The following is a 96064-nucleotide window of genomic DNA, read 5'->3' as shown; positions in this document are numbered from 1 at the left end:
AGTGGGGATCACCATCGCCGCGCGGCAAGCCGCTTCGGGCTACGCCCTACGCGTCTTGCCGCGGTGAAAGACTTACACCACTTGCTGGGACATCAACTCTCCGCACGCGAGCCCAACGCGATATCGGGCGTAGGCGGTGGCCGTGTCTCGGCGCCAGCGCAGCCCCACAAGCCGATCAGTGCCAGCGCACCGCATGCTTTCGTGATCGCGTCCATGGCATACCTCCATGAGCAGGCAAACCAGTGTCTTGGTACTTTTGATTACATGTGCCCGGCGCAAGTTCCGCAGCAACGGAGCAGCGCCCGCTATCCGGCTTTGAACAACTGCTGCGCATCCCGGTAGCTGAAATCCCCCGCCAGAGCATCAAAACTGCCGGATCGCAGCAGCTCCTGCGCCGCCTGACGCAGGGTTCCAAGGGCCAGCGTGGCAAAGCGCGTGGCGGTGCTCACGCGCGCCACACCAATTTGACGCAGACCGGCCAGGTCCATGCCTCCAGCGCCGGCCATGACATTCACAGGTATCCCCGCCTCCCGCACGAAAGTCGCGATCGTGGCCTTTTCGCTCAGGCCTATGGGGTAGAGGCAATCGGCACCTGCCGCACGGTAGGCCGCGGCACGCGCCAGGGCATCGGCCAGCGGAGCCGACGGGGAATCCACGGGATGCATCCAGTTGTCGATACGGGCGTTGATGACCAGTGCAATGCCCGCCTGCTCTGCGGCTTGCCGTGCGGCATGGATGCGCTCGGCGCTCTCCTGTACGCCGCGCTGCGGCCCGTGGCCAGTCATGCCGTCTTCCAGGTTCACACCCACCGCCCCGGTGGCGATCAGCGCGCGAACGGCTTGCGCGACCTGCTCTGGCCCCGTGCCGTAGCCGCTTTCAAAATCCACCGTCACCGGCAGCGCAACCGTGTGCGTGATGCGGCGCACTACGGACAGCACCTCCTGCAGCGGCACCTGCTCACCGTCCTGGTAGCCAAGCGCCCACGCCACGCCGCCACTGGTGGTGGCAATCGCACCAAAGCCGCCATCGGCAAACAGCGCTGCGCTGCCGGCGTCCCAGGCGTTGGGGAGCAGCAACACATCGTCCGCGTGGTGCAGACGACGCAGGGTTTGCGCATGCTTGATCTGAACGGCTTGGTCCATTGAGAGGGCTCCGAAGGGGTGATTGGCGTGCATCGTAGGCCGGACCAATGGCCCGCGCCAGCGCAATGGCACTCGGCTTGTTTTACGAGCCTTCCACCCGGATATGTCCCTACATGAGCTTGCAGCTCAACAGCACGCACAGCGCTATGCCCAGCGCCAGCAGCCCTTGGCCCAGGCGCTGCTGGTCGTCCAGCAAATAACTGCTGCACAGGCGCACGGGCGATGCCAGGTAGAGCCACGCCAGGCGAAATGTCGTGGCAATGGCTTCGACCAGCACGGCTGCGCGCAGCACGAAGCCCGCTCGCGGCCAGCTCAACGCCAGAGGCAGACCGATCAGCAACGGGATGGACGTGAACTTGGCGAGCTCCACCCAGGGCAGGTCGAGCGACTCATCGAGCATGCGCGGCACCATCCAGAGCATGCCGGTGAATGAGGCGAGCAAAAAACCGTTGATGCCATGCGCATTGGCGCTGCCAATGGCGTCACGCCAGGATGCCGGCAGGGCAGCGGCCAGCCATCAGCCGACAAGCGCCAGCAAAGGCATCTGCATCAGCATCTGGCGCGCCATGCTCGCCTCCAGCAAGGCCCGGGCAGGCGGCAGCGCAAGCGCCAGCCACAGCAATGCCGCCAGCCAGGTCTTGCCGCATGCACTGCCCTTCACTGCACCACCCTTTGCAACACATAGTCCTGCGCCTGCTGCATCGCCTCCCAGTCCAGCACTGCCACCACCCGCCCTTCAGGGTTGACGACGGAGATGGCCGCGTTGTGGACGTAGCCTCCCAGTGCATCGGGTACGGCTTTGACGCCAAAGGTGGCGAGCAGCTGCGGCAAATCGGCCGCCTGCGCCGGGCGCGCCGCAATCCAGCCCTTGCCGCGATCGCCCGAACGGCGCTGGTAAGCGGCAAGTTGAGCCGGGTCGTCGTACGCCGGATCAAAGCTAATGCTCACCAGCTGCACCTGGCCTGTGGCGATCTGCGGTGCCAATCGTTGCTGCAGCTGGGCGAATATATTGAAATATCAGTTGCATGTTTGTCCTTTTGCCATTTAGCGCCAAGGGGCTGTCCAGCCGCCGCCCAGCGCCTGCACCAGCGCGACGAAAGCCTGCTGGCGCTGCAATTGCAATTGCATGAGCGAGCGGCGCGCCGAGAGCGTTGCGGCCTGCGCGGTGACGACGCTGGTGTAGATGGAAAGGCCCGCCTGGTAGCTGTTGAGCGTGCGCTGTTCGGCACCGGCAGCGGCTTCGGCGGCGGCCTGCTGGTGCTCGATCTGGCGCGTCAGCGCGGCGAGCGCGGTCAGTTGGTCTTCCACCTGCCCCATCGCGGCGAGCGCGGTTTGCCGGTAGCTGGCACTGGCAGCCTGCTGCTGGGCGATGGCTTGGCGGATGGCGGCGTCACGCGCGCCCGCATCCAGCACCGTCTGCGCGATGGCCGCGCCCAGCGACCAGGTGAGCGTGGGCACCGAGAGCCAATCGGTTACGCCAGCCGCTGCACCGCCCACGCCCGCGCTCAGGTTGATGCTGGGAAACCACGCGGCGCGCGCGGCGCCGATACGGGCGTTGGCGGCGGCCACGCTGCGCTCGCTGGAGGCGACATCGGGGCGGCGCAGCAGCAGCTCGGACGGCAGGAGCACGGGCAGCGATGGCACGACGGCGCGCCAGGGCGCGCTCGCCAGCGCGAACTGCGTCGGAGCCTGGCCCACGAGCAGCGCCAGCGCGTGCTCGGCGTTGGCGCGGCTGCGGGCCAGGCTCTCACGCGTGGCGCGGGCGCTCTCCAGCGTGGTTTGCGCTTGCAGCAGGTCGGTGCGCGGCGCGATACCGCTTTCGTAGCGGTGGCCGGTGATGCTGAGCGCCTGGGCATAGCCGGTGATGATTTCATCCATCAGTCGCAGCTCGGCATCGAGTTCGCGCACCTGGAAGTAAGCCTGCGCCAGGCTGGCCTGCGCGACCAGGCGGGCACCGGCCAGGTCGGCCTCGCTCGCCTGCAGGCTGGCCTCTTGAGCGTTCACGCTGGCGGCCAGGCGCCCCCACAGGTCGGGCGCCCAACTGGCGGCAAGGCCCAGCGTGGCGCTGCCACGCGCCGGGCTGCCGCTGCGCTGCTCGCCCGCTTGCAGGCCCAGCGTGGGCAGGCGCTGGGCCTGGCTTTGCTCCAGCAGCGCCTGCGCCTGCGCGACGTTGGCCGCCGCCATCGCGATGGCAGGGTTGCGGGCCTGAAGCTGCGCCATCAGCACGTTCAGCACGGCATCATCAAAGAGTTGCCACCACGAGCCGTCTTGCCACTGCGGATGATCGGCGGTGCTGACCCAGCCCTCTGGCGCAGCGCTCTTCCACTGCGCGGGCCAGACGGGTGGAGCGCCGGGCGCAGTAGGGCCGACGCTGGAGCAGGCACCCAGCACCAGAATCGAAAAAATCAAGCAAAATATGCCTCCAGCCCTTGTATGGCAAGCGCGAGCAGCTATCAAATCAATGGATTTCATGTTCCCTCCAGGGCGGGCTGCGGGGCCTGCGTGGCGGTGTCGGAGGTGGCTGTGGGGCGGCGGCGCAGCTTGTCCAGCAGCACATAGACGGCGGGCGTGGTTAGCAGCGTGAGAAGCTGGCTCGCAATCAGCCCGCCGACGATGGTCACGCCCAGCGGCTGACGCAACTCGGCACCCTCGCCAAAGCCGATGGCCAGCGGCAGCGCACCCAGGCCGGCGGCCAGCGTCGTCATTATGATGGGGCGAAAGCGCAGCAGGCAGGCTTCGCGCACGGCTTGCACGGCGGCAAGGCCACGCCTGCGCTCGGCGTCGAGCGCAAAGTCGATGATCAGGATGGCGTTCTTCTTGACGATACCGATCAGGAGGAAGACGCCGATCAGCGCCATCAGCGAGAACTCCATCTTCAGCAGCATCAGCGCCAGCACCGCGCCAAACCCGGCGCTGGGCAGCGTGGTGAGCACGGTGACGGGGTGGATCAGGCTCTCGTAGAGCATGCCCAGCACGAGGTAGATCACGACGATGGCGGCCACGATGAGCAGGCCCTGCTGGCCCTGGGTTTTCTGCGCTTCGGCCGCCGCGCCCGAGAACTGGCCGCGCACCTTGTTGGGCATCTTGATGGCGTCGACCGCATCCAGCACGGCCTGGCGGCCCTGCTCCAGCGAAGTGCCATCGGCCAGGTTGAACGACAGCGTGCTGGAGAGCTCGCCGCCGTCGTGCCAGACGCTGGCGGGCACGGCGCGTTCTGAAAAATGCGCGAATTCGGCCAGCGGCACCATGGTGCGCGCGGCCGTGGAGATCGCTGCGCCGGTGGAGCTGGCGCGCTGCGCCGGGTTGGCTGCGCTGGCGGGCGCCGCACCCGCCGTGGCCGCCACCATCACGTCGCGCAGCACCACGGGCGACGTGGCGTAGCGTGGCGCCCATTCCATCACCACGGTGTACTGGTTCAGGTCGCTGTACATCGTGGCCACCTGGCGCTGGCCGAAGGCGTTGTACAGCGCCGCGTTCACCGCCGAGGGCGTCACGCCCAGGCGCGCCGCCTTGTCGCGGTCCGCCTCGATGAAGGTCTCCACGCCGTTGGCGCTTTCATCGTCATCCACGTCGGTCAGACGCGCATCGCGCTTGAGCTGGGCCGAGAGCGCCATGGTCCACTGCTTGAGGTCGGCCGCGTTGTCCGCCTTGAGCGTGTACTGGTAGGTAGCGTTGCTGCTTCTGCCGCCCGCGCGCAGCTCCTGCATGGGGTTGAGGAACACGCTCAAGCCGGTGATGGCGGCCAGCTGCGGGCGCAGGCGGTTGATGACGGCGCGCGTCTTCTCGCCCTGGGGCCGCTGAGCCGCGGGCTTGAGCGCGCCAAACAGAAAGCCCCCGCCGGAGCGCCCACCACCGGCAAACGCCACCACCGTGCCCACTGAAGGATCGGCGCCAATGATGTCGGCCGCTTGTTGCAGCTTGTCGCCAAAGGCGCTGGTGGAAATGCTCTGGTCGGCGCGCAGCCCGGCAAAGAACTGGCCGTTGTCCTGATCCGGGAAATAGCCCTTGTCGATGTGCGCCGCAAGGTAGCCGGTCAGCGCCACCACCACCGCCAGCACCAGCATCACCAGCCAGGGAAAGGCCAGCGTCCAATCGAGCGCCGCTCCATAGCCGCGCATCACAGCGCGCTGCACGCGGTTGGCCCCGGCCCCCAGGCGCGTGCGCAGCCAGCCCGCAGCGCTTTGGCGCGGTGCCTCATGCGCCTTGGTCGGCCCCAGCAACAGCGCGCACAGCATGGGCGTGGTGGTGAGCGAAATCACCAGCGAAATCATCACCGCCACCGACAGCGTGACCGCAAATTCGCGAAACAGCAGCCCCGGGTGTCCGCCCATGAACAGCAGCGGAATGAACACCGCTACCAGCGAGACGCTCATGGTGAGTACCGTGAAGCCCACCTCGCGCGCGCCGTCCAGCGCCGCGCGGGTGCGTGCCACGCCCGCCTCCAGGTGGCGCGTGATGTTCTCGATCACGACGATGGCATCGTCGACGACGAAGCCCGTGGCCACGGTGAGCGCCATCAGCGTGAGGTTGTTGAGCGAATAACCCAACGCCGCCATCGCCGCAAAGGTGCCCAGCAGCGAGACGCCAGTGGCCACCGCCGGAATCAGCGCCGCGCGCAGATTGCGCAGAAACAGCCCCACCACCAGTACCACGAGCAGCACCGCCACGGCCAGCGTGATTTCCACCTCGTGCACCGAGCCGCGCACCGAGCCGGTGCGATCAATCGCCACCGTGAGATCCACATCCTGCGGCAGTTGCGCGCGCAACTGCGGCAGCAGCGCATCGATCGCATCGGCGGTGGCGATCAGGTTGGCGTCGGGCTGCTGGGTGATGTTGACAACGATGGCCGGCTGGCCGTTGAACGAGCCGCGCGTGCGCGTGTCCTGCACGCTGTCGAGCACCTGCGCCACCTGCGACAGGCGCACCTCGGCACCCGCGCGCATGGCAACGATGAGGCCGCGATAGTCCGCCGCGTGCAGGCCAGGCGCGGGCGTGAGCACCTGCAGGGCGCGGCCGTTCTCGGCCGAGCCGATGTCCACCGTGCCCTTGGGCCGGTTGGCGTTGCTGGCTTGCAGCGCGGCGCGCACGTCGTCGCTGCTGATACCGAGCTCATGCAGCGCAAACGGGTTGAGCTCCACCCGCACCGCCGGCTGCGAGCCTCCGCCCAGCGTCACATCGCCCACGCCCGGCACCTGCAAGAGGCGCTGGCTGACGATGTTGTTCACCGCATCGAAAATTTGCCCCGGCGTGCGCGTTTTCGACGTCAGCGCCAGGATCATGAAGGGCTGCGCTGCCGGGTTGGCCTTGCGGTAGGTCGGATTGGTGCGCAGGCTCGCGGGCAGATCGATGCGCGCGGCGTTGATCGCAGCCTGCACGTCGCGCGCGGCGCTGTCGATGTTGCGGCCCAGATCAAATTGCAGCACCACGCGGCTCGACCCAGTGCTGGAGCTGCTGGTCATCTCGTTGACGCCCGCGATGGTGCCAAGCTGGCGCTCCAGCGGCGTGGCGACGGTGCGCGCCATGTCGGCGGGGCTGGCGCCGGGCATGTTGGCGGAAACGAAGATCACCGGGAAATCAACCGCCGGCAGTCGCGCGACGGGCAGCGTGAGAAAGGCGGCGATGCCCGCCAGCGCCAGGCCGATTGTGAGCAGGATGGTGGCGATGGGACGGCGAATGAAGGGGCGCGAGAGGTTCATCGTTCACCCCTCCCGGTATTTGCCCCCTCCCCCTTTGGGGGAGGGGTGGGGTGGGGGCCAGCGGCAATGAATATTTCAAAATCATTAGTTTTGCCAGCGCCGTCAGCCGGGTCTCGCCCCGGCGGGCGAGGCACTTTTCTTTGCTTCGCCAAAGAAAAGTACCCAAAAGAAATGCGACCCCACGCCTGCGACCCCTGCGCTTCGCTACGGGGCAAACCTGCACCGTCTCGCTTGCACGGTGCGCCGCACAACTCACTTCGCGCTGGCGCGCTGCGCTCGGACAAACGCGGCGAGTCAGTCAACAAGGCATGCGCGCTCCGACGCGCATGCTCACCGCGCAAGCAAGCCGACGCAGGCGCAGCCGAGGGGATGGGGGAGTGGCCATGCACGAGCCCTGATCTTCTGCAAAGCGCGAACTGGTATCCGTCCCCGCATCCGTACCCGTATCCAAGCCCCTCTGGCCGTGCCGAGGCGCGCAGCAGCCGGGGTGAGCGGATGCGCCGCAGGACGCATCCGCCTCGTGATCTGACTTGCCGCGTTTGTCCGAACGCAGCGCTGCAAGCGCGAAGTGAGTTACGCGGCACACCCCGGCTGCGAGCACCGCAGGTTGCCCCGGAGCGAAGCGTAGGGGACACGGACAACGGGGTCGCCTTTTCTTTGCTTACTTTCTTTTGGCGAAGCAAAAGAAAGTGAGTGCGCTGCCGGGCGCATGTCCCGGCCGACGGCGTCAGCAAAACAAACGGCCTTGAAATATTCATCGCTGCTGGCCCCCACCCCCGCCCTCCCCCAAAGGGGGAGGGAGTGAATCGGGAGCATCGCCCGGAGGAAGAGTGAGCAAATCCTCACTCGTCCGGCCCCAGCCCAGTCGCTCCCCCAGCCGATCAAACCAGACATAAATCACCGGCGTCGTGAACAACGTCAACAACTGCGACAGCACCAGCCCGCCAAAGATCGAAATCCCCAGCGGCCTGCGCAGTTCCGCCCCATCCCCCCAGCTCAGCATCAAGGGCACGGCCGCCGCCAGCGCTGCCAGCGTCGTCATCAGGATCGGCCGAAAGCGCAGCAGCGCCGCCTGGTGGATCGCCTCGACCGCGCTCTTGCCCTCGTGGCGCTCGGCTTCGATCGCGAAGTCAATCATCATGATCGCGTTCTTCTTGACGATGCCGATGAGCAGCACCAGGCCGATGATGCTCACCACGTCCAGCGCGTGGCCGGTCAACTCCAGCGCCAGCAGCGCGCCCACGCCCGCCGACGGTAGCGTCGAGAGGATGGTGAGCGGGTGCACATAGCTCTCGTACAGCACGCCAAGCACGATGTAGACGCAGACGACGGCCGCCAGGATCAGCCAGAGCTGGTTGGAGAGCGACTTCTGGTACGCCCCGGCGGCGCCCGTCATGCGCAGCGTCAGGCTCGCGGGCAGGCCTGCAGATTGCGCCGCCGCATCCACCGCCTGCACCGCCGCGCCCAGGCTCACGCCGGGGGCGGTGTCAAAGCCCACGGTGGCGGCCGGGTACTGGCCCACGCGCTGCACGGTCTGCGCGGCGGGCTCCTCGACGACGTCGGCAAACGAGGACAGCGGCGTGGTGCCGCCGCCGCTGGTCTTGACAGGCAGATCGCGCAGCGCTTGCAGGCTGGCGGCGTCCGCCTGGGCCGCTTCCAGAATCACGCGGTACTGATTGGTCTCGCTGAAGATGGTCGAGACGATGCGCTGGCCGAAGGCGTTGTAGAGCGTGTTGTCCAGCGTGCTGGTGGCCACGCCCAGGCGCGCGGCGGTGTCGCGATCGACACGCACCATCGCCGAGGGCGCGGTCTTGCCCGCGTCGGTCGTCGCGTGGCGCACCTCGGGCAGCGCGGTGATGATGCCGACGAGTTTTTGCGCCCACTCGTTCACCAGCCTGGTATCGACGCCTTCCAGGTCGAAGCGGTATTGCGTCGCGCCGGTATCCGAATCGATCGTCAAGTCCTGCGTCGGTTGCAGGTAGAGCTGCGCGCCCGCCACCTGCCCGGCCACCTGATCGCGCAGGCGCCGCATGATGGTGTCCTCGGAATCACCGAAGAGCGTGTGGGGCCTGAGGTTGATCACCAACCGTCCGGACGAAAGCGCCGCGTTGTTGCTCGCGTCCACGCCGACGACCGAGCTGAGCGAGGCAACCGCCGGGTCTGCCAGCACCAAGCGCGCGACTTCGCCCTGCAGCAGCGACATGCGGGCGAACGAGACGTCGCTGGCCGCCTCGACCCGGCCCTGCAACTGGCCGGTGCTCTGCGTGGGAAAGAGATCCTTGGGGATGAAGACGTAGAGCAGCGCCGTCACCGCAAAGGTGGCCAGCGCCAGCCACAGGGTGAAGGTCTGGTGGCGCAACACCCATGTGAGGCCCGTGTCGTACCAGCGGATCATCGCGTCGATGCCGCCTTGCAGCCGCCGGGCCAGCCAGCCCTGAGCTTCATCGAGCGGGCGCAGCACACGCGCGGCCATCATCGGCACCAGCGTGAGCGAGACCAGCGCGGAAAACAGGATGGTGATCGCCAGCGTGACGGCGAACTCGCGAAACAGCCGCCCGATCACCTCCTGCATGAACAAGAGCGGAATCAGCACCGCGATCAGCGAGACGGTGAGCGAGATGATGGTGAAGCCGATCTCGCCCGCGCCGTCGAATGCGGCTTTCAGCGGCGGCTTGCCCATCTCGCGATGCCGTGAAATATTCTCGATCATCACGATGGCGTCGTCGACCACGAAACCGGTGGCAATCGTCAACGCCATCAGCGAGAGGTTGTTGAGCGAGTAGCCGAGCAGGTACATCGCCCCCACCGTGCCCATCAGCGAGATCGGCACCGCGATGCTGGCGATCAAGGTGGCGCGCAGGCTGTGCAGGAAGGCGAAGATCACCAGCACCACCATCACCACGGCCAGGATCAACTCCATCTCCACATGCTCGACCGACGAGCGGATGCCCAGCGTGCGGTCACTGAGCACCGCCAGGTGCACGCTCTGCGGCAAGCCCTGCTCCAAGAGCGGCAACTGGCGCTTGATCGCGTCCACGGTGGCAATCACGTTGGCGCCGGGCTGGCGCTGCACGTTGACGATGATGGCGGGGGTCAGCGGGGTGGCTGCATCGGCCAGGGGGAGCGACGAGTCGCCGTGGCCCTCACCCCTGCCCTCTCCCAGAGGGAGAGGGAGTGAACCGGGCACGCTTGATCGCCCTCGCCCCTCTGGGGAGAGGGAGGGGTGAGGGGCTTGCACGCCACTGGCGCCCTTGATCCCCGTCCACGCCCCCAGCTTGTCGTTCTCCGAGCCATCGACCACCTGCGCCACGTCCTTGAGCCGCACCGGCTGGCCGTTCACGTAGGCGACGATCAGCTCGCGGTACTCCTGCGCGGACAGGAGCTGGTCATTGGCGTTGATGCTGTACTGGCGCTTGGGCCCGTCGAACGTGCCCTTGGCCCCGCTCACGTTGCCCGCGCTGATCGCACTGCTGATCGCATCCAGCCCCAGGCCCATCGCGGCCAGCGCCTGCACGTTGCCCTGCACGCGCACGGCCGGGCGCTGCCCGCCCGCGAGCGTGACCAGCCCCACGCCGTTGATCTGGCTGATCTTGAGCGCCAGACGCGTGTTCACCAGGTTCTGCACGTCGGTCAGCGGCAGGCTGGTGCTGGTGACGGCCAGTTGCAGGATGGGCGCGTCGGCGGGGTTGACCTTGGCGTAGATCGGCGGTGCGGGCATATCGGCGGGCAGCAGCGAGCCGGCCGCGTTCATCGCCGCCTGCACCTGCTGCTCGGCCGCGTCCATCGCCAGATTCAGGTCGAATTGCAGCGTGATCATCGACACGCCCGCGCTGCTGGTGCTGCCCATGCGCGTGAGGCCGGGCATCTGGCCGAACTGGCGCTCCAGCGGCGCGGTCACGGTGCGGCTCATCACGTCGGGGCTGGCACCGGGGTAGAGCGTCTGCACCTGGATGGTCGGGTAATCCACCTGCGGCAGCGCCGCCAGGGGCAAAAAGCGCAGGCCCACCAGGCCCGCGAGCACGATGGCCAGCATGAACAGCGCGGTGGCCACCGGGCGCTGGATGAAGAGGCGCGAGACGTTCATGCGCTTGCCTCTTTGGTGTTCCTCCCTCCCCCTTTGGGGGAGGGCCGGGGTGGGGGCCGGTGTGCACATGCACGGCACCCGCCCCTCTCCCCCACCCTCTCCCCAAAGGGGCGAGGGAGTTCAAACCCGCAACTCATTGACCAGCCCCCTGCTGCCCGCGCCGCTGCGCAAAGAACGCGCGCCGCTCCTCGGGCGTCATCTTCTGCACCTTCTCGCGAAGTTCGGGCGGCAGGCGGCTCAAATCGGGTACTTTGTTTTCAGGAGCTGCTTGCGCTTGCCCCACTTGCGCTGGAGGCACTTTTGTCTCATCACTCAGGCGCACCTTGCCGCCGTCCTTCACGCGGTCACCGCCTTCGGTCACCACGCGCTCGCCCGCCTTCAGGCCCTGGGCGATCAGCACCTGCTCGGTGTTCGCCAGCCCGCGCGTCACGGTGCGCGTGTGCGCCACGTCCTGCGCGTCGATCACGTAAACGTAATCACCCTGCGGGCCGGTGCGTACCGCCGTTACCGGCACCAACACGCCCGCATCCTGCCCCAGCGTCAGGCGCGCATTGACGAACTGCCCGGGAAACAGCAGCCCATCGGCATTGGCAAAACGTGCCTTGGCACGCACCGTGCCGGTGGCCACGTTGATCTGGTTGTCCAGCGTGAGGAATTGCCCAAGCGCGATCTGCTGCGTGCGAGCGCGATCGAGCGCCGCCACCGGCAACTTGCCCGCCTTGTGCGCTGCCTGCACCGCGGCCACGCGCTCTTGCGGCACGGAAAACAGCACATCGATCGGCGCCACCTGCGTGATGGTGGCAATGCCGCCCGCGCTGCCACTGGTCACCAGATTGCCCGGATCGACCGCGCGCAGGCCGATGCGCCCGCTGATCGGCGCGCGCAGCGTCGCAAAGCCGACATTCAGTTCGGCCGAGCGCACGCTGGCACTGTCGGCCTGCACCGCACCCTCCAGTTGCTTGACCAGCGCTGACTGCGTGTCCACGTCCTGGCGCGCGATCGAATCCTGGGCAAGCAGCGTCTGGTAACGCGAGAGCGTGAGCCGCGCGGCCACGAGCTGCGCCTCGTCGCGCGCCTTCTGCCCGCGTGCCTGGTCCAGAGCTTGCTGGTAGGGCCGCACGTCAATGCGCGCCAGCACCTCACCCTTTTTCACCATCTGCCCTTCGTTGAACAGCACCTCAGTGAGCACGCCCGAGACCTGCGGCACCAGCGTGGCGGTGAGTGGCGGCGTGACGGTGCCCAGCGCATCGACCACCACTGGCAGCGCGCCCTGCAGCGCCAGCGCCGAACCCACCGTGGTGCTGGCGCCACCGCCAAACCCGCCGCGTCCCGGCCCGAAGCCGCCGCCGCCTGCCGCCGGCGCCTTGCCGCGCTGCGCCAGCCACCACGCACCACCCGCCAGCAAGGCAATGACGAGCAGCGTGAGCACAATGGAAAGCCCCTTGCGGTGGGGCCGTGGTACGGGGGCGAGTGTGGAGGTTGGGGCGTGCCCGGTCTGCGCGGGTGATTCGGCGAGGTCTGCCATGGTGATGTGATTGGGTGTTTGCCGAGCATCCTAGCCAGCTCAGGCAAGCCGGCGGTATGCAGCCTTTGAAGAAATGTAAAGCGTGCCGGACCACGGCCCTTTTGCCCTAACCGCCGCTTCACGCCATACTGCGGCCGCTTTTCCGCAGGAAACCATGCCCCCCGCCCTTCGCCTGCTCATCAGCGCCGCCATCGCCTACGCCACCTGGTGGCTGATCGTGATCGCGCAGGCTTTTTTTCCGATCTTCAAAAGCGTCTTCATCGAGGAGGCGATCGCCTGGGCCCTGGCGCTGGGCCTGGGCGCGGCGTTCTGGATCGTCTCCAACCCCGACGCCGGATTTGACCTCAAGGCCATCATCGGCACCACGCTCAAGAGCGGGTTGATCTGTTTTCTGCTGGGCTTCTTCGGCCCGATGATCCTCGCCCCCGACGCCAACCAGGGGCCGATGATCGGGTTCTTCACCGGGCCGGTCGGGCTGGTGCTCGGGGGGGCTGTACGCCTTCATCCGCGCGCTCTTGCGCCGCCCGGCCGCACCAGAAGAATCATGATCCTGCGCGCCCTGCGAGCCGACATCACCACCCTGGCGGTGGACGCCATCGTCAACGCTGCCAACCCCACGCTGCTGGGTGGTGGCGGCGTCGATGGCGCCATCCACCGCGCGGCGGGCCCGGGGCTGCTGGCCGAGTGCAGACGGTTGGGCGGCTGCGAAACCGGGCAGGCCAAGGTGACGGGCGGCTACCTTTTGCCTGCCAGACACGTGATTCACACCGTGGGGCCGATCTGGCACGGCGGCGGCGCACATGAGGCCGAGCTGCTGGCGAGCTGCTACCGCGCGTCGCTGACCATCGCCGAAGATCGCGGGTTGGCGCGCATCGCCTTTCCCGCCATCAGTACCGGCGTGTACGGCTACCCCAAACGCGAAGCAGCCGAAATCGCCGTGCGCAGCGTGCGTGCGCACCATCCGGGAACGCTGTCCGAGGTGCTGTTTTGCTGTTTCAACGCACACGATCTGGCGCTGTACGAGGCACTGCTGGCGGGCCGATCTCAGGCTTGAAACCCGTGCGGGTTTTGACGCCGCGATAGGATGAACGGCAGTTGAACCCTGCAATAAAAGGAACACCCTCATGAGCGACGACGCACTCTCCCTCGGCACGATCACGAAACACGGCGACGGCCATCAAGGGCGCCTCACGCGTACCTTCGAGCACCCCCCAGCCAAGGTCTGGCAGATGCTGACCGAATCGCCCCTGATGGCGCAGTGGCTCAGCGTCGGCACGATAGAGCAGCGCCCGGATGGCAAGGTGCGCATCGACTTCGTTGACAGCGGCATCGTGATCGACAGCCAGGTCACCGCGTTCGACGCGGGCAAACTGCTGGAATATTCATGGAGCAGCGGCAGCGAACCCCAGCGCCCGCTGCGCTGGGAACTGAGCCCCACGGCGAGCGGCACGCAGCTCGTGTTGACCGTGGGTGTGCCCGCAGGCGAGGACGCGGCCAAGGCCTGCGCCGGCTTTGAAGGGCACCTGGAGATGCTCGCCGCCGCGCTCGAGGGCGTGCCGATCAAGTTCCCGTTCGAGACCTACATGAAGGCGCGCGCCGGTTACAAGGCCATGCTGGGCGGTTGAACCGGCTTGCTGCAGCCCGCGCGGCTGACGCGCACAATCGAAGCCGACACGAGGCACGCACATGAAACGCCGAGAAGATTTGCCCGACTGGATGTGGTCCGACGCGCTGGCAGCGCTGGACCGGGCAGAGCGCCTGCACCGCCAGATGTTCCAGCCCCGGCACGCCAGTACCTGGGAGCCGCCGGTGGACATGCTGGAGACGGTGCACGAGGTGCTGATCTACGTCGCGCTGCCGGGGGTGGAGGCGCACGATGTGAAGGCGGTCATCGTTGACGCAGCACTCGTCGTCTCCGGTCGGCGCACGCTGCCGTCCGCACTGCGCACGGCCACCATTCACCGGCTGGAGCTGCCTCAGGGTCGGTTTGAGCGCCATATTCCGCTGCCGCCCGGCCGCTACGGCGCGGTGGACGTGCGCAATGAACAAGGGTGCCTGGTGATCTGCCTGCACAAGACGCCATGAGCGATAACCCGCACACCGAGGCGCGCGAAGCCACCAGCGCTGCGCCCCTGCCTGCCCCTGCTTCTGACACATCCGCCACCCCCGCCGTCGAGCTGCCCGAGGATGCGCTGCTGATCGTCGCCATGCCCGATACGGTGCTGTTTCCGGGCACGGTGTTTCCCATCCTCGTCGGGCGCGCGTCGTCGGTGGCGGCGGCCGAGCAGGCGCTGCGCGCCGAACGTCCGATCGGCATCCTGATGCAAAAGGACACCGAGAACCAGGAGCCCAGGGCCGCAGACCTCTACACCACCGGCACCATCGCCAACATCCTGCGCTACGTCACCTTGCCCGAAGGCGGCCACCATGTGGTGGTGCAGGGGGTGCAGCGCTTCAGAGTCAAGGAATTCCTCAGCGAGCAGCCGGTACTGACAGTGAGCGCGGAGCGTATCGACGAACCCGGGGCGCAAGGCACCGAAATCGAAGCCCGCGTGCTGCACCTGCGCCAGCAGGCGCTGGAGGCACTGCAACTGCTGCCCAACGTGCCGCCGCCGCTGGTGGCCGCCGTGCAGAACACCGCAGGCGCCGGGGCACTGGCCGATCTGGTGGCTGCCTACATGGACCTGGAGCGCGCCGACCGGCAGAGCCTGCTGGAGACAGTGGACATCGCCGAGCGCATCGACAAGGTCTCCGCCCTGCTGGCCAAGCGCATCGAGGTGATGCGTCTGTCGCAGGAAATCGGCCAACGCACCAAGGCCACCTTCGACGAGCGTCAGAAGGAAGCCATCCTGCGCGAGCAAATGGCAGCGATCAAGAAAGAGCTGGGTGAGACCGAGGACGACGGCAAATCGCAGGAAGTCGCCGAGCTCACCAAGGCGATCGACGCGGCCAGGCTGCCGCCCGAGGCCGACGAGATCGCGCGCAAGGAGTTGCGCCGCTACCAGCGCATGCCCACCGAGGCCACCGAGGCCGGCATGGTGCGCACCTACCTCGATTGGCTGGTCGCCCTGCCCTGGGCCGAGCCCGAAGCACGCGCCATCGACATCGCGGCAGCACGCCAGGTGCTCGACCAAGACCACTACGGCCTGACCAAGATCAAGCAGCGCATCGTCGAATTCCTCGCGGTGCGCAAGCTCGCGCCGCACGGCAAGGCGCCGATTCTGTGCTTCGTCGGCCCGCCGGGCGTGGGCAAGACATCGCTGGGCCAATCGATCGCGCGCGCGATGGGCCGGCCCTTCGCCCACGTGAGTCTGGGCGGCGTGCACGACGAGGCCGAAATCCGCGGCCACCGGCGCACCTACATCGGCGCCATGCCGGGCAACATCATCCAGGCGATCCGCAAGGCCAAGGCACGCGACTGCGTGATGATGCTCGACGAGATCGACAAGATGGGCAGCGGCATCCAGGGCGATCCATCGGCGGCGATGCTTGAAGTGCTCGACCCGGAGCAAAACGCCGGCTTTCGCGACAACTATCTCGGTGTGCCGTTCGACCTTTCACGCATCGTTTTCATCACCACCGCGAACCAGCTCGACACCATCCCGGGGCCCTTGCGCGATCGCATGGAAATCATCCAGCTGGTCAGCTATACCGAGAACGAAAAATTCGAGATTGCGCGTCGCTACCTGGTGCGCCGTCAACTCGAAGCCAACGGCGTGGGCGCCGAGCAGGCCTCGATAGACGACGAGGCGCTGCGCCACATCATCCGCGACTACACGCGCGAGGCCGGTGTGCGCAACCTGGCGCGCGAAATCGGCCGCGTGCTGCGCCACGTCGCGGTGCAAATCGCCGAGGGCAAGACCGAGCAGCGCGCGGTCACGGCGGCCGATCTGGCAGATATCCTCGGGCCGCTGCGCTTTGAAAACGACGTCGCGATGCGTACCAGCACGCCCGGCGTCGCGACCGGCCTGGCCTGGACGCCAGTGGGCGGCGACATCCTGTTCATCGAGGCCACGAGCTACCCCGGCAAGGGCGCGCTGATCCTGACCGGGCAACTGGGCGACGTGATGCGCGAGAGCGTACAGGCGGCGCTCTCCATCGTCAAGCACCGCGCGGGGGAACTCGGCATAGAGGAAAAGCGCTTCACCGAACTCGATATCCACGTGCACGTGCCTGCCGGGGCAACCCCCAAGGACGGCCCGAGCGCGGGCGTGGCGATGTTCACCGCGCTGGTCTCGCTGCTCACCAATCGCACGGTGCGCAGCGACACCGCGATGACCGGCGAAATCAGCCTGCGCGGCCTGGTGCTGCCGGTGGGCGGCATCAAGGAAAAAATCATCGCTGCTGCCGCCGCCGGCATCACCCGCGTGATGCTGCCCGCGAGGAACCGGCGCGACTATGACGACATCCCGCAGGAAGTGCGCGACAAGCTTGAATTCGTCTGGCTGGAGCGTGTGGATCAGGCGATCGCAGCGGCGCTGGAGCCAGCTGCATCCGTCAGCGCGCCCGCACCCGATTGACCAGCCAGATCCCCGGCAGGATCAGGAGCAGCCCCACCAGGTGATAGACGTGGATGGGCTCGCCCAGCACCAGCCAGGCCAGCACCGCCGCATAGGGCGGGCCCAGATACAGCGTCACGCCCACGCGGGCGGCGCCGAGCTCGCGCAGCATGAAGGTGTAGCCCAGGTAGGCGGCAAAACCGGGCAGCGCCGCTGCAGCCAGCGCCAGGCCCACGCCCTGCACGGAAAACGTGGGTAGCGGGCCGGTGGCAGCCTCCCAGGCGGCAAACGGCAGGATCGCCAGCACGCCAAAGACGCTGATCACGCCCAGGCGCGCGGGGTTGGACAGCGGGGTGCTCCAGCGCTTGAGCAGGATGGTGAAAAAGGTCCACGACAGCGTCGCCGCCAGCACCCAGCCGTCGCCCGCCACCCATTGCACCTGCGTGAGCAGCGCCCACTGGCCCCTGATGACGACATGCACCACCCCGGCCAGCGAGAGCAGCACGCCCAGCGCCTGCAGGCGGTTGAACGGCTCCTTGAGCCACAGGTGCGAGACCAGCACGATCATCACCGGCGAGAGCGCGTAGATCAGCGCCAGATTGGTCGCGCTGGTGCTCTGGCCGGCGATATAGACCCAGCTGCCGCAGATCCACATGCCCAGCACGCCCAGCACCAGCATGTGGCGCCAGTCGGCCAGGATGGCGCGAAAGTGCGCGCGTATTTCACGCCAGGCCAGCAGACAGAAGGCGCTGCCGGCAAAAGTCCAACGCAACCCCGCCAGGGTATTGGGCGCAATGACCCCCGGGGCACTGCGGGCAATGAGGTAGTTGGTCGCCCAGAAGACCGGCACGATGGCAATCAGCGCCAACGCCAGGCGTGCACGGGTGGAAGAAAACATTCAAGTAAAAACCAGTGTTTGCGCTTGTGCAGCAAGCGCCAACAGCTATCAATAGTCGTAAATCAGAGTGATGGCGACCACGGCATTAAACCACCGCAGCAACGGCTTCAGGCGCTGCGCGGGATGATGCAAAGCCACCACCGGCGTGCAGACCAACGCGGCATGCGGGCGCACGCATCCCAAGGGCGGCACAATGCATGGCATGACCACGACCAAGCGCGCCACCATCGTCGATTCCCGTCGCATCGGCCAGATGCCGCCCGCCCACGAGGGCGCGTTCGAAGCGCCCACCGGCGTCCTCAAGGACTTGCGTGGACGCCCGCTGCGTGACTTGCGCATCAGCGTCACGGATCGCTGCAATTTCCGCTGCACCTACTGCATGCCCAAGGAAATCTTCGGCAAGGATTACAACTTTCTGCCGCATGGCAGCCTGCTGTCGTTCGAGGAAATCACGCGCCTGTCGGGCCTGTTCCTTGCTCATGGCGTGCACAAGCTGCGCCTGACCGGCGGCGAGCCACTGCTGCGCAAGGGCATCGACAAACTGATTGCCATGCTGACCGAGCTGCGCACCACCGAAGGCCAGCCGCCCGAGGTGACGCTGACGACCAACGGCTCGGTGCTGGCACGCAAGGCCAAGGCACTCAAGGCCGCCGGTCTGGCGCGCGTGACGGTCAGCCTGGACAGCATGGACGATGCCGTCTTTCGAGCGATGAACGACGTGGATTTCCCGGTGGTCGATGTGCTGGCCGCCATAGATGCCGCACGCGACGCGGGGTTTGAGCGCGTGAAAGTCAACATGGTGGTCAAGCGCGGCGTGAACGATCAGGAGATCGTGCCGATGGCGCGCCACTTTCGCGGCAGCGGCATCACGCTGCGATTCATCGAATTCATGGATGTGGGCTCCACCAACCATTGGCGCATGCAGGAGGTGGTGCCCTCCAAAGAGGTGCTGGCGCGCATCCAGGCGGAATTTCCGCTGGTGCCACTGGAGGCCACCGTGCCCGGCGAAACGGCCGAGCGCTGGGGCTACGCGGGTGCCAATGGCGAGTTTGACCCGCAGCTGGGCGAAGTCGGCTTCATCAGCAGCGTGACCAAGGCCTTCTGCGGCAGTTGCAACCGCATCCGCCTCTCCACCGAAGGCCAGCTCTTCACCTGCCTGTTTTCCACCAGCGGCTGGGATCTGCGTGGTCTGATGCGTGGCGGCGCGACGGACGAGCAGCTGTCGCAAGCCATTGCCGATATCTGGCATGGCAGGAACGATCGCTATTCCGAGCTGCGCGCCAGCCTGCCGAAGAAGGACGATGCGCCCGAGGGCGGCAAGCGCATCGAGATGAGCTACATCGGCGGCTGAAACCATGACCACCCCGCAGGAGATCACCGGCCTGGTGCTTGCGGGCGGGCGCGGCACGCGCATGGAGGGCGCCGACAAAGGGTTGCAGCCTTGGCGTGGTCAAGCTTTGGCGTTGCATGCGCTGGCTCGCCTGCGCCCGCAAGTGGGCCGCGTCGCCATCAACGCCAACCGCAACCTGCCCGCCTACGCGGCTTGGGGTGTGCCGATCTGGAGCGATGCCGATGCCGATTACGCCGGTCCACTGGCCGGCATGCTCGCAGGCCTCACGCACTGCGAAACCGCATGGCTGCTGACCGTGCCTTGCGATGCCCCGTTTTTCCCCGCCGATCTGGCAGCGCGCCTGGCCGAAGCGGCAACGCAGGCGCGCGCATCCATCGCCTTTGCCCGCGCTCCCGACGAAACCGGCACATTGCGCCCGCAGCCGGTGTTCTGCCTGCTGCACCAAAGCACGGCACCCAGCCTGCGCGACTACCTGCAAGGCGGCGGACGCAAGATCCGCCCCTGGGCCGAGCAGCAAGGCTGCGCCACGGCCCGCTTTGATCGCGCGGGCGACGATCCACAGGCCTTTGCCAACATCAACACGCTGCAGGAGCTGCAGACGTTGCAGGCCGCCACGCCATGAGCCGCATCGCCGAAATCGCCGCCCGGATTCCCGGCTATGCGCCGCAGGATCTGCCGGTGGACGCGGTCAACGCCTTTCTGCAGCAGCTCATCATCCCCGTGGGCCAGGCACAAGCGCTGCCCTTGCTCGACGCCCATGGCCGCGTGCTGGCCGAGGATGTGGTTTCGCCCATCGACGTGCCCGGGCACGACAACGCCGCGATGGACGGCTATGCGTTCGCGGGCGATCAGCTGCACGCCCGCCAGAGCCTGCAGCTGCAGCCCCTGCCAGGCAGCGCGCTGGCGGGTCAGCCCTGGCAGGGCCGCGTGCAAGCGGGCCAGTGCGTGAAGATCATGACCGGCGCCGTCATGCCCACGGGTACGGATACCGTGGTGCCGCGCGAACTGGTGCGGGCCGGCGATGGCGGCAGCATTGCCATCGCCGCCGATGCACTGCGCCCCGGCGCCAATCGCCGCCTGCATGGCGAAGACATTGCGCGCGGCAGCGTCGCCCTTGAAAAAGGAGAACTGCTTACGCCCGCAGCCATTGGCCTGCTGGCCAGTTTGGGGCTTGAGCAAGCGCCAGTCTTGCGACCGCTGCGCGTGGCGCTGCTCTCCACCGGCAGCGAGATCCTGCGCCCCGGCGAAGCGCCGCGTGAAGGCGCCATCCACGACAGCAACCGCTACACGCTGCACGGCCTGCTCACGCGCATGGGCGTGCAGGTGCTGGACCTGGGCTGCGTGCCGGACGATCCGGCGCTGCTGCGCGCCGCCTTCCTGCGCGGCGCCCGCGAAGCGGATGCCGTCATCACCAGCGGCGGCGCCGGCATGGGCGACGCCGACCACACGCGCACCCTGCTGCAGGAGCTGGGCGAGATGGTGTTCTGGCAGATCGCCATGCGCCCCGGCAGGCCCATGGCGGTCGGTGTTTTTCATTCGAAATTTCATGAAAAAATGGCTGTTGACGCCTACCCATCAAGCGCAGGAAGCTATCATCAAGATAGCATTTTTTTCGCCTTGCCTGGCAACCCGGTGGCGGCCATGGTGGCTTTCATCGCCTTCGTGCGCCCTGCTCTGCGCCAGATGATGGGCTGCAGACACAGCGCAGCGCCCCTGCTGCGCGCCTGCGCCACCGAGCCGCTGCGCAAGATGCCCGGGCGCACCGAATACCAGCGCGGCATCGTGAGCGAAAGCACCGACGGCGTGCTGCAGGTGCGCAGCACCGGGCCGCAAGGCGCCGGAGTGCTCAGTTCCATGGTGCGTGCCAATGGTCTGATCGTGCTGGAGCACGCGCGCGGCACCGTGCAGCCCGGCGAGATGGTGAACGTGATGATGTTTGACGGTGCGTTCTGACATGCCCTACAGCGCCACCCACCTCGAAACGCCTCCCGCACGCGAAGCCTTGGACCATTCCCGGGGGCCTGTGCTGCTGGAATTCGGCACGCCCTGGTGCGGCCACTGCGCCCGCGCGCAGCCGCTGCTCGAAGCCGCATTGGCGGCGCACCCGGGCGTGTTGCACCTCAACGTCGAAGACGGCCCCGGCCGGCGGCTGGGGCGCAGCTTTGGCGTCAAGCTCTGGCCGACGCTGGTCTTTTTGCGGGACGGCGCGGAAGTCGCCCGGCTGGTGCGCCCGCATGACCGTGCGGCCATCGAAGAGGCGCTGGCGCAGATGGACGCTCAGTCATCATCTTCCGCCGGCAGCCCCGGAAACAACACATCCGTATAGCCCAGCAGCCTGAGATCGCGCATGCGCATGGGGTAGAGCATGCCGATCAGGTGATCGCACTCATGCTGCACCACGCGGGCGTGAAAGCCCTCGACCTCGCGCGCGATCGAGTCACCATACGGATCAAAGCCGCTGTAGCGAATGCGCTGATAGCGCGGCACCCTGCCGCGCAGGCCGGGTACCGAAAGGCAGCCCTCCCAGTCCTCCTCGATCGCATCAGTCAGTGGCGTGATCACCGGGTTCAGCAGCACGGTGTGTGGCACCAGCGGGCGGTCCGGATAGCGCGGGTTGCGCTCGTTGCTGCCAAACACCACGACCTGCAGACCGACGCCGATCTGCGGCGCGGCCAAGCCTGCGCCATTGGCGGCACGCATGGTGTCTATCAAATCGTAGACCAGGCCGTGCAAGGTCTCGGTATCGAACTCCGCCACCGGCTCGGCCTGGCGCAGGAGCCGCGGATCGCCCATTTTCAGGATGCTGTGTATGGTCATGGTGCCTGCCAGCATAACGGGCGGCACAATACCCGGCGTGTCCGATCTGCCTCCGTTGCCGCCACCGCCACCCACCCTCGTGCGCTGGCTGCTGTTTGCCTTTGCAGTCCTGAGTCTGGCCACCGGCATCGTCGGCATCTTCGTACCCGGTCTGCCGACCACCGTCTTCATCCTCATGGCGGCCTGGGCGGCCGCGCGCTCGTCACCGCGCCTGCACGCCTGGCTGTGGCGCCACCGATTGTTTGGCCCGATGCTGCAGAACTGGGCCGCCGGCGGCTTCGTGAGCCGCAAGGCCAAATGGAGCGCGACCCTGGTGATGGGCATCTCCATGCTGTTTCTGGCACTCGTTCAGGTACCCGCCTGGGCGCGCCTGGCGGCCTATGCCAGCATGGTCTGCGTACTGACCTGGCTGTGGCTGCGACCCGAGCCGCCCGGTTGAAATTTCACCAGTTGCACAGGGTATCGGTGGTTTTTGCCGTTAGAATCGCGGGCTTGTTCCTCGATAGCTCAGTCGGTAGAGCGACGGACTGTTAATCCGCAGGTCCCTGGTTCGAGCCCAGGTCGAGGAGCCACCCAGCTGCTGGTGCGCTTCAACCGTCCCGGCCACCTATTTTTCCTCGATAGCTCAGTCGGTAGAGCGACGGACTGTTAATCCGCAGGTCCCTGGTTCGAGCCCAGGTCGAGGAGCCACTCCCCACCCCCTGCTCATGCCCACGCGGGCATCCGGCGCAATGGCGTGCGTGCCGGATACCGGCATTTACAATGCCCGGTTACATGCAGCGCCCGTGCGCCGCTCTGATCTGCGAGACCCCATGACCAACGAAGAAATCCTGAGCACCTACGGCCCGCGCGAGTCCATGGAATACGACGTGGTGATCGTCGGCGCCGGCCCGGGCGGCCTGGCCACCGCCATCCGCCTCAAGCAACAGGCGCTGGCCCACGACAAGGAAGTTTCCGTCGTCGTGCTGGAAAAAGGCTCGGAGCCCGGTGCGCACATTCTCTCGGGCGCCATCGTCGATCCGCGCGCACTCACGGAACTCATGCCCGACTGGAAGGCCAAGGGCGCGCCGCTGCGCCAACCGGTAACCGACGACGGTTACGTCTTCCTCGGCGCAGAAGGCGGATCCTTTCGCATTCCCAATCTCTTCCTGCCACCGTTTGCCAACAACCATGGCAACTACATCGTGAGCCTGGGCGAGGTCACCAAATGGCTCGCCGAGCAGGCCGAGGCGCTGGGCGTGGAGATTTTCCCCGGCTTTGCCGCCGCCGAAGTGCTCTATGACGACAAAGGCGCGGTCAAGGGCGTGGCAACCGGCAACATGGGCGTGGGCAAGGACGGCACGCCCACGGACAATTTCCAGCTCGGCATGGAGTTGCTGGGCAAATACACCGTCTTCGCCGAAGGTGCGCGCGGCCATCTGGGCAAGCAGGTGATCGCCCGCTACAAGCTCGACGAAGGGCGCGACCCGCAGTCCTGGGGACTGGGCGTGAAGGAACTCTGGGAGATCGACCCGGCGCGCCACCAGCCCGGCCTGGTCATCCACACCGCCGGCTGGCCCATGGACAACAGTACCTACGGCGGCGGCTTCATCTACCACCTGGATGGCAATCGCGTGGCATTGGGTTTCGTCACCGGCCTGGGTTACACCAACCCCTATCTGAGCCCATTCGAGGAATTCCAGCGCTGGAAGACCCATCCCAACGTCCGCTGGTACCTGGAGAACGCCAAGGGTGAAGTGAGCGGCAAGCGCCTGTCCTACGGCGCCCGCGCCATCAACGCCAGCGGCATCAATTCGCTGCCCAAGGTGGTCTTCCCCGGCGGCGCGCTGATCGGCTGCGATGCGGGCTTCCTGAACGTCAGCCGCATCAAGGGCAGCCACTCGGCGATCAAGACCGGCATGCTGGCAGCGGATGCCGCCTACGAGGCCATCATGGCGGGTCGCCAGCACGACGAGCTTGCCGCCTATCCGCTGGCGTTCGAGAACAGCTGGCTCTACGGCGAACTGCAGAAAGACCGCAACTTCAAGAACTGGTTCAAGTGGGGCCTGAGCGTGGGCACGGTGATGAACGGTTTCGAGCAGTTCGTGCTGCGTGGCCACATGCCCTGGACGCTGCACCGCGACAAACCGGATTACGCCTACCTGAAGCCGGCCAGCGAATGCCAGCCCATCGACTATCCCAAGCCCGATGGCAAGCTGACCTTCGACCGGCTCTCCAGCGTGTTCATCAGCAACACCAACCACGAAGAAAACCAGCCGGCGCACCTCACGCTCAAGGACGCCACCGTGCCGGTAGCCATCAACCTGGCCAAGTTCGCCGGGCCGGAAGCACGCTACTGCCCGGCCGGCGTCTACGAGTTCGTCGATGATGGTGCTGGCGGCGAGCGCCTGCAGATCAATGCGCAGAACTGCGTGCACTGCAAGACCTGCGACATCAAGGACCCGACCCAGAACATCGTCTGGGTCACACCAGAAGGCGGCGGCGGACCGAATTATTCCGCTATGTAAAAGCGAGCATAAATCGTCTAGGGGTATTCCCTTGAACGCCCCATTCAGGGGCGTTTTTTTTGCCTTGCTGCCGTAAACTCGCGCCCACGGCGCCAGCGTAAAACCACTGCGGCGCTGCCCAACTCAGCTCTCATATTCCTGTTAGGAGATACCCATGAAGAAACTGCCCTGGATGACCCTGGGTGCATTGACGCTCGCGTTTGCCGCCATCGCGCCGGCCAGCGCCCAGACGAAATCCGTTGCCGTCACCGCCATCGTCGAACACCCCGCACTCGATGCCGTGCGAGACGGCGCCAAGGACGCGCTGAAGGCCGCCGGCTTCGAGGAGGGCAAAAACCTGAAGTGGGAATACCAGAGCGCCCAGGGCAATACCGGCACGGCAGCGCAGATTGCCCGCAAGTTCATTGGTGACAATCCGGACGTCATCATCGCCATCGCTACACCCTCCGCGCAGGCCGTGGTCGCCGCCACCAAGACGGTGCCGGTGGTGTTCTCCGCCGTGACCGACCCGGTTGCCGCCAAGCTGGTGCCCAGCTGGGAGCCCTCGCACACCAACGTGACGGGCGTCTCTGACCTGCTGGCGATGGATAAGCAGATGGAACTCGTCAAGAAGATCGTTCCCAACGTCAAGCGGTTGGGCATCGTCTACAACCCGGGCGAGGCCAACTCGGTCGTGGTCGTCAAGGAGCTCAAGGAGCTGCTGCCCAAGATGGGCATCACGCTGGTCGAGGCTTCTGCCCCGCGCTCGGTCGACGTCAGCAGCGCCGGCCGCAGCCTGGTGGGCAAGGTGGACGCGATCTACAACAGCACCGATAACAACGTGGTGTCGGCCTACGAATCGCTGGTCAAGGTGGCGCAGGAAGCCAAGATTCCGCTGATCGCCGCCGATTCGGACAGCGTCAAGCGCGGCGCGATCGCCTCGCTCGGCGTGAATTACCGCGATCTGGGCGAGCAGACTGGCCGCATGGTGGCGCGCATCCTCAAAGGTGAGAAGCCCGGCGACATCAAGCCTGAAATCAGCACCAAGCTGGAGCTGTTCGTGAACCCCGGCGCTGCTGAAAAGCAAGGCGTAAAGCTTTCCGAAGACTTCGTCAAGTCGGCCACCACCGTCGTGAAGTGACACTGGCCACCAGCCTCTGAGTCCACTCCCCAACCCGGCAGAAACCGTGCAATCCATGGTTTCTGCCTTTTTCGTATGTGAGCCAAACCATGTCTCTGTTTTCGTTTCTGGGGGCAGTCGAGATCGGATTGATCTTCGCGCTCGTCGCACTCGGCGTCTACATTTCCTTTCGTCTGCTGCGCTTCCCCGACCTGACGGTCGACGGCAGCTTTCCGCTCGGCGGCGCGGTCTGCGCCGTCATGATCCACAACGGCTTCAACCCCTACATTGCCACCGTCGCAGCCACCCTGGCCGGTGCCTGCGCGGGCTACATCACCGGCTGGCTCAACGTGCGCCTGAAGATCATGGATCTGCTGGCCAGCATCCTGATGATGATTGCGCTGTTCTCGATCAACCTGCGTGTCATGGGCGGCCCCAACGTGCCCATCATCAATGACCCGACGATGTTCACGCTGCTGCAGCCCAATGGACTGGAAGATTACTGGGCACGCCCAATGATCCTGCTGGCTCTCATCGTCATCGCCAAAATCATCATTGACTGGTTCTTTTCCACCGAACGCGGCCTGTCGATTCGCGCGACCGGCTCCAATACCCGCATGGCACGTGCGCAAGGCATCAACACCGGCGCCATGGTGCTGCTGGGCATGGCGGTTTCCAACGCGCTGGTCGGCCTGGCGGGTGCATTGTTTGCGCAAACCCAGGGCGGCGCCGATATTTCCATGGGAATAGGCACCATCGTCATCGGTCTGGCAGCCGTCATCGTGGGCGAGGCCATCTTGCCGTCGCGCCGACTGGTCTACGCCACGCTTGCCGCCATTCTGGGCGCGATCGTCTATCGTTTTTTCATCGCCATCGCGCTCAACAGCGATTTCATCGGCCTGAAGGCGCAAGACCTGAATCTGGTCACCGCCGTGCTGGTGACGCTGGCACTGGTGGTGCCCAACCTCAAGCGCATGCTCAAGCACAAGCGCCTGCCCGACGCCCCCAAGAGCATGTAAGCGCCAGGAGACCACCATGCTCAACGCACAAGACCTTCACATTACCTTCAACGCCGGCACGCCGATCGAAACCAAGGCGCTGCGCGGCATGACGCTGGAAATACCGACGGGCCAGTTTGTCACCGTCATCGGCTCCAACGGCGCCGGCAAATCCACCTTCCTCAACGCCATTTCAGGCGGCCTGGGGGTGGATACCGGCAAAATTTTCATCGATGGACTGGATGTGACCGACGAGCCGGTGTGGAACCGCGCACAACTCGTGTCACGGGTCTTCCAGGACCCGATGGCCGGCACCTGCGAGGACCTCACCATCGAGGAAAACATGGCACTGGCCCAGCAGCGCGGCACGCGCCGCGGTCTGCGTGGTGCCGTGAAAAGCTCCGAGCGGGACATGTTCCGCGAGAAGCTCTCCACGCTGGGGCTTGGGCTGGAGAACCGCCTGACGGACCGCATCGGCCTGCTCTCTGGCGGCCAGCGCCAGGCGGTGAGTCTGTTGATGGCTTCGCTGCAGCCCTCGCGCATCCTGCTGCTTGATGAGCACACCGCAGCGCTTGATCCGCGCACCGCGGATTTCGTGCTCAAGCTCACCCAGCGCATCGTGGCAGAAGGCAAGCTCACCACCATGATGGTCACGCACTCCATGCGCCAGGCGCTGGACGTGGGCGAACGCACGGTGATGCTGCACCAGGGTCAGGTGGTGCTCGATGTTTCGGGCGAAGAGCGCGCGCGCCTGGACGTGCCTGACCTGCTCAAGATGTTTGCCAAGGTGCGCGGCGAGGAGCTCGCCGACGACGCGCTGCTGCTGGGCTGACCCTTAGGAGCCTGTCGGACTTTCGGCGTCGAAAGCGAAAATTGGTCCCAGCGAGGCCAGTTTTTGCCGGATTTGCAGCCCAATAGTGGTTCTATTGGGCAAAAAGACGGTGAAAAATGGACCGCTGCAGCCGATTTGCAGCCGACGCTTCCAAAGTCCGACAGGCTCCTAGCCTACTCCGGCTGCGGCGCGATGCGCGTCGCACCGGAGAAGCGGCGACCGAGAAACACCATCAGCACCACTGCCAAGGCAAACGCCAGCGACAGTGCATCGATATGCTCGCCCAGCAGCGGCACGGCGAAGAGCATCGCAAAAAAGGGCTGCAGCAGCAGCACCTGGCTGACCCTGAGCGTGCCACCCCATTCCAGGCCGCGATACCAGGCGAAAAAGCCCGACCACATCGACACCGTGCCAATGTAGATCAGGCCCGCCCAGCTGGGCCAGCGCACCTTGGCCAGCGTGGCCGCATCGGGCCAGAGCCACAGCATCAACGGCAGCGACACCGGCAGCGCCAATGCGCACATCCAGCAGATTACGCGCTCGGCCCCCAGCTCCAGCGTCACCTGCGCGCCGTAGACATAGCCAAAGGCCGACGCCAGCACCGCCACGACCAGCAGCACATCGGCCCAGGCAAAACCAAAGCCCCCTGCCCCATCGGCGCGGATCAGCGAAAACACGATCACCAGGGCCGCACCCAGCACCGCACAGACCCAGAAGCCCATGCGCTCACGCTCGTGCAGGATCAGCACCGCGAAGACCGCCGTCGCCAGCGGAATCACGGCCACGATCACCGCCGCATGCACCGCCGTCACGCTGCGCAGCGCTATCGCCGCCAATAGCGGCCAGAGCAGCACATTGCCCAGCACCGCCAGCAGCAGCGGCCGCCACAGATGCCGCGCGGGCCAGGACGAGCGGGTAAACAGCAGAAAAAGAACCGAGAGCACGCCCGCGATCGCCGCTCTGCCTGCCGTGGCAAACCAGGGCGAGAGCTGCGGGTCGGCATCGGTGCCGGTGGCCAGGCGCGTCGCCGGCACCGTCACTGAAAACAGCAGCATGCCCAGCACGCCGAGCCAGAAACCCAGGCGCTGGCGCCGCTCAAAAGAACCCATGAAACCCTTCCATCAAAGGACAGGCCCGGAGATCCGCACCATTGGCCCACGACGGCACATGGTCTCTGACAGCCCGGCGAACCGGAGCAAGAGAAACCGGCTTCGCGTCAACGGTTGAGTGCTGCACGCACGTCTTGCGGTATTTCAACCGCCTTGTGCGACTCCAGATCCGTAAAGACCAGTACCTGGCGGGCGCCCACGCGCAACTCACCCTTGCAGCTCGCTTCTATCGCCAGCGTGAGAGAGCGAGTGCCTACCTTGTCGGGCCAGAGCGCGAAATTCACGTCCTCGCCCATGCGGCTGATGGCGCGAAAATCGCACTCCAGCCGCACTGTTGGCGTACCCACGCGGCGCTTTCCGATGAATTCGGCGTAGTCTATGCCCAGGCCATGGGTGAACCAGTCTTCCAGCAGGTGGTTGAACAGCACCAGGTACTGCGGGAAGAACACGATGCCGGCTGGATCGCAGTGCGAGAAGCGGATCGGATAGACCCGCTCGTACCGCCCCGGCTGCGCCACCTCGGGCATGGCGATCAGAACGCCGCGATGCCGGTGATCGCCCGACCCAGGATCAGCGCATGGATGTCGTGCGTTCCCTCGTAGGTGTTGACCACCTCCAGGTTTACCAGGTGGCGCGCCACGCCGAACTCGTCACTGATGCCGTTGCCGCCCATCATGTCGCGCGCCAGGCGGGCAATATCGAGCGCCTTGCCGCAGCTGTTGCGCTTGACGATGGAGGTCAGCTCGACGGCGGGGTTGCCCGCGTCTTTCATGTGACCCAGGCGCAGGCAGCCCTGCAGGCCCAGCGTGATTTCGGTCAGCATGTCGGCCAGCTTCTTCTGGATGAGCTGGTTGGCGGCCAGCGGCTTGCCAAACTGCTTGCGGTCGATGACGTACTGGCGCGCGCGGGCGTAGCAGTCCTCGGCCGCGCCCAGGGCGCCCCAGGCGATGCCAAAGCGTGCGCTGTTCAGGCAGGTGAACGGGCCCTTCAAGCCGCGCACTTCGGGGAAGGCGTTCTCTTCGGGGCAGAACACCTCGTCCATCACGACTTCGCCGGTGATGGATGCGCGCAGACCGACCTTGCCGTGGATGGCCGGGGCGGTGAGGCCCTTCCAGCCTTTTTCAAGCACAAAACCGCGGATCGCACCCTCGTCGTCCTTGGCCCAGACCACGAACACATCGGCGATCGGGCTGTTGCTGATCCACATCTTGCTGCCCGAGAGTGAATAGCCGCCCGCCACCTTCTTGGCGCGAGTGATCATGCTGCCAGGGTCGGAGCCGTGGTTGGGCTCGGTCAGGCCAAAGCAGCCGATCCACTCGCCGCTGGCCAGCTTGGGCAGGTATTTCTGCTTGGTGGCTTCGTTGCCAAAGGCGTTGATCGGCACCATCACAAGGGACGATTGCACGCTCATCATGGAGCGGTAGCCCGAATCCACGCGCTCGACCTCGCGCGCGATCAGGCCGTAGCTGACGTAGTTCAGGCCCGCCCCGCCGTATTGCTCGGGAATGGTCGGGCCAAGCAGGCCGAGCTCGCCCATCTCGCGGAAGATGGATGGATCGGTCTGCTCATTGCGAAAGGCGTCCTGCACGCGCGGCAGCAGCTTGTCCTGGCAGTAGGCATGCGCGGCATCCTGCACGGCACGCTCATCTTCCGAGAGCTGCTCGCGCAGGGCGAACGGGTCTTCCCAGCTGAAAGGGGTCTTGGTTTTGGACATGAAAGGCTCCGGTTTCAGGATGTTTGAGAATCAATCGGGGAGGACGGCCGTGACTTCGATCTCGACCTTGGCACGCTCTTCCATCAGCGCCGCGACCTGCACGCAGGTCATGGCCGGGAAGTTCTTGCCCATGACCTCGCGGTACGCACCGCCCAGTTCCTTCAGGCGGGCGTTGTATTCCACGCGGTCGATCACATACCAGGTCATGCGCACCATGTGTTCAGGGCCCGCACCGGCCTCCTTGAGCACCGCGGCGATGTTGGCCAGCGCCTGATGCACCTGGGCGATGAAGTCGTCGCTCTCGAACTGTTGCTGGGCGTTCCAGCCGATCTGGCCGCCGACGAAGATCTGCGTGCCGCGTGCTGCCACACCGTTGGCATAGCCCTTGGCAGGCGCCCAGCCCGCAGGTTGAATGTTCTGGTGGATCATGGGGTTTGCCTCAGTTTGTAGCGCTGCACCTTGCCCGTCTCGGTTCGGGGCAGCTGGGTGATGAATTCGATTTCGCGCGGGTATTTGTAGGGCGCGATGCTGTTCTTGACATAGTCCTGCAGCGTCTTGACCAGAGCCGCATCGCCCTGGTAGCCCGGCTTGAGCACGATGAAGGCCTTGATGATCATGCCGCGCGCCTCGTCGGGCTTGCCGACGACACCGCATTCGGCCACCGCCGGGTGCGTAAGCAGGCAACCCTCGACCTCCGGACCACCGACGTTGTAGCCGGCGGTGACGATCATGTCGTCGTTGCGCGCCTGGTAGAAGAAATAGCCGTCCTCGTCCTGCATGAACGAATCGCCCGGGTGGTTCCAGCCCTTGGTGACGTACTTGGTCTGGCGCTCGTCCTGCATGTAGCGGCAGCCGGTCGGGCCGATCATCGCCAGGCGCCCGACGGTGCCACGCGGCACTTCGTTGTCGTCATCGTCCACCACCTTGGCGATGTAGCCGGGCACGACCTTGCCGATGGCACCGGGGCGCACGTCGGCGCCGGCCGAGGAGATGTAGATGTGAAACACCTCGGTGCCACCAATGCCGTCCAGCATCTCGATGCCGGTGGCCTGCTTCCAGAGTTGGCGCGTGGCGTCCGGCAGCGCCTCGCCGGCGCTGACGCTGATGCGCAGGCTGGGCACGCCGATCGACTGCATGAACGGTGCCATCTGGCGGTAGAAGGTGGGTGCGGTGTAGCAAATCGAGACCCCATGCTGACGCATCTCGCGCACCATGGTCTCGGGGCTGTAGCGGCCGTCGGGGTAGTAGATGGAGGCACCGGCCCACATCGGAAACACCAGCAAGCCGCCCAGACCGAAGGTGAACGCCAGCGGCGGCGAACCGGTCACCACGTCGTCGGCCGTGGCCTTGAGCACATGGCGTGGCCAGGCATTGCAGGCCGCCAGAATTTCACGGTGCGTGGTCACGCAGGCCTTGGGCACACCGGTGGTGCCACTGGTGAAAGCCAGCAGCGCAGGGTCATCCGCGGCCGTCGCGCAGCCTGCATAGTCCGCGGACTGCTTGGCCGAGCGTGCTTCCAGGCCATCGGCGCGGGCCGCATCACCAAATACCAACATCGGCAAATCGCCTGACTGGACCTGCGCCACCCGCTCCATTTCCTGCAGCAAATGCGCCTCGCACAAGGCCAGCGAGGGCAGCGCCTTGTCCGCCACCTGGTCCAGCTCCTTGGCACGCAGCAAGGGCATCGTGGCCACGGCGATCAGGCCGGCCTTGACCACCGCCAGCCAGGCCAGTGCCATCTCGATCGAGTTGCCACCGCGCAGCAGCACGCGGTTGCCGGGCACGAGCTTGCACTCGCCCAGCAGCACGCCGCAGATGCGGTTGACTTCGGCTTCGGCCTGCGCGTAGCTCAGCGTTTGGCTGGGTGAACGCAAAAACGGCTTGTCGCCCCGGCCGTTGGCCAGCGCCTGGGCAAACAGCGCGGACACCACGTTCGCCTGGTCCGGGATCTGCTGCTCAGGCAGGTCGTAACGAAACTCGGGCCACTGCGCCTTGGGCGGCAGACGGTCGCGCACGAAGGAATCTGTGTGAGCGGATGCAACAGTCACTTTCTCATCTCCTGCAGGGCGGCCTTGCCAATGATGAGCTGCTGCACCTCGGTCGCACCTTCGTAGATGCGCAGCGAACGGATATCCCGGTAGAGCGATTCCACCTTGCTGCCGACCATCACGCCCAAACCGCCATGCATCTGCAGCGCCATGTCGATCACGCGCTGGGCGTTTTCGGTGGCGGTCATCTTGGCCATGGCCGCGGCCACGCTGCGTTCGCGCTGGTCGCCCTGTTGGGTATCGCGCATCCAGGCGGCGCGGTAGGTCAGCAAGGCCCCGGCGTCGATCAGCGCCGCCATCTCGCCCAGCTTGGCCTGCGTCAGCTGAAAATCGGCCAGCGTCTGACCGAACATCTTGCGCTTCTTCGCATGATCGATCGCCTCGGCCAGCGCACGCCGCGCAAAGCCCAGCGCGGCCGCGGCCACGCTGGCGCGGAAGATGTCGAGCGTCTGCATGGCGATCTTGAAGCCGGCATTGAGCTCGCCCAACATCTGCTCTGCGCTCACGCGGCAGCGCGTGAACGTGAGTGTGGCCAGCGGATGCGGCGCCATCACCGGGATGTGCGCGCTATCGTCCAGGCCCTCGCTGCCGCGATCGACGACAAAGGCGCTGATGCCGCGGCTGCCGCCATCGGGATCGGTCTTGGCAAAGACGCAGTAAAAGTCGGCGATACCGCCATTGCTGATCCAGGTTTTCTGGCCATCCAGAAAATAATAATCCTCTTTTTGACCTGCAACGCAATCCGGACGGGCGCCAGTAGCTCTCAATTTCATTGCAGCGACGTCGGAGCCTGCCTCGGGTTCGGACAGCGCAAACGCGGCGATCTTGCGGCCGGCAGCCACCTCGGGCAGATAGGCGCGGCGCGTGGCCTCGCTGCCGCCGAGCGAAATGGCGCCGCTGCCCAAGCCCTGCATGGCAAAGGCAAAGTCCGCCAGCGGCGAATAGAACGCCAGCGTCTCGCGCAGCATCACCAATGCGCGCGAATCGAGCTCGGGCAATGCACCGCCGAATTCACCCGGCACGCAGTAGCCCAGCCAGCCGCCCTGCCCTAAGCGCTTGACCCAATCGCGGCAAGCCGCGCGGTCATCGGTTTCATCGACACGCTGGGCGTTGGTCCAGTCGGGCAGCTCGGCAGCAATGCGCCGGTGCGCCTCGTCGAAGAACGGCAGCGCCAGGTGCGACGCGGAGGGGCGCAGGTGCGTGGCCTGCAAGATGCCGGCACTCATCAGTCACCTCCAAACACAGGCTTTTGCTTGGCCACGAAGGCCTCGTAGGCGCGGCGAAAATCCTGCGTCTGCATGCAGATGGCCTGCGCCTGCGCCTCGGCCTCGATCGCCTGGTCTATGGTCATGGCCCATTCCTGATTCAGCATGTTCTTGGTCATCGCATGGCCGAACATCGGGCCTGCGGCCAGCTGGCGCGCCATGGCTTGCGCCTTGGCCAGCAACTCGCCGCTCTCATGCAAGGCATTGAAGAAGCCCCAGGCCAGGCCCTCGTGCCCGCTCATCGCGCGACCGGTGAACAGCAGCTCGCTCGCCCTGCCCTGGCCGATCACGCGCGGCAGCAGCGCGCAGGCACCCATGTCGGCGCCTGCCAGGCCTACGCGGGTGAACAGGAACGCCGTCTTGGTCAGCTCGCTGCCGTAGCGCAGGTCACAGGCCAAAGCCATCATGGCACCGGCACCGGCGCAAACGCCATCAATGGCGCCGATGATGGGCTGCGGGCAGTGGCGCATGGCCTTGACCAGATCGCCGGTCATGCGGGTGAACTCCAGCAGCTCGGGCATGGTCATCCTGGTGAGCGGCCCGATGATGTCGTGCACATCGCCGCCGGAACAGAAATTGCCGCCCTCGCCGGTCACCACCACCACCTTGACGTCGGTGGCGTAGCGCAGACCATTGAACAGATCGCGCAGCTCACCGTAGCTGTCGAACGTCAGCGGATTCTTGCGATCCGGCCGGTTGAGCATGACGGTGGCCACCCCATCGTCACCGCACTCCCACGCGAAATGCTGCGCCTGATAGCTGAAGCGCGCGCCAAATTGGGGGCGCATCGGGTTGTTGGACGAGATGTAGTGTTTCATGTGGTCTCCAGTTCCAGATAGTGGCGTTTGACCTTGCCCAGCAGCTGGTGCAAGGTGCGAATTTCTTCAGGTGCGAGGCCGCCCAGCGCGGCTACCACCCACTCTTCATGCGCCTGCGCCATGGCGTGAAACTCCTGGCGCCCCTTGGCGGTGAGCTGCACGCGAAAGGCGCGGCGGTCATCCTCGTCGGTCACGCGCTCGACCAATCCTTCTTTCTCCAGCTGGTCGGTCACGCCCGTCACGTTGCCGCCGGTGACCATCATGCGCCTGGACAGCTCGCTCATGCGCAGCCCCTCGGGCTTGCGCTCCAGCTGCGCCATCAGGTCAAAGCGCGGCAAGGTGGTCTCGAACTGCTCGCGCAGGTGCGATCGCAGGTCGCGCTCGATCAGCTGGGTGCAGGTCAGCATGCGCAGCCACAGCCGCAATTCTTCCGGGTGACCCGCGTGGGCGCGGGCTTCCATGTCTACAGGCGCCATCTCACATCACCTCTCCGCCACTGACGGAAATATCCTGGCCGGTCACCGCAGCGGCGCTGCCTTCGCACAACCACAGCACGGCGCTGGCGACTTCCTCGGGCTGCACCAGGCGTTTTTGCGGGTTGCCCGCGGCCAACTGCGCGCGAGCCTCAGCTTCGCTGCGTCCGGTCTTGGCGACGATATTGGCAATGCTGTCTTTGAGCAAGTCGGTCTCGGTGTAGCCGGGGCAGACCGCGTTGACCGTGATGCCCTTGGTGGCCAGCTCCAGCGCAAGGGCGCGCGTGAGGCCCAGCACCCCATGCTTGGCCGCGCAGTAGGCGCTGACATAGGCATAGCCGCGCTGCGCTGCGGTGCTGGCGACGTTGATGATGCGCCCCCAGCCAGCGCGCAGCATGCCCGGCAGCGCGGCCTGGGTGCAGACCATGGTGCCGGTCAGGTTCACGGCCAGCATCTGGTGCCAGAGCGCCATGTCCATCTTGGCAAACGGCAAGCTTTCGGCCTGGCCGGCGTTGTTGACCAGCGTGTCGATGGCACCAAAGCGCTCGACCGCCTGGGCAAACGCGGCGCCGACGGCCGCCGGATCGGCCACATCGGCCGACACCGCCTGCAGTCGCGCGGCCACCTCGGCATTGCCGGCCAAGGCAATCAGACGCTCCTCAGCCACCGTGCTGCGCCCCAGCATGGTCACGCGCGCGCCACGGGCGAGCAGCGCCTGCGTCACGGCCAGACCAATGCCGCGAGCACCGCCCGTCACCAGGCAGTGGCGCTCATTCCAGGCAGGTGCAACGGCGTTCATGCCGCTCACGCCGGGACGTGGATGGCAGCAGCCGCGATCTGCGCCGCGACCTGCGCCTTCTCGCGCTCGAACAGTGCCTCCATCTGGCGCTTGCCCTGGTAGTACTGCTTGGGCCAGACGATGGGCGTATAGCCAATCTTGGCGGCCTCGGTCAGCGTCCAGTTCGGGTTGGCCAGGTGCGGACGGGCCACGGCGCAGAGATCGGCGCGGCCGGCGGCGATGATGCTGTTGACGTGGTCGGCCTCGGTAATGGCGCCCACGGCGATGGTGGCGATGCCCGCCTCCTGACGCACGCGATCGGCGAACGGGGTTTGCCACATGCGGCCGTAGACCGGCTTTTCCTCTTTGCTGACCTGGCCAGCCGAGCAGTCGATCATGTCGGCGCCTGCGGCCTTGAAGGCCTTGGCGATTTCCACCGCGTCCGCCGGCGTGATGCCACCCTCGACCCAGTCGGTGGCCGAGATGCGCACCGACATCGGCTTGTCCGCCGGCCAGACGGCGCGCATCGCCTTGAAGACTTCCAGCGGATAGCGCAGGCGGTTTTCCAGACTGCCGCCGTACTCGTCCTTGCGGTGGTTCGTCAGTGGCGAGATGAATTCCGAGAGCAGATAACCGTGGGCGCAGTGCAGCTCTATCCAGTCGACGCCAATATCGATGCAGTCCTTCGTCGCCTCCACAAAGCGCTGCTTGAGGTGCTCCAGCTCGCTCTTGCTGGCCTCCTTGGACACCTGACTGACGCCTGCAAGGTATTGCTGCTCGGAGGCACCAATGATGGGCCAGTTGCCCGACTCCAGTGGCAGGTCCGTGCCATCCCAGGCCAGGCGGGTCGAAGCCTTGGCGCCCGCATGGCCGAGTTGCATTGCGAACTTGGCGTCGCTGTGGGTGTGAATCCAGTCGGCGATACGCTTCCATCCCGCCTTCTGCTCCGCGTTGTAGATGCCGGGGCAGCCGGGGGTGATGCGGCCCTCGGGCGTGATGCAGGTCATCTCGGCAAATACCATGCCGGCGCCGCCCATGGCGCGCGCACCCAGGTGCACCAGGTGGTAGTCATCCGGCAGGCCGTCAACGCAGGAATACTGCGCCATCGGCGAGACGACGACGCGGTTCTTCAGCGTCAAGCCGCGCACGGTGTAGGGCGTGAACATCGGCGGCGGCGGCGTTTGATCGTCGGCCACCGTCAAGCCATCACGGCGTGCCAGCCAGCGCTCGTAGCCCTCCAGCCAGGCCTTGTCGCGCAGCCGCAGGTTCTCGTGGCTGATACGCTGGCTGCGCGTGAGCATGGAGTACATGAATTGCGGCGGCTCCAGCTGGTCGCAGTAGCGCTCGCCGCACACTTCAAACCATTCCATCGCGTTCCAGGCAGCGTTTTGCAGGCGCAGCGCTTCAATACTGCGGTCGGCCTGGTACTGGGTCAGCACGTTTTCAATCTGATCGGCGCCGTCGCCCAGCTCGATGAACTTGCGCGTCAGGTCGATCGCGTCCTCCAGCGCCAGCTTGGTGCCCGAGCCGATCGCAAAGTGCGCCGTGTGCACCGCGTCACCCAGCAGCACCACGTGCGCGCCATTCTTGTTCTTGAACCACCAGTGGTCGCACTTGACGCGAGTGAAGTTGATCCAGGCCGAGCCGCGCAAGTGGCGCGCGTTGCTCAGCAATTTTTCGCCCTTGAGGTTGTCGGCAAACAGCTTTTCGCAGAAGGCGATGGATTCATCCGGCCCGGCATTGTCCAGACCGTGGGCCTTCCACACATGCTCGGGACACTCAACGATGAAGGTCGACGTTTCCTCGTCGAACTTGTAGATATGCGCCTGGAACCAGCCGTGCTCGGTCTTCTGGAAATCGAAGGTGAAGGCGTCGTACTGGCGCTTGGTACCCAGCCAGATGAAGCGGTTGGGGCGCACCGCCAGCTCAGGCTTGAAGGTATCGGCATGCAGCGTGCGGATCTTGGAATTGATGCCGTCGCTGGCAATGATCAGGTCGGCATCCGGGAAGTCCAGATCGGAGTCGACCTCGGTCTCGAACACGAGCTTCACGCCCAGCTCTTCGCAACGCGCCTGCAGGATATTGAGCAGCATCTTGCGCCCGATGCCGACAAAACCGTGGCCGCCCGAGCGGATGACCTCGCCCTTGAACAACAGCTCGATGTCGTCCCAGTGGTTGAAGGCCTGCTGAATGGTGTCAGCGGTCGGCTTGTCCCATTGGCGCATGTTGTCCATCGTGGCGTCGGAGAACACCACGCCCCAGCCAAAGGTGTCATAGGGCTTGTTGCGCTCGACGACGGTGATGTCGTGCGAGGGGTTGCGCTGCTTCATCAAAAGCGCGAAATACAGGCCGCCGGGGCCGCCGCCGATACAGACAATCTTCATGGTTGAACCTCTGGTGTGCTGTGGCTGGAAGATGGACGTAATTTATTTGTGAATAGTTTAAATGTCAAGTAATTTTGCAAAATAAATCGCGGCGCTGCTCCGGATCACACCACGATCAGGCAGCCCCCTCAATGGCGCACCAGCCTGTGCCTGCCCAACCTCACTGCCGCTGGTACCACAGGCACCCATCGTCTTCCAGCGTCGCACGCACTTCGCCCCGACCGACCAGGTAATTGAGATCCGCCAGCGCCTCGCCCGTGGCCAGGCCCAGCAGCACCTGATCGGCGGTGATGGGCCGCGCGAACAGCGCACCGAACACGTCCACCGCCCGCCGCGGCTCGGCAAGCGCCTGGCGCAGACGGTCGAGCGTGTCATGGTGGCTGCGCCTGAGTTGCTCCAGCCGCGCATGCAGCCCGCGAAATGGCTGGTTGTGCGCTGGCAGCACCAGCACATCGTCGGGCACCTCGCGCTGCAACTTGTCCAGCGACGCCAGCCAGCCGCTCAGCGGATCGGCGTCGGGCTCGGTCGGAAACACCGAAACGTTCGATGAAATTCCCGGCAGTACCTGGTCACCCGAGATCAAAAGCCGGCGCTCGGGGCAATACAGGCAGGCGTGCTCGGGCGAATGCCCGTTGCCCATGACCACGCGCCATGCGTCCTGGCCGATGGTGATGGTTTCACCATCGTGCAGGCGCCGGTAGCTGTCGGGCAGCGTATGGATCATCTTGCCGAAGCCGCCAAAGCGCGTGCGGTAGGTCTCCAGCGCCTCCTCGCTCCAGCCGGCGCGGCGGTAGAAGCTCAGTGCGTCATCGGGCGCCTCACGCCCGGTGTCGGAGATGAGCGCACGGCAGCTCAGGTATTCCAGGCGGCTGATCCACATGCGACAGCCAAATTTGCGCGTGATCCAGCCCGCCATGCCGATATGGTCCGGGTGCATGTGGGTGATGAAAACGCGCGTGATGCGGCCCGCCAGCGGGCCGGCAAACAGTTCCTGCCATGCGGTTGCCGTGACGGCCCCGCCGATGCCGGTATCGACCAATGCCCAGCCCTCACCCGCATCGTCCTTGTCGCGCAGTGCCCAGAGGTTGATGTGGTTGAGCGCAAACGGCAGGCGCATGCGTATCCACCACAGGCCAGGGGCGACCTCCTTGGCTTGGCCGGCCTCGGGCGCAGGATCGCAGGGATAGGCCAGGCCATGGCCTTCAAGGGGCGTGCCGTCCGCTGTCTTGGAATCCGCCGCCATGCGCGGCACGCAGCGGATAGAATCCGCGCCTGTCAGGAGAGAGCGCCGCAGCCAGCATGGCCAGGCGCCGCCGAAGGCGCGAGGCTCAATGCCCAAACGCTCAGGCAAAAGGACTGGCAAGTGCTCCGCTCGTCGGGGCGCATCCCTGCTGGAGAGAGGGGCGCGCGGTGATCCACCGCCCGCCTCCACCGAAGGAGCAAGCGCGGCCCACCCCGCGTGAATCTCTCAGGTAAAGCGGACAGCCGGGCATGCCCACGCCCCGTGGCGTGGCCTGCCTTGCCATCGAATTTCCATCGAGGAGTCCGCGCTTGTCCGATACCGCCCTGCTCAATACACCGCTTGCCCACCTGCACCAGGAGCTGGGCGCGCGCATGGTGCCCTTCGCCGGTTATTCCATGCCGGTCCAATATCCCACCGGCCTGATGGCCGAGCACCTGCACGTGCGCGAGCACGCCGGGCTGTTCGACGTCTCGCACATGGGCCAGCTCAGGGTCAAGGGGCCGGATGCGGCCGCCGCGCTGGAAAGCCTGATGCCAGTGGACGTCGCGGGCCTGGCCGTGGGCAAGCAGCGCTACGGCCTGCTGCTGAACGACGCGGGCGGCATCATCGACGACCTGATGTTCTTCCGCGAGGCCGAAGACGTCTTCTTTCTCATCGTCAACGGCGCCTGCAAGGTGGGCGACATCGCCCACATGCGCGAAAAGATCGGCGCGCGCTGCACCATCGAAACCCTGCCCGATCACGGCCTGCTGGCGCTGCAAGGCCCGCGGGCTGCCAGCGCGCTGGCACGCCTGGTGCCCGCCGTGCAGCCACTGGTGTTCATGAACGGCATCCACGCCGATTGGCAGGGCACGCCGCTCTTCATCACGCGCAGCGGCTACACCGGTGAGGACGGTTTTGAAATCTCGCTGCCCGGCGACCAGGCCCAGGCCTTGGCGCGAGCGCTGCTGGCGCAGCCCGAAGTCAAGCCCATAGGCCTGGGCGCGCGCAACTCGCTGCGCCTGGAAGCCGGCCTGTGCCTGTACGGCAACGACATCGACACCGCCACCACGCCGCCCGAGGCCGGACTGAACTGGGCCATCCAGAAGGTGCGCCGCAGCGGCGGCGAGCGCGCCGGGGGTTTTCCCGGCGCGGAAAAAATCCTCGCGCAGATCGTCGACCCATCGACACTCACCCGCAAGCGCGTGGGCCTCGTCGCGCTCGAGCGCGTGCCGGTGCGCGATCACGTCGAATTGCACGACGAGAGCGGCCAGAAGGTCGGCGTCGTCACCAGCGGACTGCTGGCGCCCAGCGTGGACAAACCGATCGCGCTCGGCTATCTGCCGCCGCAGCTGGCCGCCGTCGGCACGCGCGTGAACGCCCTGGTGCGCGGCAAAAACGTGCCGATGGAAGTCGCAGCCACGCCCTTCCTGCCGCCGCGCTACCACCGCGGCTAGCCTCACAATCCCCGCTTCCCAACCTGACACACGGAGACCCCGCACATGACGATTCGCTTTTCCAAAGACCACGAGTGGGTCGACGCTTCCAACGCCGCCGCCGCCACAGTCGGCATCACCACGCATGCGCAGGACGCACTCGGCGACGTGGTGTTCGTCGATCTGCCCGAAGTGGGCAAGACCTATGCCGCGGGCGACGTGGCCGGTGTCGTCGAATCGGTCAAGGCCGCGTCCGACATCTACATGCCTGTTGCGGGCGAAGTGGTGGAAGTCAACGAGCAGCTGCGCGCCGACCCCTCGCTCGCCAACACCGACCCGATGGGCGCGGGCTGGTTCTTCAAGCTCAAGCTCGCCAACGCCGGTCAAGCCGACGCGCTGATGGACGAAGCCGCTTACAACGATTTCACCAAGGCGTGAGTAGAGGTTGAGCGTTGAGCGTTGAGCGTTGAGCGTGTGGAGAATCCAGACGCTTGCGGAAGTTCACGCTGAACGCTCAACGCCAAACGCTGAACCTGTTCCTCAACGCTGAACTTTGAGCTATCAAAGAGAGAGTAACCAGCGCTTGATGGGCGCCAGTTGCAAGCATATTTAACCAAGATCCCTCCCATGTCCGCCCTGCCCCTGTCCGCGCTGGAAAATGCCAGCGAGTTCCACGCCCGCCACATCGGCATCACCGCCACCGACGAGGCGCACATGCTGAGCGTCATCGGCGTGGCTTCGCGCCAGGCACTGGTGGCGTCCATCGTGCCGCAGTCGATTGCCCGAGCCAGCACGATGCAATTGCCACCCGCCTGCACCGAGGCGCAGGCGCTGGCCGAGCTCAAAACCATCGCCGGCAAGAACCGGGTGATGAAGAGTTTCATCGGTCAGGGCTACCACGGCACGCACACGCCGGGCGTGATCCTGCGCAACGTGCTGGAGAACCCCGCCTGGTACACCGCCTACACGCCCTACCAGGCCGAGATCAGCCAGGGCCGGATGGAGGCGCTGGTCAACTTCCAGACCATGGTGATGGATCTCACCGGCATGGACATCGCCAACGCCTCGATGCTGGACGAAGCCACCGCCGCCGCCGAGGCCATGACCCTGGCCAAGCGCTCCGTCAGAGCCAAGGGCAACACCATCGTGGTGTTTGGCGACGCGCACCCGCAAACCATCGAGGTGGTGCAGACACGCGCCGCGCCGCTGGGCCTGGTGGTGAAACTAGCCAACTCGGCCGCCGACTGGGACGCCGCGATTGCCCAGGACGACTACTTTGCCGCGCTGATCCAGTACCCCGCAAGCAGCGGCTGGGTGATGGACTGGAGCGGGGAAATCGCAAAAATCCACGCCAAGGGCGCGGCGGCGATCATGGCGGCCGACCTGCTGGCGCTGACGCTGCTCAAGAGCCCCGGCGAGATGGGCGCGGACATCGTCATCGGCACCACCCAGCGCTTTGGCATGCCCATGGGCGCGGGCGGCCCGCACGCGGGTTACATGGCGTGCAAGGACGCCTTCAAGCGCAGCCTGCCCGGGCGCCTGGTGGGCGTGAGCGTCGACGTGCACGGCGCCCCCGCCTACCGCCTGGCGCTGCAGACGCGCGAGCAGCACATCCGCCGCGAAAAAGCCACCAGCAACATCTGCACCGCGCAGGTGCTGCCGGCGGTCATCGCCAGCATGTACGCGGTCTATCACGGCCCCGAGGGCCTCAAGCGCATCGCCCAGCGCACGGCGCGTCTGGCAGCCATCCTGAAGGCCGGCCTGACGCAATTGGGCTTTACCCACGGCCACCACGACAGCGCCTTCGACACCCTCAGCCTGAAGACCGGTGACGCTACCGATGCGATAGCTGCCCGCGCCGTGCAGATGGGCGCCAACCTGCGAAAAGCCTGGGATTCCTATCTCTGCATCTCGCTTGACGAGACCAGCACCCGCGCCGACGTGGAGCTGCTGTGGCGCATCTTCGCGGGCGCGGGCAAGCAGCTGCCCGACTTTGCCGCGCTGGAACGCAGCGCCCCCGACCTGATCCCCGCCGAGCTGCGCCGCACCAGCGCCTATCTCACGCACCCGGTGTTCAACACCCACCACAACGAGACGGCGATGCTGCGCTACATCCGCAAGCTCTCGGACAAGGATCTGGCGCTGGACCGCAGCATGATCCCGCTGGGCTCTTGCACGATGAAGCTCAACGCCACCAGCGAGATGATCCCCATCACCTGGCCCGAGTTTGCCAACGTGCATCCGTTCGCACCCGCCGACCAGCTCGCCGGTTACGCCGAACTCGACCACTTGCTGCGCGACTGGCTGTGCCAGGCCACCGGCTACGCGGGCGTGAGCCTGCAACCGAACGCGGGTTCGCAAGGCGAATACGCGGGCCTGCTGGCGATCAAGGCCTGGCACGAGGCGCAGGGCCACGCGCACCGCACCGTCTGCCTGATCCCGAGCAGTGCCCACGGCACCAACCCGGCCAGTGCACAGATGGCCGGCATGCAAGTCGTGGTGACCAAGTGCGACGAGAACGGCAACGTCGACATGCAGGATTTGCAGGCGCAATGCGAAAAGCACAGTGCCAACCTCTCCTGCGTGATGATCACCTACCCCAGCACGCACGGCGTGTTTGAGACCCAGGTGAAAGAGCTGTGCCAGATCGTGCACAGCCATGGCGGGCGCGTGTACGTCGACGGCGCCAACATGAACGCGCTGGTCGGCGTGGCCGCGCCGGGCGAGTTCGGCGGCGACGTCAGCCACCTGAATTTGCACAAGACCTTCTGCATCCCGCACGGCGGCGGCGGCCCGGGCGTCGGCCCGGTGTGCGTGGTGGAGGACCTCGTGCCCTTCCTGCCCGGCCACGCCACCGCACAGGCCAGCGGCTCCCTGCCCCCTCTCCCTCTGGGAGAGGGCCGGGGTGAGGACCCGCGCGTCGGCGCGGTTTCGGCGGCCCCCTTGGGCAACGCCGCCGTGCTGCCCATCAGCTGGATGTACATCCGCATGATGGGCGCCGACGGCCTCACGGCCGCCACCGAGGCGGCCATCCTCAGCGCCAACTACATCAGCGTGCGCCTGGCCGAGCACTACCCCACGCTCTACGCCAGCGCCAACGGCCACGTGGCGCACGAGTGCATCCTCGATCTGCGCCAGCTCAAGGACACCAGCGACGTGATGGCCGAGGACGTCGCCAAACGCCTGATCGACTACGGCTTTCACGCGCCCACGCTGTCCTTCCCGGTCGCCAACACGCTGATGGTCGAGCCCACGGAAAGCGAAGACCTGGCCGAGCTCGACCGCTTCATAGCCGCGATGATCGCCATCCGCGAAGAGATCCGCCAGATTGAAAACGGCACCTGGCCGCAAGACGACAATCCCTTGAAAAACGCGCCGCACACCGCAGAAAGCCTGCTGGCCGCTGAATGGAAGCACTCCTACCCGCGCGAAGTGGCGGCTTTCCCCATCGCCAGCCTGCGCCAGACCAAGTACTGGGCGCCTGTGGGCCGCGTGGACAATGTTTACGGCGACCGCAATTTGTTTTGTTCCTGCGTGCCCATCGAAGACCTGGCGTAAGGTTTTTGCATATCGAGGAATCCGGATGGCCAGCGAAAGCCTGAAACCTGAAAAGCTGGCCGTCCTCATCGACGCCGACAACACGACGGCTGCCTGCGCGCAAGACTTGCTGGAGGAAATCGCCAAATACGGCATCGCCAGCGTCAAGCGCATCTATGGCGACTGGAGCAGTCCGCTGCTCAGCGGCTGGCGCAGCATTTTGCTCAAGCACGCACTGGTGCCGATCCAGCAGTTCGCCTACACCAAGGGCAAGGACGCCACCGACATGGGGCTGATCATCGACGCGATGGATTTGCTCTACAGCGGCCACTTCGACGGTTTTTGCCTGGTTTCCAGCGACAGCGACTTCACGCCTCTGGCCTCACGCATCCGGGCCTCGGGTCGAGTGGTTTACGGATTCGGCCGAACCAAGACGCCGGAAGCCTTCCGGCAAGCCTGCGACCGGTTCTTCTATATTGAAAACCTCGGTGAAGCGGGAAAAAACAAAAATGAAACCGGGGCCGCATCGACCGCGGCCCCGGTCGATCCGCCCGACGCCGCCAAGTCCGCAGCCAAGCCGCGGCAAATGGACACCGCCATCAAGAGCCTGCTGAACAAGTCGATCAAGGACGCGACCGACGAAACCACCGGCTGGGCCTTCGTCGGCAAGATCGGCAACATCATCAGCGAAACGCGGCCGGACTTCGACTCGCGCAGCTACGGCTACGCCAAACTCTCCGGCATGCTGCGCGAGCTGCGAGGCCTGCAATTCCGCACTGACGAAGCCAACCGCATGTATTGCCGAAAAATCCCTTTTGGCGATCTCGTCAAGTTGCTTGACGAGGCTTGCAACAAATTCAAAAGCGCCAAGGGTTGGGCGAGTCTTGACGCGGTTGGCAAGTACGTGAAGCCGCGCTGGAACTGGCAGGAGTACGGGTTTGAAAGTTTCCCCGAGCTGCTGGGCAAGGTGGATCACGTCGAGATCACCACCGACGGCATGCGCATGCAGACGCCCGCGGCGTCATAGCGAGCGCTTGCGGGTTCCATTCGCCCAGGCGGCTGCTGCAAGCCCCTATCATTTCGGTTCCTGCACCTCCATGCGCGATCTGCAGCGCTGGTTTCACCCTCTTTTTTCAGACACTCCCCATGCGCCCTGCTCCCATCCTGTTCGCCACGCTGCTGGCGCTTGCCGCCACCGCTGTGCAGGCCACGCCGGTCACCACCGACAGCGGCCTGATCTATGAAGCCATCACCGAAGGCCAGGGCGACGCGCCCAAGGCCAGCGACATCGTCAAGGTGCACTACAAGGGCATGTTCGCCGATGGCAAGGTCTTTGACAGCTCCTACCAGCGCGGCGAGCCCACCGAGTTCCCGCTGGGCCGCGTCATCCCCTGCTGGACCGAGGGGCTACAGAAAATGAAGGTGGGCGGCAAGGCCAAGCTCATTTGTCCGCCGCAGATCGCCTACGGCTCGCGTGGCGCGGGCGGCGTGATCCCGCCCAATGCCACGCTGACCTTTGAAGTGGAATTGCTGGCCGTCAAGCACTGACGCCCGCGCCGCAGCCGACCGACAGCCATGAACCTCCCTGATCTGTCATTCCTGGGCCAGAACGGAACACCCCAGGCACCCGATGCGGCCCGGCCCGGACAGGTGACCGTGGAGCGCCGCAGCGCCGACCGCTTCGAAGGGCCGATCAGCGAGGTGATAGAGCAGCTTCAGACGGCGCAGCGCGAGCTGCAGGTCCAGAACAAGGAGCTGCTCTACAGCCAGCAGGTGGCGGAAAGCGCGTCCGAGCGCTTCGAGGCGCTGTTTGCCAGCGTGCCGCTGGCGCTCATGGTGCTGGACGAGCATGACATGGTGGTGCAGGCGAATGCGATGGCGCATCGCTCGTTTCAGCCGACCGAGGCCGATCGGCCACTGACCTCGCTCATGCCCTTTGTCAGCGACACCGATGCCGACCGGGTCCACCGCGCCTTTGCCATCGCCCGCGTTCAGGGACGCAGCGACAGCTCCGAGGTGGTGTTTCGCATCGGGCGCGAGCGCCAGATCACGGGCGATCTGCACATTGCCTATGCCGAGATTCCGCTGGCCCAAGGCGAACCGCTGCGCCAGTTTCTGTGCGCCGTGATTGACCAGGGCCCGCTGCTGGCCGAGCGCAAGACGCTGCAGCAGCGCAACGAGCAGCTGCACGCCAGCGAGGAGCGGCTGGAGGCGGTGATCAACTCCGCGCTCGACGCCATCATCTGCATCGACGAGCACCAGCGCATCACCGTCTTCAACCCGACCGCCGCCGCGCTTTTCCAGTGCCCGACGCGCGACGCGCTGGGCAGTCCGCTGGCGCGCTTCTTCCCCGAACTGGACCGCGCGCCGGCCTACGCCCAGCTCACCACGCAGGCGGCCCTGGGCGAGGTGCAGGCGCGCACCGCCGCCGGCCAGCCGCTGGCGGTGGAAGTGAACATGGCGTTCGAGCACCACGAGGGGCGTGTGACCACCACCGTCTTCGCACGCGATCTGACCGCGCACAAGCGCGCCGAGGCGCGGCGCAGCGAACTGGAAGGGCAGCTGCGCGAATCCCAGAAGATGCAGGCCGTGGGCACCATGGCGGGCGGCATCGCGCATGATTTCAACAACATCCTGCATGCCATTCTAGGCAACGTCGAACTGGCCAAGGCCGATGCCGAGGCCCCCGCCGCCGATGCGCGCGTGCTGGAGAGCCTGCACGAGATCGAAAAAGCCGCACGCCGTGCGCGCGATCTGGTGCGCCAGATTCTTGCCTTCAGCCGCAATGAAGCACCCGAGCGGCGCGCCGTGCAGCTGCCCGAGCTGATGCACGAGACCGAACGCCTGCTGCATGTCACCTTGCCGCCCGGCGTCACGCTGCTGGTGGAAGCGCCGGAGCGCCTGCCGGCCATCCTGGCCGATGCTACGCAGGTGGAACAGGCGCTGCTCAACCTCTGCACCAACGCCGTCCAGGCTCTGGGCACCCAGGCCGGGCAAGTGCGCATGCGCGCTCGGCGCGTGCAACCGCAGCAACGCCTGGCAGAGCGCCTGACTCTCACGCCCGGCCTCTACGTAGCGCTGGACGTGATCGATGACGGGCCGGGCATGGACGCCGCCACGCGCGCGCGCATCTTCGAGCCGTTTTACACCACCAAGCCCGTCGGCCAGGGCACCGGGCTGGGTCTGCCGGTGGTGCATGGCGTGATGCGCACGCATGGCGGCGCGGTCGATGTGCAGAGTGCACCCGGGCAGGGAAGTTGCTTTACGCTGTATTTCCCTGCGGTGGAGCAGGAAGTTCAACGTCAGGCCGACACCCGCCAGCAAGCCTTGCCCGGCATGCCTGCAGCGCAGGCCCCCGCCACACCCGCACGCAAGCGCCATGTGATGTATGTCGACGATGACCAGGCACTGGTGTTTCTGGTGCAGCGGCTGCTGGCACGCCGCGGCTACGAGGTCAGCGGCTTCACCGATCCGCAGGCGGCCACGGCAGCGCTGGCGCAAGACCCGGATGGCTACGACCTGCTGGTCACCGACTACAACATGCCCGGCCATTCCGGCGTGCAGCTGTTGCGCGCCGCGCGCCAGATCCGCGGCGATCTGCCGGTGGCGCTGGCTTCGGGCTACATCACCGCCGACATCGAGCAAGCCGCGCTGCAGGAAGGTGCGCGGGCTCTGATCCACAAGCCCAACGACGTGCAGGAGCTGTGCGAAACGGTGGACCGGCTCATCGATGGCCGCCAATGACGCAGTGGCGTGCCTGCAGTGCGTGCACGCGGACAACGATGTGCTGCTGCTGTGCAAGCCTGCCGGGCTGCTCTGCGTGCCCGGCCGTGGAGCGGACAAGCAAGACTGCCTGAGCCGGCGCGTGCAGCAGCACTACCCGGATGCGCTCGTCGTCCATCGGCTCGATCAGGCCACCTCGGGGCTGGTGCTGATGGCACGCCATGGCGTTGCCCAGCGCAGCCTGAGCCACGCGTTTGCGGCGCGCACGATGGCCAAGCGCTATCTGGCCATCGTCCACGGCCAGCCCCGGGAAGACGCCGACGCCGACGGCTGGAGCACCATAGACGCGCCGCTCATGGCCGATTGGCCGCGTCGTCCGCTGCAGAAAGTGGATGTCGCCCGGGGCAAGGCGAGCCAGACGCGCTGGCGCACGCTGCTCCACGATGCCACCGGCCACCGCACGCGGCTGGAGCTGGCACCGCTCACCGGCCGCACCCACCAGCTGCGCCTGCATCTGGCGCATATCGGACACCCCATCCTGGGCGATGCACTCTATGCCGCGCCGGAACTGGCCGCCGCCAGCCCGCGCCTGCTGCTGCATGCCTGGAAACTGGGTTTTGCCCATCCAGCGACCGGCACATGGATGGAGTTCAATGCGCCACCCCCTTTTTGATGCACCAGAATGCAGGTGATGGCGCCGCACCAGCGCGCACACCACCCGCCGCACCATCCGCATGTCCTCTTCCCACCTGACCATCATCACCGGCGCATCCCGTGGCCTTGGCCTGGCGCTCGCACGCCAGTTGATGCAACCCGGGCACACGCTGATTCTTGTCTCGCGCAACGTCCATCCACAGCTCAGCGCCCCACCGGGCGCCCGGCTGGAGCAATGGCAGCACGACCTGGCCGATGCCGCGCTCGCCGCCGAACGGCTGCGCGAATGGCTCGCCGACCAGCCCCCCGCACGCCACGCCAGCGCCACGCTGATCAACAACGCCGGCGTGATACCGCCCATCGTGCCCCTGAGCCAGAGCGCCGACGCCGCCGGGCAGGCAGCGCTGGCCACCGCACTGCGCGTGGGGCTGGAGGCACCGATGCTGCTGTCCGCCGTCTTCCTCAGCGCCACCGGGCACTGGAAGGCACCGCGCAAGGTGCTCAATATTTCATCCGGCCTGGGGCGCAGGCCCATGGCCTCCACTGCCGCCTACTGCGCCGCCAAGGCCGGCATGGACCACTTCACCCGCTGCCTGGCACTGGAAGAAGCCGGCAAACCGCAGGGTGCACGCGTCTGCGCTCTGGCGCCCGGCGTCATCGACACCGACATGCAGGTCCAGCTGCGTGGCGCCCAGGCGAGCGACTTTCCCGACCACGCGCGCTTCGTCCAGCTGAAACAGGCGCACGCACTCGCCAGCACCGACGCTGCCGCCCAGCGCGTGCTGGCATGGCTGCATCGCGCCGACTTTGGCGCCGAACCCGTGGCCGACCTGCGCTCGCTCGATGCCGACATCCCCCCGATGGCGCGCCACGGCGGCAACGGCGCCGCGCGCTGAGGCATCATCGCGCCGTCAACCCCAGTCACCCAAAAGACAGACCATGGATGAACCCATCCTTACGATTGAAGAACGCGAGGCGATCAATTCCGGTCGCTGGTTTTCCTCCCTCTCGCCATCGCTGCGACACGACATTCTTCGATGCACCTACGTCAGACGCTTTCGCGATGGGACGCTGATCGCCGCCCGCGGCGACATGGCCGAAGAATGGATCGCCTGCGCACGCGGCGCGGTACGCGTCAGTTCCACTTCGCTTTCGGGCAAGCAGATCACCCTCACCTACGTGGAGCCGGGCATCTGGTTTGGCGACGTGGCGATCCTGGATGGCGACCAGCGCACGCACGATGCCTACGCGCATGGCGAGACCACGATCGTCTGCGTGGCACGGGCGGATTTCCGCAAGATCCTCTCCCAGCACACGGAACTCTACGAAGCGCTCTTGCGGCTGCAGGCACGGCGCATCCGCCAGCTCTTCGGGCTGGTGGAAGACCTCAACACCCTGCCGCTGCGCGCGCGCCTGGCCAAGCAGCTGCTGCACCTGGCGCGCAGCTATGGCGTCACCAGTCTGGCCAACGAGGGCGAGATCCGCATCGGTCTGCATCTGGCGCAGGAAGAGCTGGCGCAGCTGCTGGGCGCCTCGCGCCAGCGCGTGAACCAGGAACTCAAGGCGATGGAGCGCGAGAATGCCATCCGCATCGAACTCGGCGGCCTGGTGGTGCGCGAGCGCGAAGCGTTGATGCGCATTGCCGAAAGCGCGCTCTAGAACTGTGCGGCTGGTTGCACTGGAAAAATCAAGCCAAATTGCGTGCAAGCGCTTGTCTGATGTGCGCAAGCCACTCTCATTTTTGAACCGTCTGCCATGCCATCCTACGACCAATTCATAGGCACGCGCCCGATGTCCGGCAAGCAGGCTTTTGATATCGACGCGCTCGCCGCCTGGGCTGCGCGGCATGTGCCCGGCTTTGCCGGCCCGCTGCAGGTGGAGCTTTTCAAGGGCGGGCAATCCAACCCCACCTACAAGCTGGTCACGCCCACGCAGAGCTACGTCATGCGCTCCAAACCCGGTCCGGTGGCCAAGCTGCTGCCCTCGGCCCATGCCATCGAGCGCGAATACGCGGTGATGCAAGGTCTGGCGGGCACCGACGTTCCGGTGCCCCGAATGATTGCGCTGTGCGAGGACGAAGCCGTCATCGGGCGCGCCTTCTACCTCATGGAGCATATGCAGGGCCGCGTGCTCTGGGACCAATCCCTGCCCGGCATGAGCCCCGCCGAGCGCGGCGCCATCTATGACGCCATGAACCAGGTGATTGCCGCGCTGCACAGCGTGGATGTCGCCCAACAAGGCCTGTCAAGCTACGGCAAGGGCGGCAACTACTTCGAGCGCCAGATCGGCCGCTGGAGCAAGCAGTACCGCGCCTCCATCACCCAGCCCATCGCTGAGATGGACCAACTGATGGACTGGCTGCCCGCCCACATGCCTGCCAGCGCGCGCGATGAAAGCCGCGTCTGCATCGTCCACGGCGACTACCGCCTGGACAACCTGATGTTCCATCCCAGCGAGCCGCGCGTCATCGCGGTGCTGGACTGGGAGCTGTCCACGCTGGGCCACCCGCTGGCGGACTTTGCCTACCACTGCATGAGCTGGCATATCCCCCACGCCCTGGGGCGCGGCATTGGCGGGCTGGACCTGGCAGCGCTGGGCATTCCTGCAGAGCGCGATTACATCCACCGCTACTGCGAGCGCACCGGCATCGTCGACACCGTCAGCCTGCACGCTGACTGGAACTTCTACCTGGCCTACAACCTGTTTCGCATCGCCGCCATCCTGCAAGGCATCGCCAAGCGCGTGGAGGCCGGCACGGCCGCCAGCAGCGAGGCCAGGGCCGCCGGAGCGCAGGCCCGCCCGATGGCCGAACTGGCCTGGTCCTTCGCCCGCAAGGCGTGACACCCTTCCATCTCCACGAGGAAACCCATGGACTTCGAATACTCCCCCAAGACGCGCGAACTGCAGAAAAAACTGACGCAGTTCATGGATGACCACATCTACCCGGCCGAGAAGGAGCACGCGACGGAACTCGCTGCCAATACCCAGGCCGGCAAGCGCTGGACGCCGCTCAAGACCATCGAAAACCTCAAGCCCAAGGCACAGGCTGCCGGGTTGTGGAACCTGTTTCTGCCAGTCGATACCGCTGAAGCCTCGGGCTACCACGGCGCCGGCCTCACCAACCAGGAATACGCGCCACTGGCCGAAATCATGGGCCGCGTGCTCTGGGCCAGCGAAGTCTTCAACTGCTCGGCGCCCGACACCGGCAACATGGAAACCATTGCCCGCTACGGCAGCGAGGCCATCAAGGCCGAGTGGCTCAAGCCGCTGCTTGAGGGCCGCATCCGCTCGGGCTTTGCCATGACCGAGCCGGAGGTGGCCAGCAGCGACGCGACCAACATCACCACCCGCATAGCGCGCGACGGCGACGATTACGTCATCTCCGGCCGCAAGTGGTGGACCAGCGGCGCGGGCGACCCGCGCTGCAAGGTCTACATCACCATGGGCAAGACCGACCCCGAGGCACCCCGGCATTCGCAGCAAAGCATGATCGTCGTGCCCGCCGACACCCCCGGCATCACCGTGCTGCGCAACCTCAACGTCTTTGGCTACGACGATGCACCGCACGGGCATTCGGAAGTGATCTTCGACCGCGTGCGCGTGCCCGTCGGCAACATCCTGCTGGGTGAAGGCCGCGGTTTCGAGATTGCGCAGGGGCGCCTCGGCCCGGGCCGCATTCACCACTGCATGCGGCTGATCGGCCAGGCCGAACGCGCGCTGGAGCTCATGTGCCGGCGCGCCAGCAGCCGCGTCGCCTTTGGCAAGACCATCGCGCAGCAGACCGTCACGCAGGAGCGCATCGCCGAAGCACGCTGCAAGATCGACATGGCGCGCCTGCTCACGCTCAAGGCCGCATGGATAATGGACACCGCGGGCAACAAGGTCGCCAAGACTGAGATCGCAATGATCAAAGTGGTTGCGCCAGCCATGGCCTGCCAGGTGATCGACTGGGCCATCCAGGTGCATGGCGGCGGCGGAGTCAGCGATGATTTCCCGCTCGCCTACGCCTACGCGAATGCGCGCACGCTGCGCTTTGCCGACGGTCCGGATGAAGTGCACCGCAACGCCATCGCCAAGTGGGAGCTGGGCAAGTACGCCGATCGACCCGCACGCGGCTGAACCCTGCTCCGCCATCGGCAAACACCGATGAGCGCATCGCCCTAGAATATCGGGCTTTCCCCTGCGGTCAGCCCATGTGTTGTCCGCACCCTTTGGAGAGCCTTCATGAGCGCACCGATTGCTGCCGCCTCGCCCCACGTGATGAACACCTACAACCGGGTGCCGATCGCGCTTGAGCGAGGCCGCGGTGTGCGCGTGTGGGATGTGAACGGCAAGGAATACATGGACGCGCTCGCGGGCATTGCCGTCAGCACGCTGGGGCACGACCATCCCAGGCTGGTGCCTGCGCTGCAGGACCAGGTGGCCAAGCTCATCCACTGCTCCAACTACTACCACGTGCCCGGGCAGGAGCAGCTCGCGACGCTGCTGACCGAACGCGCGCACATGGACAAGGCGTTCTTCTGCAGCACCGGCCTGGAGGCCAACGAGGCGGCGATCAAGATCGCGCGCAAGTACGGCGTGGACAAGGGCATCGCCAAGCCGGTGATCGTGGTCTACGAGCACGCTTTTCACGGCCGCTCGCTCGGGACGATGGCCGCCACGGCCAACGAGAAGGTGAGAAGCGGTTTCGGCCCGCTGATGGAAGGCTTTCTGCGCGTGCCGGTCAATGACCTGGCGGCGCTGCAAGCGGCCACCGCAAACAACCCGGACATCGTTGCCGTGATGCTTGAACCCATTCAGGGCGAAGGCGGCCTGCACCCGATGCGCGCCGAATACCTGCAGCAGGTGCGCGCACTGTGCGACGAGCGTGGCTGGCTCATGGTGCTCGATGAGATCCAGTGCGGCATGGGCCGCACCGGCAAATGGTTTGCCCACCAGTGGGCCGGCATCATGCCGGATGTGATGAGCCTGGCCAAGGGCCTTGCGTCAGGCGTGCCGGTGGGCGCGGTGCTGGCCAAAGGCGTGGCGGCCAGCGTGTTCCAGCCCGGCAACCACGGCACCACCTTCGGCGGCAACCCGCTGGCGATGCGGGCAGGCGTGGAAACCCTCACCATCATGGAGCAAGACCGGCTGCTGGCCAACGCGACCGAAGTCGGCACGCACCTCAAGGCCGCGCTGCAGCAGGCTCTGGGCAATCTGCCCGGCGTGAATGAAATCCGCGGCCAGGGGCTCATCATCGGCGTCGAGCTGGACCGCCCCTGCGGCGTGCTCATCAACCGCGCCGCCGAGGCGGGGCTTTTGATCTCGGTGACGGCCGACAGCGTGATCCGCATCGTGCCGCCGCTCATCCTCACCACCGCCGAGGCCGACGAAATCGTGGCGCTCCTCACCCCCGTGGTGCAAGCCTTTCTTGCCGAAACGAGCGAGGTTCCCGCATGAAGCACTACCTGCAATTCAGCGATTTCAGCGCCGACGACTATGCCTATCTGTTCGAGCGCACCGCGATCATCAAGCGCAAGTTCAAGGCCTACGAAAAATACCACCCGCTGGTGGATCGCACGCTGGCGATGATCTTCGAGAAGGCCAGCACGCGCACCCGCGTGAGCTTTGAGGCGGGGATGGGACAGCTCGGCGGCACCGTGGTCAACCTCACCAGCACCGACAGCCAGCTCGGGCGCTCCGAATCCATCGAAGACACCGCGCGCGTCATCAGCCGCATGACCGACATCGTGATGATCCGCACCTTCGGACAGGAGCGCATCGAGCGCTTTGCCCAGCACTCGCGCGTGCCGGTGATCAACGGCCTGACCAACGAATTCCACCCCTGCCAGATCATGGCCGACCTGTTCACCCTGATCGAGCACCGCGGCAGCATCGCCGGCAAGGTGGTGACCTGGGTGGGTGATGGCAACAACATGGCCAACACCTGGCTGCAGGCGGCCGACCTGCTGGGTTTTACCGTGCACCTGAGCACGCCCAGAGGCTATGAAGTAGATGAAAAATTGGCCTTTGGCGCCCGCCAGCCGCGCGCTGGTTGCTACAAAATTTTCCAAAACCCGATGCAGGCCTGCCAAGGCGCCGATCTGGTAACCACCGATGTCTGGACCAGCATGGGCTACGAGGCCGAGAACGAAGCGCGGCGCAAGGCCTTCGCCGATTGGTGCGTGGACGAAAAAATGATGGCCGTCGCCAAGCCCGACGCCCTCTTCATGCACTGCCTGCCCGCACACCGCGGCGAGGAAGTGACGGCTGAGGTCATCGATGGCCCGCAGTCCGTCGTCTGGGACGAGGCCGAGAACCGCATGCACGTGCAAAAGGCGGTGATGGAATACCTTCTGCTGGGCCGCATCAGCGAAGCGGCGTAAGCGCTTCTGCCTGGGAGCCTGTCGGACTTGGAGCGTCGATAGCGAAAATCGACTCCAGCGAGCACAGTTTTTGCTGGATTTGCAGCCCAATAGCCGAGCTATTGGGCAAAAAGACGGTGAAAAATGGGCCGTTGCGGTCGATTTGCAGCCGACGATTTCCAAGTCCGACAGGCACCTAGGGCGCGGGGTAAGTCACCGCCCCACCCTGCCCCACCACGGCGCCCGCGCTCAAGTGCGCCGCTTCCAGCTTGCCCGGCCCCATGATGTGCCACACCGCCTCGCCGCGCGCCAGCAGGTGATCGGTGACGATACGCCGGTGGCAGCGCCACCACAGCACCTCGGAGCACATCAGCGCGCAGCGTTGCTCGCGCCCCCGTTCGATCAGGTGCGCCAGCCCGGCGTCGAAATCGGGTGTGCAAGCGTAATCGGCATAGCGGTGAAAGCTCTGGTTCTCCCACCAGGCGTTGACGTCCGACGCCACATCGGCCGTCTTGCCACGCAAACCACCCAGATGCGCCACATGCTCATAGGCCAGGCCGTGCGCGGGCAGGCTGACCGCCAGCGCGTCCTCATTGAACTGCGGGAACTTGCGCGAGCCCGGCATCTTGCGGATGTCCACCACGCGCTCCACGCCCGCCTCCTGAAGCAAGGCAGCGAACTCCTCCAGGCTGTGCGTGGAGTGGCCAACGGTGAAAAATGGCAGGCTCATAACTTGGTCAGCGCGCTTGCGTAATGCGCGGCGATATGGTCGGTCTGGTCGCTCTTGATTTCGTACTGGGGCCGCTCGGGTGACGCGTGGTGGCGATGGCCCTTGTAGTCGAAATCGCTCACGTGTACCGCAACGATGGTACCCGAGACATGGCCCGCTTCCGAGTTCCAGCCCACGTGGTCACCTACCTTGAAACCTGTGTGCATGCATGCCTCGGAAAACTCCCTCCCCCTCTGGGGGAGGGTTGGGGTGGGGGCCGGCGGTGTTAAACAAGGCTGGTCGTTACGCTGGCTCCCTTGCCCCCATCCCTACCCTCCCCCAAAGGGGGAAGGAGTAAAAATACCAATCAAATCGGCCTCTAGCGTCCTATCATCAAGCGCTATCAGCTATCAAATCAACGCCCCACCATCTTGCCCGGCACCACCCATTCGTCGAACTGCTCCGCCGTCAAAAACCCCAGCGCCAGCGCCGATTCGCGCAGGCTGGTGCCATCATGGTGCGCCTTCTTGGCGATCTTGGCGGCCTTGTCGTAGCCGATATGGGTGTTGAGCGCGGTTACCAGCATCAGCGAGCGCGCGACAAGTTCATCAATGCGCGCGCGGTTGGGCTCAATCCCCACGGCGCAGTGGTCGTTGAAGCTATTGATGCCATCGGCCAGCAGCCGCACGCTCTGCAAAAAGTTGTGCGCAATCATGGGGCGAAACACGTTGAGCTCGAAGTTGCCCGAGCTGCCGCCGACATTGATCGCCACATCGTTGCCCAGCACCTGCGCGGCCAGCATGGTGACGGCCTCGCACTGCGTGGGGTTGACCTTGCCCGGCATGATGGAAGAGCCCGGTTCGTTCTCGGGAATGCTGATCTCTCCGATGCCGCTCCTCGGGCCGCTGGCCAGCCAGCGCACGTCGTTGGCGATCTTCATCATGGTCGCGGCGAGCGTCTTCAGCGCGCCATGCGCATGCACCAGCGCATCGCAGCTCGCGAGCGATTCGAACTTGTTGGGCGAGGTGACGAACGGCAGGCCGGTCAGGCGCGCGAGCTCCGCCGCGACCTGCTGCGCGTAGCCCTTGGGGGCGTTGAGCCCGGTGCCGACGGCCGTGCCACCCAGCGCCAGCTCGCACAGATGCGGCAGCGCCGCACGGATATGCGCCTCGCCATGCGCGAGCTGCGCGGCCCAGCCCGAGATCTCCTGCCCCAGGGTCAGCGGTGTCGCATCCTGCAAGTGGGTGCGGCCGATCTTCACGATGTCGTCAAACGCCCGGGCCTTGGCTGCGAGCGTGGCGTGCAGCTTGGCAATCGCGGGCAGGAGCTTTTTCGTGATCGCGTCGACTGCCGCCACATGCATCGCGGTGGGGAAAACGTCGTTGCTCGACTGGCTCTTGTTCACGTCGTCGTTGGGGTGCACCAGGCGCGCCTCGCCGCGCTCGCCGCCCATGAGTTCACTCGCGCGATTGGCCAGCACCTCGTTGACGTTCATGTTGGTCTGCGTGCCCGAGCCGGTCTGCCAGACCACCAGCGGAAATTCATCCGGGTGCTGGCCCGCCAGGACCTCGTCGGCGGCGGCTATGATGGCCCGGCTTTTCTTTTCATCCAGCAGCCCGAGCGCGTGGTTCACCTTGGCCGACGCCTTCTTCACCGTCGCCAGCGCGTGGATGATCTCGGCCGGCTGGTGCTCGCCGCTGATCGCGAAGTTCAGCTTGGAGCGCTGCGTCTGTGCGCCCCAGAGGTGCTCGGCGGGCACTTCGACATTGCCCAGGGTGTCATGTTCTATGCGAGTCTTCGTCATGTCGCTTCTTTGCTTCCTTCTCTGAAAAATCGATTGCCGCGCGGGAATGAACCGGCGCATCAGCGCCTGCGTTCCAACTCCACATAGCCGCCAGGCGGCTGTGCGTAGGGTTGATCGGTGCTGTAGGCGTTGTTCGGATTGTTCGTATCCTGAAACACCCGTGCGCCGCCGTGGATACTGCTTTGCACCGCCGTACCGCCCACGCCGTTGTAGGTGTTGTACTCGCCTATGCCCTCCAGCGTGCGCTGGTGCATGCGGTCGTTGGTGGCTGCGGTGTTGGCCGCCGTCTGGCTGTTGATCGCGGCAATCTCGCGGTTCGTCTGCGCGCGTATCGCCGCACGATCGGCCGCGCCACGCGCGTTGATCTTGGCCATCTCGCGTGCGTTCCAGGCGTTGATGTCGGCGTTGATGCCGTCGTGGTGCTGCTTGATGGCTTTGCTGATGCGCGTCATCGCCGCCTGCTGCCATTCGGGGTTGCCCTGCACGCTCGCAACCACGGTGGAAAACAGTTCGGCATCGAGCTGCCCGGCACGCGCCCGGTGCCCATACACCATGTAAACCTGCCCCATCGTCGAGCTTCCGACGGTGCTGAAGTGCACCGCCGCCCGCAGCAGCTCCTGCATCGGGACGCCGTTTTCGGTATAGGCAATCAGAAGCTGCCCGGCATCGAGTTGCTTGCCCGCAGTCAGGGGCTGCTTGAGCTGGCGCATTGCCTCGGCGGTCTGGTCTTCATAGCCCTGGATTTGCGCCCCCTGGCGCAGATTGCGCGCGGTGGCTTCCAGAAACTCGCGCGCGCCGCGCACCGCCACCACCGGGCACGGGTTGAACTGCTGCGCCGCACCGGCCACCTGCCAGTTGAAGCCCGGCAGCGCACCGATGGCGGTGATCTGATCGGGCGCGACCGCACCCCAGTTGATGCGCAGCTGATTGTTGCCGCAGGGTGTGCCCGGGTTCCACTGGATGCCACCCACCAGCTTCCAGCCCTGCGGAATCTGCGCGTTCGCCGCCACGACGGGTTGGGCAAAGCCGCTTGGATCCATGATTTGCACGGCTTGCAGGTGCTTGGTGCTGACGGCCGTTGCCGGCCGCTCGGCCCCGCTCTGCCGCGCCGGGCGCGGGTTCTGCGCAGGCTGGGGTGCCGCTTGCGCAGGCTCTGGCGCGCTGCTTGGCTCGGAAACCATCTCCTCGCCCGCCGCCAGCCCATAGCGTGGCGCCGTATCGGCCTCGCCTTCCTCAACCCCATCGTCACAGGCCGTGAGGGACAAAGCCAACACGAGGGACGAGATGCATGCAATGGTGGCGTTTCTCATGACCTGCTACTCCGCTGTCAAAATAGAGGGGTGCACGCGGCGTGCCTGCGCTGCAAGCATACGCCCAACCGCGGCGCGCCACCAAAGCGCGTCTGCCATTCACCCCGAAGCCATCCGCCCCATGACGACAACCACGACCATCCGCTACGCCGACCTGGTGGAATCCATCGCCGCCGCGCTGCAGTACATCAGCTACTACCACCCTGCGGACTACATCCAGCATCTGGTACGCGCCTTTGAACGCGAGGAAAGCCCAGCCGCCAAGGACGCGATGGCGCAGATCCTGACCAACAGCAAGATGAGCGCGATGGGCCACCGCCCGATCTGCCAGGACACCGGCATCGTCAACGTGTTTCTGAAAATCGGCATGGACGTGCGCTTCGAGGGCTTTCCGGCCGGCCAGGCGGTGGAAGACGCGGCCAACGAAGGCACGCGCCGCGCCTATCTCTCTGAAGAAAACACCCTGCGCGCCAGCGTGGTTGCCGATCCGCTCTTCGCGCGCAAGAACACCAAAGACAACACGCCCGCTGTCACCCACGTGCAGCTGGTGCCCGGCAACACGCTGGAAGTGACCGTCGCCGCCAAGGGCGGTGGCAGCGAAAACAAGAGCAAGCTCGCCATGCTCAACCCCGGCGACAGCCTGGTGGACTGGGTGCTCAAGACCGTGCCCACCATGGGCGCCGGCTGGTGCCCGCCCGGCATGCTGGGCATAGGCGTGGGCGGCACCATGGAAAAGGCCGCGCTGCTGGCCAAGGAAAGCCTGATGGAAGACCTGAACATGTACGAGCTGCAACAGCGCTCGGCCAAGGGCGAAACACTCAGCCAGGTCGAAGAGCTGCGGCTGGAGCTGTACGAGAAGGTCAACGCCCTGGGCATAGGCGCGCAGGGCCTGGGCGGGCTTTCCACCGTGCTCGACGTGAAGATCGCGCTCTACCCCACGCACGCGGCCGGCAAGCCGGTGGCGATGATCCCCAACTGCGCCGCCACGCGCCACGCGCATTTCGTGATGGATGGCTCCGGCCCGGTTTACCTCGATGCGCCGGACCTGAACCTCTGGCCCAAGCTCGACTGGGCGCCCAACTACGCTGAATCGCGCCGCGTCGATCTCGACACCTTGACCCGGGAAGAAGTGGCAAGCTGGAAATCCGGCGAGCGCATTTTGCTCAACGGCAAGATGCTGACCGGGCGCGACGCCGCGCACAAGCGCATCCAGGAGATGCTGGCCAAGGGCGAGAAGCTGCCGGTGGATTTCACCAACCGCGTGATCTACTACGTCGGCCCGGTCGATCCGGTGCGCGATGAAGTCGTCGGCCCGGCCGGCCCCACCACCGCCACGCGCATGGACAAATTCACCGAAATGATGCTGGCGCAGACCGGCCTGATCGCGATGATTGGCAAATCCGAGCGCGGTCCCGAGGCGATTGCCGCCATCCAGAAGCACCAGAGCGCCTACCTCATGGCCGTGGGTGGCGCCGCCTACCTGGTCAGCAAGGCCATCAAACATGCGCGCGTGCTGGCGTTTGAAGACCTGGGCATGGAGGCGATTTACGAGTTTGACGTGGTCGACATGCCGGTGACCGTGGCGGTGGATTCCACCGGCACCAGCCAGCACATCACCGGGCCGGCCGAGTGGCAAAAGCGCATCGCCGCGAACATGGCCAGGAGCTATACGGCAACCAAAGCGACAGCCTGACTTGTTTTACCGGGGTGCACCACGATGCAATTGACGATCAACGGCCAGCAACACGAGCTGAACATCGAACCCGAAATGCCGCTGCTCTGGGTGCTGCGCGACGAGCTGAACATCACCGGGCCCAAGTACGGCTGCGGCATCGGCGTCTGCGGTGCCTGCACCGTGCATGTGGATGGCGCTGCGGTGCGCTCCTGCTCGCTGCCCGTGGGTGAGGTCAAGGGAGCCGTCACCACGATTGAAGGGCTGGCGCCGGCCAACACCCTGCATGCCGTGCAGCAGGCCTGGATCACGCACCAGGTGGCGCAGTGCGGCTATTGCCAGCCGGGGCAGATCATGACGACGGCAGCCTTCCTCGCCCAAAACCCTGCACCCACGGATGCAGAGATCGCTGCCGCGCTCTCGGCCAACCTTTGTCGCTGCGGCACCTACCCGCGCATCCGCGAGGCGGTGCACGCGGCCGCCAAGCTGCTGGAGGCCAAGACATGAGCCGCAACGCCACCATCGCCCGCCGCGGCTTTCTCGTCGGCTCCGTTGGCCTTGCCGGGGGCGTGGCTTTCGGCACCTGGCTGGTGCGCAAAACGCCAGCCAACCCGCTGGACGCCACCTCCAAGCCCGGTCAGGCCGTTTTCAACCCCTGGGTCACGATCGATGCCAAGGGCATCACGCTGATCGCGCCGCATACCGATGTCGGTCAAGGCGTGCGCTCGGTGCAGGCAGCGCTGATCGCCGAAGAGCTGGATCTGGATTGGGGACAGTTCGATTTCGTGGCCGACCCTGGCGCACCCGGCGCCGCGTACTACAACAGCGCGCTGGCCGAAGAACAGGTGCCGTTTCTCTCGACCGATGAAAGTCTTCCGGCCGAAGCCATGCGCGCCACCATGGGCGCGCTGTTCAAGGTCATGGGTCTGCAAATGACGGGCGGCTCCAGCACCGTGGCCGACAGCTTCGTCAAGCTGCGCCAGGCCGGTGCGGTTGCGCGCGAAACGCTCAAGCAAGCCGCATCGCGGCAGTCGGGCGTGCCCGTGGACCAGCTCAAGACGGACAAGGGCGCCGTCGTTCTGCCTGATGGCAAGCGCCTGCCCTACACCGCGCTCGCAGCCTTGGCCGCATCGGAAAAACCGGTGCAGCAGGTCACGCTGCGCGAGCCCAGCCAGTGGCGCCTGATCGGCAAGCCCATGCCGCGGCTGGACGTGGCGCCCAAGTCCACCGGCGCGCTGCGCTACGGCATTGACCTGCGCATGGATGGCATGTTGCATGCCGCAGTCAAGGTCAATCCGCGCCAGGGTGGCGCGCTGATCCGCTTTGATGCCAAGGGCGCAGAAGGTTTGCGCGGCGTGAAGAAAATCCTGCCCGTGTCAGGCGGCGTGGCCGTGGTGGCGGACAACACCTGGCGCGCCTTCCAGGCCGTCAACGCCATCACCTGCGAATGGGGCCCCGCGCCCTACCCGGCAGAGCAGGCGGAGCATTGGAAGGCCGTGGCGGATTCCTTCACCGCCGAACGGCTGGACAAGGTCTGGCGCAACGACGGCGATGTCGAATCCGCGCTGGGCAACGATGCCATCAGCGCCGAATACCGCGCGCCCTATGTGGCGCATGCGCCCATGGAGCCGCTCACTGCCGTCGTGCGCTACACGCCGGAGCAGGTCGATGTCTGGTCAGGCAGCCAGGTACCGCGCTTCGTCCAGGAAAAAGTGGCCAAGATTGCCGGCCTGGATACCAAGCGGGTGCATGTCCACAATCAATACTGCGGCGGCAGCTTCGGCCACCGGCTGGAATCCGAGCAGATCACGCTGGCGGCGGAGATTGCCCGGCAGATGCCCGGCATCCCCATCCAGCTGACCTTCAGCCGCGAGGAAGACTTCGCCCACGACTTCCCGCGCCAGATCACCATGGCACGCGGGCGCGGTACGGTCGCCAACGGCCAAGTGCAGGCCATGGCGCTCGATATAGCCTCCGTCTCCTCCAGCGCCTCGCAAATGGGGCGCCTCGGTCAGCCGATGCCCGGGCCCGACGGACAAATCCCGGCCGGTGCGTGGAACCTGCCCTACGCACTGGCGCACTACCGCATGCGCGCCTACCGCGTGCCGGAACTGGCGCCGACGAGCTCCTGGCGCTCGGTCGGTGCATCGTCCGCCGGTTTTTTTGCCGATGGCTTTCTGGACGAGCTGATCCACGCCGCCGGTGCCGACCCCCTGCACGAGCGCCTGCGCCTGGCCAACGACCCGGTGGCGCGCAAGGTGCTGGAAGCCGTCGCCGAAATGTGCGACTGGAAGGGCGCCCAACTCGGCGAAGGGCGCGGGCGCGGCGTGGCCTTCATCGAGTCCTTCGGCGTGCCCTGCGCCGAGGTGGTCGAAGTCGCCCAAACACCCCAGGGCCTGCGTGTCGACAAGGTCTGGGTGGCGCTCGATGTGGGCAAGGTCGTCGATCCGGTGAACTTCGACAACCAGGTCAAGGGCGGCGTGGTCTGGGGACTGGGGCATGCGATGAATGCCGAAATCACCTACGCCGACGGCAAGGCGCAGCAGAGCAATTTCCACGAACACATGGGCATGCGCTTTGACCAATGCCCGGAGATCTTCGTGCGCGGGCTGGAAAACGGCCACAAAATCCGCGGCGCGGGCGAACCTCCCGTGCCGCCCGCCCCCGCGGCACTGGCCAACGCCATTTTTGCCGCCACCGGCGTGCGGCTGCGCGAAATGCCGTTCGCCAGGCAGGTGGCGTTTGCCTGAAGTTCGCGCACCGATTCCGAATGCACAGGCATGCCAATGAAATCCGATCCGCGGCGTAATCGCCGCGTCGCCGTCGCCGGCGCCACCGGCCTGATCGGCAGCCAGATCGTGCAAGCCTTGTGCAACGATCCAGGCGTCGCCAGCGTGCATGCGCTGGCGCGGCGCGCGCCCGGCTTCACCCACCCCAAGCTGCACATGCTGGCGGTCGATTTTTCAGTGCCGATCACGCTGCCGCCACTCGATGAGATGTACCTGGCGCTGGGCACCACCATCAAGGTGGCAGGCAGCCAGGCCGCGATGCGCGCCATCGACGTGGACGCCAATCTGGCACTGGCCCGCGCCGCCCGCGCCGCGGGCGCCACCCGCCTGGGCCTGATCAGCGCGATGGGCGCCAACGCGGCATCGCCGGTGTTCTACAACCGCATCAAGGGCGAGTTGGAACAGGCGCTCGCGGGCCTGGGCTTTGAAGCGCTGGTGATTGCCCGCCCCTCGCTGCTGCGTGGCGACCGCGCAGCGCTTGGTCAGCACACGCGCAGCGGCGAAATCTGGGGCGAACGCCTGAACGATCTGCTGCGCCCCCTCATCCCGCGCCAATGGCAGGCCATAGCCGCTGCGGATGTCGCGGCTGCGCTGGCACAGACCGTGCCCACTGCGTCGGGCCGCGTACTGCTGACCTCCGGCGCGATGCAGGGGGCCGCACAGCGCAGCGCGGGCACGGATTCGCCCGCATGAGCCCGGGCGAAAGGGAAAAGAATATCCGTGCGTCTTGATGAACTGCTTTTCACCCAGGGCTTTGGTACCCGCCGCGTCTGCGCCGGTCTGATTCAGCAGGGCTTGGTGAGCATGCAGGGGCTGCCCTGCGACGACCCGGCCACCGAATGCCCGGTGGAGGACCCGGCGTTCAACTTTACCGTGCAAGGCCAACGGTGGCCTTACCGCAGGCTCGCCTACCTCATGCTGCACAAACCGGCGGGCACCGAATGCTCCCAGCGCCCAGGCGCCTGGCCCAGCATCTACACCCTGTTGCCCGCGCCACTGCGCCAGCGCCCTGCCCCCGGCAAGACCCAGGGCGTGCAGGCGGTGGGCCGGCTCGATCAGGACACCACCGGCCTGCTGCTGCTCTCGGACGACGGCGCCTTCATCCACCGCATGAATTCGCCGCGCCACCACGTGCCCAAGGTCTACGAAGTGACCACCCGCCACCCGGTGGAGGCACGGCAGATCGAGCAACTGCTCAGCGGCGTGGTGCTGATGGACGACCCGCAGCCCGTGCGCGCCGCCGCCTGCGAGGCCGTGGCCGAACACCGCCTGCTTCTCACCCTGACCGAGGGCAAATACCACCAGGTCAAGCGCATGGTGGCCGCCGTGGGCAACCGCGTGGAGGCGCTGCACCGCTCGCGCATCGGCGGCCTGGCGCTGCCCGCCGACCTCGCGCCGGGGCAATGGTGCTGGCTGGATGCCGAACAGCTGGCGCGGCTCCAAGGCAAGCAAGCCACGGCGCTGCCACCCGCTGGCAACCAGAGAATTTAGATAAAAAATGGCTGTATCGCTTATGCAACCAGCGCGGACAGCTACGAAAATTGATGCTCCACGGTGTTTGCTGAATGCAAACCCGCCGCGCCGCCAACGCACTGCATCCATAGGCCGGTGCCCGTCACGTTGCGCCGCGCATACCCCACTTTGTTGTTATTTGAATACAAACCAGGCGTTGTTTCAGGGCTGTCATATCCGAAAGGCGTAATCCAGGGGTGTTCTCGATGTTTCTCGTATTGAAACGCGATCACGTTTCACCTCAACACCCCTTGGAGTTCTCCCATGAAAAAATCACTGATCGCCCTGACCGTGCTGGGCAGCGTCGCCACCATTGCTTCGGCCCAGTCCAACGTCACCCTGTATGGCCGCGCCGATGGCGGTCTGGGCAAAGCCTTTGGCGGCAAGGCACAGATGACCAGCAGCTACAAGGAAACCAGCATGCTGGGCCTGCGCGGGCGGGAAGATCTGGGCGGTGGCCGGGTGGCGATTTTCAACTTCGAGCAGGAAGTCGACCTCAAAACCGGCGCAGGCGGCTCCTGGAACCGCGCAGCCTACGTGGGCATGGGCGGCGGCTTTGGCGAATTCAGCATGGGCCGTAGGACCACGCCTCAAAGCGACACCATGGGCGTGTTCGATCTGAACGGCACGGCCAACGCCACCTCGGCCCTGAAAAACCTGGGCTTGAGAGCCGATGGCAGCCTGGGCGGCAACCGCGCCAACAGCCAGTTCATGTACACCTCGCCGACGATGAGCGGCTTTCAGGCCCGCGCCTCGGTGGTACTGAAGGAAAACAAGACTGCCCCCGCCGCGGGCGCCGCCGACACGCGCAAGACCTCGTACCAGCTTGCCGCCAGCTACAAAAGCGGCCCCCTGAACCTGGGCATCGTCGTGGCCAGCAAGATGGCCGAAGGCAGCGCCGATCGCACCGGTTTTGCACTGGGCGCACGCTATGACTTCGGCTCGTTCATCGTGAGCGGCCTGTACACGCAGGACGAATCGCGCACCACCGGCAAGGGCTTCGGCTTGGGCGTGGCCGTTCCCCTGGGCGCGCTAACGGTGGGCGCCCAGGTGGCCCGCGTGACGAGCAACCCCAGCGCCACCCGCGAAGGCGCAACCGCCATCGAACTGTTTGCCAACTACAAACTGTCCAAGCGCACCCTGCTGTACGCAGGCTACGGCGGCCTGAACAAGGAAGGCAAGGCCATCAACGGCACCACGGGCTCCAATACCTTCGGCGTGGGCATGGTGCACCGCTTCTGATGCCGCGCGGCAGCCCGTCGCCGCGCCGCAGCATCCCGACAACGCCGCGCCCTGCGCGGCGTTTTCGCTGGCGCGCTGGCATGGATGCGCTCGGCGCTCGCGAAGCACCCAAAAAAAAGGAGCGGTCCACCAACCGCTCCTCGGAGTATTGCAATGAAAAAACCGTGCACTCTGTCTGCGCCTGGCAGCGGTGCATTTTGATCACCCCGTCGTCCAGCCATGCAGGTCATGGTCAGGTTCAGGGGAAATCACGGATTGCCAGACAGCGGCAATTATGGAATCCATTGATTACATTCGCGTGACGATTCCAGCGGGCGTGCACTGTCCGCGCGCACTGTACCAGCCATGTTGGCCGAAGCCTCGATCCACAGGCCACGCACCTGGATGCAGGTGCCATCGTCAGCCAATGGATGGATTGCAAGACCTGAACCTCAATCCCCCGCCGCAAACCTCAGCCCCATGAACGCGTGAACAGCTCATCGAGCGCACCGGCAATTGCCTGGCCTTGCTCGGCCAGCGACGTCACCTTTTCGCCCAAGGCCACCATATCCATGGAGACCATATCCAGCGGGTGCAAGACCACATCCACCCCCAGAACCTGAAAAACCGGGTTCAGGCGCGAGCCGAGAACAGACGCCCCCTTCGGCACCGCACTGAGCCTGACCAGCGGCACCACGACGCGGCGGCGGTAGTCGTCAAACAGGGCAGACTGCACCAGCACCACATAGGCCACGTCAGCACGCTGCCGACCTTTGTACGCGTGAACGTCAAACTGCGCCATATGCCAACCAGGCGCTTCAAAGCGGCGAGTGCTCGTCGGCGAAAGAGCCGCCGTGCGCCTGCAGAACAGCATTCCAGGTGCGGCACGCGGCCGCAGCCGACAGGCGTTCCTGCGCCTGCTTGCTGCGCTCACGCGCCACGTACTCGGTGAGCATCGCCTCTACAGCAGCCGACAGGTTCCCGCTGAGCGCGCGCGCCTCATCGACCAACTCGGCGTTCAGCGTGAGATTGACAGGACGCTTGCGCCCCTGAGCATGTACCAAGGTTTGCATATGCGCATCTTATGCGCATTAATCGGACAAGACTACAGAACGCACGGCACGGTGAAGTGCCTTGCACTCGTCGCCTGCAAGCCCCACACCACGCACCGCTTTGAACAACCGGAACATGCTTACGCCATCGTCTTGTCGCCATCCATAAAACGTAATAACATCGTATTAACTTTCCAGGAGGCAGCATGGATATCACCATTCGTACCATAGGCAACAGCAAAGGGGTGGTCTTGCCCAAGCCCGTGCTGGCACAGGCCGGGTTGGCCGACAGCGACTGCGTCACCCTCAGCATCGAAGACGGAGCCATCGTGCTGCGCAAACCCTCGTCAGCGCCACGCACCGACTGGGCAGCGGCCGCGCAGGCCATCGCCACCGCCGAAACAGAGGAACTGCTGATGAGCGAATTCGCCAATGCCGAAGACGAGGATCTGGCGTGGTAGCGCGCGGCGACATCTGGTTGGTCAACCTCGACCCCACGGTAGGCAGCGAAATCAGGAAAAGCCGCCCCTGCATCGTCATCTCGCCCCCAGAGCTCAACGAACACTTGCGCACCGTCATCGTCGCGCCGATGACCTCCAAAGGCTTTGCTGCGCCGTTTCGGGTGCCGATCACCCATGCAGGAACCAAGGGACTGGTGGTGCTCGATCAGATGCGCGCCATTGACAAAACCCGGCTGGTCAAGTGGCTGGGTGCTGCGTCCGCCAAGACGCAGGCGCAGGTTCTGCACACTTTGCAGGAGTTGTTTGCTGTCTGAAAGGCAAAAGCCTGCATCAGCGCAAATATTTCTGAAAATTATCAGCCAACTGAGCTAATGAATGATTGCAAGACCTGACCCTGCGACCGCGATGACCCTGCGACCGCGAAAAATTAGTTCCAACCATTCGAGCACCCATGACGATGGGTTAATTCATATTCCAGTAATAAATCTGTTTTTTGTGCGAAGAATTCCACGCAAGAAATCGCATTGGCAACATACGCTTTATCTAAATTGCCAGCCAAAATTAACCCAGGAATATCGTTCGGAATAGAAAAACCATGAGCAAAAGAGTGCCGAACTCTGAGGACTCCATCAAAAAATGCCTTCGTATCGGTTTGATTTGAAAATTTCGCATTCCAAATCCATGACGGGTATACATCCATGCCAGTGATATTCAAAATCAAATCACGACACTTATCCCAACTTGGGGTATTTAATTCTGAGGCCGCCTTATCAACGAGAGCTTCAAATTGGACAATCAAAGTCCAAGCTCGCCTATGAGCTTGTATCCGCGTTTTTGAGACAAATTCTCGTAAGACCGCTTCAAGATAGCCTTCCCAACAGCCTACGCCATGAGCAACCGCAGCGCTTAGCACACACGTATCAGTAAATCTCTGGTTTGGGCTAGCATTACTTACGTTTCCGTGGAATCCGGCGAGTACCCGTGCACCTGCCACCGAAGCGGAAAATTTACTCAAAGCTACCGAAGAAGACATTTACAATCTCTGGACGAGTTTGGCAACTGCCTTAGTATATTTTTCGATAGCGTTCTGGTTAACTTGTACGATATCTCCATCTACACCATGATGTCCAGACTTAAGCCGAGACAAAGGACAACCTTCGGAAGAAGCCACCACAGCCACCGAATGATAATCTGGCATCTCAACAAATAAATCAGTAGATATTTTGTAGTTAGCAAAATATTTTTTTCCTTGGGACAATGCATTATCCACAAGCAACTTGATGGGTGCGCTCTTTGCCTGAAAGGCTGAACTTGGCTTGCCTTTATACATCGTCACACGATTACTCACGAACGTATGCAGGCGGGGGAGGTCCACGCCGTCCTGCGATGCTCTCGAAGAAAAACTCAGCCTAGCGTAACCTTGTAACTCACTCGAAGCAATTCCATATAACAACGCCAAGACGTTTTCAATACCTCTTCTAGAACTATCATCAGCAGTGAACGGAACAACGACATATTCAGCTGCACAGAGCGCAACTTGCGTGTACATAGAGAAGCTTGGATTGCAATCAATAAACGTTGTTACGTCGCTATATTGTGACGCCTCAGTGAATGTGCGTATTAAATCATTCAACCAACGCATAACTTTCGCCCACGCGTCATTTGGCAATGCAAGTTGTGAGACGCCACGCATTGCCTCAGCGAGGAGTTCCAACAAATTGTCGCCTGCAACCAAAACAAGATTTTCTGGAATATTTCGATTGGTGGAACTGGGTTTATAAAGGAAATCCTGTACACTAGGCATTGGTATAAACGGCGACGTCAGACGTGACTCGAAATACCCTCCGATAGAGCGTCTCGGTTTCTCTCCATACATCGTTTGAAGCTGAGCTATCGCACCATCTTTGCCTCCAAGAAACATTTCTGTGGTATTCGCTTGTGGACAAAGATCAAGAACCAACACCTCTTCATCCGGATGAGTTATTGCATACTCACACGCAAGCGAAAAGGTGAGGAAACTCTTCCCTACTCCGCCTTTATTATTCCAGAGTGCGTACCTGCCCATCATTCACCTTTTGATCCAAAATTACCGTCCCAACTAATTTGCAACCGAGGTTTCTCTGAAATTTCTGGGCCACCACGGCTTTGGGGCCATATCTTGCAAAATAGCATTCGCGCATTTACTTAAAATTTCACTCGCCAACCAACCACCGCGCAACTCAGGAACGCTCCTGTTCAAATCGCCTGATCCGCCCCAATACTTCAGCCATCTGCTCTTTCACCACCGCAGTATCGTGATCAAACTGCAACCTCGTCCAGAACCCATCCGACGTACCGAAGAACTTGGATAGACGCAGCCCGGTATCCACCGTGATCGACCGCGCTCCAGCCACGATTTCGCCGATGCAGCGCTGCGACACGCCGATCTCCTTGGCGAGCCGGTACTGGGTCAGGCCCATAGGCTCCATAAACTCATGCAACAGGGTTTCGCCGGGGTGCGGCCATGGAATGTCTCGCGCCATAAAGAGCTCCTTTCCGTGGCAATCCGCAATTGCGACCTGCGTGGCATGGACGAAGCGCCAGACAAAGCCCCCTCAAAAATCCACCTCAAACACCACCCCCTCATCATTCCTCCGCATCACCCCCACCTTGTACGCCGCAATGTCCTGCTCCTGCGGTGAGGCCTGCGTCTTGCTGATGTTGAGCCACTTTTCCATGAACTTGAGCGGGTTGGCCTTGGGGAATTCGTATTTGGTCGTCTCCAGGCCCAGCGTCTGGTAGACGTCCTTGGCGCAGTAGCGCGTCCAGGCCGACAGGCGCTCGGCGTTCATGCCGACGAGTTCGCGGCCTTCGGAGAAGAGGTATTCAATCCAGGCGAGTTCACTGTCCACCACTTCGGCGATGAGCTGCTCGATGTCTTCGCGCTTCTGCGCGAAGGCGGTCTGGCCGCGGGCTGTCGTCAGCTCGTTCTGCAGCACGGCGCGGTCGAGCTCGGCGTGGATTTCCAGCTCGTCCTGCGCGATCTTCTGGATGGATTTGCCTATCGGCTGGAACATGCCGGTGTCGCAGATGGCAAAGGTCACGGCGAAACTCGCCATGAACTGGATGCGTTCCATGCAGAAGAGCGCGACGAGCATCATGAAGATGGCGTTGTAGGTGTCCTGGTCGTTGCCCAATGCCCCTAGCGCGTATTGGTGCGAGGCGGTATAGCCGTCTTCAAAGGCCTTCACGACGCGGGCCAGGCGCGCATGCGCCTCCTGCACGCTGAGGATCTCGTCGATGATCACGGACGGGTCGTCAAACGAATTGCGCACGATCTCGGAATAGGTGGCGGCGTGGATGACTTCGTTGTCCGAAACGCGCTGCCACGCAGCCCAGAGCTCGCTACTGGTGATGAAGGGCGCGAGCACCGGGGCGATGGCGCGGCTGGCGACGCTGTCGGCCTCCCACTGCCAGGCCAGCGTCTTTATCATCATGTCGTAGGTGGAGCGGCTGGCTTTCTTGAAGTCGGCGTTGCAGCTGGAGTAGTCGAATTCGTTCTCGTCCCAGTCCAGCGATTTCTGCGTCTTGTACAGCTCCCAGATGCGCGGGTAGTGGCGGTTGATGGTGTCAAACAGGCCTTGCTTGTCGCCAAGGAAGAGCAGCGGCTTGTCGTAGTCGGTTTTGGCGTAGTTGAAGACGGTGTCGGTCATGGTGCATTTCCTTTGGGTCAGAGGGTGCAGGCGCCGTTGCACTGCGGATCCGCATCGAGCACGCTCTGTGCATCCGAAGCCTCGAGATCACCCGCCTCGCCCTGCTTCTCGTGGGTGGCAGCAGCCATGGCGCTGCCGACCATGCGACCGACGAACTCGTGGCGTTCGGCATCGGCTTCGCTCAGTTCCTTGAAGCCCGCCGAGGTCTTCTGGTTCATGTAGTACTTGCTCTTGAGGCCCATCTTGATGCGGTAGAGGTAGTCCTGAATCATCTCGCTGGAGCCGATGAAGGCGTCGCCGATCACCTTGCGGTAGAAGTCGGCGGAGATGCCCTGGTCGGTCCATTTCTGCAGGATGGCGTAGGCCTCGGTCATGTCCTTGGCGGGAATATCCCAGGCGGATTCATACCAGGGGGCAAGCTCTTCGCCCTCGGGTGCCGCCCAGTAGTTCACGCGCTGGTTGTCGGTCTTGATGAGCGTGAGCTCGCGGATCGGATAGACGCCGTTGGTCGTGCCCGAGGCATTGGCCGAGGTCTCGGTGGGCATGTGCGCCGCCAGCACCGAATTGCGGATGCCGCCATTGGCGATGATGGCCGCGCGCAGTTGCTCCCAGTCGTAGTGGTTGTGCAGCGGCGCGATCTGATCGACGTTGCGGTTGTAGGTATCCAGCGGCAGCCAGCCCTCGGGCCAGCGGGTTTTGTGGATCCAGGGGGCGTTGCCCAGCTCGCGGCCCAGGCGCAGGCTGGCGCTGAGCAGATGGTAGAAGTGGCGTTCGGCCGTCTGGTGAATGAACTGCTTGCCCTCGGCCGTGGTGTAGCGCTGGTGCGAACGCGCCATGAGATGCGCCAGGCCCAGGATGCCGACACCGGCATTCAGGCGTGCCTTGGAGGTGTAACCGATGTGCGGCAGTTCGTATTCGGCCAGGTGAATGCACTTGTCGATCATCAGGAGTGCGTAGTAGGCGACCTCTTCGTACTGCTCATCCGATTCGATGTTGTCCACGCAGATGCCGGCGAGGTTGCAGGTGGCCACCTCGGGCGAGGAGCGCTGGGTAATCTTGTGAATGGTGGCGCCCTGCACCACGTCGCCCACTTGCAGCTCCAGCGGGTAGACCATGCCACGCTGGGTCTGCACGGGCTTTTCACCACTCAGGCGATGCGTGCCGCCTTCCTCGTCCTCGAATTCGATGAAAGAGACATCCGCCGCCTGGTAGATCTCGGTGATGTGGTTGTAGGCGCCCGTGGGCAGGTCGATCTCGGAGCACAGGTTGGAGCTGTAGATCGTCTCCTTGAACGGCGTATGCCGGTTCATCTCATGGATGTTGTGCTCGTAGATGCGGCCGGTCTCGTTCCACTCGTTGCAGGCGGTGATGAGAATTTCACGCGCGTTGAGGTAGCGCTTGGGAAACAGCGGGTTCTTGTCGTACTTCTCATACAGCCGCTCAAAGCGTTCCTCGTCGCTGCTGTAAAGCGCCTCGTACAGATCGGGCGCGGTGAAGCTGTTGAACAGGAAAATTTCTTCGTTGCGCGCCACCTTGCGCGCAAACAGGCGGTTGCTGCCCCAGGAGTAGTCCATGCCACGGATCTTCTTGTCCTCGGTGGACATCGGGTTCTTCAGGCGCAGCAGGGTTTCGACCTCGGGGTCGTAGATCGAAAAGTAGCTGGTGCAAGCGCCGCCGCGGCCGTTTTGCAGGCTGGATTTCACCTCGGAGACCACCGCGCGCAAATAGGGGAGCTTGCCCTGGTGGCGGATCACGCCGCCACGCACCGGGTCGTTGACCGAGCGCAGGTTCATGTGCGAGCCGATGCCCGCACTCATATAGGTCATGGTGTAGGCAATGTGGTTGCCCACTGCAATCGAGCGCGCGCTGTCCGCGGTGGTGTAGAGGCAGCAGCTGGCGTAGCCACGCAGGGGGGTGCCCAGGTTGATGTGGTTGGGCGTGGGCGCATTGATGCGGTTCATCGAGAGGTGCTCGTACCAGCGCGCCACGTCATGCATGCGGCGCTCGCGCGGCTGATCGACCGCCAGCGCCATCGCCATGCGCATGTAGATGAACTGCGAGGTTTCGTAGATGCGGTTTTTCACGCGGTCGGCAATCGCGTATTTCGACAGGTGCGTGTGCAGCTGGTAGTGGGCGTAGCCGTAGTCGCGGTCGTGATCGATCAGTTTCTCGACCTCGGCGTATTCCGCATCGGAGTAATCGAGATGCTCCATGTAGCCCAGCTTTTGCAGGCGCCGGTGCAGTTGCAGCACCGTCGGCATGAAGACGCCGTGCACCTCCTTGTGCATCAGCGCCGCGTACAGGCGCCCGGCCATGCGGTTATAGAGCCACGAGTCGGACTGCAGGCAGTTCTTGATGAGCTGCTGCTGCAGCATCGTCGTCGTCACCTGCTCGGGCATGTCGGTTACCGTCTCGAGCACCACCGAGGACCAGTCCATGTCCGGCCCCAGGGCCTTGGCGGCCCATTCGCCCCAGCCGTTGAGCTTGGACGGGGTGAACGACTCGACGCGGCCGTCGCGCTTGGTGACTGATTCGATCATGCGGGGGTGCTCCTTGGACTGGACAAACAGGATAAGACGCTAGGGATAGTAGTTTAGTGCCTTGAACGACACAATCCGTAGTGCCCCTGATGCGAACAGGAAAAAGCCCTCGGCGCGCTCGGAAGCGGCCGCCCGACGGCATGCACGCTGGGTTTCGCCTTTTAGCAACAGTTGAAAACAGGGCCTGCGGGCGGCCTTGCCACGGCGTCGATCAGACCGAAGGCAGGCCGCCTTCGTGCCCGCGGGCCCGTTCGCCGGGCGTGGGCAGCTTGCCGGCCTGCTCCAGGATGGGGTAGGCGGTGGCGCTCAGAAGGGAATTGATGCGGCGCAGCTCGGACAGCAGGTCGATGTGCAGCGAGCTGGTTTCCATGCTCTGCGTGGAGCGATCGGCCAGGCGCGCCAGGTGGTTGGCGGCGTAGGTACGTTCCAGCGCGCGGAAATGCCCTTTTTCCTCCAGCAGGCGCTGCGCGTCGCGCACCGTGCCGTCCAGGAACACGCCCATGCTCAGGCGCAGGTTGCCCAGCAGGTGCTGGTGCAGGTCGGAGATTTCCGCCATGCCGGCTTCCGAGAAATTCGTGCCTTTGGCGATTTTTTTCTCTTCCACGTCCTGCAGGATGCGTTCGACGATATCGCCGATCTGCTCCATGTTGATGGTGAAGCTGATGATGTCGGTCCAGCGCCGGCTTTCCTTCTCGCCCAGGTCGTCGCGGGGAATCTTGGTCAGGTAGTACTTGATGGCGGAATAGGTGGAATCGACCTCATCGTCCATCTTGCGCAGCTTGATCGCCAAGGGTTCATCGTTGTGGCGAATCACGTCGATCATGCCGACCAGCATGGTCTCGACCACATCGGCCTGGTACAGCGCCTCGCGCACCGCCAGCGTGATCGCCAGCGACGGAGTCGACAGCGCCGACGGGTCCAGATGGTGCGGCCGGTAGCCCGGCCCCTGCTCGGGCTTGGGCAGTACGCGCGCCACCAGCTTGGCCACCCATTGCGTGAGGCCTATGAAACCGACGCTGATGATCACGTTGTAGGCCAGGTGAAACAGCACCACCCCATGCCCGGCGCCCGGCATGTGCGGCTGCACATGGCCCACCCACAGGCCGACGAAGGGTGCCATCACCAGCACCCCGATGATCTTGAACAGCAGGTTGCCGACCGTCACCTGCCGCACCTCGGCTTCGGAGCGCGCCAGCGTCAGCACGGCGGCCAGACCATTGCCCAGATTGGCCCCCAGCACCAGCCCGAGCGCCATGGCCTCCGGTACCACATGCGTGTTGGCCATCGCGGCGATCAACAGCACCACCGCCAGGCTGGAATAGGAGACGATGGCCAGCACCGCGCCGATCACGATCTCGGCCAGCAAGTCACCCCCCATGGCTTCCAGGATGGTGGGCGTGAGCGGCGAGGCAAGGATGGGGCCGCTGGCCTGCACGATGCTCTCAAGCGCCAGCAGCATCAGCCCGAGGCCGATGAAAATGCGCCCTATCCGCCCGGGGGTGCTCGCCTGGCGCGTGATGAACAGCGTGACGCCGACCAGGACAAACAGCGGCGAGAGCCAGGACAGATCCAGCGACAGCAGCACCGCCATCAGCGCCGTGCCGATGTCCGCGCCGCGCATCACCGCCAGCGCCGCCGGCAGCGTGATGAGACCCTGACCGACGAAGGAAGCCGTCATCAGCCCGGTGGCCGTGCTCGACTGCACCAGCGCCGTCACCCCTATGCCCGAGAGCGCCGCGGTGAAGCGATTGCCCAGGCTGCGCGCCAGCCAGGCCCGCAGAGTGGCGCCAAACACCCGCAGCACGCCAGTACGCACCAGATGCATGCCCCAGATCAGCAGGGCAATCGCGGCCAGCAAATTCAGCAGATGTTTCATGTTCTTGGTGATGCACGCGCACCATGTGCTTCATGGGTGCGTGTGTAAACGCACAGCATACCTTCGCGGCCGACCGCGCGCCCTACACTCCCGCACGGCATGGCACAAGCGCAACACACGAGGGCACTGGGCACCGCCGCGCACGGCGGCAGGGTGGACTACACGCTGCTCGAGCGCGGCTCCGACGGAGTCATCCAACGGCTGGCCCAGGGCCTGTGCGCGGGGCTCGATGGCCTGCGCACGCTGCGCGATGCCAATGGCGCGCCACTGTTGGCGGCGTCCGTCGTCGGCACCGGCTGCTCCAGCATGAACCCGCTGCTGGCCGCGCTGGTGCCAGGCGCGCCCGCGCTGGCCATCGACGCGATCGAGGGGCACCTGCTGGCCCCCTGGGGTGCACGCGCCGAGCCGGTGAGCGCCTGCGTCGCGCTGGTGGCGACGGCCAAACACACGCTGCTGGCGCGCGTCGATGCGCCGGGGCGCTATACGCCGCTTGGTCAAACGCTCGACATCGCCGCCGACGCCGTCTTTGACGGCCTGGCACAGCAATGGGGCATGGACCTGCCAGGCGGCGCGACGCTGGCGCGCATGGCCGATTTCGGCATGGCCGAGGCCTGCGAGCTGCCCCACCCGACGTTGGATGCGCAATCACTCGACTTCCGTTTCGCCGAACTCAGGGATGCCGCGCTTGAGCGCGCCCGTGCGCTCGAAGGCAGCCCGTGCGAGCAGCCACGCGCCGACTTGGCCGCGGCCGTGCAGGAGGCGGTCGTGCACCAGCTCAGCGCGCAGGCGCTCAAGGCGCTACGGCGCACCGGCCTCACGCGCCTGAGCATCAGCGGCGGCGTGACACGCAACGACGCGTTGCGTGCAGCGCTGCGCCCGCACTGCGAACTGATCGCTCCACATCCACAGGCAGCCACGCTGCACAGCGAGCGCGTGGCGATGGCGGCACTGCTGCGCCACGAAGCCTCTGAGCAGGCAGGCCACAGGCCATAGCGGCGAAATTACTCCCCGCGCAGGCGTTCAGCCGTTCAAGCGGGGCTGATCGGCTTGCGTCGACTGCGCAACACCTCGTCCAGGATCAGACAGGCCGCGCCCACGGTGATCGCCGAATCCGCCAGGTTGAAGGCAGGAAAGTGCCCGCGGTAGAAGATGCCCGCGAGGAAAGGCCAGTGAAAGTCGAGGAAATCGACGACATAGCCATGTTGCAGCCTGTCCACCACGTTGCCCACCGCACCGCCCAGAATGCTCGAAAGCGCAAACGCGAACAGACGCTGGCCCGGGTGGCGCAGCAGCTGCCAGACAATGAACCCGCCGACCACCACGCCAATGCCCACGAACAGCCAGCGCTGCCAGCCATCGGCACCGGCCAGGAACGAAAACGCCGCGCCGGTGTTGTGCGCGCGCACGATGTTGAAGAAGCCGGTGATGGGCGTGGCGTCGCCCAGCTGGTACTGCTGCAGGATCAGCGCCTTGGTACGCTGATCGAGCACCAACAGCAGCAGCGCCCAGGCCAGCCAAGGCCAGACGCGAGGCGCGCGGGCGGCGGCCTCAGGCATGGGTGCGCTGCTCGCCACAGCCGTACAGATTGCTCACGCAGCGCCCGCAGATCGTCGGGTGAGCGCTGTCTTGCCCGACATCGGCACGATAGTGCCAGCAGCGTTCACACTTATGATCAAAACTTGCTGTAACGCTTGCCTGCAAAGCGTCAGCTGCTTCCAATTCAATAGTGGATACGATGAACACGAACTTGAGGTCATCACCCAGGCTGGTCAGCAATGCATGGTCTTCGGGTGGCACGGCCAAGCGCACCACCGCTTGCAGCGACGAGCCGACCACGCCGGCGGCGCGCTGATTCTCGATCTCCTTGTTGACCAACGCGCGGATGTCCAGGATGCGCTGCCACTTGGCCAGCAGCGCCGCATCGGGCTCGGCCAGGCTCTGCCAGGTTTCCAGAAAAATCGATTCCGAGCTGCCAAATATCTTCCACGCCTCTTCAGCCGTGAACGAGAGAAAAGGTGCCATCCAGCGCAGCAGCGCATGCGTGATCTGGAAGAGCGCGGTCTGCGCGCTGCGCCGCGCTTGGGATTTGGCGCCGGTGGTGTAGAGCCGGTCCTTGAGCACGTCCAGATAAAAGCCGCCCAGGTCCTCGGAGCAAAACAGTTGCAGCTTGGCCACCACAGGGTGGAACTCGTAGACCTTGTAATGCGCCAGGATGTCCTGCTGCAACTGCGCGGTGCGCGCCAGCGCCCAGCGGTCGATTTCGAGCAGTTCGGCATCGGGCACCGCATCCTTGGCCGGATCGAAGTCGCTCACGTTGGCCAGCAGAAAGCGCAGCGTGTTGCGGATGCGCCGGTAGCCATCGACCACGCGCGCGAGGATCTTGTCGTCAATCGCCAGGTCACCCGAATAGTCGGTGGCTGCGCACCACAGGCGAATGATCTCCGCGCCCATCTTGCTGCTGACGTCTTGCGGCGAGACGGTGTTGCCCAGCGACTTGCTCATCTTCTTGCCCTGGCCGTCCACGGTGAAGCCGTGGGTGAGCAAGCCGCGATACGGCGCGCGGCCGTAGATGGCGCTCGCCAGCAGCAGAGAAGAATGAAACCAGCCGCGGTGCTGGTCGTGCCCTTCCAGGTACAGGTCGGCCTCAGGGCCCTGGTCGTGGTGCAGATGCGGATGCGTGCCGCGCAGCACGTGCCAGAAGGTTGAGCCGGAGTCGAACCAGACTTCGAGGATGTCGGTGCTCTTGGTGTAGTGCTTCGCGTCCTCGGCACCCAGAACATCCTCGGCGCTCAGGCGGCTCCAGGCCTCGATGCCGCCTTGCTCCACGAGCTCGGCCGCCTGGTCGATGATTTCCAGCGTGCGCGGATGCAGCTCGCCCGAATCCTGGTGCAGGAAGAAGGGCAGCGGTACGCCCCAGGAACGCTGGCGCGAGATGCACCAGTCGGGGCGCCCGGCGATCATGTCGCGCAGCCGCGCCTTGCCATTCTCAGGGTAAAAACTGGTGTTTTCGATAGCTGCCAGCGCAATCTGGCGCAGCGTTTGAGCCGTTTTTTGTGCCGGATCAGTGAACACGCCTTCGCCCTCGTCCATGCGCACGAACCACTGCGCGGCGGCGCGGTAGATCACCGGGCTCTTGTGGCGCCAGCAGTGCGGGTAGCTGTGGGTGATGTGGCGCGTGTCCATCAGCCGCCCGGCCACTTTAAGCGCGTCGATGATGACGGGCACGGCCTTCCAGATGAACTGCCCGGCAAACATTCCCAAATCCGGCGCGTAGACGCCATTGCCCTGCACCGGATTGAGGATGTCCTCGTATTTCATGCCGTTGGCGACGCAGGAGTTGAAGTCCTCCACGCCGTAGGCGGGCGCGCTGTGCACGATGCCGGTGCCGTCCTCGGCCGTGGCGTAATCGGCCACGTAGACGGGCGAGAGGCGATCAAAGCCCTTGTCCACGTGCGCCAGCGGGTGCTTGAAGGGCATGTGATCGAGCTTTTGCCCCACCACAGTAGCAATCACTTTCCCTTGAAGTTGCCAGCGCTCCAGGCACTTTTCGACCAATGCCGAGGCGACGATCAACAGGCCGCGCTCGGTATCGACCAGGCTGTATTCGAGTTCAGGGTTGACGTTGAGCGCCTGGTTGGCCGGAATCGTCCACGCGGTCGTGGTCCAGATCACGGCGAACGCGGGCTTGTCCAGCTTGGCCAGCCCGAACGCAGCGGCCAGGCGCGCCGGATCGGCGGCAGGGAACATCACGTCCAGCGTCTGGCTGCCCTTGTCCTGGTATTCGATCTCGAATTCCGCCAGCGACGAAGCGCAATCGAAGCACCAGTACACGGGCTTGAGACCCCGGTAGACGAAGCCGCGCTGCATCACCACCTTCAGCGCTCGCAACTCCCCAGCCTCGTTGGCGAAATCCATGGTCTTGTAGGGGTTGTCCCACTCGCCGAGCACACCCAGGCGCTTGAAATCCTGCATTTGCTGCGCGATCTGCTCGGTGGCAAACGCGCGGCCCTTGGCCTGCATCTCGTCGCGCGGCAGGTTGCGGCCGAACGTCTTCTCGATCGCGTTTTCGATCGGCAGGCCATGGCAGTCCCAGCCGGGCGTGTAGAGCGCGTCAAAGCCTTCGAGCTGGCGCGCCTTGACGATCATGTCCTTCAAGATCTTGTTGACCGCGTGGCCGATGTGGATCTGGCCATTGGCATACGGCGGGCCGTCGTGCAAGATGAATTTGGGCGCGCCGTGGCGCGCATCGCGCAGCTTCTGGTACAGGCCCTTCTCGTTCCATTCCTTGACCCAGCCGGGCTCGCGCTTGGCCAAATCGCCGCGCATCGGGAACGGCGTATCGGGCATGTTGAGCGTGGCGCGGTAGGCGCTTTCGGGCGCGGGCTTGGATTTGGAATCGGACATGGGAAACCTTGCAAATAGAGGGCGTTTCAGGCATCGCGCCTGAAGGACGGCTGAAGGCGGTGAAAGCGCAGCGCGCGCGTCAAATTCGGTCGCGCGTGGTCTGGCGACGGGTTTGCGCGTAGGTGGTGGCGAAGTACTGGCGCGCCGCTTCGCAGTCGCGCGCGATACCGGCGGTGAGCTCGGCAAGGCCCTCGTACTTGATTTCGTCGTGCAATTTGTGCAGCAGTTCCACGCGGATGATTTTACCGTAGCCCCCCTCAGGTCCCAGTTGCGCCGGCCAGTCCAGGCAGTGCACCTCCAGCAGCACTTGGCCGCCATTCACATCCCGCGCATCCAGCGACGGGCGCACACCCAGGTTGGCCACGCCCATCAGCGCCATGCCGGCCAGACCATGCACCAGAACCACGAAAATCCCGGTGGCAGCCGGTTTCCAGTGCGCAAAGCGCAGGTTGAGCGTGCGAAAACCATCCTGTGCACCGGCATGGCGCTCACCCAGGGCCCGGCCCAGCTTGCGGCCATGCACCACATGGCCGGAAATCGCATAGCGGCGCCCCAGCAGGCGTTCCACCTCAGGCATATCGCCGACCGCCAAAGCCGTACGCACGGCCGTGCTCGATACCCGGTCGCCATGCACTTCGTAGCTCATCATGCGCGCCACATCAAAGCCCTGTGCGCGCCCTGCGGCATCCAGCATGGCGTAGTCACCCACGCGCTTGGCGCCAAAGCGAAAATCATCGCCTACCAGCACGTAGCGGGCACCCAGTCCGCGCAGCAACACGTCATCGACGAAGGCCTGCGCCGACAGTGCCGCAAGTTCCTGATTGAAGCGCAGAACCACCGTCTGCTCGACTCCGCAGCGCGCCAACTCGGCGAGCTTGTCGCGCAGCGTGCCAATGCGTGCCGGTGCCAGATCCGGCTTGCGCTGTACGCTGGCGAAATAGTCGCGCGGATGCGGCTCAAACGTCAACACGCAGCTGGGTACATCCCTATGGCACGCCTCATTGACCAGCAGCGCCAGCATCGCCTGGTGGCCGCGGTGCACACCATCGAAATTGCCTATGGTCAGCGCACAGGCCTGGGCTACTCCGCTGGCGTGCAGACCGTGGAATATATTCATTCGATAACTTCTATTTTTATAGCTTGCAGCGCTTTACCATCATGGCGCCATTAACTATTTTTCCATAAATGCGAGTATATTGCGTGCGAGCGGTGGCAATGCCAGGCACGCAGTGCCGCCGCCAGGTTGCAGCGCGTGCCAGGGGATGTTCGTGAAAGTCTTGAAGCTGTCGGCACAAGGCCTGCCGCAATCATGGATCTCGCTGGAGCAGGCCGTCACCCACTACGCCTGCGGCGAGGTGCGCTGGGAGCTGGGCACGCAAATCGCGCTGTTTCGCGGCGGCCACAACGCACAGACCGGCCTGCAATCGCAGATCGCGGTGAGCAGCATCATCGGCACCCGCGGCGTACCCGACATCAACCCCTTTGAGCTGCAGCCCAGCCTCACCAACGCCAAACTGTTTCAGCGCGACCGCGGCATCTGCGCCTACTGCGGCGGGCATTTTCACGAAGAAGACCTGACACGCGAGCACATCGTGCCCGTGGCGCACCACGGCGCCAACCACTGGATGAACGTCGTCACCGCCTGCCGCGCCTGCAACCACCGCAAGGCCTCACGCACGCCCGAGCAGGCGCGCATGCCGCTCCTGTACGCGCCCTATGTCCCCAGTCTTTGGGAAGATTTCATCCTGCGCAACCGCCGCATTCTTGCGGACCAGATGGACTTTCTGATGGCCCATGTGCCGCGAACCTCGCGGCTGCTGCACTGAGCCGGGCTGCGAAGTCAAACGGCTTTGCGGCCGCGCACCAGGATGACTCGAACCGGCCATATGGAACCGGTGACTGCCTCAACAGTCCGGCGCTAGCCGTCGATCTGTGACGCATCCAGAAACTGCCGCGCGTAGTCCAGGTACACCTCACTTTGCACAAACACCTCGAACAGGTCGGGATCGATATGCCCGCCGTCACACATCTTGCGCATGATGGTCAGCGCCTGCGAGAGTTTCATGCCGTGCTTGTAGGGTCGATCCACCGCTGTCAGAGCCTCGAAGATGTCGGCAATGCCCAGCATGCGAGCCTGCCACGACATCTGCTCACGCGTGAGGCCGCGTGGGTAGCCCTTGCCGTCCATGCGCTCGTGGTGACCGCCAGCGTATTCCGGTACGTTGCGCAAGTGACGCGGCCAGGGCAGGCTCTCCAGCATGCGTATCGTGCTCACGATGTGGTAGTTGATGACATCGCGCTCGGCCTGGGTCAGGGTGCCGCTGCGAATCGTCAGGTTTTCAATCTCGTCGGCCGTCAGCAATGCGGTCAGCACGCCTTCAGGGTTGCGCCACTGGCGGCGCACTGCAATGGCGCGCACGCGTTCCGCGTCGTGCAGCTGCATCGCTTCGCTGCCGCGATTGCACGCGCGAAAAAATTCACGTTCTGCCTCCAGCTCTGCGCCTTGCGCGCGCAGATCCTCGGCAATCGCGGCTTCCGCCTTTTCATCCACCACCGGGCGCAGCGCGAGCTGGCGCCGCAAGGCATCGATCTCGGCATCGCGCTTGAGCACTTCAAAGCGGGTATCTATGGTTGCGATGCGGTCGTAGATGGTCTGCAGCTTGGTCGCCTTGTCCACGACATGCACCGGTGTCGTGATCTTGCCGCAATCGTGCAACAGACCGGCCATCTTGAGTTCGTAGCGGTCGCGTTCGGTCATCACGAAAGCCGCGAGCGGGCCCTCGCGGGTCGCGTGGGCTGCTTCGGCCAGCATCATGGTGAGCTGCGGCACGCGCTGGCAATGGCCGCCCGTGTAGGGCGATTTTTCGTCAATCGCCTGGTTGATCAAATTGACGAACGATTCGAACAAGCGCTCGAGTTGATCAATGAGCAAGCGGTTGGTGAGCGCAATCGCGGCCTGTGAAGACAGCGATTGGGCGATGCGCTGCTCTGCAGGCGAGAAAGCCCGCACGGATTTACTGACCGGATCGATGGCGTTGATGAGCTGCAGCACACCAATGATCTCGCCCTCGTGGTTCTTCAGCGGAACCGTGAGGAAGGAACGTGAGCGGTAGCCTGTGCGCTGGTCAAAGGCGCGCGTGCCGGAGAAATCAAAATTCGTACTGTCGTAGGCATCGTCAACGACAACCGTCGTATCGTGCAGCACGGCATGCACCGCCACCATATGGTCATTGGGCGCGCCGTCGGCCAGATACAGCGGCAATGGCGGAAAGTCCAGCGGCGTTTCCCCCTTGCCGCCACGTCGAATGCCCAGCGACTGGGTGCGCATCAGCACGAAGCGCAAGGCCTGCCGGTCGTCCATCATGCGGTAGAGCGTTCCGCCATCGGCACCCGTGAGCGTTTGCGCCGCATCCAGAATCAACTCGAGCAGCCGCCCGAGATCGCGTTCGCCCGAGAGCGCTGCCCCCACCTCGTTGAGCTGCTCAAGACGCCTGAGCAGTGATCGCAGGTCTTCGCCTTCCGCCATGGCCACCTCCTCTCCAGGAGGCGACATGTTAGCGCCAGCGGCCGGTGGTCAGGCGCGCGCCACCTGGGCCAGATGCTGCGCACACGCGTTGGCCTGCTGTGCATCCTGCGCTTCGACCATGATGCGCAGCAAAGGCTCGGTACCGCTGGCGCGCACCAGCACCCGGCCCCGCTCGCCCAGCGTCTGCTCTGCATCGTGGATTGCCTTTTGGAGCTGCGCATTGGCGCGCCAGTCCTGGCCGGCATTGAGCCGCACGTTGACCAGCACCTGCGGAAAGAGCGCCAGGCCCTGGAGCAAATCCGGCAGCTGCGCATGCTGGCGTACGCAGGTCTGCAGGATCTGCAGCGCGCTCACCAGGCCATCGCCGGTGCTGTGCTTGTCCAGCACCAGCAGATGGCCAGACCCTTCGCCGCCGAGCAGCCAGCCATGCGCCAGCAGTTCTTCCAGCACATAGCGATCGCCCACCTTGGCGCGGACCAATTGAACGCCGCGTTGCACCAGCGCGCGCTCGACCGCCATGTTGGTCATCAAGGTGCCGACCACGCCAGAGACCGTCTGGCCGCGGTTCAGCCGATCTGCGGCGATGACGTAGAGCAGTTCGTCGCCGGTATACAGCCGCCCCTGGGCGTCGACCATCTGCAGGCGATCGGCATCGCCATCGAGCGCAATGCCGAAGTCGGCATGGTTGGCGCGCACGGATCGCACCAGCGCATCCGGGTGGGTGGCACCCACCTGGTCGTTGATGTTCAGCCCGTCGGGCGCGCAGCCGATGGAGATGACATCGGCGCCGAGCTCATGGAACACCTTGGGTGCGATGTGGTAGGCGGCCCCATGCGCCGCATCAACCACGATCTTCAAGCCCTTGAGCGTGAGGTCATGTGCAAAGGTGCTCTTGCAAAACTCGATGTAGCGCCCGGCGGCGTCGTCCAGCCGCGCGGCCTTGCCCAGGCCGGCCGCATTCGCCCAGTGCGGAGGCTGCTGCAGCGCCGCCTCGACATCCAGCTCCCAGGCATCCGGCAGCTTGGAGCCCTGGGCACTGAAAAACTTGATGCCGTTGTCGGCAAACGGGTTGTGCGAAGCGGAGATCACCACGCCAAGGCTGGCGCGCAGCGCACGTGTCAGATAGGCAACGCCAGGGGTCGGCAAGGGTCCGAGCAGCACCACATCCGCGCCGGCGGAATTCAGGCCGGATTCCAGTGCCGACTCCAGCATATAGCCCGAAATCCGGGTGTCCTTGCCGATCAACACCCGTGGGCGTTCTTCACTGCGACGCAGCACGCTGCCAACCGCGTGGCCCAAGCGCAGCACGAAATCCGGCGTGATGGGCTCGTGCCCGACGGTGCCGCGAATGCCGTCGGTGCCAAAGAATTTGCGTGTCACTGGTCTGTCTCCTGCGTTGGCTGACCCCGCCCTGCCTGCACCGCCCGCCAGACGGCGAGTGCCGCCACCGTCTCGGCGACATCGTGCACGCGCACGATGCCAGCGCCGCCCTGGACCGCGAGGACCGCAGCCACGGCACTGACCGCCACACGCTCGCGCACCGGCAACCCTGTCACTGCGCCAAGCGACGATTTGTGCGACCAGCCTGCCAGCACAGGATAGCCCAATGCAAGCAGGTCCCGCTGGCGCGCCAGGAGCGCAAAATTCTGCTCCACGGTCTTGCCAAAGCCTATGCCGGGGTCGATCACGATACGAGCTTTTTCGACCCCCAGCGCAATCATGGAGCGCGCTGCAAGCTCCAAAAACGATAGTACTTGCGGGATCGGACTGCCCTGCATGGGTGCACTTTGCATGGTCTGTGGCTCGCGGTGCATATGCATCAGGCAGATGCCGCAATTGCGATGGCGCGCAACCAGTTCTGCCGCTCCCGGCTGACGCAGCGCCCAGATGTCGTTGATGATGTCCGCACCCAGATCCAGCACCTGTTGCATCACCCGGGGTTTGTAGGTATCCACCGATACGGGCACTCCCAGCGTCAGCGCCGTCCGTACCACGGGCAGCAGCCGCTCCAGCTCGTCGTGCAGCGGCAACGGCGGGCTGCCGGGGCGGGTGGATTCGGCACCGATATCCAGAATGTCGGCGCCTTCCTTCACCAGCCGCTCGCAGTGTGCGATGGCGGCCCCGGCCGAGGCGTGGTCGCCGCCGTCGGAAAAGGAATCCGGCGTGACGTTGACGATGCCCATCACGCGCGGGCGCGACAGGTCGATTGCAAAGCGCGTGGTCTGCCAGTACATGAGAAAGCAATTGAGCGCCGCGCGGCGCTCAATGGAGACAAGTGTGACGCTTATGCCGCCGTCGGCGAAGGCTCGGTCTTGACCGCCGGCGGGTTGCCCGGGCCGTTGCCTCCCGAAGGTGGCGTGCGCGGCGTCCAGTCCTTGGGCGGGCGCGGGTCCTTGCCGGCCATGATGTCGTCGAGCTGCTCCATGTCTATGGTTTCCCAGTCCAGCAGCGCCTTGGCCATGGCGTGCATCTTGTCCTGGTTGTCCTCGATCAGCCCGCGCGCCAGCGTGTATTGCTCGTCGATGATGCGGCGTACCTCGGCATCGACCTTCTGCATGGTTTCTTCCGAGATGTTGGTGGTCTTGGTGACCGAGCGGCCGAGAAACACCTCGCCCTCGTTTTCGGCATAGACCATGGGGCCGAGCGCCGCCGTCATGCCGTATTTCATGACCATGTCGCGTGCCAGGTTGGTCGCACGCTCGAAATCGTTGCTCGCACCCGTGGTCATCTGGTGCATGAAGACTTCTTCGGCGATGCGCCCGCCGAACAGCATGGCGATCTGGTTGAGCATGTACTCCTTGTCGTAGGAGTAGCGATCGTTCTCGGGCAGGCTCATGGTCACGCCCAACGCCCGGCCACGCGGGATGATGGTGACCTTGTGCACCGGATCGCACTTCGGTAAAAGCCGCCCGATCAGCGCATGGCCGCTCTCGTGGTAAGCGGTGTTGCGTCGCTCTTCCTCGGGCATCACCATGGACTTGCGTTCCGGGCCCATGATGATCTTGTCCTTGGCCTTCTCGAAGTCCTGCATCTCGACCACGCGCGCATTGCGCCGCGCAGCCATCAGCGCCGCCTCGTTGCACAGGTTGGCCAGATCGGCGCCGCTCATGCCGGGCGTGCCGCGCGCGATGATGCCGGGGTTGACGTCCTGGCCCACGGGAATCTTGCGCATGTGCACGTTCAGTATCTGCTCGCGCCCGCGAATGTCGGGCAGCGTCACATAGACCTGGCGGTCAAAGCGGCCGGGGCGCAAGAGCGCCGCATCCAGAATGTCGGGGCGGTTGGTCGCGGCGACCACGATCACGCCGAGGTTGGTCTCGAAGCCGTCCATCTCCACGAGCATCTGGTTGAGCGTCTGCTCGCGCTCGTCGTTGCCGCCGCCCAGGCCGGCGCCGCGCTGGCGGCCGACGGCGTCGATCTCGTCGATGAAGATGATGCAGGGCGCGTTCTTCTTGGCGTTTTCGAACATGTCGCGCACGCGGGCCGCGCCCACGCCGACGAACATCTCAACGAAATCGGAGCCCGAAATCGAGAAGAACGGCACCTTGGCCTCACCCGCGATGGACTTGGCCAGCAAGGTCTTGCCGGTGCCTGGCGGGCCCACCAGCAGCAGGCCGCGCGGGATGCGCCCCCCGAGCTTCTGGAATTTCTGCGGGTCTTTCAGGAAGTCGACCACCTCCTGGACCTCTTCCTTGGCCTCGTCGCAGCCGGCGACGTCGGCGAAGGTGACGGTGTTGTTGTTCTCGTCGAGCATGCGCGCCTTGGATTTGCCAAAGCTGAACGCGCCGCCCTTGCCGCCGCCCTGCATCTGTCGCATGAAGTAGATCCACACGCCGATCAGGAGCAGCATCGGCCCCCAGCTGACCAGCAGGGTCATGAGCAGCGAGCCTTCCTCGCGCGGCTTGACGTCGAACTTGACGTCGTGGTCGATCAGGTCGCCCACCAGGCCGCGGTCGAGGTAGGTGGCAGTGGTGCGGATCTTGCGATCGTCCGTCGTGACGGCAAGAATTTCCGTGCCGCCCGGCCCCTCCTGAATGGTGGCGCTGCGGATGCGGTTGCTGCGCACCTGCTCCAGGAAATCCGAATAGCCGATCGTCCCCGAGCCCATGGTCGCGCGCGTGTCGAACTGCCGGAACACGGTGAACAACACCATGGCGACGACCAGCCACACGGCGATTTTGGAAAACCACTGATTGTTCAAGCGCAACTCCAGAAACGACGGCACCTTGCCGCCCAAAGCAAAAGCAAGAGGCAATTGGGGGTCATTGTAGGCGTTTCAACCCCTGCAGCACGCCCGTTCCCCTGTGGGTGCTGCGCCCATTCAGGGCTCAGCGCAAGCCCAGTCCCACCAGATAGGTTTCGGCCGACTGGTCGCGTGAGGCCTTGGGCTTGATCACCTTGACCGCCCGAAAGTGCTGGCGAAACAGCTCCACCAGCTGGGCGTAGCCGCTGCCGTGAAACACCTTGGCCACCAGCGCACCGTCGCGGTGCAGGTGCTGCGCCGCGAAATCCACCGCGAGCTCGACCAAGTGCGAGACCCGTGCGCCATCCACTGCGGCCACGCCGGAGAGATTGGGCGCCATGTCGGAAATCACCACGTCGACGGGGTGGCCCGCGACCGCCTCGCGCAAACGCGCCAGCACCGCGTCCTCGCGAAAATCGCCCTGCAAAAAGGTCACGCCTTCGATGGGCTCCATCTCCAGCAGGTCCAGCGCCACCAGCGTGCCGTCCAGCGCACCGGCGGCAGCACCCTGCGGCGCCAGTCTGCGACGCGCGTACTGGCTCCAGGCGCCCGGGGTGCTGCCCAGATCGACGATCACCTGTCCCGGCCGCAAGAGATGCAGGCGCTCGTCGATTTCCTTGAGCTTGTAGGCCGCGCGCGCTCGGTAGCCTTCCTTGTGCGCGAGCCTGACCCACGGATCGTTGGCCTGCTGGTGCATCCACGCCTTGTTGACTTTTTTGCTCTTGGTCTGGATCTTCATAGCGCTGGGATAATACGGCCATGGCCCAAATCATTCTGACCGCTGCCGAGCGGCGCGCCCACCGCGCCGACGCCCACCACCTCGACCCGGTCGTGCACATCGGCACCGACGGGCTCACGCCTGCGGTGCTCAAGGAGATCGACGCAGCGCTGAATGCCCACGGTCTGATCAAGGTGCGGGTGTTCAATGACGAGCGCAGCGAGCGCGAGGCGATGTATTTGCGCGTGGCCGAAGAACTCGCGGCGGCACCCGTTCAGCATATTGGCAAGCTGCTGGTGCTCTGGCGCCCGATCCCGGAGAAGCACAAAGCCACCGACGAAGACCGCATGCCCGGCCCGAAAGAGGTGAAGGTGCTCAAGTTCGGTCGCCCGGGTCAGCGCCCCGAGATCAAACAGCTCAAGGTGCTGGGCAACCAGCGCCTGACGGCCGGTGGGCAGATCAAGCGCGCCAAGCCCAGGCAAACATCCGTGAAAAAGCGCCAAAGCGGCCACTGAGAAGCCGAGAGCAGACCTGCATGCCCATTGCCACCCCCACGCTGGTCGGCCAGACCATCGCCCAATTGCACGACGATGCCCTGCGCGCCAACCCCAGCCTGCCCGCCGCTCACCCATCCGAAGCGCTGCTTTCCAATGATCCACTGCGCTACTGGCTGTGCGCCAACCACCACTTCAACAGCAGCCTGTGGGCCGAGGAAGACCTGGCGCGCCGCACGCAAGTAAGCGACAGCGAGATCGCCCGCAACAAACGCGCCATCGACGGCTTCAATCAGGCCCGCAACGACGCGATCGAGCGCATGGATGAAATCCTGCTGACCGGCCTGGGCTGGATCACCGCGCAGGCCGCGCGCAGCGACGCGCCCACCAGCCATCCCCCTGCAGGCGCCCGGCTCAACAGCGAAACCGCCGGCAGCATCATCGACCGCATGTCCATCATGGCGCTCAAGATCCACGCGATGCACGCGCAGACGCTGCGCACCGATGTGGACGACGCGCACCGCGCCAGTTGCACCACCCGGCTGGCGCGCCTGACCGAGCAGCGCACCGATTTGGGCGCGTGCTTTGATGCGTTGATGGCCGATGCGCGCGCCGGACGCGCCTATTTCAAGGTCTATCGCCAGTTCAAGATGTACAACGACGCGCGCATGAACCCTGCGCTCGTGGCGGAGCGCACCCGGGCCGCGAACTGATGCGTGTTCTCATCGTCAAGACCAGTTCGATGGGCGACATAGTGCACGCGCTGCCGGCGGCAAGCGACATGGCGCGCGCCATGCCCGGCATCCGCATCGACTGGCTGGTCGAGCAAAGCTTTGCCAGCATCCCCGCGCACCATCCGGCGGTGGCGCGCGTCATCCCCCTGCAGTGGCGCAAGTGGCGCAAGCGCCTGCTGAGCGCCGATTCGATGACTGCACTGCGCGACTTCAAAGCGCAACTGACGCTGCAACCGTACGACCTCGTAATCGACATGCAAGGCCTCATCAAGAGCGCTCTGTTCGCCTGCCTGGCCCACGGACCGCGCGGCGGCTGGAACTGGAGCAGCGCGCGCGAACCCATGGTGTCGCTGCTCTACCAGCGCAAGGCCAACGCACCCTGGAGCGCCCACGCCGTGCACCGCTGCCGCACCATGGTGGCTCAACTGCTGGACTACGCGCTACCTGCAACGCCACCGGATTTCGGGCTGCAGCCGGGCGCGGCCACCTGGCTGCCCGAAGGCCGGCAACCGTTCAGCGTGCTCGTGCCCTGCGCCAGTCGGCCCGAAAAGCTTTGGCCCGAAGCCGACTGGACCGCCCTCGCGCGCCACCTGAAATCCCTCGGCCAACAGGTGGTCGTGCTGTGGGGCAGCCCCGCCGAACACGAACGCGCGCAGCGCATCGTGCAGGCGAGCTGCGCGGTGGTGCCGCCTTTCCTGAGTGTCGAGCAGGCCATGCAACTGATGGCGCAGGCGCAGACGGTGGTCGGGCTCGACACCGGCCTGACCCACATCGCGGCGGCACTCGGCAGGCCAACGCTGGGCATTTACTGCGATTACGAGCCTGGCCTGGCGGGCGTGACCGGCTCGGGGCCGGTCATCAGCCTGGGCGGCAAACGCCAGATTCCGACACGCGCCGATGTCATGGCGGCACTGGCGCGCTTGCAAACCACCGCGGCCTGACCGTTTCAGGCAACCCTGATGAAACCTGCGCGCCCTGCCATCAGCGCCCGACGCCGGCGCCCGCGCCCACCAGCGGTCGCCCCATCAGGCGCGTCAGAATGCCCAGCGGGCTGGCCGCCGGGTCCGCTTCCCGTCCGGGTGGCAGATAGAGCGTCTGCTCCATCATGTATTGACCTTCCATCACCGCGTGCACCGCCTGGTCGGAATAACACACCCAGCAGCTGCCCGCAGGAAATGGCACGCGCCATTGCCGGCCCTGCTGCTGCCACTGCTCGTCGAATTTCATGCGATCGTGCAACTGCAGCATCAGGTGGTCGTACTCGCTGCGCAGGGATTTGGTCACATGCAAGGCCTGCAGCGCCTTTGCCTGCCACAGCGAATACCGCTTGGCACGAGGCAGAAACTGGCGCGCCACCGACTCGAAATCACCACCGACGCGCCAGACGCGCGGCACGCCATCGGGATTGATATTGGCAAACACCCTGAGGATGCGCTCGCCGTAATTGGGGCGCGACGGAAAGGCATCGACATGCATGCGCCGGTCATCCGCCCGCACCGACTGCGTGCGCGTCTCCACGCGACGCGGCCGAAAGCTGGTGGGCGCGGTCGACAACGCGCCGCGGTAGGCGGGAAACAGACTATCCACCAGTGACAGCGCCTGAGCGCGAAAGCGGGCAATCATGGTTGCGAGCCGCGCCTGCTCCAGCGCCGTTCCACTCGCTCCCTTGAGCACGCCGTCCGAGCGCAGGCTGACATTGCGCGCCTTGGGCGAAAGCATGTCCTCGCGCAGCAGCGCGCGTTCTTCCGGCAACAGCGCAAACGCCAGGCGCGGGAACAGCAACACCTTGCCGGATTCGACCGCAGCAGTCCACTGCGGGTCGGCTGGGGTGTCTGCATCCCAGCTCGCCCGCTCCAACTCAACGATCGGTGACGGCATGGTCTGAGCTTTCATCGCGCCGCGTCACCATCCACAGTACCGCGAACGCGCACAGCCACTGCCCGATGTACAAGCCGGTTGCCAGGTTGTGCCACAGGCGTATGCCATGGTAGGCAATGACGCGTGGCGCTACGCCAAACTGCAGCACCAGCGCCAGCAACATGCCGAGAATCACGAAAACAAGAGCGCTTTGCGCCCATGTTTCAATGGATTGAGAATGTTTTTTCCTTGAAATCACCAGCAGAAGCGCGCAACAAGCTATTGAAATATAAGCTTGCGCCTCGAACAGGCCTGCTGCCATATAGCCCGCCAACATGCGCTGCGGTATGCGCATGAACACCAGCGGCACCGCAACGAAGCCGATGACCGACAGGCTGCTCCACCACAACGCGGCGAGAAAGATCGGCATGCGTGCGTGCATGGTCGGCTTCAGAGGTAGCGCACCGCCATCACTTCCCAGGAGCGCACGCCGCCCGGCGCCTGCACGTCGGCGGTATCACCCACCTCCTTGCCAATCAGCGCGCGTGCGATCGGGCTGCCGATGTTGATCAGACCGTGCTTGAGATCCGCCTCATCCTCGCCCACGATCTGGTAGGTCACCGCATCGCCCGTGTCCACGTCCTCCAGGTCCACCGTGGCGCCGAACACCACGCGCCCTTCCGCATCCAGGGTTGCCGGGTCGATGATCTGCGCCGCCGAGAGCTTGCCCTCGATCTCGGCGATACGCCCCTCGATGAAGCCCTGATGGTCTTTGGCCGCATCGTATTCGGCGTTTTCGCTCAAGTCGCCCTGCGCACGCGCCTCGGCAATCGCAGCGATGACGGCAGGGCGCTCCTTGGTCTTGAGCCGCTGCAATTCGGTTTTGAGCTTTTCCGCGCCCCGTTTGGTGATGGGAAAGGTAGCCATGGCAATGCAAAGAAGGAAGGTCCAAAACAAGAGACCACCTGCGGCAAACGCAGATGGCCTTGGCAATGGCCCGCATTTTAGTGCGCTGCATTGCGGCGGCGTCCGGCATTGACCTTGCCACGCGCAACAATACCGAGCCATGAACACGAGTCACGCGCCGGATGCGTTGCTTGCACGCACGATGCAGGAATGGCGGTCGCAAAACGGCGATCTCTGGGTTTTCGGCTACGGCTCGCTCATCTGGCGCCCCGATCTGCCCTACAGCGAACAACGGCGCGCCACGGTCCACGGCTGGCATCGGGCGCTGCAGATGTGGAGCCACGTCAACCGCGGCACGCCCGAATGCCCCGGCCTGGTGTTCGCCTTGCTCTCGGGCGGTAGTTGCCAGGGCATGGTTTTTCGGGTGCCGGCAACCCTGGTGCCGTCCGTCTTTCCAGCGCTGTGGCAGCGCGAAATGCCCATGCCCGTCTATGACCCGCGGTGGTTGCTGTGCCGCACACCACAGGGCAGCGTGCGAGCGCTGGGGTTCACGCTGTCCCGGCGCAGCCCGTACTTCACTGCAGCGCTGACCGACGGCGAATACCGGCGCATCTTTGCCCATGCGCAAGGCATCTATGGCAGCACGCGCGACTATGCCGAATCCACACTGCGGGAGTTGCAGCGGCTGGGCATCCGCGATCGCGCCCTTGCGCGCATCATGCACGCAGCGCAAGCGGGCAAAATCGACCCATGAGCACATCCCCGCTGTCAAAGTCCATCGCATACCTGCGCAAAAGTTACGAGCGCGCCGAACTGAGCGAAGAAGCTTCGCAGGCCGATCCGCTGGCGCAATTTGACCAATGGCTCAAGGAAGCCCTGGCCGCGCAAGTGCCTGAGCCCAACGCCATGACCCTGGCAAGCGTCGGCAGCAACCTGCGCCCCAGTACGCGCATCGTGCTGCTCAAAGGCTACGACGAGCGCGGCATCGTCTTTTTCACCAACTATGAGAGCCGCAAGGGCCATGAGCTGGCCGGCAACCCGTTTGGCGCACTGCAGTTTCACTGGGTGGAGCTGGAGCGCGTGGTGCGCATCGAAGGTCAGGTGCACAAAGCAAGCAAGGAAGAAAGCGATGCCTACTACCAAAGCCGCCCGCTGGATTCACGCATAGGTGCCTGGGCCAGCCCGCAGAGCCAGGTCATCGCCAGCCGCGGCGTGCTGGTGGCCAACGCCGCACGCTACGGCGCGCAATTTCTGCTGCAACCGCCGCGCCCACCGCACTGGGGCGGCATTCGCCTGGTTCCGGATCGTTGGGAATTCTGGCAGGGCCGGAAAAGCCGTCTGCACGACCGGCTGCGCTACCAACTGGATCAGGGACAGTGGAATCGGGCCCGGCTCGCACCTTGAGTGCTTGCGCGAACAAAATCCGCCGTCCAACACCCTGCTTTTTCGGGCTTAGCCAACGGTGGGGCGATGTATCGTTGTCTCGACACCAGGATAGCCACGGGAGACCACCCATGCCCTTCTCCGACTTCGAGATCAACGGCCTGATCCGGCGCCTCATGACGCGCTGCCATCAGACCTTGACACCGCATGAGCAGCGGATATTTCAAAGCCTGTGCGCCATTTGCTGACTGCAGCATTCAGCGCAGCGCGCGGTAGATCGCCTCGGCGAGCTGGTGCGAGACACCCTCGACCGTCATCAGATCCTGCACGCTCGCACCCTGCACGCCCTTGACACCGCCAAAGCGCTGCAGCAGCCGCGCTCGCCGACGCGGGCCTATCCCCGGAATGTCTTCCAACCGGCTGCCTCCGGTACGCACGCGCGCACGCGCTGCCCGCATGCCGGTGATCGCAAAGCGGTGCGCCTCGTCGCGAATCTGCGCGACGAGCATCAGCGCAGCCGAATCGTGTCCGAGATAAACCTTTTCGCGGCCATCGGCAAACACCAGCTCTTCCAGCCCCACCTTGCGGCCCTCGCCCTTCTCGACGCCGACAATGCGTGAGAGATCCAGGCCCAGCTTTTCAAACACTTCGCGCGCCATCGCCACCTGGCCACGCCCGCCGTCGATCAGCACCAGATCGGGCAGGCGCAGCTCGCGACGAGTGACCTCGGCACCACCCGCTTCCTGCTGCGCCTGCGCCACAGGCGCATAGCGGCGCTCGAGCACCTGGCGCATCGCGGCGTAGTCGTCGCCCGGCGTGATGCCTTCGATCTTGTAGCGCCGATAGGCCCCGTGCTGCATCTTGTGATGATGAAACACCACGCACGAGGCCTGCGTCTGCTCCCCGGCGGTATGCGAGATATCAAAGCATTCGGCGGTCAGCTCGTCCAGGTTCTCCACATCCAGCGCCAGCGCCTCGGCCAGTGCGTGCGTGCGCGCCTGCTGTGAGCCCTCCTCGGCCAGCAGGCGGGCGAGCTGAATCTTCGCGTTCGCCTGCGCCATCTCCAGCCAGGCGCGCCGCTGCTCGCGCGGCTGGTGCACGATGGACACGCGCACGCCGCTCTGCTCGGTCAGCGCCTCGATCAGCGCGGGATCGACCGCCTCGCTGGTGATCAGCACCGGCGGCACCGCCACCTCCAGGTAATGCTGGGCGATGAAGGCTTCGAGCACCTGCACCGCCAACTGTACGTCCACCGACAGCTCGGCACGCACCGCATCCTCAGCCTCCTCGGCGCTGTAGACGCCGCTGGCCTCTTGCACCTGCGATGGGAAGTACGCCCGATCGCCCAGATGGCGCCCGCCGCGCACCATCGCCAGGTTCACGCAGGCTCGCCCGCCCTGCACGCGCACCGCCAGGATGTCCACGTCCTTGTCGCCCACGCTCTCCACCGCCTGCTGGTGCAGCACGCGCGAGAGCGCGGTGATCTGGTTGCGCACTGCGGCGGCCTGCTCGAACTCCAGCTTTTCGGCGTGCGCCAGCATGCGCGCCTCCAGCTTCTTGAGCAGTTCATCGGTTTCACCACGCAAGAGCGCCTCGGCGCCGCGCACGTCTTCGGCGTAATCCTCGGGAGAGATGGTGCCCACGCAGGGCGCGCTGCAACGCTTGATCTGATACAGCAGACAGGGACGCGTGCGGTGCGCGAACACCGTGTCCTCGCAGGTGCGCAGGTGAAACACCTTCTGGATCAGCTCGATCGTCTGCTTGACCGCCCAGGCATTGGGGTAAGGGCCGAAGTAGCGGTTCTTCTTGTCCACGCTGCCGCGGTAGTACGAGATGCGCGGAAAGCGCTGCGAAGGATCATCCGTCGTGCCATCCCTGGCCGCGACGCCACTGATCTTGAGATAGGGATAGCTCTTGTCGTCCCGAAAGAGGATGTTGTACTTGGGGTGCTGCGTCTTGATGAGGTTGTTTTCCAGCAGCAACGCCTCGGCCTCGGAGCGCACCACCGTCGTTTCGAGCCGCACGATCTTGCTCACCATGTGGCCGATGCGCGTGCCGCCGTGCTGCTTGGTGAAGTAGCTGGAGACGCGACGCTTGAGATTGCGCGCTTTGCCCACGTACAAAAGCTGCTCTTGCGCATCAAAGTAGCGGTACACGCCTGGCAGCGGCGGCAGCGCCGCCACCTGGGTGAGCAGTTCTTCTGGATAC

The 96064-nt window shown here is 64.9% G+C and carries 86 protein-coding genes, 2 tRNA genes and 2 riboswitches; of the genes, 43 read left to right on the top strand and 45 right to left on the bottom strand.

Features of this window, described 5'->3' with window-relative positions:
• Positions 1 to 305 precede the first annotated feature (305 nt).
• From ABS45_RS07620 to ABS45_RS07585, 8 genes are all read right to left on the bottom strand, one after another.
• Complete coding sequence (locus ABS45_RS07620; RefSeq protein WP_291554652.1) at positions 306 to 1142, bottom strand: isocitrate lyase/phosphoenolpyruvate mutase family protein; 837 nt, start codon at positions 1140 to 1142, stop codon at positions 306 to 308.
• A 109-nt stretch (positions 1143 to 1251) separates the two neighbouring features.
• Entirely contained in the window at positions 1252 to 1584 is a 333-nt protein-coding gene (locus ABS45_RS07615) for a hypothetical protein (protein ID WP_291554650.1), read from the bottom strand.
• A gap of 75 nt (positions 1585 to 1659) precedes the next feature.
• Positions 1660 to 1803 carry a hypothetical protein gene (locus ABS45_RS07610; protein ID WP_291554647.1) on the bottom strand — a complete coding sequence of 48 codons (144 nt, stop codon included), beginning with the start codon at positions 1801 to 1803 and terminating at the stop codon, positions 1660 to 1662.
• Entirely contained in the window at positions 1800 to 2138 is a 339-nt protein-coding gene (locus ABS45_RS07605; protein ID WP_291554666.1) for an SCO family protein, read from the bottom strand. The genes ABS45_RS07610 and ABS45_RS07605 overlap by 4 nt, the downstream gene beginning before the upstream one ends.
• A gap of 48 nt (positions 2139 to 2186) precedes the next feature.
• Positions 2187 to 3551, bottom strand: a complete 1365-nt coding sequence (locus ABS45_RS07600) for an efflux transporter outer membrane subunit (protein ID WP_291554645.1) — start codon at positions 3549 to 3551, stop codon at positions 2187 to 2189.
• Positions 3552 to 3610: 59 nt separating this feature from the next.
• Entirely contained in the window at positions 3611 to 6838 is a 3228-nt protein-coding gene (locus ABS45_RS07595) for an efflux RND transporter permease subunit (protein ID WP_291554643.1), read from the bottom strand.
• 754 nt (positions 6839 to 7592) lie between these two features.
• The gene (locus ABS45_RS07590; protein WP_291554641.1) at positions 7593 to 10922 is read right to left on the bottom strand and encodes an efflux RND transporter permease subunit; all 3330 of its coding nucleotides are present in this window, start codon (positions 10920 to 10922) and stop codon (positions 7593 to 7595) included.
• A 133-nt stretch (positions 10923 to 11055) separates the two neighbouring features.
• Entirely contained in the window at positions 11056 to 12447 is a 1392-nt protein-coding gene (locus ABS45_RS07585; protein WP_291554639.1) for an efflux RND transporter periplasmic adaptor subunit, read from the bottom strand.
• A gap of 544 nt (positions 12448 to 12991) precedes the next feature.
• Here ABS45_RS07585 and ABS45_RS07580 point away from each other — a divergent pair.
• From ABS45_RS07580 to lon, 4 genes are all read left to right on the top strand, one after another.
• Positions 12992 to 13501 (top strand): O-acetyl-ADP-ribose deacetylase, encoded by a 510-nt coding sequence (locus ABS45_RS07580; RefSeq protein WP_291554664.1) that lies wholly within the window; start codon positions 12992 to 12994, stop codon positions 13499 to 13501.
• Between the two features lie 70 nt (positions 13502 to 13571).
• Complete coding sequence (locus ABS45_RS07575; RefSeq protein ID WP_291554637.1) at positions 13572 to 14072, top strand: SRPBCC family protein; 501 nt, start codon at positions 13572 to 13574, stop codon at positions 14070 to 14072.
• A gap of 61 nt (positions 14073 to 14133) precedes the next feature.
• Complete coding sequence (locus tag ABS45_RS07570) at positions 14134 to 14532, top strand: Hsp20/alpha crystallin family protein (protein WP_291554635.1); 399 nt, start codon at positions 14134 to 14136, stop codon at positions 14530 to 14532.
• The gene (gene lon / locus ABS45_RS07565) at positions 14529 to 16967 is read left to right on the top strand and encodes an endopeptidase La (protein WP_291554633.1); all 2439 of its coding nucleotides are present in this window, start codon (positions 14529 to 14531) and stop codon (positions 16965 to 16967) included. Before ABS45_RS07570 ends, lon begins: the two co-directional genes overlap by 4 nt.
• Here the strand turns inward: lon and ABS45_RS07560 are convergent.
• Positions 16945 to 17844, bottom strand: coding sequence for a DMT family transporter (locus ABS45_RS07560; RefSeq protein WP_291554631.1), 900 nt, complete (start codon positions 17842 to 17844; stop codon positions 16945 to 16947). The two genes, lon and ABS45_RS07560, sit on opposite strands and share 23 nt — an antisense overlap.
• 253 nt (positions 17845 to 18097) lie before the next feature.
• Between ABS45_RS07560 and moaA the strand changes: the two genes are divergently transcribed.
• Genes moaA through ABS45_RS07540 form a run of 4 tightly spaced genes read left to right on the top strand, consistent with a single transcriptional unit; the run spans position 18098 to position 21521 of the window.
• Positions 18098 to 19195: a GTP 3',8-cyclase MoaA gene (gene moaA, locus ABS45_RS07555; protein WP_291554662.1), complete on the top strand. Its 1098-nt coding sequence runs from the start codon at positions 18098 to 18100 to the stop codon at positions 19193 to 19195.
• 4 nt (positions 19196 to 19199) lie between these two features.
• Complete coding sequence (gene mobA, locus ABS45_RS07550; RefSeq protein WP_291554629.1) at positions 19200 to 19817, top strand: molybdenum cofactor guanylyltransferase MobA; 618 nt, start codon at positions 19200 to 19202, stop codon at positions 19815 to 19817.
• A complete protein-coding gene (glp, locus tag ABS45_RS07545) occupies positions 19814 to 21148 on the top strand; it encodes a gephyrin-like molybdotransferase Glp (protein WP_291554627.1) in 1335 nt (444 codons plus the stop codon). The genes mobA and glp overlap by 4 nt, the downstream gene beginning before the upstream one ends.
• Before the next feature lies 1 nt (position 21149).
• Positions 21150 to 21521: a thioredoxin family protein gene (locus tag ABS45_RS07540; protein ID WP_291554625.1), complete on the top strand. Its 372-nt coding sequence runs from the start codon at positions 21150 to 21152 to the stop codon at positions 21519 to 21521.
• Here the strand turns inward: ABS45_RS07540 and def are convergent.
• A complete protein-coding gene (gene def, locus ABS45_RS07535; RefSeq protein WP_291554623.1) occupies positions 21473 to 22012 on the bottom strand; it encodes a peptide deformylase in 540 nt (179 codons plus the stop codon). The genes ABS45_RS07540 and def overlap by 49 nt on opposite strands.
• On the opposite strand from def, the gene ABS45_RS07530 reads away from it, so the two are divergent.
• The 7 genes from ABS45_RS07530 to ABS45_RS07500 all read left to right on the top strand — a co-directional run bounded on the left by ABS45_RS07530 (position 22011) and on the right by ABS45_RS07500 (position 27448).
• On the top strand, positions 22011 to 22451 hold the full coding sequence (locus ABS45_RS07530; RefSeq protein WP_291554660.1) for a YbaN family protein: 441 nt from the start codon (positions 22011 to 22013) through the stop codon (positions 22449 to 22451). The genes def and ABS45_RS07530 overlap by 2 nt on opposite strands.
• Before the next feature lie 57 nt (positions 22452 to 22508).
• Positions 22509 to 22584, top strand: a tRNA-Asn gene (locus ABS45_RS07525).
• 42 nt (positions 22585 to 22626) lie between these two features.
• Positions 22627 to 22702 (top strand) — tRNA-Asn (locus ABS45_RS07520).
• Positions 22703 to 22824: 122 nt separating this feature from the next.
• Positions 22825 to 24519 carry an electron transfer flavoprotein-ubiquinone oxidoreductase gene (locus ABS45_RS07515; protein ID WP_291554621.1) on the top strand — a complete coding sequence of 565 codons (1695 nt, stop codon included), beginning with the start codon at positions 22825 to 22827 and terminating at the stop codon, positions 24517 to 24519.
• Between the two features lie 154 nt (positions 24520 to 24673).
• Positions 24674 to 25639, top strand: coding sequence for an ABC transporter substrate-binding protein (locus tag ABS45_RS07510; protein ID WP_291554619.1), 966 nt, complete (start codon positions 24674 to 24676; stop codon positions 25637 to 25639).
• 89 nt (positions 25640 to 25728) lie between these two features.
• Positions 25729 to 26637 carry an ABC transporter permease gene (locus ABS45_RS07505; protein ID WP_291554617.1) on the top strand — a complete coding sequence of 303 codons (909 nt, stop codon included), beginning with the start codon at positions 25729 to 25731 and terminating at the stop codon, positions 26635 to 26637.
• A 16-nt stretch (positions 26638 to 26653) separates the two neighbouring features.
• Entirely contained in the window at positions 26654 to 27448 is a 795-nt protein-coding gene (locus ABS45_RS07500) for an ABC transporter ATP-binding protein (RefSeq protein WP_291554615.1), read from the top strand.
• 173 nt (positions 27449 to 27621) lie between these two features.
• Here the strand turns inward: ABS45_RS07500 and ABS45_RS07495 are convergent, their stop codons facing one another.
• The 11 genes from ABS45_RS07495 to ABS45_RS07445 form a co-directional block, all read right to left on the bottom strand.
• Positions 27622 to 28557, bottom strand: a complete 936-nt coding sequence (locus ABS45_RS07495; RefSeq protein ID WP_291554613.1) for a DMT family transporter — start codon at positions 28555 to 28557, stop codon at positions 27622 to 27624.
• A gap of 107 nt (positions 28558 to 28664) precedes the next feature.
• Positions 28665 to 29084: a thioesterase family protein gene (locus tag ABS45_RS07490; RefSeq protein ID WP_291554611.1), complete on the bottom strand. Its 420-nt coding sequence runs from the start codon at positions 29082 to 29084 to the stop codon at positions 28665 to 28667.
• 5 nt (positions 29085 to 29089) lie between these two features.
• Positions 29090 to 30271 carry an acyl-CoA dehydrogenase gene (locus ABS45_RS07485; RefSeq protein ID WP_291554609.1) on the bottom strand — a complete coding sequence of 394 codons (1182 nt, stop codon included), beginning with the start codon at positions 30269 to 30271 and terminating at the stop codon, positions 29090 to 29092.
• 30 nt (positions 30272 to 30301) lie between these two features.
• On the bottom strand, positions 30302 to 30700 hold the full coding sequence (locus tag ABS45_RS07480) for a RidA family protein (protein ID WP_291554607.1): 399 nt from the start codon (positions 30698 to 30700) through the stop codon (positions 30302 to 30304).
• The gene (locus ABS45_RS07475; RefSeq protein ID WP_291554606.1) at positions 30697 to 32319 is read right to left on the bottom strand and encodes an AMP-binding protein; all 1623 of its coding nucleotides are present in this window, start codon (positions 32317 to 32319) and stop codon (positions 30697 to 30699) included. Before ABS45_RS07475 ends, ABS45_RS07480 begins: the two co-directional genes overlap by 4 nt.
• Positions 32316 to 33545 carry an acyl-CoA dehydrogenase family protein gene (locus tag ABS45_RS07470; RefSeq protein ID WP_291554603.1) on the bottom strand — a complete coding sequence of 410 codons (1230 nt, stop codon included), beginning with the start codon at positions 33543 to 33545 and terminating at the stop codon, positions 32316 to 32318. Before ABS45_RS07470 ends, ABS45_RS07475 begins: the two co-directional genes overlap by 4 nt.
• Complete coding sequence (locus tag ABS45_RS07465; RefSeq protein ID WP_291554601.1) at positions 33545 to 34402, bottom strand: enoyl-CoA hydratase family protein; 858 nt, start codon at positions 34400 to 34402, stop codon at positions 33545 to 33547. Before ABS45_RS07465 ends, ABS45_RS07470 begins: the two co-directional genes overlap by 1 nt.
• Entirely contained in the window at positions 34399 to 34863 is a 465-nt protein-coding gene (locus tag ABS45_RS07460) for a MarR family transcriptional regulator (protein WP_291554599.1), read from the bottom strand. Before ABS45_RS07460 ends, ABS45_RS07465 begins: the two co-directional genes overlap by 4 nt.
• Before the next feature lie 16 nt (positions 34864 to 34879).
• Positions 34880 to 35674, bottom strand: coding sequence for an SDR family oxidoreductase (locus ABS45_RS07455; protein WP_291554598.1), 795 nt, complete (start codon positions 35672 to 35674; stop codon positions 34880 to 34882).
• A 5-nt stretch (positions 35675 to 35679) separates the two neighbouring features.
• Positions 35680 to 38037, bottom strand: coding sequence for a bifunctional salicylyl-CoA 5-hydroxylase/oxidoreductase (locus ABS45_RS07450; protein WP_291554597.1), 2358 nt, complete (start codon positions 38035 to 38037; stop codon positions 35680 to 35682).
• A 160-nt stretch (positions 38038 to 38197) separates the two neighbouring features.
• Positions 38198 to 39280 (bottom strand): MBL fold metallo-hydrolase, encoded by a 1083-nt coding sequence (locus ABS45_RS07445; RefSeq protein WP_291554595.1) that lies wholly within the window; start codon positions 39278 to 39280, stop codon positions 38198 to 38200.
• Positions 39281 to 39303: 23 nt separating this feature from the next.
• Positions 39304 to 39406, top strand: a riboswitch (glycine riboswitch).
• A 12-nt stretch (positions 39407 to 39418) separates the two neighbouring features.
• Positions 39419 to 39532, top strand: a riboswitch (glycine riboswitch).
• Positions 39533 to 39588: 56 nt separating this feature from the next.
• On the opposite strand from ABS45_RS07445, the gene gcvT reads away from it, so the two are divergent.
• The 13 genes from gcvT (at position 39589) to argF (ending at position 54974) form a co-directional block, all read left to right on the top strand.
• The gene (gcvT, locus tag ABS45_RS07440) at positions 39589 to 40716 is read left to right on the top strand and encodes a glycine cleavage system aminomethyltransferase GcvT (RefSeq protein ID WP_291554593.1); all 1128 of its coding nucleotides are present in this window, start codon (positions 39589 to 39591) and stop codon (positions 40714 to 40716) included.
• Positions 40717 to 40761: 45 nt separating this feature from the next.
• The gene (gcvH, locus tag ABS45_RS07435) at positions 40762 to 41133 is read left to right on the top strand and encodes a glycine cleavage system protein GcvH (protein ID WP_291554590.1); all 372 of its coding nucleotides are present in this window, start codon (positions 40762 to 40764) and stop codon (positions 41131 to 41133) included.
• 189 nt (positions 41134 to 41322) lie between these two features.
• Complete coding sequence (gcvP, locus tag ABS45_RS07430; RefSeq protein WP_291554589.1) at positions 41323 to 44253, top strand: aminomethyl-transferring glycine dehydrogenase; 2931 nt, start codon at positions 41323 to 41325, stop codon at positions 44251 to 44253.
• Positions 44254 to 44278: 25 nt separating this feature from the next.
• Positions 44279 to 45259 carry an NYN domain-containing protein gene (locus ABS45_RS07425; RefSeq protein ID WP_291554587.1) on the top strand — a complete coding sequence of 327 codons (981 nt, stop codon included), beginning with the start codon at positions 44279 to 44281 and terminating at the stop codon, positions 45257 to 45259.
• Between the two features lie 119 nt (positions 45260 to 45378).
• Positions 45379 to 45780, top strand: coding sequence for an FKBP-type peptidyl-prolyl cis-trans isomerase (locus tag ABS45_RS07420; RefSeq protein ID WP_291554586.1), 402 nt, complete (start codon positions 45379 to 45381; stop codon positions 45778 to 45780).
• Positions 45781 to 45807: 27 nt separating this feature from the next.
• On the top strand, positions 45808 to 47976 hold the full coding sequence (locus ABS45_RS07415; protein ID WP_291554585.1) for a PAS domain-containing sensor histidine kinase: 2169 nt from the start codon (positions 45808 to 45810) through the stop codon (positions 47974 to 47976).
• Complete coding sequence (locus tag ABS45_RS07410) at positions 47963 to 48628, top strand: RluA family pseudouridine synthase (protein WP_291554583.1); 666 nt, start codon at positions 47963 to 47965, stop codon at positions 48626 to 48628. Before ABS45_RS07415 ends, ABS45_RS07410 begins: the two co-directional genes overlap by 14 nt.
• Positions 48629 to 48689: 61 nt before the next feature.
• On the top strand, positions 48690 to 49505 hold the full coding sequence (locus ABS45_RS07405) for an SDR family NAD(P)-dependent oxidoreductase (protein ID WP_291554581.1): 816 nt from the start codon (positions 48690 to 48692) through the stop codon (positions 49503 to 49505).
• 43 nt (positions 49506 to 49548) lie between these two features.
• On the top strand, positions 49549 to 50268 hold the full coding sequence (locus ABS45_RS07400; protein ID WP_291554579.1) for a Crp/Fnr family transcriptional regulator: 720 nt from the start codon (positions 49549 to 49551) through the stop codon (positions 50266 to 50268).
• A 96-nt stretch (positions 50269 to 50364) separates the two neighbouring features.
• Entirely contained in the window at positions 50365 to 51450 is a 1086-nt protein-coding gene (locus ABS45_RS07395) for a phosphotransferase (RefSeq protein ID WP_291554576.1), read from the top strand.
• A gap of 27 nt (positions 51451 to 51477) precedes the next feature.
• Positions 51478 to 52728 (top strand): acyl-CoA dehydrogenase family protein, encoded by a 1251-nt coding sequence (locus tag ABS45_RS07390; protein WP_291554574.1) that lies wholly within the window; start codon positions 51478 to 51480, stop codon positions 52726 to 52728.
• Between the two features lie 105 nt (positions 52729 to 52833).
• Positions 52834 to 54048, top strand: coding sequence for an aspartate aminotransferase family protein (locus tag ABS45_RS07385; RefSeq protein ID WP_291554572.1), 1215 nt, complete (start codon positions 52834 to 52836; stop codon positions 54046 to 54048).
• Positions 54045 to 54974, top strand: coding sequence for an ornithine carbamoyltransferase (gene argF, locus ABS45_RS07380; RefSeq protein WP_291554571.1), 930 nt, complete (start codon positions 54045 to 54047; stop codon positions 54972 to 54974). Before ABS45_RS07385 ends, argF begins: the two co-directional genes overlap by 4 nt.
• Positions 54975 to 55149: 175 nt before the next feature.
• On the opposite strand, the gene ABS45_RS07375 is transcribed toward argF, so the two are convergent.
• From ABS45_RS07375 to ABS45_RS07360, 4 genes are all read right to left on the bottom strand, one after another.
• Positions 55150 to 55683, bottom strand: a complete 534-nt coding sequence (locus tag ABS45_RS07375; protein WP_291554569.1) for a DUF488 domain-containing protein — start codon at positions 55681 to 55683, stop codon at positions 55150 to 55152.
• Entirely contained in the window at positions 55680 to 55889 is a 210-nt protein-coding gene (locus tag ABS45_RS07370; RefSeq protein ID WP_291554567.1) for a DUF2945 domain-containing protein, read from the bottom strand. Before ABS45_RS07370 ends, ABS45_RS07375 begins: the two co-directional genes overlap by 4 nt.
• Positions 55890 to 56077: 188 nt before the next feature.
• The gene (fumC, locus tag ABS45_RS07365) at positions 56078 to 57466 is read right to left on the bottom strand and encodes a class II fumarate hydratase (protein ID WP_291554565.1); all 1389 of its coding nucleotides are present in this window, start codon (positions 57464 to 57466) and stop codon (positions 56078 to 56080) included.
• 59 nt (positions 57467 to 57525) lie between these two features.
• A complete protein-coding gene (locus tag ABS45_RS07360) occupies positions 57526 to 58776 on the bottom strand; it encodes a hypothetical protein (RefSeq protein WP_291554563.1) in 1251 nt (416 codons plus the stop codon).
• A gap of 121 nt (positions 58777 to 58897) precedes the next feature.
• Between ABS45_RS07360 and ABS45_RS07355 the strand changes: the two genes are divergently transcribed.
• The 6 genes from ABS45_RS07355 to ABS45_RS07330 all read left to right on the top strand — a co-directional run bounded on the left by ABS45_RS07355 (position 58898) and on the right by ABS45_RS07330 (position 65991).
• A complete protein-coding gene (locus ABS45_RS07355; RefSeq protein ID WP_291554561.1) occupies positions 58898 to 60469 on the top strand; it encodes a fumarate hydratase in 1572 nt (523 codons plus the stop codon).
• 24 nt (positions 60470 to 60493) lie between these two features.
• Positions 60494 to 60955, top strand: a complete 462-nt coding sequence (locus ABS45_RS07350) for a (2Fe-2S)-binding protein (protein ID WP_291554559.1) — start codon at positions 60494 to 60496, stop codon at positions 60953 to 60955.
• On the top strand, positions 60952 to 63198 hold the full coding sequence (locus ABS45_RS07345) for a molybdopterin cofactor-binding domain-containing protein (RefSeq protein WP_291554558.1): 2247 nt from the start codon (positions 60952 to 60954) through the stop codon (positions 63196 to 63198). The genes ABS45_RS07350 and ABS45_RS07345 overlap by 4 nt, the downstream gene beginning before the upstream one ends.
• A 30-nt stretch (positions 63199 to 63228) precedes the next feature.
• Entirely contained in the window at positions 63229 to 63930 is a 702-nt protein-coding gene (locus ABS45_RS07340; RefSeq protein WP_291554556.1) for a nucleoside-diphosphate sugar epimerase, read from the top strand.
• 27 nt (positions 63931 to 63957) lie between these two features.
• Positions 63958 to 64728 (top strand): 16S rRNA pseudouridine(516) synthase, encoded by a 771-nt coding sequence (locus ABS45_RS07335; RefSeq protein ID WP_291554554.1) that lies wholly within the window; start codon positions 63958 to 63960, stop codon positions 64726 to 64728.
• A 285-nt stretch (positions 64729 to 65013) separates the two neighbouring features.
• Complete coding sequence (locus ABS45_RS07330; protein WP_291554551.1) at positions 65014 to 65991, top strand: porin; 978 nt, start codon at positions 65014 to 65016, stop codon at positions 65989 to 65991.
• Between the two features lie 451 nt (positions 65992 to 66442).
• On the opposite strand, the gene ABS45_RS07325 is transcribed toward ABS45_RS07330, so the two are convergent.
• Positions 66443 to 66772 (bottom strand): CcdB family protein, encoded by a 330-nt coding sequence (locus ABS45_RS07325; protein WP_291554549.1) that lies wholly within the window; start codon positions 66770 to 66772, stop codon positions 66443 to 66445.
• A 16-nt stretch (positions 66773 to 66788) separates the two neighbouring features.
• Positions 66789 to 67043, bottom strand: coding sequence for a type II toxin-antitoxin system CcdA family antitoxin (locus ABS45_RS07320; protein ID WP_291554547.1), 255 nt, complete (start codon positions 67041 to 67043; stop codon positions 66789 to 66791).
• Positions 67044 to 67228: 185 nt separating this feature from the next.
• Here ABS45_RS07320 and ABS45_RS07315 point away from each other — a divergent pair, with 185 nt between their 5' ends.
• Together ABS45_RS07315 and ABS45_RS07310 are read left to right on the top strand one after the other, a co-directional pair.
• Positions 67229 to 67483 (top strand): AbrB/MazE/SpoVT family DNA-binding domain-containing protein, encoded by a 255-nt coding sequence (locus ABS45_RS07315; RefSeq protein ID WP_291554545.1) that lies wholly within the window; start codon positions 67229 to 67231, stop codon positions 67481 to 67483.
• Positions 67477 to 67797, top strand: coding sequence for a type II toxin-antitoxin system PemK/MazF family toxin (locus ABS45_RS07310; protein WP_291554544.1), 321 nt, complete (start codon positions 67477 to 67479; stop codon positions 67795 to 67797). The genes ABS45_RS07315 and ABS45_RS07310 overlap by 7 nt, the downstream gene beginning before the upstream one ends.
• 113 nt (positions 67798 to 67910) lie before the next feature.
• On the opposite strand, the gene ABS45_RS07305 is transcribed toward ABS45_RS07310, so the two are convergent.
• From ABS45_RS07305 to ABS45_RS07280, 6 genes are all read right to left on the bottom strand, one after another.
• On the bottom strand, positions 67911 to 68516 hold the full coding sequence (locus ABS45_RS07305; protein ID WP_291554542.1) for a hypothetical protein: 606 nt from the start codon (positions 68514 to 68516) through the stop codon (positions 67911 to 67913).
• A complete protein-coding gene (locus tag ABS45_RS07300) occupies positions 68517 to 69551 on the bottom strand; it encodes a ParA family protein (protein WP_291554540.1) in 1035 nt (344 codons plus the stop codon). It abuts the gene before it with no gap.
• Between the two features lie 151 nt (positions 69552 to 69702).
• Complete coding sequence (locus ABS45_RS07295) at positions 69703 to 70005, bottom strand: HigA family addiction module antitoxin (protein WP_291554538.1); 303 nt, start codon at positions 70003 to 70005, stop codon at positions 69703 to 69705.
• Between the two features lie 72 nt (positions 70006 to 70077).
• The gene (locus tag ABS45_RS07290) at positions 70078 to 71175 is read right to left on the bottom strand and encodes a ribonucleotide-diphosphate reductase subunit beta (RefSeq protein ID WP_291554536.1); all 1098 of its coding nucleotides are present in this window, start codon (positions 71173 to 71175) and stop codon (positions 70078 to 70080) included.
• A gap of 17 nt (positions 71176 to 71192) precedes the next feature.
• On the bottom strand, positions 71193 to 73715 hold the full coding sequence (locus tag ABS45_RS07285) for a ribonucleoside-diphosphate reductase subunit alpha (RefSeq protein ID WP_291554533.1): 2523 nt from the start codon (positions 73713 to 73715) through the stop codon (positions 71193 to 71195).
• Positions 73716 to 73926: 211 nt separating this feature from the next.
• A complete protein-coding gene (locus ABS45_RS07280; protein WP_291554531.1) occupies positions 73927 to 75591 on the bottom strand; it encodes a Na/Pi cotransporter family protein in 1665 nt (554 codons plus the stop codon).
• A gap of 99 nt (positions 75592 to 75690) precedes the next feature.
• Here ABS45_RS07280 and ABS45_RS07275 point away from each other — a divergent pair, with 99 nt between their 5' ends.
• Positions 75691 to 76584, top strand: a complete 894-nt coding sequence (locus ABS45_RS07275) for a hypothetical protein (RefSeq protein WP_291554530.1) — start codon at positions 75691 to 75693, stop codon at positions 76582 to 76584.
• A gap of 35 nt (positions 76585 to 76619) precedes the next feature.
• On the opposite strand, the gene lspA is transcribed toward ABS45_RS07275, so the two are convergent.
• The 3 genes from lspA to ABS45_RS07260 all read right to left on the bottom strand — a co-directional run bounded on the left by lspA (position 76620) and on the right by ABS45_RS07260 (position 81112).
• Positions 76620 to 77147 carry a signal peptidase II gene (gene lspA, locus ABS45_RS07270; protein ID WP_291554528.1) on the bottom strand — a complete coding sequence of 176 codons (528 nt, stop codon included), beginning with the start codon at positions 77145 to 77147 and terminating at the stop codon, positions 76620 to 76622.
• Positions 77140 to 79995: an isoleucine--tRNA ligase gene (ileS, locus tag ABS45_RS07265; protein WP_291554526.1), complete on the bottom strand. Its 2856-nt coding sequence runs from the start codon at positions 79993 to 79995 to the stop codon at positions 77140 to 77142. The genes lspA and ileS overlap by 8 nt, the downstream gene beginning before the upstream one ends.
• 79 nt (positions 79996 to 80074) lie before the next feature.
• Complete coding sequence (locus ABS45_RS07260) at positions 80075 to 81112, bottom strand: bifunctional riboflavin kinase/FAD synthetase (protein WP_291554524.1); 1038 nt, start codon at positions 81110 to 81112, stop codon at positions 80075 to 80077.
• Positions 81113 to 81263: 151 nt separating this feature from the next.
• Here ABS45_RS07260 and ABS45_RS07255 point away from each other — a divergent pair, with 151 nt between their 5' ends.
• A complete protein-coding gene (locus ABS45_RS07255) occupies positions 81264 to 81821 on the top strand; it encodes an HNH endonuclease (protein WP_291554522.1) in 558 nt (185 codons plus the stop codon).
• A 92-nt stretch (positions 81822 to 81913) separates the two neighbouring features.
• Here ABS45_RS07255 and ABS45_RS07250 read toward each other — a convergent pair whose 3' ends face one another.
• From ABS45_RS07250 to ABS45_RS07230, 5 genes are all read right to left on the bottom strand, one after another.
• Positions 81914 to 83521 (bottom strand): HD family phosphohydrolase, encoded by a 1608-nt coding sequence (locus ABS45_RS07250; protein WP_291554520.1) that lies wholly within the window; start codon positions 83519 to 83521, stop codon positions 81914 to 81916.
• A gap of 48 nt (positions 83522 to 83569) precedes the next feature.
• Positions 83570 to 84901, bottom strand: coding sequence for a phosphoglucosamine mutase (gene glmM, locus ABS45_RS07245; protein ID WP_291554518.1), 1332 nt, complete (start codon positions 84899 to 84901; stop codon positions 83570 to 83572).
• The gene (gene folP / locus ABS45_RS07240; RefSeq protein WP_291554516.1) at positions 84898 to 85755 is read right to left on the bottom strand and encodes a dihydropteroate synthase; all 858 of its coding nucleotides are present in this window, start codon (positions 85753 to 85755) and stop codon (positions 84898 to 84900) included. Before folP ends, glmM begins: the two co-directional genes overlap by 4 nt.
• Positions 85756 to 85805: 50 nt before the next feature.
• Positions 85806 to 87722: an ATP-dependent zinc metalloprotease FtsH gene (gene ftsH / locus ABS45_RS07235; RefSeq protein WP_291554658.1), complete on the bottom strand. Its 1917-nt coding sequence runs from the start codon at positions 87720 to 87722 to the stop codon at positions 85806 to 85808.
• 127 nt (positions 87723 to 87849) lie between these two features.
• Positions 87850 to 88503 carry an RlmE family RNA methyltransferase gene (locus ABS45_RS07230; protein WP_291554514.1) on the bottom strand — a complete coding sequence of 218 codons (654 nt, stop codon included), beginning with the start codon at positions 88501 to 88503 and terminating at the stop codon, positions 87850 to 87852.
• Between the two features lie 20 nt (positions 88504 to 88523).
• On the opposite strand from ABS45_RS07230, the gene ABS45_RS07225 reads away from it, so the two are divergent.
• From ABS45_RS07225 to waaC, 3 genes are read left to right on the top strand one after another with little or no spacing between them, the layout of a single operon-like run.
• Entirely contained in the window at positions 88524 to 88997 is a 474-nt protein-coding gene (locus ABS45_RS07225; protein ID WP_291554512.1) for a YhbY family RNA-binding protein, read from the top strand.
• A gap of 20 nt (positions 88998 to 89017) precedes the next feature.
• Positions 89018 to 89689, top strand: coding sequence for a DUF4254 domain-containing protein (locus ABS45_RS07220; protein WP_291554511.1), 672 nt, complete (start codon positions 89018 to 89020; stop codon positions 89687 to 89689).
• Positions 89689 to 90651 carry a lipopolysaccharide heptosyltransferase I gene (waaC, locus tag ABS45_RS07215; protein WP_291554510.1) on the top strand — a complete coding sequence of 321 codons (963 nt, stop codon included), beginning with the start codon at positions 89689 to 89691 and terminating at the stop codon, positions 90649 to 90651. Before ABS45_RS07220 ends, waaC begins: the two co-directional genes overlap by 1 nt.
• A 40-nt stretch (positions 90652 to 90691) precedes the next feature.
• On the opposite strand, the gene ABS45_RS07210 is transcribed toward waaC, so the two are convergent.
• The 3 genes from ABS45_RS07210 to greA are packed head-to-tail and all read right to left on the bottom strand — an operon-like array spanning position 90692 to position 92494.
• On the bottom strand, positions 90692 to 91588 hold the full coding sequence (locus tag ABS45_RS07210) for a Kdo hydroxylase family protein (protein ID WP_291554509.1): 897 nt from the start codon (positions 91586 to 91588) through the stop codon (positions 90692 to 90694).
• Positions 91569 to 92009, bottom strand: a complete 441-nt coding sequence (locus ABS45_RS07205; protein ID WP_291554508.1) for a DUF4149 domain-containing protein — start codon at positions 92007 to 92009, stop codon at positions 91569 to 91571. Before ABS45_RS07205 ends, ABS45_RS07210 begins: the two co-directional genes overlap by 20 nt.
• 8 nt (positions 92010 to 92017) lie before the next feature.
• Positions 92018 to 92494: a transcription elongation factor GreA gene (gene greA, locus ABS45_RS07200; RefSeq protein ID WP_291554507.1), complete on the bottom strand. Its 477-nt coding sequence runs from the start codon at positions 92492 to 92494 to the stop codon at positions 92018 to 92020.
• Positions 92495 to 92675: 181 nt separating this feature from the next.
• Here greA and ABS45_RS07195 point away from each other — a divergent pair, with 181 nt between their 5' ends.
• Positions 92676 to 93227, top strand: a complete 552-nt coding sequence (locus tag ABS45_RS07195; protein WP_291554656.1) for a gamma-glutamylcyclotransferase — start codon at positions 92676 to 92678, stop codon at positions 93225 to 93227.
• The gene (pdxH, locus tag ABS45_RS07190) at positions 93224 to 93877 is read left to right on the top strand and encodes a pyridoxamine 5'-phosphate oxidase (protein WP_291554506.1); all 654 of its coding nucleotides are present in this window, start codon (positions 93224 to 93226) and stop codon (positions 93875 to 93877) included. The genes ABS45_RS07195 and pdxH overlap by 4 nt, the downstream gene beginning before the upstream one ends.
• Positions 93878 to 94113: 236 nt before the next feature.
• Here the strand turns inward: pdxH and uvrC are convergent, their stop codons facing one another.
• Complete coding sequence (gene uvrC, locus ABS45_RS07185) at positions 94114 to 96051, bottom strand: excinuclease ABC subunit UvrC (protein ID WP_291554654.1); 1938 nt, start codon at positions 96049 to 96051, stop codon at positions 94114 to 94116.
• Positions 96052 to 96064 lie beyond the last annotated feature (13 nt).

The sequence above is a fragment of the Comamonas sp. SCN 65-56 genome (assembly GCF_001724135.1).
Classification (GTDB): domain Bacteria; phylum Pseudomonadota; class Gammaproteobacteria; order Burkholderiales; family Burkholderiaceae_C; genus Comamonas_C.
This window is presented reverse-complemented; position numbering and strand designations above follow the sequence as displayed.

Excerpts from the sequence above, each read along its gene's own strand:
- gcvH (WP_291554590.1), top strand. The coding sequence starts at position 40,762 with ATGACGATTCGCTTTTCCAAAGACCACGAGTGGGTCGACGCTTCCAAC.
- ABS45_RS07620 (WP_291554652.1), bottom strand. The coding sequence starts at position 1,142 with ATGGACCAAGCCGTTCAGATCAAGCATGCGCAAACCCTGCGTCGTCTG.
- ABS45_RS07490 (WP_291554611.1), bottom strand. The coding sequence starts at position 29,084 with ATGCCCGAGGTGGCGCAGCCGGGGCGGTACGAGCGGGTCTATCCGATC.
- lspA (WP_291554528.1), bottom strand. The coding sequence starts at position 77,147 with ATGCCTGAGGCCGCCGCCCGCGCGCCTCGCGTCTGGCCTTGGCTGGCC.
- ABS45_RS07530 (WP_291554660.1), top strand. The coding sequence starts at position 22,011 with ATGGTGCCTGCCAGCATAACGGGCGGCACAATACCCGGCGTGTCCGAT.
- ABS45_RS07405 (WP_291554581.1), top strand. The coding sequence starts at position 48,690 with ATGTCCTCTTCCCACCTGACCATCATCACCGGCGCATCCCGTGGCCTT.
- ABS45_RS07590 (WP_291554641.1), bottom strand. The coding sequence starts at position 10,922 with ATGAACGTCTCGCGCCTCTTCATCCAGCGCCCGGTGGCCACCGCGCTG.
- ABS45_RS07485 (WP_291554609.1), bottom strand. The coding sequence starts at position 30,271 with ATGTCCAAAACCAAGACCCCTTTCAGCTGGGAAGACCCGTTCGCCCTG.
- ABS45_RS07460 (WP_291554599.1), bottom strand. The coding sequence starts at position 34,863 with ATGGAAGCCCGCGCCCACGCGGGTCACCCGGAAGAATTGCGGCTGTGG.
- ABS45_RS07500 (WP_291554615.1), top strand. The coding sequence starts at position 26,654 with ATGCTCAACGCACAAGACCTTCACATTACCTTCAACGCCGGCACGCCG.
- ABS45_RS07325 (WP_291554549.1), bottom strand. The coding sequence starts at position 66,772 with ATGGCGCAGTTTGACGTTCACGCGTACAAAGGTCGGCAGCGTGCTGAC.
- ABS45_RS07510 (WP_291554619.1), top strand. The coding sequence starts at position 24,674 with ATGAAGAAACTGCCCTGGATGACCCTGGGTGCATTGACGCTCGCGTTT.
- fumC (WP_291554565.1), bottom strand. The coding sequence starts at position 57,466 with ATGACGAAGACTCGCATAGAACATGACACCCTGGGCAATGTCGAAGTG.
- ABS45_RS07205 (WP_291554508.1), bottom strand. The coding sequence starts at position 92,009 with ATGCACGCACGCATGCCGATCTTTCTCGCCGCGTTGTGGTGGAGCAGC.
- ABS45_RS07425 (WP_291554587.1), top strand. The coding sequence starts at position 44,279 with ATGGCCAGCGAAAGCCTGAAACCTGAAAAGCTGGCCGTCCTCATCGAC.
- ABS45_RS07455 (WP_291554598.1), bottom strand. The coding sequence starts at position 35,674 with ATGAACGCCGTTGCACCTGCCTGGAATGAGCGCCACTGCCTGGTGACG.
- ABS45_RS07280 (WP_291554531.1), bottom strand. The coding sequence starts at position 75,591 with ATGAAACATCTGCTGAATTTGCTGGCCGCGATTGCCCTGCTGATCTGG.
- ABS45_RS07260 (WP_291554524.1), bottom strand. The coding sequence starts at position 81,112 with ATGAATATATTCCACGGTCTGCACGCCAGCGGAGTAGCCCAGGCCTGT.
- ABS45_RS07450 (WP_291554597.1), bottom strand. The coding sequence starts at position 38,037 with ATGAAGATTGTCTGTATCGGCGGCGGCCCCGGCGGCCTGTATTTCGCG.
- waaC (WP_291554510.1), top strand. The coding sequence starts at position 89,689 with ATGCGTGTTCTCATCGTCAAGACCAGTTCGATGGGCGACATAGTGCAC.
- ABS45_RS07390 (WP_291554574.1), top strand. The coding sequence starts at position 51,478 with ATGGACTTCGAATACTCCCCCAAGACGCGCGAACTGCAGAAAAAACTG.
- ABS45_RS07420 (WP_291554586.1), top strand. The coding sequence starts at position 45,379 with ATGCGCCCTGCTCCCATCCTGTTCGCCACGCTGCTGGCGCTTGCCGCC.
- ABS45_RS07340 (WP_291554556.1), top strand. The coding sequence starts at position 63,229 with ATGCCAATGAAATCCGATCCGCGGCGTAATCGCCGCGTCGCCGTCGCC.
- ABS45_RS07575 (WP_291554637.1), top strand. The coding sequence starts at position 13,572 with ATGAGCGACGACGCACTCTCCCTCGGCACGATCACGAAACACGGCGAC.
- ABS45_RS07315 (WP_291554545.1), top strand. The coding sequence starts at position 67,229 with ATGGATATCACCATTCGTACCATAGGCAACAGCAAAGGGGTGGTCTTG.
- ABS45_RS07220 (WP_291554511.1), top strand. The coding sequence starts at position 89,018 with ATGCCCATTGCCACCCCCACGCTGGTCGGCCAGACCATCGCCCAATTG.
- ABS45_RS07355 (WP_291554561.1), top strand. The coding sequence starts at position 58,898 with ATGACGACAACCACGACCATCCGCTACGCCGACCTGGTGGAATCCATC.
- ABS45_RS07480 (WP_291554607.1), bottom strand. The coding sequence starts at position 30,700 with ATGATCCACCAGAACATTCAACCTGCGGGCTGGGCGCCTGCCAAGGGC.
- ABS45_RS07285 (WP_291554533.1), bottom strand. The coding sequence starts at position 73,715 with ATGATCGAATCAGTCACCAAGCGCGACGGCCGCGTCGAGTCGTTCACC.
- ABS45_RS07400 (WP_291554579.1), top strand. The coding sequence starts at position 49,549 with ATGGATGAACCCATCCTTACGATTGAAGAACGCGAGGCGATCAATTCC.
- ABS45_RS07585 (WP_291554639.1), bottom strand. The coding sequence starts at position 12,447 with ATGGCAGACCTCGCCGAATCACCCGCGCAGACCGGGCACGCCCCAACC.
- glp (WP_291554627.1), top strand. The coding sequence starts at position 19,814 with ATGAGCCGCATCGCCGAAATCGCCGCCCGGATTCCCGGCTATGCGCCG.
- ABS45_RS07395 (WP_291554576.1), top strand. The coding sequence starts at position 50,365 with ATGCCATCCTACGACCAATTCATAGGCACGCGCCCGATGTCCGGCAAG.
- ABS45_RS07350 (WP_291554559.1), top strand. The coding sequence starts at position 60,494 with ATGCAATTGACGATCAACGGCCAGCAACACGAGCTGAACATCGAACCC.
- ABS45_RS07290 (WP_291554536.1), bottom strand. The coding sequence starts at position 71,175 with ATGACCGACACCGTCTTCAACTACGCCAAAACCGACTACGACAAGCCG.
- greA (WP_291554507.1), bottom strand. The coding sequence starts at position 92,494 with ATGGCTACCTTTCCCATCACCAAACGGGGCGCGGAAAAGCTCAAAACC.
- def (WP_291554623.1), bottom strand. The coding sequence starts at position 22,012 with ATGACCATACACAGCATCCTGAAAATGGGCGATCCGCGGCTCCTGCGC.
- ABS45_RS07305 (WP_291554542.1), bottom strand. The coding sequence starts at position 68,516 with ATGTCTTCTTCGGTAGCTTTGAGTAAATTTTCCGCTTCGGTGGCAGGT.
- ABS45_RS07300 (WP_291554540.1), bottom strand. The coding sequence starts at position 69,551 with ATGATGGGCAGGTACGCACTCTGGAATAATAAAGGCGGAGTAGGGAAG.
- mobA (WP_291554629.1), top strand. The coding sequence starts at position 19,200 with ATGACCACCCCGCAGGAGATCACCGGCCTGGTGCTTGCGGGCGGGCGC.
- ABS45_RS07505 (WP_291554617.1), top strand. The coding sequence starts at position 25,729 with ATGTCTCTGTTTTCGTTTCTGGGGGCAGTCGAGATCGGATTGATCTTC.
- ABS45_RS07320 (WP_291554547.1), bottom strand. The coding sequence starts at position 67,043 with ATGCAAACCTTGGTACATGCTCAGGGGCGCAAGCGTCCTGTCAATCTC.
- ABS45_RS07250 (WP_291554520.1), bottom strand. The coding sequence starts at position 83,521 with ATGGCGGAAGGCGAAGACCTGCGATCACTGCTCAGGCGTCTTGAGCAG.
- ABS45_RS07540 (WP_291554625.1), top strand. The coding sequence starts at position 21,150 with ATGCCCTACAGCGCCACCCACCTCGAAACGCCTCCCGCACGCGAAGCC.
- ABS45_RS07370 (WP_291554567.1), bottom strand. The coding sequence starts at position 55,889 with ATGCACACAGGTTTCAAGGTAGGTGACCACGTGGGCTGGAACTCGGAA.
- ABS45_RS07560 (WP_291554631.1), bottom strand. The coding sequence starts at position 17,844 with ATGTTTTCTTCCACCCGTGCACGCCTGGCGTTGGCGCTGATTGCCATC.
- argF (WP_291554571.1), top strand. The coding sequence starts at position 54,045 with ATGAAGCACTACCTGCAATTCAGCGATTTCAGCGCCGACGACTATGCC.
- ABS45_RS07225 (WP_291554512.1), top strand. The coding sequence starts at position 88,524 with ATGGCCCAAATCATTCTGACCGCTGCCGAGCGGCGCGCCCACCGCGCC.
- folP (WP_291554516.1), bottom strand. The coding sequence starts at position 85,755 with ATGTACTGGCAGACCACGCGCTTTGCAATCGACCTGTCGCGCCCGCGC.
- lon (WP_291554633.1), top strand. The coding sequence starts at position 14,529 with ATGAGCGATAACCCGCACACCGAGGCGCGCGAAGCCACCAGCGCTGCG.
- ABS45_RS07345 (WP_291554558.1), top strand. The coding sequence starts at position 60,952 with ATGAGCCGCAACGCCACCATCGCCCGCCGCGGCTTTCTCGTCGGCTCC.
- gcvP (WP_291554589.1), top strand. The coding sequence starts at position 41,323 with ATGTCCGCCCTGCCCCTGTCCGCGCTGGAAAATGCCAGCGAGTTCCAC.
- pdxH (WP_291554506.1), top strand. The coding sequence starts at position 93,224 with ATGAGCACATCCCCGCTGTCAAAGTCCATCGCATACCTGCGCAAAAGT.
- ABS45_RS07360 (WP_291554563.1), bottom strand. The coding sequence starts at position 58,776 with ATGAGAAACGCCACCATTGCATGCATCTCGTCCCTCGTGTTGGCTTTG.
- ABS45_RS07385 (WP_291554572.1), top strand. The coding sequence starts at position 52,834 with ATGAGCGCACCGATTGCTGCCGCCTCGCCCCACGTGATGAACACCTAC.
- ABS45_RS07445 (WP_291554595.1), bottom strand. The coding sequence starts at position 39,280 with ATGGCGGCGGATTCCAAGACAGCGGACGGCACGCCCCTTGAAGGCCAT.
- ABS45_RS07230 (WP_291554514.1), bottom strand. The coding sequence starts at position 88,503 with ATGAAGATCCAGACCAAGAGCAAAAAAGTCAACAAGGCGTGGATGCAC.
- ABS45_RS07415 (WP_291554585.1), top strand. The coding sequence starts at position 45,808 with ATGAACCTCCCTGATCTGTCATTCCTGGGCCAGAACGGAACACCCCAG.
- ABS45_RS07275 (WP_291554530.1), top strand. The coding sequence starts at position 75,691 with ATGGCACAAGCGCAACACACGAGGGCACTGGGCACCGCCGCGCACGGC.
- ileS (WP_291554526.1), bottom strand. The coding sequence starts at position 79,995 with ATGTCCGATTCCAAATCCAAGCCCGCGCCCGAAAGCGCCTACCGCGCC.
- ABS45_RS07580 (WP_291554664.1), top strand. The coding sequence starts at position 12,992 with ATGATCCTGCGCGCCCTGCGAGCCGACATCACCACCCTGGCGGTGGAC.
- ABS45_RS07595 (WP_291554643.1), bottom strand. The coding sequence starts at position 6,838 with ATGAACCTCTCGCGCCCCTTCATTCGCCGTCCCATCGCCACCATCCTG.
- ABS45_RS07210 (WP_291554509.1), bottom strand. The coding sequence starts at position 91,588 with ATGCCGTCACCGATCGTTGAGTTGGAGCGGGCGAGCTGGGATGCAGAC.
- ABS45_RS07375 (WP_291554569.1), bottom strand. The coding sequence starts at position 55,683 with ATGAGCCTGCCATTTTTCACCGTTGGCCACTCCACGCACAGCCTGGAG.
- moaA (WP_291554662.1), top strand. The coding sequence starts at position 18,098 with ATGCCGCCCGCCCACGAGGGCGCGTTCGAAGCGCCCACCGGCGTCCTC.
- ABS45_RS07515 (WP_291554621.1), top strand. The coding sequence starts at position 22,825 with ATGACCAACGAAGAAATCCTGAGCACCTACGGCCCGCGCGAGTCCATG.
- ABS45_RS07495 (WP_291554613.1), bottom strand. The coding sequence starts at position 28,557 with ATGGGTTCTTTTGAGCGGCGCCAGCGCCTGGGTTTCTGGCTCGGCGTG.
- ABS45_RS07330 (WP_291554551.1), top strand. The coding sequence starts at position 65,014 with ATGAAAAAATCACTGATCGCCCTGACCGTGCTGGGCAGCGTCGCCACC.
- ABS45_RS07195 (WP_291554656.1), top strand. The coding sequence starts at position 92,676 with ATGCAGGAATGGCGGTCGCAAAACGGCGATCTCTGGGTTTTCGGCTAC.
- ABS45_RS07295 (WP_291554538.1), bottom strand. The coding sequence starts at position 70,005 with ATGGCGCGAGACATTCCATGGCCGCACCCCGGCGAAACCCTGTTGCAT.
- ABS45_RS07470 (WP_291554603.1), bottom strand. The coding sequence starts at position 33,545 with ATGAGTGCCGGCATCTTGCAGGCCACGCACCTGCGCCCCTCCGCGTCG.
- ABS45_RS07465 (WP_291554601.1), bottom strand. The coding sequence starts at position 34,402 with ATGAAACACTACATCTCGTCCAACAACCCGATGCGCCCCCAATTTGGC.
- ABS45_RS07410 (WP_291554583.1), top strand. The coding sequence starts at position 47,963 with ATGGCCGCCAATGACGCAGTGGCGTGCCTGCAGTGCGTGCACGCGGAC.
- ABS45_RS07570 (WP_291554635.1), top strand. The coding sequence starts at position 14,134 with ATGAAACGCCGAGAAGATTTGCCCGACTGGATGTGGTCCGACGCGCTG.